Consider the following 115,343-nt stretch of genomic DNA (forward strand, 5'->3'; position numbering starts at 1 on the left):
TTGTAGCCTTCCCCAATTTAAGACAGGGCTAAATTCAATAAATTTTCATTAATATCATTCGATTCGGGGAAGAATTCTTCCCCGAATCGAGGTTTGTATTCCCTTGGTGATTTATTGCCCAGGGATTGATGCGGATGGTTATTATTGTAATCTTCCATCCATTTATTGCTTAAAGAACGCAATTGATGTAAATCATTAAACCAGTAAGCATCTAATATATCTTCTCTATAAAATCTATTTAAACGTTCTATATACCCGTTTTGCATTGGCTTACCTGGCTGGGTATACCGTATTTCCACACGTTTTCTATTGCACCATTGACTGAATGTTTTAGAGATAAACTCAGGGCCATTATCACAACGGATAGTTTGTGGTAATCCAATTTCTTCTTCTAATTGTTCTAAAGTCTCCACTAGCTTTCTAGCAGGATAGTTCAACCCTGGATCTACAGCCAGTACTTCTCGGTTGCAATCATCAATTATATTTAAGACACGTACCTTTCTGCCATCAGAAAGGACATCTGACATAAAATCCATACTCCAAACCTGATTCAATTGTTCAGGGGTCTCTAAAGGATGTTTTACCCTACCTGTAATGCGCTTTTTATGTTTGCGCCTTAGCTTAAGCTTCATCTGCCGGTATACTCGTAATACCCGTTTCCGGTTCCACTTATGGCCTTCGCGACGTATTCGTTTATAGTATTCATCAAAACCTCTGGTGGGCAACTCAGTGGCCAATTCAGAAAGTTTATCGATTACCTCATAATCGTCTCGCTTAGTCTGATAATACCACATCGAACGGGTTAAACCTACTACATTACAGGCTCGTTTTATGGAGACCTGGTACTCCTTGATCAAATAAACCGCTCTATGCTTCTTGTCGGAAGGCCTTAGAACTTTTTTGACAGTATATCTTTCAGCATTTGGTTATCTAGACTGGCATCGGCATACATCTGCTTGAGCTTGCGATTTTCTTCTTCCAACTCCTTAAGCCGTTTTAGCTCACTAGTTTCCATTCCACCATATTTCTTACGCCAATAATAGATAGTGCTTTTATCAATACCCAGTTCTCGAGCGATATCACCAACAGCTCGGCCTTGTTCGTTTTCTTTCAAGATCTTGATGATCTGACTTTCTGTAAATCTACTTTTTTTCATCGGACAGTTTATCGTTTTTAAAATTAACAATTTCGAATTTTAAACTGTCTTATTTTTAGGGAAGGCTACAGTTTTTTAGCGTTCCCCATTTTAGGACATCCTTCATCTTTTCATTATGATATTCAATAATGTCCTTGAGGGTTTTATGTTCTTCATCCAAGCCCAGGTAAGAAGCCTTGACTTTATCGGCAGTGATTAAGTTGTCTTTATCTAAAATCCTTTTGTGGGTGTCCAGCAATTTGGAATATACCTGGTCCAAATAACTGTTTAGGTTTTTAATCCTGGGAGAAGTTCCTTTAAGTCGTCCTTTAGAACTATCCCATTCATTCACTGAGGTTTTCCTTTTCAGGCTCATTTCAGAGCATTTTCCATTCACCGTAATACGGGCGTAGATAGATAATTCTTTTTTGTTCCGGTTGAGTTTTCTAGTAAAGAAAAGTACGGAAAATGTAGTAAAATCAGTCATTTCAAGTGTCTTTAAGTGAAACAATAAGTATTAAAGACGAAAGTCAAATCAATCAAATGATCATTCTAAGATAGTGAAATGCTGGAAAGAAAGTATTCACCGAATCATTCACTGGATAGGGTGATATCAAACCATATCAAATGATATGGTTAAAAACAAAAAACACTGAAAATCAATAGATTAACAGTGTTTTATATCCGTTTAAAGTACGGTTCGTCGGGGTGGCAGAACGCTTTCAAAGCGCTTATAACCCCAGTGTTTATAAGGTTTCACGTAGATTCATTTTTTTGAACTCACGATTAACTCACAATTTGAATAGAGCGTATTGGTGCAGTTTGATATTCTGCACTATCCAAATATACAAAAATAAAGTTAAATATCCTCGCTCAGATCTAGTGCAGATAAAGCTCAAAAATATCTGTTTTTAAAATTTTACAGGTTCATTATTTTAACTTCAAAATCTTATCTGAGTATAACCGTTAAATTTAAATTCTACTGCCAAGGCATTCAGCAAATTTTCCAAATGAGTAAGAGTGCAAGATGTGTGCCTGTGGGCACAATCTTGATTGCTCCCGATGGTCGCAATAAAAAAAGAGATGTTTAAGGGGTAAGTTCCAAATCAAACCATTTACTTTTTTCATCTTGAGCATTCTCCTTTTGCCGGCGAAAAGAAAAGATAGTGTAGATCAGGATGAATTGATTCTTCCGCTATTTTTATTTACTTCTTTCAGCGCCATCGCATTACCTTTTGATGCCCTTCATCTTCAAGCTTTAAAATTATAGAGGAGCTATAAATAGCAAAGCGGTTTATGCGTTCCAGTTAATTTTAAAGATTGTTTTTTATACAGCAAAAGGTAAGGTGATGCAAGAAGATTTCTGAATGATAACTGAAATCCTGATTGGTCAATTTTAGCTAGAGGTCTGGCGGACTTGAGACAAAAAGCTTACAGACATTTTTTCTTTATCAGTATTTAATATTTTAAGCTTTTTGGCTCGTGTCCAAGATAATTTGTAATGAACCTCTTTTGCTGAAAAGGAGCTTATGCGAAGTGGAAGTAAAAGTGGTGAATGGGTTTGAATTTCTGTTTTTCTTGAAATTTGTCGCAAAAAGCCACCTATTTACAGGGGTTGCGAGAGCATTTGTCGCAAATTCCGTGAAAAACAAAAAAATGCAAATACTTAATTAATTGGTTTTCAGTGTATTGCGATTCAGTAACATCGCTCTGCGTGTTACCCTCTTGCTTTTCAAAATTGAAAAGCAACCCCCCAAAAAGCCGGAGTTTCAAATTCAGTAAAAATTAATAGAAACTTATCTTCTAATGACAATCTGGTGGGTTTCTTCTTTTCTTGCCGCTCCAATTTTCATAAAATATTTTCCGGGCTTCAGTTTAGAAACATCAAGATTAAATGATTTGCTGTTTAAATCGTATTCTTCCGTCTTCACTACTGAACCGTGGAAGTCATAAATTACGATGCTTCCTTTTGTTCCATTACTTGATAAATTAAAAGATTGTTTTGATTTTTCATACGAAGTATTTTCAATAGTGATTTTGGAGGATGCTGGATTAGGATAATAAGCATAATTATAATTGTCTACTTCCGAATAAAATGCAACATCATAGGTCTCTGTTCCACAAGGACTTTCTGCCTTCACACGCCAAACTATAGTCTGAGGCTGCGGATTCCAGGGATCTGGTGAACCATAAAAATCAAAGTAAAAAGATAATTGGTCTGATCCAGGACTTACTCCCCAAGTGATAGAAGGATCAGATTGGCTTATGATTTGGGCATCGCTGGATATTGTCCCTGCGAAAGAAAAATTTGCCGTTACTGTTGCCGGAGTTTCGCTTACCGGGTTATTTGGAATGGAATAATATGGAGATAGCGGGTAGGTAGGGGAACTATTATAATAGTAGCCTTCAGCTGTGATTGTAGGTGAGCCAAATTTGATTTGTTTTGTAAGCGTTTTGGAACCACAGTTTGGTGAACTTATAACTGCAGTTAAGGTAACCTCTCCACTGCTAGAACTGCTATTCTTAGAAATAGTGACATTACTACTCCCATTATTGGCAATAGTTACCAAATTAGAAGGGCTGGCACTCCATTGTACATTCGCTCCGGTATCAATAGAATATTCACCAGAAGAACATAAACTTGCTCCTCCGGATATTTCAACAGGCTTACAAGTGAAACTACAATCAGCAATGTTAGCACTTTCTTCATTTAATTCCCCAGCCAACCAATTAGCATTCCTAATTTCAAATGCAATATGTTGTTGATTAGCGTTAATGTTTAAATTAGTATTAAATGCGGTTATAAAATTATCGAAAGGCGTTTGATTCGGGGAGGAAGGTGGAGTTCCTCCAGAATATGACCTTAAATAATCTTGTTCATCCAAGTTGAGATTACCCTCTCCAATATCTAAAGAACTTGTTACAGGTATAAAATTAAAATTCTCTAAATGAGTGATTCTTTCTTCTAAAAAACCTGGCATTTCCTCCAAATCAATTTGAGACTTCACATTATAATAACCTCCGGGATAAGTATCCACGGGCAAAGACCCAGCCGGAGCATCTAAATTTTCATCTAATATTACTACATCTATAGGAAAAAGAAAAAGTAACTTTTTAGTATAGACGACCCTACCTTTATAAACTTGCTGGTTAGAAGAAGTAGGTATAGTTTTAGCCCAAATGTTGTAGTTATATTCACTATTTCCAGGCAACATTCCTGTAAAAATTAGCTCATAATTGTTGATAAAGGCCCCAGCTACAGGATCCGATATCATCCGAATCAAACCATTTATAAAATCCGGGGATGACTCGCCGTAAAACCGAAACAAATAATCCCCAGGATCAAACTCTTGGGGTGTTCCACATTCCGAGCCGTTGCTAATCGCCACATTGCGTATATCATTTTCCTGCGGGAATCCCATACTTTCTAATTCATTTTGCCAATTGTTATGAATTGAATTATCACGTGTATAGTCTCTCTTTATAAAATTTTGCAGTAATTGCCTGGAGGCAGGCATATCGGCAAGGGTAAGTAAGGCATATGGTGAAGGATAATTAATATCTATAGGCTCTTCATCAAACCAACTTAATATTTCTTCGTGCAGGTATTGTTGGGTAAACCATTCTATTTCATTGATAACTGCAGGTACGACTATTTCTGCGCCAGCTAATAAAGCCGGAGCTTTTATATATTCATTTCTGGCATGTCTGGCCATATACTGCAATCCATATGGAACGTTAGCACCCTGGTGTGGCGCATCATGGCTCACATATAAACGGGTCTCATGATCATTGTTTTCTATTTCCATTTCTCGTAATGCATAACGTGCTATCACACCGCCCATACTTTGTCCCAAAACCACATTTTTTTCAGTACTTCCATTGGCAACTTTTTCGTCGTTGACCCATTCAATTACTGTTTTTAGTAATTTGGCATTTCTTCTCATATCATCAACTCCGTTAAGCCAATCAACATAAATGATATCGTATTCTTGTGTACTTGAATAAAAAAGTAAATCATCTAAACTACTGCCATCAATAATTACACGTTCAAAAAAATTATTAATATTTTCTTCTCCAAATATATTTTCAGGTTGGGTAATAATTCCCGGGTCATAACCTTCTGCTACTATTAAGGGTTTTCTTATTTCACTCCTTCCAGCTGCGTAATTAATTGTCAAAATACCTGCCCCTTTTTTACCGTTGAACGTTTCGGAACTCTCAATAAAATGAAAACTGTCTGCATTAATAATTTCAGCCTGTTTACCGGTAGGTGGATTTTGCAAGCCTTGTTTTTGAGGATCTCCAAATTCCATTTTTATTCTACTTTGCAAGGTTTCCCCGCTATCCAATGTTAATTTAAAAACTATATTATGGATGCCTCCTTTTTTAAGACTGGTGTAAGAAATAGAAATGTTCTGATCAAAATTTATTTGGCGGAAGCCGGTCCCATCATCAGTATTTATTTCAATTTTAGTGACATCATTTGGCTTGTTGGTTAACCATAATTCCCCTGGCAACAAAAAATTAACTTCACTACCTTTAACTTTGTTTATGGGTGCGGCCATTGCGAAAACCTTTCCATCTTCATAAGGATTTTGCCATTGCCCATTGGTGATTACGTCCTGATATTCATTATTTTGAACCTGAATATCCCCCTGGCTTAATGCATTCTCACGAATTTTAGAGTATTCAAAATATTGCCCGCTCAACACAATCGTGGGCACTGCATTTTCTATGGCCTGGGCCTGGCCAAAATCAAAATCATTATTATCCCGGCGGTATTCCTCCCAGGTATTGGCCAATTCTTGTGGGGACATAAAACCTTGAGATACATCACGTACCCTGGTCAACAACATGGTATGGTAAATATTGGTAAAGCTCAACCTGTTTAAGTTGGTGGAATCGGATAATTGTCCATTATAAGCCGCTATATTCGTGAAATCCATCGCAAAATCCAGTAGTAAGCCGTGAGGAATACGATTTTTATCCAAACCACTAAAAATTTCACTAAATTCATTGCTATATGTTTCGCTTACATTTTGCTGGGCTTGCAAGCCAAAAGAACATAGCAATAATAAAAGTAAGTAGTATTTTGTTGTGTAATTGTAAAAATGCTTCATTAAGAGGATATTACTTTGTGGTTAATTATATTTCATATCAAAACGTCCTTCCCTAATTTCTACCACTTCTCTATCTTCACTTACCGCGTCAAACCAAAAGGTACCGGAAACTATACCATTTAAATCATCAAAATTGGTAAAGGTGATTTCTCCACTATATATTTCGGAAGTCTGGTATTGTTCCACACCACCATTTAAAAAATAATTTGCATGGAAGCCAAAGTTTTGGTCCAATCCAAAAGAATACGACTTTCCCTCTTCAATTTCAATTCCTTTTGAAAATATAGCAATCAACTGATTCGGACTATCATTAGACCCTTTCAAACCAAAATAATATTCTCCTTCCAATGTATTGTAGTATGCCTGCTGAATAGGTCCTCCGATCTGACCACCTCCCGGTGTAAAAGGTTTTCCGTTAATTAAACAACCAATCGTACCCTCACCTGTAGTAGTAAGTGGTGGTAAACAATCTACTGGGTCATCACAGTTATCTTGTTTTGAACAGGAAAAAATGAATAATAATAAAGGAATATATATATACCTCATACTTAAAATTGTAAATATGTATCTAAATTATGTTAATAAACGTAAACATATGTATTTTAACGGGCTTTGTAGTCATTATAACGAAATAAAATTAATTTGTAAAAACGCCTCCTGCGTTTAATGCATTATTGTGATTAATAGTATTTCATATCAAAACGTCCTTCCCTTATTTCTGCCACTTCACCATCTTCACTTAACGCGTCAAACCAGAAGGTACCGGAAACTATACCATTTTCTTCATCGAACTTTATAAATTCAATTTCTCCATTTTGGATATTATTAGTTTGATATCGTCCGGCTGCACTAACATATTCTCCAAAATTAGAATTTTTTTCATCTAGGGTTAAATTGAATATCATATTCTCTTCTATAGATTCATTTCTTATAAAAATACGTATGTTTTTTTTTGAGCTTCTATGGTTTGCTGTGAGACCAAAATAATATCCACCATCCACAAATTGGTAAAAAGCTTGTTGAGTAGGTCCACTCAGCTGACTTCCCCCAGGTTTAAAAGGTTCATCATCGATTAGGCAACCGATTGTACCTTCACCTTTAGTAGTAAGGGGTGGCAAACAATCTACCGGGTTATCGCAGTCGTCTTGTTTTGAACAGGAAAAAACGAATAATAATAAAAGAATATATATATACCTCATACTTAAAATTGTAAATATGTATCTAAATTATGTTAATAAACGTAAACATATGTATTTTAACGGGCTTTGTAGTCATTATAACGAAATAAAATTAATTTGTAAAAATGCCTCCTGCGTTTAATGCATTAATGTGGTTAATAGTATTTCATATCAAAACGTCCTTCCCTTATTTCTACCACTTCTCCATCTTCACTTAACGCGTCAAACCAGAAGGTACCGGAAACTATACCATTTAAATCATCAAAATTGGTAAAGAGGATTTCACCCGTATAGATTTCAGAGGTTTGAAAAAAAGTAGAATTATAATTAGATTCCCCATAATTTAAATCACTTTCAGCCACATCTAAACTATAGACTTTATTTTCTTCAATCTCTATATTTCTTAAAACAATATTTATAGAGGTATTCGATGATTTATTATCTCCTGAAAGTCCAAAATGAAATCCGTTTTCTACATATTGATAAAAAGCTTGTTGGGTAGGTCCTCCTAACTGGCTTCCCCCGGGTTTAAAAGGTTTGCCCTTAATTAAGCAACCGATTGTGCCCTCACCTGTAGTAGTAAGGAGTGGCAAACAATCTACCGGGTTATCACAGTCATCTTGTGTTGAACAGGAAAAAACGAATAATAATGAAAGAATAGATATACACCTCATACTAAAGATAAAAAATACAGGATTTTCTATAATATTTGTTAAATTAATATAAAATAAGTACCAAATAATGGTTTAAGCATTATAGCGAAATCAAGTAACATTTCTTTTTATCAAAGATAAGATGGAGGTTTCTCTAAAAGGCTGCGCCCAGTTATAATAAAATTTAAAAGAAAGGTTTATAATTTTCCACGTAGCTGTTTTATATCCGTTGCTATTTTAGAATCAATCACCCTGGCATAAATCTGAGTGGTAGATAATTTTGTATGCCCCAAAAGTTTGGAAACAGTTTCTATTGGAACACCATTGGCTAAAGTTACCGTTGTGGCAAAAGTATGCCTTGCGGCGTGGAAACTAAGTTCTTTATTTATCTTTACCGCTTTGGTAATTTCGCGTAAGTACTGGTTGGTTTTTTGGTTGGAATAGACCGGAAGTAAAATATCACTGGAACAAACCTTTGGATGGTCCTGGTACTTTTCAAGAATTCGTTCAGCTTCTTCTAACAGCGGGATTCTCAGCATCGTATTCGTTTTGATCCTTCGGGTGTAAATCCACTTATTTCCATCAACACCTATCTGAATATGCTTTTTCTTTAGCACTTTAACATCGCCATACGGCAAACCTGTATAACAGCAGAACACAAAAATATCTCGGTTGATATTGTGAGTAGATCTTTTGAATTCCTTTTCTTTAATCTTCTTTAATTCGGCTTTGGATAGGTAGACCATATCCACTTGGTCAAATCGAAGTTTAAACTTTTTGGTTGGGTTCTTTTCAATCCAATCTAAATCTTCGGCCAGGCGCATCAGTTTTTTAAAACGTTCCATATGTTTCATAACTCCATTATTTTGAAGGCTTGGTAAGCCCCTTAAAAGACTTTCAAAACCTAGGGTAAACTGGTAATCAACCTGTTTTAAATAAATATCCGAAGTATGATACTGGGCTTTTAAAAAATCTTTGAGGTAGTTTTCCGTAGTCGTATAGTTTTTCATAGTACCATACTTTAAAATCTTACCCATTTTTTCTTTGTGATAATTGATTAAATAGATAAGTGTATAATGTTGCTGGTCACTCCCTAGAAATCTAGCCTTAACTGTCTGTGTGGTTACCAGCAGTCCTTCTTTTAAAAGACTGTCATGGGTTTTATAGAGCTGGGCCTTGGTCTCATCAATTTTTTTATTGATTAGCCGGCTTTCAGAACTGTTACCAGTAAGTTTACTGGCAGCTTGATTCCACTTTGCAACCGGAATAGTGCGTTTTAAACTAATTTCTAATGATTTGCTATTAACGGTAATTCGGGCATAGAGGAGGGCAACTTCAGGTTGTTTTTTCTTTTTTCGGATAATAAAAGAAATGGAAAAGGTTTGACTGGTACGCATAGCTTTGCTGTTTAAATAAAACAATTAATTAAGGCGAAAGTCAAACTACCAATACATAATTATAGAGTACCGGTAAGCTAAAAATACAAAAAAATAACTCACGATAAACTCACAAATTCCCAGTGAACTCACGGTGAACTCACATAAAATTTAACACTATTTGTTAAAATTTGAGCACAAAAAGAAAGGGTAATCATATGAAAACCATATAATTACCCTTTTTTTGTGTTAAAATATAACTTGTTAAAGTCGGGGTGGCAGGATTCGAACCTGCGGCCTCCTGCTCCCAAAGCAGGCGCGATAACCGGGCTACGCTACACCCCGAGTATTTGTTAATCGCGCTCGGCGCGATAACCGGAGAAATATCTAAATATTTTCCTGAATGAAATTTTAGCCTTTCCGATCCAAAATACTCTTTAAAAGCAATCCGGGAGACGGAGGAAGATTATCCCTATCTTTTCGGTTAGAAAAGGAGAATAATAATCCGCAGACTAAAAAATCTTGCGGAGAGACCGGGATTCGAACCCGGGCATCCAAAAAGGATGACAGCTTAGCAGGCTGCTGCATTACCACTCTGCCACCTCTCCATTGTTAATGAACTTGCAAACGATTTTGCGGTTGCAAATGTAGCTTTTACTTACATACCTTCCAAACTTTTTAAGCTTAAAGAATGCAATAAATTTAAGGCTTCTTTTTAATCGCTTTGACATCAGAATTTTAAGCCTGGAAAAAATTACAGATTTACACTCTCGCTATCTATTAAAAAGGCAATATTTTGAATTATTCGTTTGTGATTTCTTACAAATGGATTCTCCTTATTCCAAACATACCCGGCCAAAACAGCGCAAATTTGTTCTTTTATTTCAGTCCTGGGCGTTTCATGAAAAAATAATTTTTGCAAATTTCCGGTATACCATTCTTTTACATACGTACTAAATACAGAAATTCCGTTTTCCATATATCTAGCATAGTCTTGCTCCCAATTAACTTTTTCCCCGGCTATTTCAAGTTTTACTAATTTTGCGGCTTTAAGCCCAGACTCTGTAGCAAAAGCAACGCCCGATGAAAATATAGGGTCTAGAAACTCGGCACTATTTCCGGTTAAAGCATAGTTTTTTCCGTATATTTTTTTTACTCCTTTAGCAATGTTAGGTAACTTTATCGGCTCAAATAAGAACGGGTACTCGTTAAAACGAGTTTTATAATAATCCAGTTTTTCCAACATTGCTGTAAAAGCTTCCGAATTATTATCGCTGAAACTTGAAAACCAACTGTTATTTCCAACAAAGCCCAGACTTGTATTTCCGTTAGAAAAGGGAATATACCAAAACCAGGTTTTCGTATCTAAAACTTCAAAAGTAATAAGTTCACCTTCCTTGCCTTTTGGCCTGTTTGTTTCTTTAATATGGGTAAAGATGGAAGAATTTCCGGTAATTTTCGGAGACGAGTTTAAATTTAACTGATTGGCCAACACCCGGCCGTTTCCACTCGCATCAATAATGAAGTTGGCTTTAATTTCAATTTCTTTCTCCTGGTTTGCAAGTATTTTAGTTAAAACTGTTTTCTCTTTAAAATCAACCTGTTGTACTTCGGCATTAAAATAAATCTTTACACCTTTTCGTTGAACTTCATCAGCTAAAACCATATCAAAGTCGGCTCTGGGAGCTTGCCAGGTCCAATTCCAACCCTCACCAAATTTTTCAGAAAAATCAAATTCTCCAACTCTACCAGCTTTTATAAATCGGGCACCATATTTTTTTTGAAAACCTGCTGCTTTAAGGGCCTCTAATAATCCGGCCTCTTTAAAGTTTTCCATGCTTTTTGGCAATAGGCTCTCACCAATGCTAAAACGAGGAAAGGAATTTTTTTCTACTACCAAACAGTCTACGCCATTATTTTCTAAATATCCTGCTGCAACCATTCCCGATGGGCCGGCACCAATAATTAAAACCTGTGCTTGAAGCTTTTCCATTTTTTAAGATTTGCCAACTGAAACTCTTTTTGTTTTTCGAATTCCAATTCTAAAAGCATCCATTTAAAATACGGCATAAATATAGTACATTTGTTAAGATTCCTAATAGTTACGCAGCTTATGCTCCATATTGATAATACGCTTAACCTTGATGATTTTGAAAAGGTTTTATTTGAAAATGTTGAAATTCAGTCTTCTTCAAAAAATATTGAAACAATTGATGCCAGTTTTAACTTCCTAAAGGAGTTTTCTAAGAATAAGGTTATTTATGGTGTTAATACGGGTTTTGGGCCTATGGCACAATATAAAATTAATGATAAAGACCGAATTCAACTTCAGTATAACTTGATAAGAAGTCACGCTTCAGGATCTGGAAAGCCTATGGATCCTTTATATGTGAAATCACTAATGCTAGCCCGCCTAAATACCCTTTCCCTGGGTAAATCGGGCGTGCATAAATCTGTCACAAGGCTTATGCAGCAACTTATTAATAAAAATATTACACCTTTAATTTTTGAACATGGTGGAGTAGGGGCATCAGGTGATTTAGTGCAACTGGCACATTTGGCCCTGGTTTTAATTGGGGAAGGAGAAGTTTTTTATAAAGGTAAACGTAAGTATACTGCTGAAGTTTTTAAAATCGAGAACCTTGAACCTATTAAAGTCAAAATAAGGGAGGGCCTGGCTTTAATGAATGGAACTTCGGCCATGACAGGTATTGGAATTGTAAATATTATATATGCCAGGCGACTGCTAAACTGGTCGGTTTTTTGTTCTGCAGCAATCAATGAAATTGTACAGGCCTATGACGATCACCTGTCTGAAGAGCTTAATGCGGCCAAAAAGCATCTTGGTCAGCAACAGATTGCACATAAAATGCGCGATCATTTAAAAGATAGCAAGCTAACCCGCGATCGCAACCGGCATTTATATACTGATACGGCCGATAAAAACACGTATTTTAAAGAAAAGGTACAGGAGTATTACAGCCTGCGTTGTGTTCCACAAATTTTAGGGCCGGCATACGATACTATAGAATACACGGCAAAAATTCTAATTGAAGAGGTAAACTCGGCTAACGATAATCCCATTATAGATGTAGAAAACAAACATGTATATCACGGTGGAAATTTCCACGGAGATTATGTAGCGCTGGAAATGGATAAGTTAAAGTTGGTAGTAACTAAAATATCTATGCTGGCCGAAAGGCAGCTAAATTACCTGCTAAACAACAAACTAAACGATATTTTACCTCCTTTTGTAAACCTTGGAAAACTAGGACTTAATTTTGGCCTTCAGGGAGCGCAATTTACAGCGGTTTCTACCACAGCCGAAAACCAAACACTTTCCAACTCTATGTACATTCATAGTATTCCCAATAATAACGATAACCAGGATATTGTGAGTATGGGAACTAATGCAGCAAATATTACCAAAACAGTTATTGACAATGCTTTTGAAGTACTTTCGGTAGAAATAATTACTATTGTTCAGGCTTTACGTTATTTAAATTTTGACACAAAACTTTCTTCTAAAACCAAAATTATTTTAGAAGAATTAAACCTTATAATTCCTGAAATAAAAGCAGATGCCCCTGGCTATAAAATAAATAAAATGGTAAAAGAATATCTTAAAAATAACAAAGTATACTAAGCTAAGTTTAAGCTTGACCCAAGCTTTGCCCAGAAACAAAAACCTTATGAAATACGCTCTTGTTACCGGTGCTTCCCGCGGAATTGGAAAAGCAATAGCCATAGAACTGGCCAGAGAATTAAAGTATAATATTTTATTGAATTTTAATTCAAACCTCAAGGCTGCTATGGCTACAAAGGCATTGGTGGAAGCAGAAAAAGTGCATTGCGAATTACTTCAATTTGATGTTGCTGATGCGAAATCGAGTGAAAATAGAATCGTGGAATTCCAAAAAAATAATCCCGATGCAGAAATTGAAGTTATTGTAAATAATGCCGGAATAACCCGCGACGGACTTTTTATGTGGATGAAACCTGAAGATTGGCATTCAGTAATAAATACAAGCTTAAACGGTTTTTATAACGTCACCCAACCATTGTTAACAGCTATGTTGAAGAAGCGTTACGGAAGAATTATAAATATTGTATCTCTTTCGGGTGTAAAAGGAAATGCTGGTCAGGTAAATTATTCGGCGGCAAAAGGAGCGTTAGTCGCAGCAACTAAAGCTTTAGCCCAGGAAATAGGAAAAAGAAAAGTTACCGTAAATGCGGTAGCTCCCGGCTTTGTGAATTCAGAAATGACCGCCAATTTTGATGAAAAAGAGCTTAAAAAGCTAATTCCATTAAATAGGTTTGGAGAAGCCGAAGAAGTAGCAAATTTGGTAAGTTTCCTGGCGTCGAAAAAAGCATCCTATATTACCGGTGAAGTCATTAATATAAATGGCGGGCTTTATTCTTAAATTATGGCAAACTGGAAAGGACAATCCCGCGGATCTGTACTGGGTTTAAAGATTTATGTTTTTATCATTAAAACTTTTGGCCTTTATGCGTCCTATTTTGTGCTTCTATTTGTGGCCCTTTATTTTGTGTTTTTTGCTTTTAACGCTACCCAAAGCGTTTATTTTTTATTTAGAAAACACCTTGGTTATTCTAAAATTGGAGCTGTTTTTAATATCTATAAAAGTTATTTTACTTTCGGAAGAATTCAGCTGGACCGGGTGGCTATAGCTTCTGGTTTAAAACATAAGTACACCTTTGAATTTGACGGAATTCAACATATTCAGAATTTATTAAACCAAAAAAGAGGCGGGATTTTACTTACCGCACATATCGGTAATTTCAATCTGGCCAAACATTTTTTCGATAAGAAACACGATCATAATATTATAAATCTGGTGGTGACCGATTTGGAGCATGAGGAAATCAAAAATTATCTGGAGTCGGTTACCGGGAAATCGACCATTAAACTTATTGTTTTACAAGACGATTTATCCCATATTTTTAAAATGAACCAGGCACTTAAAAACAACGAATTACTTGTTTTTGCTGCTGACCGGTACACCCCGAAGGCCAAAACCTATACTGAATATTTTATGGGGCAAGCCGTGCAATTTCCTCAGGGACCTTTTAAACTGGCTGCTCGTAATAATATTCCTGTGCTATTTGTGCATATAATGAGAGAACAAAATTTTCATTATCATTTTTATGCCAGGCCTTATAATCCTGAGAAAAATGATGCGAAAAATTTATTAAAGGCTTATATTGAAAACCTGGAAATAATGGTGAAAAAATATCCTCACCAGTGGTATAATTATTACGATTATTGGAACGATTTCAGTTAAATTAATTTACTATGGAAGAAAATTTACTAAAAGAACCTATTTTAGAATTGGATAAAATTTTGCAGTTAATTCCGCAAAAACCACCTTTTGTGATGGTAGACAGTTTATTGGAGTATAATGATAAAATGGGAACTACGGGTTTCACCATTCCCACAGATAACATTTTGGTTGAAAACGGTATTTTTTCTGAACCCGGGTTGATAGAACACATGGCACAAAGTATGTCTCTTTGGAGGGGATATCAGGGGTTTTTAAGCGGTCTTGATAAACCCAAAACCGGATTTATTGGTTCGATTAAAGCTGTAGAAATTATGGATTTGCCAAAATCGGGCAGTAAACTTATTACCCACGTAGAAATATTGCATGAAATAATGAATGTAACTTCGGTGGGTGCGCGAACCCTGGATGAAAACGGAAAGCTTATAGCAACCTCTGAGATGAAAACTGTTACGGTAGATTAATTATGCTAGAGAAATCCCTTAGCACTATTACAAAACTTAAAGTTAGGTTTCAGGAGTGCGACCCTTTGCAAATTGTTTGGCACGGCAATTACTTTAAATATTTTGAAGAAGCTCGGGAAGACTTTGGTAGGGAGCACGGTATTTCTTACCTGGATGCCAAAGCCAAAGGCTATTCCACTCCCATTGTAAAATCTTTTTGTGAGTATAAATTACCTTTAAAATACAGCGATTCTTTTAGGGTAGAAACCACTTTTAAAAATTCTGAAGCAGCCAAAATTAATTTTTTGTATAAAATTTATAAGGGAGAGCAATTAATTTGTACCGGGGAAACCCTGCAGGTTTTTCTAGATGAAAAAGGGGAGTTAGTCTTAAATAATCCGCCATTTTTCTTAGATTGGAAAAAGAAAATGAACTTGCCTTAATGAAGAAACTCTACTTGCTAGAAGATGCAATTATCTCGCCCATGGGATTTTCTACCCAGGAAAATATAAAGGCGATTCAGGAAGAACGGTCGGGATTGAGCCTACAACATAAGCCTAAGATTACAAACGCTGCTTTTTATGCCGCAATTATAGACGAATTACAATTAAACAATGCTTTCGCTAGTATTGGAGACATAAAGGAGTATACCAAACTTGAAAAAATGATGCTGCTTGCAGTGCAGCAGGTCCTGGCTAAAAATCCGGGCCTGGATTTAACCACAACAGCCTTAATAATCACCACCACTAAAGGAAATATAAATCTGCTAAAAGATCCCGGTAGTTTCCCTCAAAGTCGCATAAAGCTTAGCGAATTGGCAAAAACTATTGGCCAATTTTTCGGATTTACTCAAGAAGCAATTATAATTTCTAATGCGTGTATTTCCGGTGGGCTGGGCCTTGCTGTGGCAAAACGATTAGGAAATACAGAAGAAATTAAAAATGCCATAGTGCTTGGTGGCGATCTGGTGAGCGATTTTGTGGTTGCCGGTTTTAATTCGTTTCAGGCTTTAAGTTCCAAACCTTGTAAGCCATTTTCCAAAGATCGCGACGGAATTAGTCTTGGCGAAGCAGCAGCAGCTATGCTAGTGAGTACAGAAAAACCAAAAACGTCTGAAAATATTGCATTAATTGGCGATGCTACGGTAAATGATGCCAACCATATTTCGGGACCATCCAGAACCGGGGAAGGTTTGTATCAAAGCATTCAAAAAGCCTTAAAAGAGGCTTCAATTTCTGCAAGCGACATAGATTTTTTATCGGCGCACGGCACAGCCACTATTTATAACGACGAAATGGAAAGCCAGGCTTTTCATAGATCTGCTTTACAGGATACCCCAGTTCACAGTTTAAAAGCTTATTACGGGCACAGCCTGGGCGCCTCGGCCTTAATAGAAAGTATTGTCACTAAACATGCAATGCTGAAAAATGAATTATATAGCTCTAAAAATTTTGGTGAGTTAGGTGTTTCCTGGCCTTTGAATGTAGTTGAGGAGTATAGAAAGAAAGAAATTAAATACGCACTAAAAACAGCTTCGGGCTTTGGAGGATGCAATTTGGCTTTGGTTTTTAAAAAGGAATAAATGCAACAGGATTTCTACATAAAAGATTGGGTAAAAATAAAAAGCGGAAAGATTTTCAATTCTAAAAGTGAAATTTTCTCTTCTTCAGAGAAAGACCTCAATACCTTTTTAAAATCTATTTATGATTTTTTAGAACTGAAATATCCTAAATTCCACAAAATGGATAATCTATCGAAATTGGGGATTTTAGGAACAGAAATTCTTTTTAGAGGGAAGGAAATCTCAGCAGATACTGCACTTATTTTTTCAAATAACGCGTCCAGCCTTGATATTGACAGGAAATTTCACGAAAGTATTTCAGGTTTTGCTTCCCCCGCACTTTTTGTTTATACGCTACCAAATATTGTTTTAGGAGAAATTAGTATAAAATTTAAACTGCAGAGCGAAAATGCATTTTTTGTTTCAGATAGTTTTGATGCTGAATTACTTAAGAATTATTCCGAAAGTTTATTGACTTCAGGAAAGGCACCCGAAGTGCTTTGTGGTTGGTTAGACTTGGAAAATGAGGAATATGATGTATTTTTGTGCCTGGTTTCTCGGGAAATAAATATTCCTTTTTCCGAAGAAAACCTCAAAAAAATATATTTTGCTGAAAATGAAAAACCTACAGGCCGAACTTAAAGAAAGTATTATCGAGCAGCTTAACCTGGAAGATATGGAACCGGGCGATATTAAAAACGATGAAGCGCTTTTTGGTGACGGATTAGGACTTGATTCTATAGATGCCTTAGAACTTATTGTGCTTTTGGAAAAAGATTATGGAATAAAACTTACCGATCCTGCTCAAAGTCGTGAAATCTTTAAGTCTGTAAATAGTATGGCCGAATTTATTGAAGCTAACCGAACCAAATAATATATGAATAAAGGGGTTGCCGTAACCGGAATGGGAATTATTTCTGCTATTGGCAACAATATAGAGGAGAATTATAGGTCGCTGCTAGCTTCGAACAGCGGTATTGGTTGTTCTGAATTTTTAAAAACTACCCATACAAATATACCGGTGGCAGAGATTAAAATCGCTAACGAAACCCTTTCAAAACACTTAAATTTACCTAAAAATCATAATTTTACACGTGCTGCATTACTGGGTAGTTTGGCTGCCAAAGAGGCCATTGAGCAGGCAGGGATAAAAATTGATGATGAAACAGGTTTTATCTCGGGAACCAGTGTAGGTGGTATGGATGCCACCGAAAATCATTTTAAAGAATTTGTTGCCGGTAAAACCGAAAATAAACGCTTTATCCGCTCACAGCACCCGGGATTTACTACTGAAAAAATGGCCGAATACTTTGGAATTACAGGTTTTGTAAGTACCATTAGTACCGCTTGTTCATCGGGTGCCAACGCAATTATGCTCGGGGCCAGGATGATTAAAGCAGGTAAATTAAAACGGGTAATTGTTGGTGGCACCGATTGTCTAACAAAGTTTACTTTAAATGGCTTTAATGCTCTAATGATTCTATCCAATAATCCGTGCCGGGCTTTTGATGAACATCGCAATGGGCTCAACCTGGGCGAAGGTGCGGCGTATTTGGTTCTGGAAGCCGAAGATATACTAAATAGGAAGCCTGTTTTAGGTAGGCTTAAAGGTTATGGCAATGCTAATGATGCGTTTCATCAAACCGCTTCTTCCGAAAATGGAGAAGGTGCCTATTTAGCGATGCAGGAAGCGATAAAATCGGCCGGGATTACTCCAGGGGAAATAGATTGCATCAATGCTCATGGTACCGCCACTAAAAATAATGATCTATCTGAGAGTAGGGCGATACAACGAATCTTTGAGGCTGGTATTCCAGATTTTAGTTCAACCAAAGCTTTTACTGGCCACACACTTGCCGCCGCCGGGGCTTTAGAGGCCGTTTATAGCTTGTTAAGCCTAAGCAAGCAGGAAATATTTCCAAATCTTAATTTCTCACAAGCAATGCCTGAAACCGGACTACAACCGGTTACCGAAGTGAAGCAAAAGAAATTAAACCTTATTTTATCAAATTCTTTTGGGTTTGGTGGCAATTGTACCTCTTTAATTTTTGCTAAAGATGAAGCCTAAAATTTATATAAACGGTATTAGCAGTATTACGGCTCAAAGCACGGATAAAGAAGAAAGCCCGGTTTCTTATTATACATCTATATTTTCGGCAATTTCACCAAATTATAAAGACTTTATAAAACCAATGGCTTTAAGGCGAATGTCTAAAGCTATAAAAATGGGGATAAGTGCAGCAAAGATGGCTTTACAGGAAGCTCAAATTGAAAATCCTGATGCCATTATTACGGGCACCGGGGAGGGCTGCAAACAAGACACTGAAAAGTTTCTGGAAAATTTATTAGACCAGGATGAGCAATTAGTAACCCCCACTTCGTTTATTCAATCTACCCATAATACTATTGGAGGCCAAATTGCTTTAAACCTTGGGTGTAAAAATTACAATCTAACCTATACGCAAAACTCGGCTTCTTTAGAAAGTGCTTTGTTTGATACCTATTTACAGTTTTTGGAAACCTTAGGAAAGAAATCGGTGTTGGTTGGTGGAGTAGACGAGCTTTCAGAGAAGATAACAGGCTTTAGAAACCTGGACGGCCAGTTAAAAGCGGGTAAAATCCATAATTTAGCTTTGTTCAAAGAAGGTTCTGCCGGCACCATCACTTCAGAAGGAGCACATTTTTTTATACTTTCAACAGCAAAAAACGGCAATTGCTATGCAGAATTTAAGGATGTTTCCATAAAAAATTCAATTGAACCGGAACAAATAAATGCGGAAGTTGAAAATTTTCTACGTAAAAATAACCTTGAGGTAGATGCTATAGACATCATAATTTTAGGGAAGAACGGGGATAACAGATACGATCATTATTATAGCAGTCTTCAGGACAGCCTGTTTAAAAACACCCTGCAATTAGGTTATAAGCATTTGGTGGGCGATTATGATACAGCCTCGGGATTTGCAGTATATTCGGCCTGTAAAATTTTAAAAAGCGGAAATATTTCTTCGGTAATGAAATTAAATACGCTTAGGCCGGAAAAAATAAAGAATATTCTATTATACAATCAGTATCTTGGGCGTGATCACAGTTTAATTTTACTAAGTGCGGTTTAGAATTATAAACACAATAATTATTCTCTTGTTGTTTGCAGGTTTGGTGTTAGCTTTTTTTGAGCTCGCATCATTTATATATGTGTTGGCTTTTATAGTTTTTTACCTTCTCTTTTTATTAACGGTGTCCACCAATGTTCGGTTTAACTTTTTTGTGAAATCGTTTAATGAAAATCCAGGTTTAAATAAGAAACAAGTGGCGATTACTTTTGATGATGGCCCGGTTGAAATTACCCTGGAAATACTAAAAGTTCTTGCTAAATATAAATGCAGGGCCGGTTTTTTTTGTATTGGAAAAAATATAGCAGCAAAGCCTAAAATATTTAAGGAGATTATTAAAGCGGGTCATCTTGTTGGTAACCATACTTATACCCATACTCGTAAAATGGGGGCGTTAAGTGTTTCCAGAATGATTTGGGAAATACAGGAGTGCAATAAAATAGTCGAAGAAACTGCTGGGATAAAGATGAATTTGTTCAGGCCTCCTTTTGGGATAGTTAGTCCCAAAACCCAAAAAGCGCTTCAAAAAACCGGTTTGCAATCGGTAGGTTGGAGCATAAGATCTTTTGATGCGGTGCTTTCTTCAGAAGAAATTATTTTAAATAGGATTAAAAAAAGAATAAAACCCGGGGCGGTAATTCTTTTGCACGATAATAATGCTAAAACCGTTAAAATACTGGAACAGTTGTTGGTATTTTTGGAACAAAATAATTACGAGGTTGTAAGACCCGATAAATTACTGAAAATTAATGCGTATTCTTAATCTCTTATTGCTGTTTTGTAGCTTTAACCTGTTTGCACAACAAGAACTTTCTAAAGCCGAAATTGATCAATTTCGGGAAGATGTAACTGCTAAAGCTAATGAGCTTGAGACTTTACAGGCTAATTTTGTACAGACAAAGAAAATGGAGATGATCACAGATGAAACTGTGAGTCGTGGAAAGTTGTTTTATCAAAAACCCGACAAGCTAAAGTGGGAATATAAAGAGCCACAAGATTATGTTATTTTATTGGTCGGTAATCAATTGCACATTAATGATGCCGGTGATAAAAGTGTAAGAAATACTACTTCAAATAAACTATTTGGTAAAATAGCGAAATTAATAACCGGAAGTGTTAACGGTAACTTACTTGATGATACTGAAAATTTCAATTTTTCTTATCTTAAAGAGAACAATTATATAATCACTTCTATTGACCCTAAAGACAGCCATTTAAAACAAATGTTCGCCGAAATACAGATGAAGTTTAACAGAGAGAATTTAGTTGAAAAAGTAAGTTTGATTGAAGAATCTGGCGACACAACAGTTATTGAAATCAAGGAAATGGAATTAAATAAAAAGATTCCCACCTCTGTATTTCAACCTTAAATCTTGCAAAATCTGAAAACCTCAATTTTCTTTATACCTTAGCACTACATCAACAACCAACCATAATATGTTACTAAAAGATTTTTATTCTGTATTGGGTACAAAGCAGGAAGGCAAAAAAAATATTACCCAGATTGAAATTAATAAAAAACACGCTATTTACAACGGGCATTTTCCCGGAAGACCGGTAACCCCGGGTGTTATATTAATGCAATTATTTAAGGAAGAGGTAGAGCGCAATTGTGGCTGTACATTGGAGTTTAAAAAAGGGAGTAATATAAAATTTATGGCTGTTGTAGACCCCAATAAAGACGCTGTATTAAACCTGGAATCTGAAATTGAAGAAACTAATGGGGAAATAAAACTTAAAGGAATAGCCAGGAATTTAGAGGGTATATCTTTAAAAATAAATTCTTTCTACAAAAAGCTTGAATCTTAGCGGTTTAGCGTATTGCCCTTTACTTTTTAATTATACTTTTGCAAAAAAGCCACTTTAGTTTGAACCAAACACCTATTTATCAATCCAGATTTGAAGCTTTAAATTGCTGTATTCTAATTCCTACCTACAATAACGAGAAAACTCTAGGTGGTGTTCTACAGGATTTACTTCTATATACCGCCAATATTTTGGTGGTTAATGATGGTTCTACAGATGCTACGAGGGATATTCTTAAAGATTTTCAGGAAATTAATGTCCATCACTTTCAAGAAAATAAAGGAAAGGGCGAGGCTTTAAAACACGGATTCAAAGTAGCTGAAGATCTAGGTTATAAATATGCCATCACCATAGATTCTGATGGACAGCATTATCCAGATGATTTGGACATTTTTCTTACCCAATTAGAAGAAAAAAAAGAAGGTACAGAGATTTTACTGGTGGGTGATCGTAATATGGGGCAGGATGGAATTCCCGGAAAAAGTACTACCGGCAATAAATTTTCTAATTTTTGGTTTTTGGTGGTCACCGGTACCCAACTTACCGATACGCAAAGTGGCTACAGGCTTTATCCGTTAAAGGTGGTAAATAATATAAAGCTTTATACCAATAAATTTGAATTGGAAATAGAGATTATTGTAAAGGCTGCCTGGAGAAAAGTAAAAGTAAGAAATGTGCCCATAAAAGTTTTCTATGAAGAAAACCGGGTTACACACTTTAGGCCGTTTTGGGACATTACCAGGATAACGATATTGTACATTTGGTTTGTGTTGGTGAGTTTTTTTTATATACATCCGCGTGATACTTACCAGGATTTTAGAAAGAAAGGCTATAAACGTTTTTGGAAAGAAAACATTATTAAAAGTCAGGAGCCGGCCCATAAAAAGGCGGCAGCCATTGCACTTGGTGTTTTTGTAGGAATCTTACCGTTTTGGGGGCTACATACGCTTTTGGTATTTAGTTTAGCCGCTATGTTTAAATTGAATAAAGTAGTTGCTTTTCTTTTTAGCAATATTAGTATTCCGCCGCTTATTCCTTTTATAATTTATGCAAGTTATCAGTCAGGTTCTTTGCTTACAGGACGTGGTTTTGCCTGGCAATTAAAACCTGAAGATTTTGATTCTACATCCGATATATTCTTTGGCCTTTGGCAATATATAATAGGAAGCTTCGCCCTTGCGGGAATTGCAGCTTTACTACTGTGGATTGTGTTTTATTTCTTATTTTCGGTAACGAACCAAAAACAGGTTATAAAACCTTAAATGCACACTTTCTTTCTTAAACTTTATTATTTTTTTCGAAGGCAAAAAGCAGTTGGTTTTTGCCTTTTGGCACTATTTATAGGTGTAAATGGCTATTTTGCCAGTAAAATTACATTAGAAGAAGATGTTACTAAATTAATTCCCACCGGCGAAAAGCAGGATGTTCTTAGGGAAGTATTAGAGCATACCGATTTTTCAGATAAACTAATTATTGCTGTTTCTTCAGAAGAAAAAGATCCGGAGGAACTTACCCGGTATGCAAATCAATTAACCGATTCCCTGCATAGCCAAATACCGGGATATTTCACCAAAATTCAGGGAAAAGTACCGGAAGCAGGGGTTTTGGAGGTCTACGATTTTGTATACCAAAACCTACCTTTGTTTTTAAATGAAAAAAATTATGCTGAAATAGAAAATAGGCTGGAGGTAGATAGTATTAAGAACCGACTGGAAAAATCCTATAAAAATCTTATTTCCCCAACCGGCTTTGTTACCAAGAATTTTATCTTTAAGGATCCACTTTCCATAACCAATTTGGGGCTGGAAAAGCTTAGAGAACTACAGGTAGATACCAATTTTAAGATCTATAATAATTATTTGATTACTAAAAATGAACAACATTTATTGTTGTTTATTACTCCCAAATATCCCTCCTCCGAAACTAAAAATAACCAGATTTTTATCCAGGAACTCGATAAAATAATTTCCAACTTAAATAAAAATCCAAAAGTAAATGCGCAATATTTTGGTGGGGTTTTATACGCTATTGCTAATGCAAATCAAATTAAAAAGGATATTCAAATAACATTAAGTATTGCTTTTAGTATCCTTTTTTTATTACTAATTGTGTTTTACAGAAAGTTTTATGTACCGTTACTTCTCTTTATTCCAAGCGTTTTAGGAGCTTTATTGGCTATAGGTGTTTTATACTTAACAAAGTCTTCGGTTTCAGCTATTTCTTTAGGAATTGGTGCCATTCTTTTAGGAATAAGCCTGGATTATGCGCTTCATATTCTTACGCATTTTAGGAATAATGCCAATGTGAAAGTACTTTATAAAGAGGTAGCAAAGCCTATCTTAATGAGTAGTTTTACCACGGCAATTGCTTTTTTATGTCTCCTTTTTCTTAAGAGTGAAGCTTTAAACGATCTGGGTATTTTTGCCGCTGTAAGTGTTGTAACGGCTTCGGTTTTTGCACTTCTGTTAATTCCACATTTTTACCGGGCACCTAAAAATCCTAAGAAAATAAGATCTAATTGGTTAGATAAAATTGCTTCATATAGATTTTATGAACGAAAATTTTTTGTGGCCGGGGTAGTGCTTTTATTTATAGGCGGACTTTTCTTTTTTAATTCTGTTAGGTTTAATGAAGATCTTTCTCAGCTTAATTATGAGCCGAAAAACATTAAAGAAGTCGAAGAGAATATTAAAAATATCTCTAAAAAAGCAGCCAATACTACCTATTTGGTTTCTTATGGAAAGGATATTGAAGAGGCCCTGGAACAAAATAACGAGCTCTACAGGGAGCTACAATTATTAAAAAATACAAATAAGATAGAAAACTTCAGTAGTATTGGTGGGGTAGTGCTTTCTACCCAATCCCAAAACGAAAAAATTGAAACCTGGCGGGATTTTTGGACCAAAACTAAAAAGGAAAAGTTAAAAGAAAACCTACTAAAAGAATCGGCTAAACTTGGTTTTAAGCAAGAAAGTTTTAATAGGTTTTACGAGCAACTGGATAAAGATTTTAGCGGAATTTTTCTCGATGATTACCGCAATGTAGAAACACTTTATTTAGACGATTTTATAAATAGAAGTCCCGGATTTTCTACCGTAACCAGTACGCTTAGTTTTAATGAAATGCAGCCCGGGGTATTGGAACAATTAGAAAAAAAGGGCAATGTAATAGCAATAGACCGAAAACAAATGAACCAGGATTTTTTGGGGAATTTGAAAAATGAATTTAACCGACTGATCTTATTCTCGGTAATTGCGGTTTTTATTGTTTTATTGTTCTTTTATCGTAGCCTGTTGCTTAGCTTGCTAACACTTTTGCCCATTGCCGTTACCTGGGTAATTGCTTTGGGACTTATGGCGATTTTCGAAATTCAGTTTAATGTTCTCAACATTATAATTTCCACCTTTATTTTTGGTCTGGGCTTAGATTATAGCATTTTTATAACCAATGCCTGCCTTAAAGAATACGAAACCGGGAAAAAGGCATTAGCAACCTATCAGGCATCCATTCTACTATCGGTTTTAACCACCTTGTTGGGAATAGGCGCATTGATATTTGCCAAGCATCCTGCGCTACAGTCGGTTTCTATAGTTTCAGTAATTGGCGTTATAACCGCTATGATTGTAGCTTTTGTATTCCAAACAAAATTATTTCAAATCCTTCTCTTTAAAAGAAGGGAAAATGGCCATGCGGCTTTTGGTTTTCGCGCCTTTTTTAAAAGAAATACCTCTAAAGAAAGGCTATATTTTACACAAAAAGTATTGGCAAACTATCGTTATAAATCGGTGTATAAAAATGCAAAAAATGAATTTTCAAAGCAAAGGGAACGCTTTTTAATAACTTCAGAATTTATAGAACCCGGTGAACATGTATTTTTACAGAACACCTATTTAGGCTTGTTACCTCTGTTTCTATTTCTAAAAAACCAACATGCTTCTTTTCAGGTTTTTGATTCAGATAAAGAAAACTTAAGGATTTCAAAAAATAGCTTTAGCGCAAGCAATGAAAATTTAAAGTTTCAGAAAAATATTCCTTTACAATTTACTGGTATTTCAGTATTTATAATTACCAAAAATCCGGAAGCAATTATTGCTGAAACCTTAAGGGAGGCTATTAAAAAAAATGCTGAAAAAGTAATTATTTTAACTCCCGATTATAACAGCAGATGGCTAATAGACCATAATTTTGAAATTATTTACCGACAAAATAATATCCTCGTTTTAAAAAGAATGTCTTAAGTGAATTTATTTTTTAGTAAAATATCGGTTTTAATTGCAGTTTTATTGCTTTTTAATTCCTGCGGAATAAAACCCTCTATGGAGCATAGACCCGATATTTTGGGAATTGAAACCATAGATACTACGCGAACAAAGCTCAGTGAAACTCATTATAAAATTGGGAAAAATTCACTGTACAGAAATAAACATGGTATTTGGGAATTATACATTGAAGGCGATGCCCTGGAACGTGGTGTGATTGGTGGAAGTTTAACGAGGGAATTAATGCATAAACAGGAAACGGCTTTTATGGAAAAGATCTATGAGCTGGTTCCCAATACAGGGTATCGAAATTTTCTTAAAAAAACCGTGGCCTGGTTTAATCGTAAATTGTATTTGCACGTACCGGAAGAATACAAACAGGAAATATACGGGACCTCGTTATTTGGTCTGGAAAAATATGATGATTTTGCGCCGGCTTATATTAGAATGCTTTATTTTCACGGTGCCCACGATATTGGCCATGCCTTGCAGGATTTAATGTTGGTTGGTTGTACCTCGTTTGCCGCCTGGGATAATAAAACCGAAGATGGCCAATTGCTCTTAGGTAGGAACTTCGATTTTTATGCGGGAGATGAGTTTGCAGAAGAAAAAATTGCAGCCTTTGTAAACCCCGATAATGGACATAGGTTTATGATGTACACCTGGGCCGGGATGATTGGTTCGGTAAGTGGTTTAAATGAAAAAGGAATAAGTGTTACACTTAACGCTGGAAAAAGTAAAATTCCTTTACAGGCTAAAACGCCAATTAGCCTGGTTGCCCGTGAAATTTTGCAATATGCCTCTTCTACTGAAGAAGCCATTGCAATTGCCAAAAAACGAGAGGTATTCGTATCTGAATCTATTATGGTGGGAAGTGCCAAAGAACAGAAGGCAATTCTAATTGAAGTAGCCCCGGGAAAATTAGGTGTTTATGAAGTTGAAAACTCAAACAAGTTAATTTGTAGTAATCATTTTCAAAGTGAAGCCTACGCTGAAGATAGCCGAAATTTAAAAGCCAAAACCGAAAGTCATTCGCAATACCGGTTTGATAAAATGCAGGAACTGCTTGCAGAAAACAACAAATTAAACCCGCAAAAAGCCGCCGATATATTACGAAACAAAGAGGGGTTGGATGGAGTTAGCTTAGGTTTTGGCAACGAAAAAGCTATCAATCAATTATTAGCGCATCACGGAATTATTTTTAAGCCTGAAGAAAAAAAGGTCTGGGTATCGGCAAACCCTTATCAGTTGGGTACTTTTGTGGCATACGATCTTGATAGTGCCTTTAAAAAGTTTGAAGAAGGAAATGTTTCAAAAAGCGTTATGCTCACTGAACAAAACATTGGCTCAGACCCATTTTTAAATTCAGAAGCTTATAGAGACTATGAAAAATATCGAAAATTAAGTCATGAATTAACGCATACGATCTCTAAGGGAAAAGAGATTTCAGAAGCAAAAATCAAAACCCTAAAATCTTTAAATCCTCATTTTTGGGAGGTCTATAAAATTGCCGGAGATTATTATTTTCAGCAACAAGACTATAAAAAAGCAGTGATAAATTTCAAGCAGGCGAAAAGGAGGGAAGTAACTACTTTACCAGATGAAGAATATCTGGATAAAATGATTAAAAAATCTTATCGAAAAATCTAAATGACCAATTTTTACGATATAAATAAAAATAAGGAGTTGCTAGTACAGCAGTTAGAATACACTGCTAAAAATTCTCCTTTTTATAAAGCGCAATTTAAGAAAAACAATATAGATATAGGTCAGGTTAATTCTTATCGGGAATTCAGAAAAATACCAATTACTACCAAAGAGGATTTACAGAATTATAACGAAGAATTTATTGCGGTTAAAAAAGATGAAATTATAGATTATGTAACTACTTCGGGTACCCTGGGGAATCCGGTTAGTTTTGCTTTAAACGACGCCGACTTAGAGCGGCTGGCCGAAAACGAACGCCTGTCTTTTGAAATGGTAGGAGTCACGAAATCTAGCGTCATGCAACTTACTACTACTCTGGACCGCAGGTTTATGGCCGGGATGGCTTACTTTCTGGGTTTACGAAAACTGGGCGCCGGGATTGTAAGAACCGGCAGTGGTCTGCCGGGTTTGCAATGGGAATCTATAGAAAGGTTTAAACCTGATTTTCTTATTGCAGTTCCTTCATTTCTGCTGAAAATGATCGATTTTGCTATTGAAAACGGAATTGATTATAGAAACTCCTCAATTAAAGCTGCTGTATGTATTGGCGAACCTTTACGAAATCCAGATTTTAGTCTAAATTCTTTAGGTCGAAAAATAAAAGATTTATGGGATATAGAATTATTTTCTACCTATGCCAGCACTGAAATGGCAACTGCATTTACCGAGTGTAACCAACATAAGGCTAATCATAGTTTATCAAGTTTAATTTTTACTGAAGTTTTAGATGAAAATCAAAATCCGGTAAAACCCGGTGAAATTGGAGAATTAGTGGTAACGCCTTTGCAAACCCAAACAATGCCTTTAGTGAGATTTGCAACAGGAGATATGGTAAAATTTTATGGGGGAAATTGTGATTGTGGGAGAAAGTCAATGAGAATTAGCACTCCTGTTGGGCGTAAAAAGCAAATGATAAAACTTAAAGGAACTACACTTTATCCACAGCAAATTATCAATTTACTTACGGCTTTTGAAACACTAAAAATTTTTGTTATCGTAGCGAGTTTAAATGAAAATCAAACTGATGAACTCCTGATAAGAATTCCGAATGACTTTGTAGAGATTGACAGGCTTCAGGAGCATTTACAGTCGGGCTTGAAAATAAAAATACCTTTAGAAAGAACTTCCGTAGAAAAACTTGAAAAGCTAAAGTTTCCAAAAGAAAGCAGAAAGCCAAAAATTTTCCATGACTATCGTTAAGTTTTAAATAATCTTTTTGATAACGCGAAGTTGGTGGGTATGTCTTTTTAAATCGGCATTAAAAATCCCGGAATGATCAATTCGGTCAATTCTTACTTTTCCGTCTACGTGAATAATATAATTATCGTTCATCATAATTCCCACGTGGTCTATTACTCCATCTTTATCATCAAAAAAAGCAAGGTCCCCGGCTTCACTTTCTTCAATAAAACTAAGCGGTTCGCCTTGTTTAGCCTGATCGGCCGAATTTCTATTTAATCGGTAGCCGTTTAACTTGTAAACCATTTGCGTAAGTCCGCTGCAGTCAATTCCTAAAGGGGATTTCCCGCCCCAGGCATAGGGGCTGTTTAAATACAAAAGGGCTGTTTTTACAATCTCACTTTTAGGCTTTTTACAGCTAATAAAATTTCCTTCAAAATCATGACTTAATAAGCCTGTAGCATTAAGTGATGCTCCCAGTGGAATTGTGATAAGATGTCCATTTTGATCGGTTAAAAAATCAAACAAATCAGAGGAATATTTGGGCGTAGACTGTTGTAATTGCAGGTAAATTTCTTCAGGAATTTTAAGCAATTGACTATTGGAGATCCAGGCCTCAAAATTATCGAATGCAACACGAATCCTGCTCCATTGAGCACGTTCTTCAAGTATTTTAAAATGTTCTCCATAAAGAACCTGAGAGACCATTTCGCTCTGATTGGATGTGGTTTCGCGAAGTGGTACAATGCTTAAGGGGCTAATTCCGTATTGCATTCAATAAAAAATATATAATTATGAGTTTCGCTCTATTACCATTGCAGATGCACCGCCACCGCCATTACAAATTGCGGCTGCACCTAATTTTGCATCATTATCCTGCAATACATTTAATAAGGTAATAAGAATTCTTACTCCGCTGCAACCCAATGGATGACCTAAAGATACGGCACCACCATGTACATTGGTGATCTCGTCATTAATGCCTAAAATCTTCATATTGGCAAGGCCAACCACAGAGAAAGCTTCATTAAACTCAAAGAAATCTATGTCGTTTTGAGTGACCCCGGCATTTTTAAGCGCTAGAGGCAAAGCCTTGGCAGGTGCGGTAGTGAACCATTTTGGTTCCTGGGCTGCATCGGCAAAACCTTTGATGCTAGCCAGAATTTCAACACCTAACTCTTCTGCTTTTGCACGGCTCATTAAAACCACAGCACCCGCACCATCATTAATGGTAGAAGCATTTGCGGCAGTTACCGTACCATCTTTACTAAACGCAGGTCGAAGTGAACTTATTTTGTCCATTCTCACATTTTTGAACTCTTCATCTTCTTTTATCACTAAAGGATCTCCTTTTCGCTGCGGAACTTCAACCGGTACCACTTCGTTGTCGAATTTCCCATCGGCCCAGGCTTTAGCAGAACGCTCGTAAGATTTAATAGCGAAAGCATCCTGATCTTCTCTGGAAAACTCGTGTTCGGTAGCACAAAGATCGGCACAAACTCCCATAGCATTATGGTCGTAAGCATCTACCAAGCCATCTTTTTGCATCCCATCTTCCATTTTTGCCGGACCAAATTTTTGTCCTTTTCTATGGTATAAATAATGCGGAATTAAACTCATATTTTCCATACCGCCGGCAACCACTATAGAAGTTTGTCCCAGCATAATAGATTGTGCTCCCTGCATAACGGCTTTCATTCCGCTGGCACATACCTTATTTACAGTTGTACAGGGAACAGAATCTGGAATTCCGGCTTTTAAAGCTGCCTGTCTTGCAGGTGCCTGGCCAACACCGGCCTGCACCACATTTCCCATTAAAACTTCCTGTACAAGTTCTGGTTTTAAATCAATTTTATTTAGAGCTCCTTTGATGGCAACAGCCCCCAAATCGGTAGCTTCTACGGTAGATAAGCTACCCAAAAAACTCCCTATGGGAGTCCTTGCGGCGCTTACAATTACTACTTCGTTATTCATCATTTATGTTTTAGTTATTTCTTCTTTTGCGAATTTAGTGATTTTATAAGGAACTTAACAAGAGTGCTTCTTTGGCCGCTATTTTTTAGTACATTTGAGCAGTAGCACGATTTATATGAAGAAATTCGTAAATAACCTGTATAAGAACCAGGCACTATTTTACAAGGTATTTTTATTTGCGCTTACTGCAGTGCTCATTGTTTACCTGCTTCCAAAAGGAGGAAATTTTAAATATGAAATCCCTAAAGGGAAGCCATGGCAGTATGAAAATCTTTACGCGCCTTTCGATTTTGCCATTTTAAAGTCTGAAGAAGAGATTAAGCAGGAAAGACAACAAATAAGAAATAACCACACACCATATTTTCAATTTAACCAGGAAATTCCAAAAGAAGCTACGGCAAAAACACCTGAAGTAGTCTATGAGGTGTTCTCTGATAGTTTGCTAAATAACAAGGAAATACAAGTTGTAGATTTTGTTAGAACTACACTTGAAGAAGTGTATGAATACGGTTTGTTGCAAACTAATAACCGGGTAGAAGATAACCAGTTGGTATATTTAAGAAAAGGGAATGAGGCATTTGAAATTCCCTATAAAAATATCCTTAAACAAGATCAGGTTCGCAGTTTTTTAAACACCAAAATAAATGACTCCAACCTTTTAAATTTTGAGAACGAATTACTGGAGGTGTTTTTTAGTTTAATAGAGCCTAACGTAAGTTTTGATAGTGAATTTACTCAAAAAGAATTACAAAGTAAACTAGATAATATTTCTTATACCCGTGGTAATATCGAGCAGGGCAGCAGGGTAATAGCAAGGGGAGAAGTGGTAGAAGGCAATAAATATAATATTCTAAGATCGCTTAAAAATGAATATGAATCGCAGGTTTGGAGTGAAAGTAATTACAAATGGATTCTAGTTGGCTATAGTGTTTTAGTGGCCCTGGCGCTCTTAATGTTATTATTATTCATTAGAAAATACCGGCAGGATATTTTTGAGAATAATGTGAAGGTTACATTTATCTTTTTCAATATTCTCTTTATGGTATTGCTTACCACAATAGTGGTGAATTTTAATATAGATTATGTTTATGTAGTGCCATTATGTATTTTACCGCTTACTCTAAAAGCTTTTTTTGACGCCCGTTTAGGAATGTTTACTCATGTGATTACGGTGTTATTACTTGGTTTTATAGTTCCTAATAGTTACGAATATATGTTTTTGCAAATTATTGCGGGAATTGTAACTATTCTCACTGTTTCTGAACTATACAAAAGGGCAAATCTTTTTATATCGGTTGGGCAAATTACCCTGGTTTATATTATTTCATATTTTGCTTTTACGGTTATACAGGAAGGAAATATTGCCGATGTAGAGGCAGAAGTTTTACTAACTTTTTTACTTGGAGGTCTTGCCACGCTATTTGTACAGCCGCTAATTTATATCTATGAAAAAATATTTGGAATGGTCTCAGATATGTCTTTATTAGAACTTTCAGATACCAATTCAAAATTATTAAAAGAGCTTTCAGAAAAAGCGCCCGGAACTTTTCATCACTCTTTGAATGTGGCCAACCTGGCTGAAGCCGCCGCCAATGAGATTAACGCCAATGCTATGTTAGTAAGGGTAGGTGCGCTTTATCATGATATTGGCAAAATGAAAAACCCCACTTATTTTTCTGAGAACCAAACTTCGGCAGTAAATTCGCATGACGAATTGGCGCCTAAAGAGAGTGCCCAAATTATTACAGACCACGTAATTAATGGTATTGAGATAGCTAAAAAACATAATCTTCCAGATCGGGTAATAGATTTTATAAGAACCCACCACGGTACTACTACTGTTTACTTCTTTTATATGAAAGAGAAAGAACAAAATGAAAATGCGGTGGCAGAAGATTTTAGGTATCCCGGGCCAATTCCTTTTAGTAAGGAAACCGCGATATTAATGATGTGTGATAGTGTAGAGGCCGCCAGTAAAAGTTTAAAGGAACCAACTGCCGGAGTAATAGATAATTTTGTGGAAAAGATTATCAGTAAACAAATGAAAGAAGAACAATTCTTAAATGCCAATATAACTTTTAAGGAAATACAAGTGGTGAAAAAAATCCTTAAACGTAAGCTTAAGAATATTTTTCACCTTAGGGTAGAATATCCGGAATAGGCAATTAGCCTACCGCGGTAATTTTTACTTCATTACCGTTAAACTTAAAAGTGTCGCCTTGTTTTTTACCTTCCATTTCCTGGTAGATTGGAGCTTCTGTAGATATTGCATATACACTACTCCCATCTTCCATAGAAATTTCACCAATAGGAACCGAAATAAAATAATAGTTCCCGCTAGTTTCAATAACACTACCAAAACTAATTTTCTCGCTGTAAAGCTCGGGGTCTATACGGCTTAAACTTTCTTTCATTTCCCTGGCATTACTTAAACGCCTGGCATTTTTTTCGAAGTCGCTAAGTAATTCCCCTTTATTATCTTCATCATAATCTGTTTTAACATCATTGGCTTCCATAGATTCTTTAATAAGATCCATTTCCTTTTGATATCTTTCTATTTGCTTATTTACAATATCCAAACAGTTAAAATAGAGTTCTTTTTTATTACTTACCATATCTTTTTTTTTGTTGATTTATTTTAAAATTAAATAACCTAAAAAGGCTAAAAGAACATTTAGCAAAAGTTTAATATCCAACCAAAATTAATTTATAAGTATTTAGACTTATAATCATGTATTATAAGTTTTAAGGCTTATATTAAGTTATTATAAGTTTGTAGGCTAATATTTTTTATTATATTTGAAATATGGTAGCCGTAATTACAGCCGATTTAGTAGATTCTTCCAGTTATTCAGATTCTTTTTTAGATGAAGTCTTAAAAAGTCTAAAGTCAGAATTTGAAAACCTACAGCTGGAATATGGCCAAAATGAAATTGATTTTGAAATATATCGGGGTGATAGCTTTCAGGGTGTGGTTTTAAGGTACGAAGACTCATTAAGGATAGCTTTAAGAATAAAAAGCCTTATAAATAAAGTAAAGTTTAAAAATCAAAATTCTACAAATATTTTGGCCGATGTAAAAATAGCCATTGGTATTGGCAATTTTGAGTACAAAGGTGATTCTATAGCAGCTTCTAATGGGCAGGCTTTTCAGCTATCGGGAAGAACCTTAGATGCCATGAAAAACGATTCCAGGAGAATTAGATTAAAAACACCTCTTGAAAACTTAAATGCCGAGTTTGAAGCAAGTTTGTTCTTGTTGGATATGATAATGGAAAAATGGAGCCAGGCTTCGGCTGAAGTGGTTTATTTTCTTTTAAAAGGACTAAAAGAAACAGAGATAGCTACTGTGCTTAAGATTAGCCAGCCGGCCGTAAACCAGCGTAAAAAGGCTTGTGGTTGGGAAGCAATTTCGGCCTTATTAAAACGTTTTGAGACTGTAACCGCACATAGTTTTTAATTATGGAAGAAACTACATTAATCTTACTGCAATTGCTTTTGGCGCATATTTTAACCGATTTTGTTTTGCAGCCCACTAGCCTCGTAAAGCAAAAGCGAGATAAAAAAGCAAGTTCCTGGTTTTTATATTTTCATTCGTTTTTAGCCGGTTTCCTAACCTATGTATTGCTTCAAAAATGGGAGTTATGGTATATACCTATTGTAATTAGCTTCACTCATTTCTTTATCGACTTGTGGAAACTTCAACACAAAAAAGATACATTAAAACTGTTTCTTTTAGATCAATTATGGCATATTTTAATCATAATATTAGTTTGGCTCTACCTTGTTGGAGGTTATTCAGAATTAATTCCTTTTATCGCGAAGCTATTTTCTTCACAACAGTTTTTAGTGATTATTATCTCATATTTACTGGTTGTATTTCCTACAGGTTTTTTAATAGGCAAAGCTACCCGCCGCTGGCATATTGAACTTGAACCTAATAGCAAAAATCATAGTCTGGAGGCTGCAGGAAGGTACATAGGTATTTTTGAAAGGATATTAGTGCTTACCTTTATTTTAACTCAAAATTTTTCAGCGATAGGTTTTCTTATTGCAGCAAAATCTATCTTACGCTTTAGCGATAAAACAGATGCAAGCGCGAGAAAACAAACCGAATATGTGCTTATAGGTACCTTAATGAGTTTTGCAATTACCATAATTATAGGACTGCTAGTACGCTACTTCTTCTTCTAAAAGCTGAATGTTGCTTTGTATGCGCTCTTTTACAATATTCATCATTCGTTTGTTTAAGGCAGAAGAGTTTTTTATATAAGTAGCATACTCCTCTAAAGTAAATTGCCCAATAATAATACCTTTCAAACTATTCCTAAATTTTATATCCTTTTGTATGGCGTTTTCAATATAAATAAAACGTTGCTCCAGTTTTAGTTCATAAAATTTATTCTTATGCTTTTTTATATAATTTCTAAAAACTTCCAATAACAAGTCATTTTGAAGTTTAATAACAGGTCGTAAAGTTTTATTCTGAAATTGCTCGTCTAGACTCATGTTTTCTGAAACTCTGGCCGAAGGAATTTCTGGCCTAAGTGCTACTAATTGAAGGTCACGTGGTATCATAAGAACTAAGTTTTCTTAAATTTAATAAACTTTAAACCTCAAAAGTCAGGCCCCTTTATTTACTTGTAAACTACTTATAAACATTGTACACGTTAAAATCGTCTTAATCGGCCTGTCTAAGCCTATTCTTATTTTTATATTTAAAAGAAAGCCTTAATCAACCAAGTTTTAAAAATCTTTAATTATAAAATGATAATTTCAAGAAACCCCTACACAGGTGAAGAAATTTCGAAACATCAAGAATTAAGTGATACCGAAATTGAAAATTGTATACAAAACGCACATACCAGATTTCATCTCTGGAAACAGACTTCTTTTGCAGAGCGCAGTAATTTAATGATGAAAGCAGCAAAAGAACTTAAGGACAATTCCCAGGAATATGCCGAAGCCATTACAAAAGAAATGGGGAAACCTATTACCCAGTCTATTGCCGAAATAGAGAAGTGCGCATGGGTTTGTGAATATTATGCCGAAAATGCGGCCACACAATTAAAAGACGAAACAATAAAAACCGATGCTAAAAAATCATATGTTTCTCACGAACCATTAGGTGTTGTCCTGGCAGTGATGCCCTGGAATTATCCATTTTGGCAGGTATTTAGATTTGCGGCACCGGCGCTAATGGCCGGAAATGTGGCCATTTTAAAACATGCCAGTAATGTAATGATCTCTGCTGGAAATATTCAAAAAGTATTTGAAAAAGCAGGTTTTCCGAAAGATTGCTTTCAAAATCTTATAGTGGGCAGTAAAAAAGTTGAAAATATAATTCGTAATAAAAGAGTAAAGGCTGTAACCTTAACCGGAAGTGGTCCTGCCGGAAGTAGTGTAGCATCTATTGCCGGAGAAGAAATCAAAAAATCGGTTTTGGAACTCGGGGGTAGTAATGCGCTGGTGATATTTAAAGATGCCAATATAGCTAAAAGTGTTAAAACCTGTGTACAAGCTCGTTTTCAAAATACAGGTCAGAGTTGTATTGCCGGAAAACGTTTATTGTTGCATAAAGATATCGCCGAAGAATTTCTTGATGAATTTACCAAACAGGTGCGCGAGTTGAAAAGTGGCGATCCGATGGATAAAGAAACTTTTATAGGGGTAATGGCTAAAGAAACCCTGGCAGAAGACCTGGAAGACCAGGTAAAAGATTCTGTAAAAAAGGGGGCAAAAATCATTTTAGGAGGAAAACGCGATGGAGCTTATTTCGAACCTACTATTTTAACCGAAGTAAAGAAAGGTATGCCGGTTTTTGATGAAGAAACCTTTGGCCCGGTAATTTCGGTAACCGAATTTAAGAATGATGAGGAAGCAATAGAGCTTGTTAATTCTTCGAATTTTGGATTGGGAGTTTCAATTTTTACTGAAGATGAAAACTTTGCCATTAAAATGGTCCCCAAATTTGAAGATGGGGCCGTTTTCGTGAACGAGTTGGTTAAAAGTGATCCCAGACTTCCCTTTGGAGGTACTAAAATTTCCGGCTATGGAAGGGAGTTATCGCATCACGGAATCAAAGAATTTATCAATAGAAAAACCGTTTATTTTAATAAATATTAGTGTTAGCATGAAATTTGGAAAAGTAGAAAACCCCGAGGATATAGACTTTAATTTACCCGAAACCCATGTAGATACCATTAAAACATTAAACAAAGAAGGAGACAAAGCAGGTTTTAAAGATGTAAGAATTGGTTGTGCTAAATGGAATAGAAAAGATCTCAAAAATTTCTATCCCAGGGGTACCAAAGATGAGTTAAGGTATTACTCTTCCCAGTTTAATAGTATAGAATTCAATGGTTCTTTTTATAGAATGTACCCGGAGGAGCAATTTAAAAAATGGTATGAAAAGGCTGAAGATGATTTTAAATTCTTTCCAAAAGTACCCAGGCTTATTAGTCATTTAAAGCGATTAAATGAAACCAGGGAACTAACAGACGATTTTATAAAAAACCTACTTCAGTTGAAGGAGAAATTAGGAATGGTTTTCTTGCAAATGCCAGAAAATTTTTCACCAAAGTTTATAGAAAGACTGGATAGTTTTTTCGCTTATTGGCCAAAAGAAATTCCTCTTTCCGCTGAAGTTAGACACGAAAATTGGTATGCAGATGAGACAGTAGCTAACGAATTTTATGATGTGCTAAAATCACGGGATATAGCACATATTATTACAGATACCGCGGGAAGGCGGGATCTTATTCACATGCGATTAAGCAATACTACAGCCTTTATTAGATACAACGGAGCTAATCATGGCTCAGATTATACCAGATTAGACGATTGGGTGGATAAGTTAGAAGAGTGGCAAAAAGAGGGCTTGCAAAATGTTTACTTTTTTGTGCATCAAAATGTAGAAGAAGCTTCCCCATTACTGTCAGCATATTTTATAGAGAAATTCAATAAAAGATTTAAAACAGATATACAAATACCTAAAACTTTAAAATAAAATGAAACAGCAAGAAGTAGCAGTAACCGTAGATAGCGTAGTTTTTTGTAACGCCAATAATAAGTTTAAGGTTTTACTCATAAAAAGAAGAAACGATCCTTTTGAGGGCCGGTGGGCATTACCTGGAGGATTTATTGATGAAAATGAAGATTTAATTACCGCAGCAAAACGAGAACTGGAGGAAGAAACAGGAGTGATTGTGAACACTATGGAGCAGGTGAGAGCTTTTGGAAAGCCGGGCCGCGACCCCAGGGGTAGAACTATTTCTATAGCTTTTGTAAGCAGGATTTTTGAGGAAGCGAGCCTTAAGGCCGGTGATGATGCTGCAGAAGCCTCCTGGGTAAATATAGATCATTTACCTCAGCTTGCATTTGATCACGCTGAAATTATTGAAGCCGCCAAAAACTACTTATAGTTTTTTAAATTTTATAGCCTTATTTTTTGTAAAAACAATAAAATACAAGGTACATATTAGGAAGCCGGTAAAACTTTAAAAAGCTTTTACCGGCTCATTTTTAATAGCTATTTTTAAAAGAAAAAAATGAGATTTCATACTAGAAAATGGATTAAACCAGAAGATTTAAACCCAAACGGTACTTTGTTTGGAGGTAAACTATTAGCATGGATAGATGAAGAATGCGCTCTATATAGTATTATTCAATTAGAAAACTCTAAATGTGTTACCAAGTATATGAGTGAAATTAATTTTCAGAATTCAGCTAGACAGGGCGACATTGTAGAAATAGGAATAGAAGTACTAAAATTTGGAACTTCTTCTTTAACATTAAAATGTGAGGTTAGAAACAAAATGACCCGTTCTACAATAATTACTATAGACAAGGTAATTATGGTTACTTTAGATGAAGACGGTAAACCAACACCTCATGGCAAAACTAAGGTAGAATTCGTGAAAGACAGGCTTCAGGATAGAGCTTAAATCTTCTCACAAAACAGTACGATTTTGTCGTTATTTATGTTGGTGGTGAAAAATACATAATTTTTACCGCCATCTTTTATTTTAAATTTTTTTCTAAGTAAAGCCACGCTTTCTGGGAAATTTCTAAGACTAATATTGGCTTGATAATCCTTAAATTTTTTCTTTAAAGAAGAGGGTGTATATCTTTGTAAATCAATTATTTTAAACTTTCTTCCAGGGAAATTAATTTGCCTATCTGAAGTATATAAATGTGAATTGGGATGAAGTTTTGAAATATGGGTTTTTACAGCAAGCTCTTCAAATAAACCGCTTTTCATAATTGCCGCATTAGGTTCATAGAGAAAGCTTTGTGGTTGTGAGTAACTAATTCCAATTTTAGTACTATTAAAAGTTCCGGTAAATTCTTCTGTTTTGTTTTTTGTGAAATTCAATGTTTTTATTTTTGGCGAAGAAATTGTCTCTTTCGTTAAAAGCCATAATAATTCTTTCACTTCATTATCTACGGCTATAATATGAATTTCTTTTACAAATTTTAATTCTGAAATACCTGCTTGTAAATCGAGTAGTGGGGAGGTTTTAATAAGAATTACGTCTGATTTACTAAAGAGTAGATTGAGGTTCTCGGGAATGTTGGGCAAACAATCTGCCAGTTTAAACACCTTGCCGCCATAATTGTCCCGTCTTGACGGGTCTGCATAGATTGCATCGAATTTCAGGTTGCTTTCCTGAAGAAAATCAATGCTGTTTTGGTTTTTAAAGTGGATGTTTTTACAGCCCAATTGTTTCAGGTTGTGTACGGCTATTTTTGATAATTGTAGGTTTATTTCACAATGAAATACTTCTTTAAAGTTTTGGGCAAAATAAAAATCGTCTATTCCCAGTCCGCCGGTTAAATCTATTAAACACTCACCATTTAAAAGCGAAGCTTTATAGTTTGCAGTTATTTCAGAAGAAGTTTGCTCTATATTTACCTTTGGAGGATAAAATATATTGGTTTCCTTAAACCAGTTGGGCAATTTTTTCTTTGCTTTTTGTAATCCTGTTAGTTGTTGCGCCAATTCCGAAGAAGAAATTTGTGGAAAAGGGCTTTTACGTAGCGCTAATTCCGCTGGTGTTTTTTTTAGGTTTTCCCTTAAAAACTTCTGTACTTCGGGATCTAGTAAAGCTCTATTCAAAAGAAAAGGTTTAAAGGTCGCGAGTAAGTCGTTTTACGATCTTGTACTCACTTAAAGATTCTTTAGCAATTACTTTTAAAGCTGTATAAAAAGGAACGGCCACTACCATTCCGGCAATTCCAAATATAATTCCGGCTATTAAAATAATAAGAAAAATTTCTAATGGATGCGATTTTACGCTGGCACCAAAAATCATTGGCTGTGAGATCATATTATCTATAAGCTGGCAAATAGCATAGCCTAACATAATATACCCCAATTTTGGTAAAATAATTAATTGAAAATCTGCGCCCAGGTTACTTGAAATTACAAAAAGAGCCATTAAAATCCCGGCAAACAGCGGCCCTAAATAGGGAACCAGGTTTAGAAAGGCACAAATAAAAGCGATCGCTATGGGGTTGTTGATTTCAAAAACACTAAGCAGAATAGCGTAGAGTACGAATAAAACCGTAATCTGCAATGTTAGCCCTACAAAATATCTGGATAATAGGATTTTAATTTTATTGAAGACACGCTGAAATTTTTGCTCATCTCCGCGGTTAGCAAAAACCAGTATACTATTTAGCATTAACTTACTGTCTTTAAGCAGAAAGAAGGAGATAAAAAGTATAGAGAACAACGCGATTAAAGTAGCCCCCAAAATGCTAAAAACATTGTTTAAAAGCCGTGGAACGGCACTAATATCAAAGTTCCTAATAAATTCACTTTGTTTAAGGCCTTCCACTAAGTTAATTTCTTCTACGCCCAAATAATTGTTTACCTGGTTGTTAAGCTCGTTAAGGTCGCTTCTAAAAGCTTCCATGTCTATACGACTTAAATACTGACTTTGCTCAATAACAATGGGTACAAAAACGAGTATGATACCGGCAAAAATAGCGAGTACTAGAATAAGCACCAGAACCACTGAAAGTCGGTTTGGAATTTTTAGGCGCTGTTTTAAAAAAATAACCACCGGGCGACCTACCAGCGAAATTACCGCTGCGATGGCAATGTACACCAGCACCGATTGGATTTCATATAAAAAATAGAGTAAAAGAATAATGCCAACCATTATTCCCGCAGCCCTTAAAATTCCTAATGTAATTGATTTTGAATTCACGTGGTAAATATATTATTTCTTACTGAATGCAGATATTGTTTTCGATATTTCATATAAGGCTATTCCTGCGGCCTGGGCAACATTCATACTGCTGTTTTGACCAAACATATTGATATGCAGGTGTTTATCTGAAATTTTCAGCAGCTCATTATTTATTCCTGAAGCTTCATTTCCCAGTATCAGAATAATATTTTTCTTAGCTCTTTTATACTTAAAACTATTTATAGGTTTACTCACTGAAGTAATTTCCAGGGAAATTATTTCAGCATTTGCCTTAGATTGTTTAATAAAACCAAGAACATCTTCTGTAAACTCATGTTGTACTGTTTTGTGTGTATTTCTGGAGGTTTTTTGAAGCCTTCTACTGTTAAGCTTTGGTTCAATACCCGAAAAAATGATTTTTTCAATATTAAATGCATCGGCAAGCCTAAATATGCTACCAATATTTGCTTCTCCCGAAATACTGTCAAGTACCAGGCTTATAGGAAAATTTTCCTTAGTAAACTTTTCGTCGAAATGAGAGAGTTGTTCCATTAATTTTCAAAAACGTATTTTAAAATGTTTGCTCCCATTTGTAATGCTTTTAACCGCACCTCTTCAGGATCATTATGAACTTGTTGGCTTTCCCAGCCATCACCAAGATCACTTTCTACCGTAAATAACAAGATTAACCTTTCTTCATTGAAAATTCCAAAAGCCTGTGGCGGTTTATTATCGTGCTCATGAATTTTAGGTAAACCACCGGGAAAGTTATAGGCACTAGAAAATATAGGGTGACTTGCTGGTAACTCTTCCAGTTTTTTTTCAGGAAAAATTTTCGCCAATTCTTTTTCCAAATATTGCTGCATACCATAATTATCGTCTATATGCAGAAAACCACCGCTTAAAAGGTAATTTCTAAGGTTCATGGCCTCTTCCTCATTAAAAATCACATTCCCGTGCCCGGTCATATGTACAAAAGGATATTGAAAGATGTCTGAACTTGCCGGAGTAACAGTAACGGGTTTGGGGTTTATACCGGTTCCAACATTATTATTGGAAAATGTAATTAAATTGGGGAGAGATGTTGGGTTAGCATACCAGTCGCCCCCTCCATTATACTTTAAAACTGCAATTTCCTGTGCTTTTGTAGATTGGAAAAAAACAAGGAATATGAAAATTGGAGTATATTTTTTAAAACTCAACATATTTGTAAAAGTATCAATAAAAATGAGTTGTAAAAATTAATCCTGATTAATAAGTGCAATAGTATGGCAGGCTACAATAGCCGCAGTCTCGGTTCTTAATCGGCTTTCGCCTAAACTTACAGGAAGCCATTGTTTTTCTAGAGCCTGTTTTATTTCTTTAGCGGAAAAATCGCCTTCAGGACCAATAAGTATGGTGATTTTTTCTTTGGGTTTAGCCTTGTTTTTTAAAGAAACACGGGGAATATCCTCTTCACAATGCGCAATAAATTTTTGCCCTTCAGACTCAAGATTAATAAACTCTGAAAAACTAATCAATTCATTAAGTACAGGTAATCTATAATGCAAAGATTGTTTCATCGCACTTTGTAATACACGTTCGTAACGATCTGGTTTTATAGTTTTCCTTTCATTATGATCACAAATTATAGGCGTTATTTCGTCTATACCAATTTCTGTAGCTTTCTCCAGGAACCATTCATACCTGTCATTCATTTTTGTAGGTGCTACAACCAGGTGTAGGTGATGAGTTTTAACAGGTGCTTCTTCGAGCTTATTGATTTTTGCCAAACACTGTTTTGGATTGGCCTCAATTATTTCACAGGTAAATAAAAAACCTTTTCCATTAGTTACCTTTAAAATATCGCCTTCGCTTTTACGCAAAACTTTTGCTATATGCCGACTTTCATCTTTTGGAAAAACAATTTGCTTATCGTTTTTTTTAATATTTGGGGTGTAGAAAAGTTGCATAGCCTAAAATTTATAGCGTGCCTGGGCCGTGGTGGAAAAATCGGAAAAATCCCGATTCAAATATTTATAATGGCCAGCTATAGCAATCATTGCCGCATTATCTGTAGTATATTCAAACTTAGGGATAAAACAATTCCAGCCATATTTTTTTTCGGCTTCAACCAGGGCATTTCTAATACCACTATTTGCTGAAACACCACCGGCAATCGCAATTTGATTGATTCCGGTTTGTTTTACCGCTTTTTTAAGTTTATCCATTAAAATTCTTACAATAGAAAACTGAATAGAAGCGCAAATATCTTTTAAATTTTCATCAATAAAATCTGGATTTTCTTTGGTTTGTTTCTGCACAAAATAGAGTACCGAGGTTTTAAACCCGCTAAAACTAAAATTTAAATCAGGTACTTTTGGATTAGGAAAAGGAAAGGCTTTTGGATTCCCTTCCTTTGCATATTTATCTATTAAGGGGCCACCGGGATAGGGAAGCCCTAAAATTTTGGCACTTTTATCAAAAGCTTCGCCAACAGCATCATCTGTAGTTTCCCCAATTACTTCCATCTCGAAATAATTAGAAACTTTCACAATTTGAGTATGCCCGCCACTTATGGTTAAAGCCAGAAAAGGGAAATCTGGCTTTTTATAGTTTTCTTCCTCTATAAAGTGTGCCAAAATATGCGCCTGCATATGGTTTACCTCAATAAGCGGAACTCCTAAGCCCAGGGATAAAGATTTAGCGAAAGAGGTTCCAACAAGTAATGAACCCATTAGTCCCGGCCCACGTGTAAATGCAATTGCAGATATATCTTTTTTGCCGATATTTGCCCTGGCTATGGCCTGGTGAATCACGGGAACTATGTTTTGCTGGTGTGCCCTGGAAGCGAGTTCCGGTACCACGCCTCCGTATTGTTGGTGTACTTCTTGAGTAGCAACAATGTTAGATAGTATTTTTCCGTTATGTATTACAGCTGCTGCTGTATCGTCGCAGGAAGACTCGATCCCTAATATGTAAATATTTTGTGAAGCCATTAAGAAATAAGGGGCATAGAAATTGTTAATATTGTGTACAAAGTTAAAATATAAAAGCGTATCAAAAAATTCTGGAAAATATTAACTAGAACAGTGGTTGCGCTGCTTTTGCTTTTTGTCATTATTTTGATAATCTTCTCTATTCCTGCCGTACAAACAGGAGTAGCCAACCGTATTACTACATCTATCAACGAAAAAAACAATGTTGATATTTCTATAGATCGGGTAAGCTTAACCTATTTTGGCAAAGTGAAAATTAACGGAATTTATATTGAAGACCATCATAAAGATACCTTAATTTTTTCTGAAGAATTGCGCACTTCGCTCCCCGGTGTTTCTAACCTGCTTAGCAATAATCCAAATTTAGGAAATACTTATTTGGAGGGTTTAAAGCTTAAAATGCGTCGATATAAAGGAGAGGACAGGGATAATCTTGGGAAATTTATCCAAAAACTGAGTAAGAAACCTTCTGGAGATTCTATTCCATTTCAGTTGTTTATGGATAGGGTTGAAATTTCTAATGCTCATTATAGTTTTATCAATGAAGATAGTGACAATCCTGAATTTGTAAGTCTTGATAGTTTAAATATTTACGCAAAAGACTTAAAGATAAAAGGTCCGGAGATTAGTGTAATCATTGAACGGTTAAAAGCAAAGGAAAAACGCGGATTAAATATAGATAATTTAAGCACCCGTTTCTTATATAGCCCTAAACAAATGGTTTTTGATGACTTAATGATTCAAACACCCCAGTCTTTAGTTAACGCTGATCTTGAGTTTGATTATAAAATTGAAGATTTTTCTGATTTTGAAAACAAGGTACAAATAACCGGTACTTTTACTGAAAGTGTAGTTTCCAGTACAGATTTAAGGGCTTTTTATAACGAATTTGGAAAGAATCAGTTGATCCAATTAGATACCGATTTTATAGGTACACTAAATAACTTCCAGCTTCCCAATGTTCGGTTAACCGGTATGGACCGTAGTACACTTCGTGGAAATGTTAACATTCAAGGTGCCTTTTCCAAGAATGGGGAAGATTTTGAGCTCACCGGGGATTTTTCAAATTTCACGACCAATTATTACGATCTGGTTAATTTACTGCCAGGGGACTTAAGGGGGAAGCTTCCTGAAAACTTGCGTGAATTTGGCAACCTGAGGATGCAAGGTAATGCTATTGTTACTAATGCTAATTTGGATGCCGATGTGCGTATAAATACACAACTGGGCTCGGCCGAAGCAGATGTTGTTTTACGCGGATTTAATAATTCACAAGACGTAATCTATACAGGAAAACTTATTTTTAAGGAGGTTAATATTGGAAAACTTGCCAATAACGCAAACCTTGGAAAAACAAGTTTTAACCTGGATATAGATGGAACCGGCTTTAACGCCGAGACCCTGGATGCTGAGCTAAAAGGACAAATATCCAAACTACAATTTAATAATTATACCTACCAGGGAATTAGGGTGATAGGTAATCTTAGAAATCCTGTTTTTAATGGTTTATTAATGGCCAACGACCCTAATTTAAAAATGGAGTTTAATGGTTTGGCAGACCTTTCTGAAGATATCAATAATTACGATTTTGAAGCTTCGGTTGGATATGCGAATTTAAACGCCCTAAACTTTGTTACCCGCGATAGCCTCTCTATTTTTAAAGGAGATGTTATTATGAATATGAAGGGTACAAGTATAGATGATGCCTTTGGTGAAATATTGTTGCTTAATACTTCCTACCAGAATCAAAACGATCTTTATTATTTTGATAATTTCAGTATTACTTCCAGTTTTAAAGGGCCCGAAAGAACTTTAAGTATAAATTCGCATGATGTGATTAGCGGTGAAATTAAAGGAGATTTTATTCTTTCTGAAATAAGGCCTTTAATTGAAAACTCTTTGGGGAGTATTTATACCAATTATAAGCCCCGCACCATCACTAATAATCAATACCTGGAATTTGATTTTGATATTTATAATAAAATTGTTGAAGTCTTTTACCCGGAAATAAACCTGGCACCAAATACCTTTATTCGCGGCCACCTGGCTTCAGATGAATCTGAATTTAAAGTAAACTTTCGTTCTCCTAAAATAGATCTCTTTGGAAATATGATGGAGACGGTAAACTTAAATGTAGATAATACCAACCCTATTTACAATACTTATTTTGAAGCTGATAGTGTTTCAACCGGATTATATAATTTTTCAGAATTCAGTTTTATTAATGTAACTCAAAGGGATACTCTTTTTATTAGATCTGAATTTCAGGGAGGCAGAAATAATGAAGATGTTTTTAATGTGAATCTCTTTCATACTATTAATGAGAATAACAGATCGGTAATAGGAATTCAACGATCAGACCTTACTTTTAAAAATAATACCTGGTACTTGAATGAAGAGGGCAATAAAAGTAACAAGATTGTTTTTGATCTTGATTTTAAGGATATTACAATAGATTCTCTGGTAATGAGTCATAAGAACGAAGAGATTAGGTTAAGTGGGGAAATGCGGGATACTACCTATAAAGATTTCAAAATGGAATTTGAAAATGTAGATATAGGTAAGCTTACGCCACATATAGATAGCCTTCGTCTTGCCGGAACTTTAAATGGTAAACTCGATTTATTACAGGAAGATGGGGCCTATTATCCAAATACAGCTTTAAAAATAGATTCCTTAGATATTAATGATAACCTTTTGGGAAATTTTGTTTTAAATGTAGAAGGAAATGAAACGCTTACTAATTACGATGTAAATGCCAATTTAAAAAAAGATGGCCACGTATCCTTAAATGCCATTGGAAATATAGATGTTAGTGGAAGTGAGCCTACAATCGATCTGGGGGTCACATTAGAGGATTTAAACCTGGCTGCTTTTAGTCCTTTAGGGCGTGACGTGATTAGTAATATAAGGGGAGTAGCCACGGGAGATGCAAAAGTTACCGGAAATTATAAAAATCCAGATTTTTCAGGAAGTCTTAGTTTGGATAATGCCGGTTTACGAATTCCCTACCTAAATGTTGATCTTGCTTTTAATGATGCAGCGAAGGTTAATTTAAATGAACAGCAGTTTATTTTTGATGATGTAGAGATTGAAGATACCAAATACCAAACAACGGGTACTCTTAATGGTAGTATAGGACATGAAAATTTTAAGGAATGGAACCTGGATTTAAATATAGATACCAATAGGCTTTTGGTTTTAGATACTGAAGGCGATGAGGATGCCCTTTACTATGGAACTGCTTTTATTAGCGGAGACGCCAGTATTGCCGGTCCTACAGACCAGTTGGTGATAGATGTTACGGCAAGCACAGAGCGTGGTACGGTTTTTAAAATACCTCTAAGCGATACAGAGTCTGTTGGCGACAACTCATATATTCACTTTTTAAGTCCAGAGGAAAAGGCTGCCAAAGAAGCAGGGCAGACTATAGAATTGCCAGAGGTAACCGGGCTTGAGCTTATTTTTGACCTGGATATTACCAATGATGCTGAAGTTGAAGTAGTGGTAGATCAAACCAGTGGAAGTACCTTAAAAGGTCGCGGCTCCGGAAATTTATTATTGGAGATTAATACCAATGGCAAGTTTAATATGTGGGGAGACTTTGTGGTTTACGAAGGAGTGTATAACTTTAAATACGCCGGACTTGTTCAAAAAGTTTTCAATGTAGAATCTGAGGGGAGTATTAATTGGAATGGTGATCCAACCGAGGCGCAATTAGATGTAAGTGCTATTTATGCCCTTAACGCAAACCCTGCAGTATTGTTAGAAAATCCTTCTATTAACAGGAAAATTCCTGTAGAGGTGATTATTAACCTACAAGGTGAAATAATGCAGCCCGATATTACTTTCGATATCGATTTTCCTAATGCCAGTTCTGTAGTTCGATCGGAATTAGAGTATAGAATGGATGACCGTTCAAGCAAGGAACTCCAGGCCTTATTCCTGGTTACCCAGGGTGCATTTTATAGTGAATTTGGCTTAAGGCAAAATGCTATTACTGGAACACTTGCCGAAAGGGCTTCCAGTATTGTTAATGATATTTTTGCGGGGGATGATGGTAAATTTCAGGTAGGCGTAAATTATGTACAGGGAGATCGTACACCCGATCAACAAACTGTAGATAGGTTTGGTCTTACCCTTTCTACTCAAATTAGTGATAGAGTTATTATAAATGGACAGGTTGGGGTGCCTATTGGCGGGGTAACTGAATCTATTATAGTTGGCGACCTGGAAATAGATTTCCTTTTAAATGAAGACGGAACCTTAAGGGCCAAGGTTTTTAACCGGGAGAATAATATTCAGTTTATTGGGGAAGAAATCGGGTTTACACAAGGTATTGGATTGTCATATTCGGTAGATTTTGACACATTTAAGGAGTTGCTTCGAAAAATTGCCAGTACAGAAATTGAGGCTCTAAATGAAGAAATGAAACCAGATTCAGAAACACGTCCTGTAACCCCTGATTACATAAGATTTCCCGACGAAAATTCAAATTAAAAAGAAGCCTTAAAACTTCTTCTTTTTCTTTTAAGATTTCTCCTTAGTTTGTAATTTTAGACAAGAAATAGAAAGATATGACAAAAAAGATAAAACGAATTGGAGTAATGACTTCGGGTGGCGATGCTCCTGGGATGAATGCTGCAATTAGGGCAGTGGTTAGAGCCTGTGCTTATTATCACATAGATTGTGTAGGATTTATGAAGGGCTTTCAGGGAATGATAGATGGCGATTATGTAGAGCTTAATGCCCGTAGTGTTCGCAATATTATTAACCTTGGAGGTACAATACTTAAATCGGCCAGATCTGAAGAGTTTAGAACTAAAGAAGGTCGGGAAAAAGCTGCTAAGCATTTAAAAAAGGCTGAAGTTGACGTTATGATTCTTATTGGTGGTGATGGTACTTTTAAAGGCGGCCAAATATTTAGCGCAGAGCATAACATTCCAATTATTGGTGTCCCCGGAACTATAGATAACGATATTTTTGGAACCCATTATACCATAGGCTATGATACTGCTTTAAATACGGTAATTGACGCTGTAGATAAAATTAGAGATACCGCGAGCTCACATAACAGGTTGTTTTTTGTGGAAGTAATGGGGCGTGATGCCGGTTTTATAGCCTTAAATAGCGGAATTGGAGCCGGTGCTGAAGAAATTCTTATTCCGGAGGAAGATCTTGGTTTAGATCGTTTACTAAATTCCCTGGAGCGTAGTAGGCGTTCGGGAAAAACTTCCAGTATAGTTGTAGTTTCTGAAGGAGATAAAATTGGTAAAAACGTTTTTGAACTGGCAGACTATGTAAAAGAGAATTTACCCTATTATGATGCAAAAGTAACCGTGTTGGGGCATATACAGCGAGGAGGTAGTCCCACTTGTTTTGATCGTGTTTTAGCGAGCAGGTTATGCGTAAAGGCGGTTGAGCTGGCGTTAGACGGGCAAAAAGATATTATGGTAGGTATGCTAAATAATGAAGTACAGGCTATTGAATTAAACGAAACTTTACAATCTAAACCAACTATTAATAAAGATTTGCTTCGCATTTCTGATATTTTATCTGTATAAAAAATGAAAACAGTAGCAATTATTGCCCATAACGGCAAGAAGGCAGAAATGGTTCAGTTTTTAAATAACCATAGAGAATCGCTTCAGGCCAAGAATATAAAACTTATTGCCACCGGAACTACCGGTGCAAAAACCGAAAGCGCAGGTTTTGAGGTAGAGAAATTACTTTCAGGACCTCTGGGGGGAGATGCGCAAATAGCTTCCCGAATTGCAGAAGGAAAAGTAGATATGGTAATTTTCTTTAGAGACCCGTTAGACAAGCATCCGCACGAGCCCGATATTTTTATGCTAATGCGCTTATGCGATGTGCACGATATTCCACTAGCAACCAATCCGGCAAGTGCCAGGTTATTAATGCAGGCGTTTTAGATATTATTTTTTCTTAGACAGTTTTGCGATTTTTAAGCTTTGAAAATATCTGACCTGAAGCCTTAGGCATTTAATAGAAATAAGCTTAGTGCTGTTTTTTTTCTGTAAACTGAACTCAATACCATCAAGAGATAATTGAGGTCTATTTATCTTAAAATGAAAAACTAGCGTTTTTTTAGTAAGCTCTAAAATAAAATACCTCGTGGCAAGACAACGAGGTATTTTATTATTATGAGTGAAGCCTCACCGTCTCGATAACTATCGGTTACCGGGTAAAGCTGTTTATTTTAATTTTACTCTTTTACTGCTATAGCACTAATTTCTACGTTTACAAACTTAGGCAAGTTAGCAACCTCTACAGTTTCCCTGGCAGGGGCAGTTTCAGCATTAAAATAGTTGGCGTAAATCTCATTAATTTTAGCGAAATTATTCATATCGCTTATAAAAATGGAAGTTTTAATTACGTTCTCAAAATCCATTCCTGCTTCAGCGAGAATTGCTTTAAGATTTTCCATTACCCTAATTGTTTCCTTTTGAAGTTCTTCGGTTTCCAATTCACCGGTTTCAGGATTAAGTGCTATTTGTCCTGAAATAAAAAGCATATTTCCGGTTAATACGGCTTGATTATAAGGGCCAATAGGAGCAGGGGCCTGGTTGGTCTTAATTATTTTTTTCATTGTTTGTACTATTTAAAATTTATAATCTTCGATCTGGTTCATTACGTTTATCGTATTTTATATCACTTAAGATAGCCGATTTAATTCCAATAAAGAAATACCAGGATCTACGCTCACTAAAGGGAACCCAGTTAAAACTTAACCTCCAGGTATTTAAATCTCGTTGAAACCTTAGCTGTGTATAAGTAAAACCTAAATCTTTTAAATCGTAACCAGAGGAGGCGCCTACCATCCATTTTGGAGAGAGCTCAACATCTCCCGAAAACATAATAGAATGTGAGGTAATCTCGTTTTGGCGTGCAGAATTATTATAGGTCATGGTGTAAGACATTCTTAAATCCCATGGAATTTTATAATTATACCAGTTGTCATTTCGTTCGGGACGATCTTCATCGGCAAATGGGTCTTCCTCTTCGTCATAAAATTTTCCGTCAAGGTCGGTTCCTTTTCCAAAAAGATCATCACGCCTACCACCACCTCTATAGGTATCATTATCTATATTGTCCTTATTTTCATCTTCGCCTTCATCTTCAAAATCCTTGCTGGAAATAGAATACCCAAAACTTGCATTGGCGTTGGTAAACCTAAATAAACTTCCACCATTATTAATGTTTAATTTATTTGTTCTTTGATTATTATTGTCCAGTGCATAAATATCCATGTTTCCCGCAACGTTGATATCCAGTTTATCCCTTACAATAGGGATGCTTCCTCGTAGAGCAATGGGAGAGAGTCTTGGTTGCCCTTTTTCTGCAGAAAGATTGTATGCTGTACTTATGCTGAAATTATTCAGCAAAGATATTTTCTCGGGTTCTGTGGCAGTACTGTCTTTAGACCGCACTTTGGCTTCCAGGGTATTACTAATACTTAATCCCAGTGAACTGGAAAACCGGTTGCCGGGAGCTCCATACAATGTTCCGCTAAACCTGGAATAATCTACCATATTGGTTTCTAACGGGTTTGCAGGGTTAATCCGTTCATAAGTATCATAATATTGATCGAATGCAGGGTTTACATTATAGCTAATAGAAGGGCGCATAACGTGCCTAATGGCCTGTATTTTCTTATCTTTTCCAAAGTTTTTTAAACCATACAAGGTAGTTCCCATGCTGGCTCCAAAATTATAAGTCCGGTAAGAATCAAACCCATTTATAGTATCTATAACCACTTCATCATTAAATTCGTCGTACGACTGTTCAAAAGTTTTAAAAACCCAATTCTCTTCGTAATTAGCATTAGCACTAACACTTAGGTAATTAAATAATTTAAAGTTGGTAGAAACAGGAATAGAGTGTTGGGCACCATAATTGGCATCTTTAAACATTTCGGGTTTGAAGAATAGAGAGTCGGTAGTTCTAATTTGGTTCTCCCCCCGTAAATTATATTGGAAGTTAATATTTTCTATCAATCCCTTTTTAGATCCGGTTTTTGGAGCAAATGGGTAAATACGCGTCATACTTGCCTGTAAGGTAGGTAAACTCATATTTATAGTTTGTGTTCTTGTATTTTGGCTATGTCTGGCAGCGATACTTAAATTCACCTGCGGATCACCCGGGAAAGTTTTACTGTAGGATACCGATGAACTTAAAGAATTGGTTAAGAAATTTCCTGTATTCATTTGGTTTACAGAATTTTGGTAGTAAGTGCTACTTCCTAAATTCACAGATGCATTAAACCTGGAATTTGGATTTGCTTTGGCATCCTGATTGTGCGACCATTGTATATTATATTCTGTTCTTTCTGAATAATCGGGAAAACCACGTTCACTTTGATATTGATTTTCGTAGCGTATCCTAACATTTCCGCGGTAGCGATAACGCTTGGCATAATTACTTTCCAGTCTTACTGCATAACTTCCATTTGTATAATAGTCTCCCAGGGTAAGTAGGTCTACATAATCACTTATGGCAAAATAATACCCCCCGTTTTGCAGAAAATAACCACGCTGGCTATCCCCAAAACTGGGAATAATAAAACCAGAGGTCTCTTCTTCGGTTAAGGGAAAGTAGCCAAAAGGTAATCCCAATGGGGTAGGAACATCGGCTAGGTACATATTTACAAGGCCGGCTACAATTTTTTTGTCTGGGACAAATTTTATACGTCTTGCATAGAAAAAATAGTCGGGGTTTTCTAAGTCTTCATCGGTGGTAAAACGCACATTTTGCATAAAATACACCGAATCGTTCTCACGTTTGGTGACTTCTCCTTTCACATTAAAACTAGCCTGTTGTGTTCTTGAGTTATATACCAGCGCTCTTTCGGTATCAAAATTAAAGCGAATAGAATCTGGTTCTACGGTTTGATTGCCCTGAACAAAAACCGGTTTTTGAGAATATGCCCCGGTAGAATCGGGAATTCCGTATGCGTAGACTTCATTTTTATCGTTATCTATAATAATTAGGCCTGCATTAATTTGCATATCGCCATAGATAATTTGGGCTTCATTATATAGAAACATCCTATTTTCCTTTTGGCTAATGCGCATATAATCTTTAGCCTCATATTTAACGGCATCGGTAATAAGCTGATTTCCTTTTTGTGGAGGTTGTAAGGAATCGCCCAAAATACTATCGGTGGCCTTGATGGTTTGTGCCAGCGGTAATGAATCGCCAACGGTAACAATAGTGTCCCTTTCCTTGGCATCTAAGTTTATTTCGGTATTGTTTCCTATTTCCTGGGCGTTTAAACAAACGAAAGGAAGCAGTATAAATATACAGCAAAAAAGTATGTTAGGTATGTTTGTTTGCAATGCTCTAAGTGCTATTTTTGTAAAGAATGGCTTGCTTTTTGCAAATTCAAAATTACATATATTTTTTCAGCTTAGATTTGAGAATCACTGAAAAAAAGTAATTAAAATAATCAGCACAAATTTAGCGTTACCTTTTTTATGAGAACGAACCTACTTAAACTTTTCGTATTTTTTATATTTTTTCTTGGCAACTCGCAGCATTTACTTGCTATAAACGATACTCCTAGAGATCGTTTTGTAGTTGTTCTTGATGCCGGTCATGGCGGCAAAGATCCGGGTAATACGGGAAATGGCTTTAAGGAAAAGGATATTGCACTTAATATTATTTTAAAAATCGGGGAAGCTTTGGAAAAAAAGGGAGGGATTGAAGTAATTTATACCCGGGATACTGATGTTTTTATCCCTTTAGCTAAAAGAGCCAAAATTGCCAACGAGGCCGATGCCGATCTTTTTGTTTCTGTACATTGTAATGCCCACAACTCCCAGGCCTATGGTACCGAAACTTTTGTATTGGGTTTGCATAAAACCAAAGAAAACTTCGAAGTTGCTAAAAAAGAGAACTCAGTAATCTTTTTAGAGGAAGATTATGAGGTGACCTATGGAGGGTTTAATCCTAATTCTCCCGAATCTTATATAGGAATGGCTTTAATGCAGGAGGAATACCTAAATCAAAGTATACTTTTGGCTGATTTTATCCAGAAAAATTTTACCCATAATTTAAAAAGAAAAGACAGGGGAGTGAAGCAAGCGGGTTTTTTGGTTTTAAAAAACGCTGTGATGCCGAGTGTACTTATAGAAACCGGTTTCCTTACCAATAATCACGAAGGTCCATATTTAAATAGTACTTCAGGTCAAAATAAAATGGCGGCTGCTATTGTAGAAGCTATAGATAAGTATGCCAATAGTATAAATTTATCCAGCTTGCAAAATATAGGTAACTCCTCTATATCCAACTCTAATAATCAAGACGAAGTACAGGACGAAGTTTATGAGGGTATAACATTTAAAATTCAATTGGCTGCAGGTTCCAAGAAATTAGAAACCAAAGCATATAACTTTAAAGGTTTGCAAAACGTAGAACGATCCAGGGAAAACGGCTTATACAAATATTATTATGGGGCCACCTCTAACTATACCAGAATTAACGAACTTCATGATAAAGCAAAGCAAAATGGATATCCTTCAAGTTATATTGTAGCTTTTAAAGGTGGGGATAAGATTACAGTTAATGAGGCGTTAAAAACAAAGTAAAATAAGGCTTCTTTTCTATTTTTATTTCTAAATTTGTTTTTATCTTAAAAAAATAGCTTTTGAAATTTACACGTGAAGTAAAAACTGCATTATTAGCAATAATTGCTATCCTCCTACTTATTTTTGGTTATAGTTTCTTAAAAGGTAAGAATCTACTGGAATCCAGTAGAACTTTTTATGCGGTTTATAACGATGTGGAAGGTCTTTCACCTTCTTCGGCTGTAACTATAAACGGTTTAAAGGTTGGGCAAGTCACAAAAATTAACTTCCTGGATTCTAAAGGAACCCTTGTTGTAAGCTTTACGGTAGAAAACGACTTTCAGTTTTCCAGGAATAGTACCGCTCAAATTTATGGAGGTAATATTATTGGGGGGAAATCTTTAGCCATAATTCCAGACTACAAAAAGGGTGAGATGGCTAAATCTGGAGATACCTTAAATAGCGAAATTGAAGAAGGTATTATGGAGCTGGTTAATGACAGGTTAACACCACTTCAGGAAAAAGTTGAAAATACGATAGTTAGTGCAGATTCCCTGGTAACTGCAGTGAATAAAATTTTAAACGACAGTACACGGTACAATATTAGAAATACTTTTAAAGACCTTAATGCTACTGTAGCTTCATTTAAAGTTACTGCCAATACCTTAGAGGGTATTATTGGTGGAAACTCAGATAATATTAATAGGACTTTTACCAATCTTGATGAAATAACTACCAATTTCAATACTTTTTCAGATAGTTTAACCCAAATGGATATTGGTAAGATTACCAAAGATTTGGAAAAAGTAGTAGCTGATTTTGAGAGTATCTCAGATAAATTAAATAATAAAGAAGGTACTGCAGGTAAATTAATTAATGATGATGCCGTTTATAACAACCTGGATAATGCCACAAAACAGCTAGAACAATTACTGCAAGACGTAAAACTGAATCCTAAACGATATGTCCATTTTTCTGTTTTTGGAAAAAACCCTGAGCCTTATCAGGAGCCTAAAGAAAAGGATTCTATAAAATAAACCATCATGCAAATTATTGCCCAGATCTTATTTTTACTTGCCCTTGTAGCCGGAATCGGATTTTTTATTAGAAATATTCGTAAGTTAATTAGGAATATCAAGTTAGGCAGGGAAGTAGATAGAAGCGACAATAAAGGGGAGCGCTTTGCTAAAATGGCCAGGGTAGCTTTTGGTCAGAGCAAAATGGTGAAAAAACCAATATCAGGTTTTCTTCATGTAATTGTTTATGTAGGTTTTATAATTATAAACATTGAAGTTGTTGAAATTATAATAGATGGATTATTCGGTACACACCGTGTACTTTCATTTTTGGGTGGTTTTTATAACATTTTAATTGGCTCTTTTGAAATACTGGCCTTATTAGTCCTTATTGGTGTAATTGTTTTTTGGATAAGACGAAACCTTCTTAATATTTATCGTTTTCTGAGCAGGGAATTAAAAGGTTGGCCCAAGAATGATGCTAATTATATTCTATATTTTGAAATGGTACTTATGGTACTTTTCCTGGTAATGAATGCTACAGATTATCAGCTTCAATTAAATGGTGCGCCACATTACGCCAGCGAAGCCGGAATTACAGGAGCTTTTCCAATTAGTCAATTTTTGCTGCCTATTTTTGAGGGAATGAGTAATGCTACACTCATTATTATTGAGAGAACAGCCTGGTGGTTACATATTTTGGGGATTCTTTTCTTCCTTAATTACCTATACTATTCAAAGCATTTACATATTCTACTTGCTTTTCCAAATGTTTATTTATCAAAACTTCGTCCCCAGGGAGAGATGGATAATTTGCAATCTGTTACCGACGAAGTTAAGCTCATGATGGATCCCGACGCCGATCCCTTTGCAGCTCCAGCTGAAGAAGAAACTAGCGCTGAACCGGAGAAATTCGGTGCTTCAGATGTCTTTGATCTTAACCAGGTACAGTTACTAAATTCCTACACCTGTACAGAATGTGGAAGATGTACTGCCGAATGCCCTGCAAACCAAACCGGTAAAAAACTTTCTCCGCGAAAAATTATGATGGATACCCGGGATAGGCTGGAAGAAGTAGGCGATATTATTAATAAAAAAGGGAAATATGAAGATAACGGTAAGCAATTACTGGACGATTTTGTATTGCGTGAAGAATTGTGGGCCTGTACCAGTTGCAATGCCTGTGTAGAAGCCTGCCCAATAGGTATAGATCCTTTATCTATTATTTTAGACATGCGTAGGTATTTAGTTATGGAAGAAAGTGCTGCTCCTAACGAGCTAGCTATTGCAATGACCAATATTGAAAACAACGGTGCTCCCTGGCCTTATAATCAACAGGACAGATTGAATTGGGCCAAAGAGAATTAATAGCTGAAAGAACCGGAAATTTTAAAAACAATTTTTTGAATATTTAGGATAAGAAAAAGTTCTAAGAAAAATTAAAAACATTTAGATATGGCAGAAGCATTAAAAGTACCTACAATGGCCGAGTATATGGCAGCGGGTAAAAAACCTGAAGTATTATTTTGGGTGGGCTGTGCCGGTAGTTTTGATGATAGGGCAAAGAAAATAACTAAAGCTTTTGTAAAACTTTTACATGAAGCAGGGGTAGATTTTGCCGTCTTGGGAACAGAAGAGAGTTGTACCGGAGACCCTGCAAAGCGGGCGGGTAACGAATTTCTTTTTCAAATGCAGGCTGCAACAAATATAGAGGTTCTTAATGGTTACGAAATAGAAAAAGTAGTAACCGCTTGTCCCCACTGCTTTAATACAATAAAAAATGAGTATCCGGCCCTGGGTGGTAATTACGAAGTAATGCACCATACGCAATTTTTAAAAGCTCTTTTAAATGAAGGGAAGTTAAAAGTTGAAGGTGGAAAATTTAAAGGTAAACGTATCACATTTCATGACCCTTGTTATTTAGGGCGTGCCAACGGCGAATATGAAGCACCACGTGACCTCCTTCGAAAGCTGGAAGTAGAACTCGTAGAAATGCGTAAATGTAAATCTAATGGACTCTGCTGCGGTGCCGGTGGCGGCCAAATGTTCAAAGAACCGGAGCCAGGAAATAAGGATGTGAATATAGAGAGAACCGAGCAGGCTATGGAAGTAAAACCTGAAGTTATTGCTGCTGGTTGTCCTTTTTGTAATACCATGATGACAGATGGGGTAAAAGGGAAAAATAAAGAAGATAGTGTAGCAGTAATGGATGTAGCAGAACTTATTGCTAACGCCCAGGATTTATAGTTAATATTTCCAACAAATAGCTTTGTCCAATTAAGTTAAGCGTTTTAATAGTTGCTGAGCAACATTATACCTCTATTTAGTCTTGCTTACCTTATAATTTAGACGTCATAATTTTATAAAGTACCTGACGAAAAACAGGGACGCTATTAGATGGATATTTACTTTAATATCCATAAAAGGCCGGCATTGTTTAATCTCAATTATCGAGTAAAAAAATCAAACGTTAAAAGGCATAACTATATTTGAGACATAAGCTAAATCAATTAGTTTTGTGAAAATATAATTTTAGCAATTTATGTTAGTACCATTCGAAAATCTACCCGATTCTTCAAGGGTTTGGATCTACCAGGCAAACCGATCTTTCACCAATGAAGAATTAGAAGAAATACAATCCCGTTTAGACCAATTTGTTACACAATGGACAGCCCATGGAGCCGAATTAAAAGCGGGCTACCAAATTAAATACAAACGTTTTATTGTTCTGGCGCTAGATCAGCAAATAAATGCTGCTTCCGGTTGTTCTATAGATGCTTCTGTGCATTTTATTCAACAATTGGAGAAAGATTATAACGTAGATCTTTTAGATAAAATGAATGTCTCCTATAAACAAGGTGAATTTGTGGCATATAAAAGCTTATCAGATTTTAGGAAAATGGCCAAACAAAAGGCAGTTTCTCCTAAAACAATAGTCTTTAATAATTTGGTAAATAATAAAGCTGAATTTCTTTCAGATTGGGAAGTTCCTGCTGCAGAAAGTTGGCATAAGCGTTTTCTTAATTGATGAAACCTACATCTAGCCCGAAAATCTTACTTACTACCTGTTTTCTTTTTGTCTTCTCTGTGCTATCGGCGCAAAATAATCCTTTGTTCACCACAGATGTGGAGGCTCAAAAAAAATGGGTAGATAGCGTGTATAACTCATTGAGCCTTCGGGAGAAAATTGGTCAATTGTTTATGATAAGTGTTTCTTCCGGAAGTGGTGAAACTTATATTGAACAAGCCAGGAAATATGTCGAAGAAGGAAATATTGGTGGGGTTATTTTTTCTAAAGGTGGGCCTTTAAGACAGGCTAAATTAACAAATGAGTTTCAGAAAATTGCCAAAACCCCACTGCTTATTGGAATGGATGCCGAATGGGGCCTGGCCATGCGCCTTGATTCTACTTTTGCGCTTCCCTGGAATATGACCCTGGGTGCTATTCAGAATAATAAATTAATTGAAGATGCCGGAGCTGCGATTTCCCGTAATACCAGGCGTTTAGGTGTACACATTAATTTTGCCCCGGTGGTAGATATTAATACCAATTCCAAAAATCCAATTATTGGAAACCGAAGTTTTGGAGAAAATAAAATAAATGTAGCTGAAAAATCCCTTGCTTTTATGCGAGGAATGCATCAGGAAGGGATTTTATCAAGTGCCAAACATTTCCCGGGTCACGGAGATACAGATGCAGATTCCCATAAAATATTACCTACAATTCCTTATTCCAAAGAACGATTGGAGAATATAGAGTTGTACCCTTATTACCCTTTAATTGCACACGGCCTATCCAGTGTAATGGTAGGGCATTTAAATGTGCCGGCGCTTCAGGAGAATAGGAATACGCCATCTTCACTTTCAAAAGCAATAATAACAGATCTTTTAAAAGATCAAATGAATTTTAACGGACTTGTTTTTACCGATGCTTTAAATATGAAAGGTCTTACAAGCAATACCGAACCGGGAGATGCCGAATTAAGGGCCTTTTTAGCCGGTAATGATATGCTTTTAATGCCAGAAAGACTTGAAGTGGCATCAGAAGTATTAATTAATGCTTTTAAGAATAATATTATCACCTCTGAAAGATTGGCACATTCGGTTAAAAAGATACTTCAGGCAAAGTATAAAGGCGGCTTATCTGAGAAAAAAATGGTTCAGGAAAATTTTCTTTCAGAAGAACTCAATACCGTAAGAGATGAAGCTTTACTTGAAAGACTTTTTGAGAACGCTTTAAGCCTAATAAAAAACAACAAAGGTATTTTACCTGTTAAAGAACTTGCCAATACCAGGATTGCCTATATTAATTTTGGGGATGCCAACGGAAGTCCTTTTTTAAAAGAGCTTAGAAAATATGCAAATGTAGATTGGGTTTCAGCAGTTCACCTTAATGACTTGCAAAATAAGCTTACTAGCTATGATTTGGTTATTTTAGGTTATCATAAATCTAATAGTAACCCCTGGGCTTCTTATAAATTTTCGGCTGCAGAGCTGCATTGGATTCACCAAATAGCCCAAAAAAATAAAACAATCCTTAGTCTGTTTTCGAGTCCGTATGCTTTAAGCGATTTTAGAGGTTTACAGGAATTGGAAGGTATTTTGGTAAACTATCAAAATCACCCGGTAGCACAGCAAAAAGCTGCGCAGTTAATATTTGGAGCCATTGGGGCAAAAGGAAAACTTCCCGTGAGTATTGGCGATAATTTCCCTGAAGGAACCGGTTACCATACAAAAAGTATCCAAAGACTTTCTTATGGTTTACCGGAAAGTGTTGGTTTAAACTCTAACGAATTAAGCAGAATAGACGATATTATAACTGAAGCCATTGATAAAAAAATGACGCCCGGAGCCCAAATTTTAATAGCAAGAAAAGGAAAGGTTGTTTATAATAAAAACTTTGGATATCACACTTACAATAAAAAAACTCCGGTTTCAGACACTTCAATTTACGATCTGGCTTCTTTAACAAAGATACTGGCAACCCTGCCCTTAATTATGGAACAGGAAGAAAATGGAATTGTGAATTTTGATACAAAATTAGAGGAGATGATGCCTGTCTTTAAAAATTCTAATAAAGCCAATATTAGATTGCAGGATATGTTAATGCATTATGCCAGGTTAAAATCATGGATTCCCTTTCATATAAATACCATAGATAGAAAAACCAGGTTACCCTCTAAAGAATATTTTCAAAAAACGCCTTCTGCTAATTTTAGCACAAAAGTGGCTAATGAGATGTACCTTAGAAATGATATGAAAGATAGTATCATTGCTATTATAAGGGATAGTGAGCTAGAAAGAAGATTGGATTACAAATACAGTGATCTACCTTTCCATATTCTTAAATATTATTTAGAAGGCTATTATAATAAATCTTTACATGAACTTACCCAGGAGAAAATCTATAAACCATTGGGAGCTACACATACCGGGTATTTGCCAACAACCAAATTTCCTTTGGAACAAATAGTTCCTACCGAGATAGATAAACTTTGGCGAAGACAGCTCATTCAAGGGGTAGTACATGACCAGGGGGCAGCTCTGCAGGGAGGTGTTGGTGGACACGCAGGCCTATTTAGCAATGCCAACGATGTTGCCAAAATAATGCATGTCTTTTTGAATAAAGGGATTTATGGCGGCACAGAATATTTTAAGGCTGAGACCATTTCTAAATTTAATACCTGTTATTATTGTGATCAGGATGTAAGGCGTGGCGTTGGTTTCGACAAACCACAACTGGGAACCTCAGGCCCAACCTGTAATTGTCTTTCTATGGAAAGTTTTGGGCATAGTGGTTTTACCGGTACATTTGCCTGGGCAGACCCTGAAGAAGAAATTGTTTATGTATTTTTGTCTAATAGAACCTTTCCCGATGCGACTAATAGAACCTTAATAAGGGAAGATGTAAGATCAAGAATACAGAAAGTGATTTATGAGGCTATAGATTTCTAAGAGATAAATTTTTAAAGTCTAAAGATCCTCGAAAAGTCTTCAAGCTTTGTTTAACTTAATGTCAAAACCAATCGGCTTTGTAAAATATCTCATTTGCCGAATAAACCATCTCAAAATTTAATTTTGGGTTGATTTCATAGAAGAATTATTTTTGTTTCGAAGCAGGCTTCGGGGCATTTAAATCTCGATAATCGAGCAAATTATACTTAATGAAAATAGCCATTGTTTGTTATCCTACCTTTGGTGGTAGTGGAGTGGTAGCTACAGAGCTGGGGTTGGCCCTTGCTAAACGCGGTCACGAAATACATTTTGTTACCTACAGTCAACCTGTTCGTTTAGACCAGTTGTCGGGCAATGTACGATTCCATGAAGTACACGTTCCAGAATACCCGCTTTTCCATTACCAACCTTACGAACTCGCTTTAAGCAGTAAACTGGTAAATGTGGTAAAACAATTCAATATAGAGCTGTTGCATGTGCATTATGCTATTCCGCATGCCTATGCCGGATATATGGCTAAAAAAATGCTTGCAGAAGAAGGCATTAACCTACCTATGGTTACCACGCTTCATGGTACAGATATTACGTTGGTAGGGAATCATCCGTTCTATAAGCCGGCGGTAACCTTTAGCATTAATAATAGTGATGTGGTAACTTCAGTATCTAATAGTTTAAAAGAAGACACCTTAAAATTCTTTAAAATTAAAAATGAAATAAAGGTTGTACCAAACTTTATAGACTGTAGTAAATATGATAAAAAAGAATTCACAGATTGCCAGCGGGAAATGATGGCCGAGAAAAAGGAAAAAATAATTACCCATATTAGTAACTTTAGAAAAGTTAAGCGAATAGATGATGTAATTAAAATCTTTTACAAGATCCAGAAGAGGATTGACGCTAAGCTAATGATGGTAGGGGAAGGCCCCGAAAAAGAAGCCGCTGAAGATTTGGTAGACGAACTTAATATTTCAGACAAAGTGATGTTTTTAGGGCAAAGCCATGAAATAGATAAAATTCTATGCTTTTCAGATTTATTTTTATTGCCTTCAGAAAAAGAGAGCTTTGGGTTTTCGGCTTTAGAAGCTATGGTTAATGGTGTTGCTGTTGTCTCTACAAATACCGGAGGTTTGCCAGAGGTTAATATAGATGGCGTTTCAGGTTATTTAAGTAATGTGGGCGATGTGGAAGAAATGGCTTCCAGGTCTTTAAAAATCCTGGAGAATGATGAAACCCTGGAAAGGTTTAAACAAGGAGCCCGCAAAGTTGCCGAAAAATTTGATATACAAAATATAGTGCCACTTTATGAAGATATTTATAAGAAGGCCTTACAACAAACTGTGGTATAAAAAAAGAGGCCGATTTAAATCGGCCTCTTTTTGATTTCTATCCTTTTGTGTAAAGTGCCTCCTGGTAAACCAGAGAGGTGTTAAATATATACTATCCAGTAAAAAGTACTAGAATTGGTACCTTACCCCAAGTGCGATATCTGGAGAGAAAGGATTTAAAACATCATTATCACTGTATAAACCAAATTCTGGTCTAAAATCTAGAGAAAGTAGTAAAGGAATATCAAAGTTATATTCTAAACCAATGTCCCCTGCAAGAAAAAGGTAAGTTCCATCGTCACCATCTCTGTCATTAAAACGGGTATCATCAACTCCTAAAAGTCCGGCACCGGCACCTACATACCAGTTAAATCCTCCTTCTATGTTCCAAACCCACTGGTAAAGTCCGGTAAGCTTAAAAGCATCATAAGCGCTGTTATCTCTCCAACCTAAATCCAATTCTAAACGATTGTTGTTAGTTCCCAGTGCTCGTTGATAAGAAATTTCAGCACCTACACCGTCACCACCACCAAATCTAAGACCTATTGCGTTATCAGAAATACTTTGCGCTTCAGCTTGATTATAAAACGTGGCACCGATTACAAAAACGGCAAGTAAAATTAATTTTTTCATGATTAGCTTTTTTTAATATCGTGGGCAAATTTAAATGTTAAAACAAGATATAAAACGAATCATACGCCAATCTATTGTTAATATTGCTTAAAAATCTGTTAAGTGACTTTGGGAGAATTTCTCTATTTTTATCCACAATTATGAAAGCAAAACTTCACCAATTAGCGCAGGAAATTGAGGGTCAGTTATATGACGATAAAATGTGGCGCTCAATGTATGCAACCGATGCCTCTGTATATCGCGAAATACCTTTAGCTGTATGTTACCCAAAGAACGAAGAGGATTTAAAAACACTTATAAAATTTGCAAGAAACAATAGTACTTCACTAATTCCAAGAACTGCGGGAACCTCTCTGGCAGGACAATGTGTAGGTGACGGAATTGTAGTAGATGTTTCTAAACATTTTACACGAATTTTTCAGGTAGATGGGCAAGCTAAAACGGTAAGTTTGCAACCAGGGGTAATTCGCGACGATTTAAATAGGTATTTAAATCAATTTAATTTGTTTTTTGGCCCCAATACATCAACTTCCAACCGTTGTATGATTGGGGGTATGGTAGGAAACAATTCTAGTGGCACCACCTCTATTAAATATGGCACCACCAGGGAAAAACTGGTTTCCTTAAAGACAATTTTAAGCGATGGTACCGAAGCTGAGTTTAGGGATATTTCAAAGGAAGAGTTTCAGGAAAAGTTAAAGTTACAGAACCTGGAAGGTGATATTTACCGAAAGATAAATGAACAACTATCTTCTGAGGAAAATAAAAAAGAACTTATAGCTAAATTCCCACCTAAGAGCTTACATAGAAGAAATACCGGTTACGCCATAGACGAATTGCTCTATGCCAATGTTTTTTCTGAAGATTCTAACGAGCCATTAAACCTTTGCAAATTGCTCTGCGGAAGTGAAGGTACTTTAGCCTTTACAACCGAAATCACCCTGAAGCTAGATGAGCTTCAACCGCCTCAATCGGCGATGATTGCAGCACACTTTGATAGCATAGAGAATTGTATGCAAGCCGTTGTTCCGGTTATGAAGCACTCGCTGTTTACATGTGAAATGATGGATAAAACCATCTTAGATTGCACAAAACAAAACTTAAAATATAAGGAAAACCGCTTTTTTATTGAAGGTGATCCAAAGGCGATATTAATGCTGGAAATTAGGGCAAATACCGCTGAAGAAGTGTTACAGCAAAGCCAGCAGGTTTTAGATACCCTAAAAAATGCCAAATTAAGTTATGCTTACCCCGTTTTAATGGGAGAGCAAATAGAACTGGCGATGGAATTAAGAAAAGCCGGCCTCGGACTTCTGGGCAATATAGTAGGAGATAAAAAAGCCGTAGCCTGTATAGAAGATACCGCCGTAGCAATTCCCTATTTGGCCGATTATATTTCAGAATTCGCCCAAATTATGAATAACTATGGCCAGGATGCCGTGTATTACGCACACGCCGGTGCCGGAGAAATTCATCTACGTCCAATTTTAAATTTGAAGAAATCGGAAGATGTAAAACTCTTTAGAAGTATTACTACCGATGTGGCTAAACTGGTAAAAAAATACAATGGTTCTTTAAGTGGCGAACACGGAGATGGTAGGGTAAGGGCCGAGTTTATTGAAATGATGATTGGTTCGCATAACTACGAATTACTTCGCGATATTAAATTCACTTTTGATCCGCATAATATTTTTAACCCGGGAAAAATAACAGATACCGCTCCTATGGATACTTCCCTAAGATATGAAGCAGATAGGAAAGAACCCGAAATTTCTACGCTTATGGATTTTTCGGAAACGGAGGGTATTTTAAAACTTTCTGAAAAATGTAATGGTAGTGGCGATTGTAGAAAATCGGTTGAAGCGGGAGGTACAATGTGCCCAAGTTATCGTGCTACCAAAGATGAAAAAGATACCACTCGCGCACGGGCAAATACATTACGGGAATTTTTAACTAATTCAGATAAAAACAATAGGTTTAACCACGAGGAAATAAAAAACGCTTTCGATCTTTGCATTAGTTGTAAGGGCTGTAAAAGCGAATGTCCTTCCAGTGTAGATGTAGCTGCTTTAAAAGCCGAATTTCAGTATCAATATCAAAAAGAGAATGGTAAGAGCTTTAGGAATAAAGCATTTGCCAATAATGCTAAAATGAATGCTTTGGCGTCTAAAACACCGGGACTTGCCAACTTTTTCTTCAAAAATGGGATAACATCAGGTTTAGCTAAAAAAATAATGGGGGTCGCCCCGGAAAGAAGTCTACCTGTTTTGGCTAAAACAAGCCTTTCAAATTATTATTTAAAAAATAAAGAACGCTTTCAAATTAAAAACCCAATTAAAACTGTTTATGTCTTTAATGATGAGTTTACTAATTTTCTGGATTCAGAAATAGGAATTGATGCGTTGGAGCTACTTTACAAGCTTAATTACAGGATAGAAATTATAAAGCACGAAGAAAGTGGCAGGAGTCATATTTCAAAAGGATTTTTAGAAGAAGCAAAGGTTTTTGCCAACAAAAACATAGCTATTTTTAAAGATCTAATATCTGAAAATACGCCATTAATTGGTGTTGAGCCATCGGCTATTTTAACTTTTCGGGATGAATATTTGAGACTGGCCAATGATAAAGAGGAAGCGGAAAAATTGGCAGGCAATACTTTTATCATCGAAGAATTTCTAAAAAAGGAAATTTCTCTGGGTAATATACGTTCAGAGCAGTTTACTTCAGAAGAAAAAACGATAAAAATACATGGACATTGCCACCAAAAAGCATTGTCTAATACTGCGGTGAGTTTTGATATACTTAATCTTCCAAAAAACTTTAAAGTGAGTATAATCCCATCAGGATGTTGTGGGATGGCAGGTTCTTTCGGTTATGAGAAAGAACATTATGAGGTAAGTATGAGTATAGGGGAGCAAAGCTTATTCCCCGCAGTGAGAAAAGCCGATAAACAAACGCTAATTTCAGCTAACGGAACAAGTTGTAGGCATCAGATATTTGATGGAACAAAACGCCAGGCAAAGCACCCGGTGAGTATTTTAAAGGAGGCTTTGATTTAATCTCTCTTCAAAATAGTTACAGCCGCTACCAGATGTTTTGGTAGCGGTTTTAAATTTTTGAAATAGGTAAGGTTCCATTTTTCATTTTCGTACTCAAGTGCACTAAGATTTTCTACCCAATCGCCCGAGTTTAAATATAGGCAGGTTCCTTTTTTGGTAGTTTTTCTTATAATTTTAGGTTGGTGAATATGGCCGCATATCACATATTTGTATCCTTGCTCAATAGCCAGATCTGAGACTGTTTTTTCAAAACTAGCTATAAATTTCCCGGCATTTTTAACACTGTTTTTAATCTTTTTAGAGAGAGAATATTTCTTTTTACCCATCTTTAGTAGAATATGGTTCAATAATCGGTTCACTAAAATCAATAAATCGTAACCCCAGCCACCAAGTTTAGCGATCCATTTTGCATTTTGAATTCCGGCATCAAAAACATCACCGTGAAAAAACCAGGCTTCCTTGCCATCTAAGTTTAAAACTAATTTATCGGTAATTTGTAGTTTTCCAATTTGTGTATCACTAAATTTTCTTAAAAACTCGTCGTGATTCCCCGTGATATAGACAACCTCTGTTCCCTGACTATTAAGATCAATAATCTTTTTAATTACTTCTAAATGTGATTTTGGGAAGTAACTTTTTCTAAATTGCCAAATGTCAATAAAATCTCCGTTAAGAATAAGTTTTTTAGGTTGAATGCTTTCCAGGTATTCGCAAAGCTCTGCCGCATGAGCACCAAAAGTACCCAAATGAACATCTGATATTACTACTATTTCTGGTTTTCTCTTTTTAAGCAATGTGATGTATATCTTTGCATACAAATAACCAAAAAACAGTAGTTTATTAGCTTCAATTAATTTTATAGAATATTTACCAAATCATTAATATGTGAGTTATTTGTTATGTTAATATTAATGAAGATACATTTTTAAATATTGGCTGAAAAAATTACATTTGTTCAAAATCAAAAAAATGGCAGGAAATTCCTTCGGAAAACTATTTAAACTTACCACATTTGGAGAGTCTCACGGAGAGGCAATTGGCGGAATTATAGACGGATGTCCTGCGGGAATTCAGTTAGATACAGAAAAAATACAAACTGAACTTAACAGAAGAAAGCCTGGACAATCGGCTATTGTAACACAAAGAAAGGAACCGGATGCCGTAGAGTTCTATTCCGGGATTTTTGAAGGAAAAACTACGGGCACTCCTATTGGCTTTGTGATTAAGAATGCCAATCAAAAATCTAAAGACTATTCGCATATAAAAGATACATATCGTCCCAGTCATGCCGATTATACCTATGATGAAAAATATGGCGTTCGTGATTATAGGGGAGGCGGCAGGTCTTCGGCCCGGGAAACTGCTTGTAGGGTAGTGGCCGGTGCTATAGCAAAACAATTTTTGCAAGGCCTGGAATTTACCGCTTATACAGCTTCGGTAGGAAAAATAGGCTTGGAAAAAGATATAAAAGACCTTGATTTTTCCCTTATTGAAACCAATGCGGTACGATGTCCTGATCCTGATTCAGCAGCGAAAATGGAGGCTTATATAAAAGAGATTAAAAAAGACGGCGATACGGTTGGAGGAACCGTACAATGTGTGATTAAAAACGTTCCAAAAGGATTGGGAGAACCTGTTTTTGACAAGCTTCATGCAGAGCTGGGTAAAGCAATGCTTTCTATAAATGCCGTTAAGGGCTTCGAATATGGTAGCGGGTTTGAAGGTACCACCATGAAAGGTAGCGAGCATAACGATCTCTTTAATGAAGACGGAAGTACCCAAACCAACCTAAGTGGTGGAATACAGGGCGGAATTTCTAACGGGATGGATATTTATTTTAATGTAGCTTTTAAACCCGTGGCTACTATTATGCAAAAACAAGAAACTATAAACAAACAAGGAGAAAATGTTGATATGCAGGGAAGAGGAAGACACGATCCCTGTGTGGTGCCAAGAGCTGTGCCTATTGTAGAAGCTATGGCAGCACTGGTAATTGCCGATTATTTCCTTCAGAATAAAAGTTCAAAAATTTAATCGATTTAAATCCTGAAATTTATATCTCATGAAGAAACTTGCACTGCATTGGCAGATTTTATTAGGAATGGCAGCAGGGGTTGTATTTGCTCTAATTCTAACCAATTTTAATTGGGGAGCGCAGTTTATAGAAGACTGGATAAAACCTTTTGGTAATATTTTTATAAATGCCCTTAAACTTATTGCAGTGCCGCTTATTTTGGCCTCTTTAATAAAAGGAATTTCCGATCTCAAAGATATTTCAAAACTTTCTAAGATGGGAGCGCGTACCATTGGTATTTATATTTTTACCACAGTAGTAGCTGTCTCTATAGGCCTAACTATGGTGAATCTTATTAAACCCGGAAATGCCATTACTGCCGAAACCCAACAGGATTTAATTACAAGTTACGAAGGAGACGCATCTGGTATAAAAGCCAACGCCGATAAACAAAGAGAATCTGGCCCTTTACAGGCTCTAGAAGATATTGTGCCCAATAATATTTTTGCCGCTGCAGGAGATAACGCCAATATGCTACAGGTTATTTTCTTCGCAATTTTCTTTGGTATAGGACTTATACTTATCCCTGAAAAAACAGCAAAACCGGTAAAGGATTTTTTTGATGGTTTTAATGAAGTAATTTTAAAAATGATTGATTTAATAATGCTAACGGCCCCTTATGGTGTATTTGCATTATTAGCCGCTTTGGTAGCAGAGTCACCGAGCACCGATTTATTTGCAGCCCTTGCCATGTATGGTGTTACTGTACTTTCTGGATTGGCCTTAATGATTGGTTTTTATATTTTACTTGTATGGATAGTTACCAAAAACAAACCCTCTTTTTTTATTAATGGTATTTCCCCTGCCCAATTGCTGGCTTTTTCTACCAGTTCCAGTGCAGCTACACTACCGGTTACTATGGAAAGGGTAGAGGAGCATATGGGGGTTAGCCCCGAGGTTTCCAGTTTTGTGCTACCTATTGGTGCCACTATAAATATGGATGGTACAAGTCTTTACCAGGCGGTTGCTGCAGTTTTTATTGCACAGGCGTTTGGAATGGATCTTAGCTTTGCTGCACAACTTGGAATTATTGCAACAGCTACATTAGCTTCTATTGGTTCTGCAGCCGTGCCCGGAGCAGGAATGGTTATGTTGGTAATTGTACTGGCACAAGCCGGAATCCCGGAAGCAGGACTAGCACTTATTTTTGCCGTAGACCGGCCTCTGGATATGTGCCGAACCACCGTAAATGTTACGGGCGATGCTGCGGTTTCACTTATGGTAGCAAAATCTGTAAATAAAATGGGACCACCTAATGTAAAAGAATGGGATGATAACTATCACCCAAAGAGTAAAGAAGCTAAGGCCAATGTAGAGGAAGAGGAAAAAGTTTAATCAAGAAACTTAGCCTTTAATTCGGGGGTTGGTATCATGCAAGATTCTTTTTTGCCATACCATTTGTAGCGATTATTTGCTATAAAATTGTAAATACTGTCTCGTAGGGCTTCGGGTATAAAGAGCAGATTTTTAAGAAAAGAATAGCCGCCGGAAAGTTCCCTTGAAATTTCGAGGGCAGCGGTAGATTTTCTGTAATAAGCCACTCCCGGATCAATTAAGATTATAGAATCCAGTTCTTCAGGATCCATTCCTCGTTCTGCAACCAGTTTTTTACCCAGTTCACTTTGCAAAGAGGCAAAGCGAAATATATCTTTTTTATCGTGTTTGATTATAAAAGTAACTGCCCCGTTACATAAGTTACAGACGCCATCAAAAAGGATGATTTTTTTATCTTTTGGTAATTCCATATTATTTCTTTTTCATTGCCTGTACTAACTCCAGTTTATCTACATCTACTTGCGTAGTAAACATCCCATAGTTAACCGTGGCTTTTCCTTTTTCTATTTTATCCAGGGTTCCTACAGAACGGCTATCTTCTAATCTAACCCTATCACCAATTTTAGGTTTTACCTTTGGCTTGTTGGCTTCCTGTCTCTCTTTCTCTGAAATTTTGGCCTTTTCCTCTTTTTTCTTCTTCCTTATAACCGAAACCTTTTTCTTTACTTCCTGCTGTACTTTCTTCTCTTTCTCCTTCTGTATTTTTCGCTGTTTAGCCGATTCTTTTTTTCGTTTAGAGTTTTCTATTTCCACAAATTTCAGAAATTCGCCAATAAGCTCTTTTTTCTTTTTATTCTGAAAATATTTCTCACTTAATTCATTCACTTTTTGCCCCATGTAAATAAGTCGCTGGTTACTATCATATAATTCCTGATAGCTTTCCAGTTTTTGCTGAATCCTGGAGTTGGTTTCTTCAAGCTTATCTTTTTCCTGAGCGGCCTTTAGCTCTTTTGTTTTTAAAGAATCTGTTGTTTTTTGAAGTTTTGAACGTTCTTTTTGCAGCTTGGCAATACTTCTGTCAAACCTTATTTTACCCTTTTCTACCTTTTTTCGGGAGCGGTTAATAAGACTATATGGAATTCCATTTTTTTGGGCTACTTCAAAAGTAAACGAACTGCCGGCCTCACCAACCTCAAGTTTAAAAATTGGCTCTAAACTACTGGAATCAAAAAGCATATTGGCATTGCTCATATTTGGCATTTCATTGGCCAGCTTCTTTAAATTGGCGTAATGCGTAGTTAAAATACCAAAAGATTCCTTTTCGTAGAAAACTTCAAGAAAAGTTTCAGCCAGGGCACCACCAAGTTCAGGGTCACTTCCTGTTCCAAATTCATCGATTAAAAAAAGGGTCCTATCATCGCATTTCCGAAGAAAATAATTCATATTTTTCAGTCGGTAGCTATACGTGCTCAGATGGTTTTCAATAGATTGGTTATCTCCAATATCGGTAAGTATTTTTTCAAAAAGACACATTCTACTGTATTCGTGCACCGGTATTAAAATTCCGCTTTGCAACATAACCTGTAACAGGCCTACAGTTTTTAAAGTAATACTTTTTCCTCCTGCATTAGGACCGGAAATAACAATAATTCTATTATCTTTTGAAAGCTCAATACTTTGCGGAAAAGTTTTGTCGCCTTTTTTCTTATTGCTTAAATAAAGTAGTGGGTGATAGGCATCCTTAAGCTGAATTTCCCGCTCTTTTGTGATTTTTGGAAGTAAACCATTAATCTTTTCAGCATATTTGGCTTTGGCGGCAATAACATCTATTTCACAAAGTAACTCCTGATAATCTATTAAAAGAGGTTTAAAGGGCCTTATTTTATTAGTTAATTCCTTTAGAATTCTCTTTATTTCCTCTTTTTCTTCATACTCAAGATTATTGAGTTCACGGGTATATTGGTAGGTGGCTTCCGGCTGAATGTAAACAATACTTCCGGTTTTGGAATTTCCCAATATTCCACCTTTAACTTTACGCCGGTGCATAGCACTTACGGCTAAAACCCTTACATTTTCTACCACACTCTCCCTAATTTCATCCAAATATCCATAAGAATGATAGGTGCTAAGCGCTTTTGAAAAACTTGAATTTATTTGCCCTTTAACCGAGTTAATAGATCGTCTAAGCGACTGTAATAAAGGAGAGGCATCATCCTTTAATTCCCCAAATTTATCGATTACACGTCCAATATTTTCTACAATCTCTGTTGTATATTCTATTTCTGAAGTAGTCTTGTATAAACTAGGGTAATGTTCTTCAAATTTTCTAAAAAATTTAATGTGCGTATTTACAGTTTCAGAAAGGTTAGATATTTTCCTGAAACTTCCTACCTCCAAAATAGAATCTTCAATTTCTAAAGTACGAAGTTCATTTTTTATAGTTTCGAAACCGTGATTTGGTATTCTGCTTTCCCTGGTTTTAGAGCTAACATATTCGTTGGTTTGGTGAAGTCCAAAAATAGTCGCGTTTCCCGTTTTATACGGTTTAAGTTTTAAAGCTTTTTCCTTGCCCGGTCCTGTAATGCACAAGTCTGAAATTTGTTGGCAAACAACAGGAAACTCAAGGTCTATAAGGCTTTTTGGTGCAATTTTAATCATAAATAAATTTCCCTACTTTTGAGGCTCTGCAAATTTACTTAATAAAATGAAGGTAGCGATACACCCCAGCTGGAAAAAAGAACTGGCCCAGGAATTTGAAAAGGACTATTTTAAGAATCTTACAAATTTTGTAAGGGAGGAGTATACTAGTAATACCTGTTATCCAAAAGGAAAAGATATCTTCGCTGCTTTTGATCGTGCTACGTTTACCAGTACAAAAGTGGTTATCTTAGGTCAGGATCCTTATCACGGGCCTGGGCAGGCGAACGGGCTCTCTTTTTCGGTTAACGAAGGAATTCCTTTTCCACCTTCTTTGCAAAATATATTTAAGGAAATAGAGAACGATCTGGGCAAACCTGTTCCAAATTCGGGAAATCTTGAACGCTGGGCTAATCAGGGCGTTTTGTTGTTGAATGCAACACTTACTGTTAGGGCCCAACAGGCAGGCTCTCATCAGAAAAAGGGCTGGGAGCTGTTTACCGATAAGGTTATTGAAATTATTTCGGAAGAAAAAGAAAATGTGGTTTTTATGCTTTGGGGTGGTTATGCCAAAAAGAAAGGAGCCAAAATTGACTCCTCAAAACATCTTATTTTAACCAGCGGCCATCCTTCACCCTTAAGTGCAAATCGAGGTTACTGGTTTGGCAATAAACATTTTAGCAAAGCAAATACTTATTTAAAGCAAAAGGGAAAAGAACCAATAGATTGGTAAGTTTAAAAGCGGAATCCAACATTTACATTAAATTGACCTACAATGGTAGGTGCATTATCATTGAATAGGTTTCTACCAATACCTGCACCGAGATCCAGGAAAAATCCGCCGCTGGCAACAAATTTACCCCCCACACCAAAACCAAGGGCGAAATCAGTATAATTTTCATATTCATAATAACCGTTTCCGTTTGGTTCACTAATATAGGTTTCATCATATTCTCCGTTGGAAAGCATTCCGAAACCGTGAACATAAAATCCGCGGGCATAATTATCGCCAAAGAAATATTTGTATTTTCCGGTTAAGGATAAATCTTTGGTAAAAGCATCGGCCACATCTTCGCTATCTTTATCTAAAGCCTGGATGAATACTTCTACACCCCAACTGGAATTCTTATCCAAAATTCGTTCGTAGTTAAGATCCAGAGCTCCAAAAGCAATCAGGTTTAAGGCACCAATGCTTATTTCATTTTGGGCGATATCCCTTTTATCGGGAGTGTTGTTGGTTATGGATGTATCTTCTTGCGCGAAAGTGAAGCCTGAGACAAGCAAAAAAAGTGATAAAAATAATTTTTTCATTTAATGGGGGATGAGATGTAAATAATGGCTACAAATTATGAATAAATTCAGAAACGGGCATTTTTTTTGAGATTAAATTAAGCTCAAGCAATTTATCCTGAACTTTTTCTATCTCGTTTTCAGATAATTGCTCCTGGCTCCAGGATGTAATTTCCAACCATTTTTTAATATCCTCTAGTTTTTGATCATATTTTTCAGCCAATTTTTCGGCAATCTTGGGAAGATCTTTAAAGCGGTTGGTTTCGTCATTTAATACTTCCAACATGGTTCTTAATCGTTCCGGTTCATTTTTTAAAGATTCGTTTCTGGCGGCAATAACAAAACAGGACCAGGGAGTTGGACAATCTGCCAATCTTCTAAAAATTCGTTTATCTACCAATGGTTTTGTGGTAAAATGTTCCCACATAAAATATTGTGCTTTATCTTCGCTTAAAGCTTTTACCGCACCGTCCAGGTCTTTTACTATTTCAAATTGAAGGTTCTTAGTGTCCCACTCGTAGTTTTGTGCGTTTACATAAGCCATAAGATGCGATCCGCTGCCATTTCTACTAATTGCAGCTTTAGTGTTCTTAAGTTCTTCAACCGATTTATATTTAGAGGCTGCAGCTACGTGAATTCCCCAAATTAAAGGAGTACCAATATAAGTTTGTATAATTTTACTATTATTTCCGGCATGGATATCTTTTATAATTCCTTCAGTTAATATTACAGCGACATCAATTTCACCCGAGCGTAAAGCCTGGTTCATTGCACCAGTGCCTCCGGGGAAATCTTTCCAAATTACATTTAAACCCTTAGCTTCAAAAAGCTTTTCTTCTATACATAAATGCCATGGAAGGTTAAAGTGTTCTGGTACCCCACCTACTTTTATCGTTTTCATAAACTATGTTTTTCCTTTAAATAATTGTAAATCTCATATTGTGAACGCACCGATTTTTCATTTTCTCCTTTTTGCACATATTCATTCTTTTCTTCTGCATCCTGAATTCTTGCTTTTACGTTATCTTTTAATTGAATATCTAAAATCTCTTTAAATTCCTGTGCTATTTCTTTGTCTAAAATAGGGGAGAGCACCTCAATTCTACGTGAAAGGTTTCGAGACATCCAATCGGCACTGCCATAATACATTTTTTCGTCCCCTCCATTTTCAAAAATATAAATTCTACCATGCTCCAAAAACCTGTCTACAATACTAGTAATATAAATATTTTCACTTAAACCTTTTATTCCCGGAATTAAACAGGTAAAACCCCTTACAAGCAATCTTATTTCTACACCTGCATTACTGGCTTTGTAAAGTAAATCGATCATTTCAGGATCTTCAAGACTGTTCATTTTGGCGGTAATCTTTGCTTTTTTTCCTTCCCGGGCATTATCAATTTCGTTATAGATAAGTTTTATAAATTCCTGCCGTGTAGAAAAAGGGGAGATCAACAAGTTTTTTTCCCTAGGAATAATAAGCTCTCCCTCCAATACTTTGAACAAGCGCGATAATTCCTTAGCAATTTGTTTATTAGAAGTGAAAATAGCATGATCGCAGTAAATTTTAGAGGTTTCACTGTTAAAATTACCGGTACCTATATATGAATAATTAATAAGCTTATCATCTTCCATACGTTGAACCAGCATAATTTTGGAATGTACTTTAATCTTAGGGTAGGAGTATATTACATTAGCTCCCTTTTTTTCAAATTTACGTCCCCATACTATATTGTTTTCCTCATCGAACCTGGCTTTTGCTTCTACAAATACGGTCACTTTTTTCTTATTCTCTAAAGCTTTTAGTAGCAAACTGGTTAACCTGGATTCATCGGCAACACGATATAAGGAAATTTTAATGGCTATAACCTCTTTGTCGTTTACAGCTTGTTCCAGGAAATTTTCTACATATGAAAAAGACATATATGGGAAATGAACTGCCTGGTCTTTTTTAGAAATTGTCTCAAAGTAATTCCTGGAATTAGCTAAAACTTTATGCTCAATTTCCGGTAGTTCTCTAAAGTGTAAATCAGGATTTTTAGTAGGATCGGGGAACGAGAAAAAATCATTAAAATTATGATATTTCCCACCCGGCATCATATCTATTTTTCCGAGATTTAGAAGTTTTCTAAGCCTTTTATGCAAAAAATCGGGCATTTCGGCATCATAAAGCAACCTGGTTGGTTGCCCATCGCTTCTTTGCCCCAGCGAATCATAAATCTTTTCGGCTAATGCACCCTCATAAATATCATCAATATATAACTCGGCATCACGCGAAAGTTTAATTTCATAAACACCTTCTATTTCTTGATCCTGAAACAAGCTATTTATTTGACTTCTAATAATTTCATCAAGGAAAGTAATAGAGTTCTTTTGGCCGTCGCCTTGTAACTTAACAAACCTACCGCATTTACCTACAGGTATATTAACAATTCCTAGCTTTTCTTTATTGATAAAGTTTACCACAAAATACAGCTCGGCATTTTCTAAAAAGAGCTCATTTTTTCTTGAAATATCTATTATTTGTGGTTTAATATGAGTTACTACCTCTTGCTGAAAATAATTTGCAGCAAATTTTCTTTGCAAATCATTAAAATGACCCGCATCCAAAAGATATATATTATTCCTGGCGAGTTCGGGTAAAATTTGTTTTTGGTAAATCTCCCCAAATTTCTGTTGTTGTAGTTTAACTTCTTCAAGAATTTCCCTGGTTATTTTAGAAGGTTTCAAAGCGAGTTTTTTTCGAATACTTTTTTCTACTCGCTTCATTTGCCTAAGTTGGGCCACCCGTACCCTAAAATATTCATCTAGGTTAGAAGAGAAAATAGCTAAAAAACGAATCCGCTCGTAAAGCGGATTGATCTTATCTTCAGCCTCTTGTAAAACTCTTGCATTAAAACTAAGCCAATTAAGGTCTCTATGCCTTAATGGAATTTCCTGTGGTTCCTGCATTATTAATTTCTGGTTTAATCAAAAATACAAATAAGGCTAGAGCATTGTTTTTAATATTGTGTTAAAAACAGTTGCCTAACCCGGTTTCTATTGTATCAACTTCAAATACTAATAAGTCATAGAAATTTAGAAAGGTAGATGATTTAACATGAATAATCTTTCTAAAATTATGGGTTTTCCTCCATTTTAAAAGCAAAGCCTACTAACTACTTTTAATACATCGAATTAAAACTTATTCTAAACTTTTTTATTCGATTCCCTACCAATTGCCCCACACTAAATTTTATGATTAAACACTAATCCAGTTTATTCTGGAACTATTTAACCAATTTATTAACCAAAATTTTAAATTATGAGAAAACTAAAACATTATTTAATGTGCCTGGCGGTATTATCGCTTATCATGGTATCATGTAGTAAAGACGAGAACCCGGCAGTTGCAGATGGTTCAGATGAAGTTGCAACTCTTTCTTTTGGCGCTATAGTTAACGACATGCTTAAAAAGCCGGCTACCAAACAGGCTATGGAAGAAATACCGGAGTGCTCTGATGAAGCCCCAGCTTATGTGCATGTAGTACTTACCGGACCAGAAGATGTTGGTAGTATGGAAAATCCGCTATTGGTAGAAATAAATCCTACACCCGGTGACTATGATGGGGATGGAGAAGATGAATACTTTACAGAATATTCTTCAGACCTGGAGCTTGTTCCGGGGTCTTATAGCCTGGAGTATTTCGCAGTATACGACGAGAATGATAACTTAATTTGGATAGCACCGGCAGCAGGCAGTGAAATGGAAGATTGGGTAGATATGGCATTGCCCATGGACATCGAGCTAGGTGCCGGAGTTAAAAAATATGTAGACGTAACTGTTCTGTGCTTTGACGACCGTATGGTAAACCTATATGGATACCTATTCTTTGATTTAGAAGGGGTTGAGGCCATAGAGCTGTGTATTTTTGGTAACTGGTGTGATGAAAGCGGAAGACATTATGTAGCCGATTATTCTGTAAATATTTGGGCAGGAACCGACAATACTGGCAGTGTTTTGTATACCGGAGAAAACGATGTACTAACCAATGATGCCGGTGAAGAATATTCCGATCCTTTATGTATCTTTTTACCAGATAGTGCAGAACAGGATGATTACTATATTGAAATTTCAATAGACGGTGAAATTGTTCGCCAGGGTACGTTTACTGATAGTGATGTAAAAGAATTATTTGATGGAGAAGATGCCGTAGATTATTACCATTTCTTTGCTGGTTGTAGTTCAGCTGATACTCCAGATATTTTTCAGGATAATGGTAATGGAGGTCCACCACCTGTTATAGATGAAGATACCGAGATTTATATTTACTTTGATTCTTCAGGATCCATGAATAGTACCTTAGCACCTTTACAAACAATGAGAAATACACTGCTAAAAGATGCGTTATTACCACTTTATGGAAATGATGAAGACGAATACGATGCTAAAGTACGTGTGATTGAGAATGGTACAGAGCGTACCTTCAATATGCTTAATATTGAAGGCGATACTCCCGATGGCAATGTTATTGCCATAGTATTCCAGGATGAGGCAGAAACCGTTTACCATAGTGGTCAGGCTATATGGGATGAAAACTCAACACGAACTCCTACATTCGATAGTGATATGTCAACCTTTCGTGGAAGATTAGCTTCATTTCCAATGAACTACTACCGTGGCATAATCTTCCAGGTAAATACAACCGGCCACCCAGCATTTGATAACTTTGAAGAGCTGGTTCATGCTGTAGAAGATGGTACCGGAAATTATAGTGGAGCCAATGGTTTATCAGACAGGAATGAATTGGCGTATGTATATGAAATAAACGGAGGAGATACGGCTCAATATTATACCGATCTCCTAGTGCAAACTTTGCAAGATTTAGGCTATGATTTATAGGTTAAATTAGTTACTATTTAATTATGGTTAGGGAAAACCGCTTCATCATAGAGATGGAGCGGTTTTTATTTTTATACAAATAAAACTTACACCCGGAGTTTTAATTAGAAATAAAGAAATCCAATACTTAGATTTACCTGGTATTTAAATTTACTTTACTAATTGATCTAGAGTGTATTTAATTAAATCGTCTACTGATTTTTTAGGGTCTTTTGAGAAAGTCCCTGCCGCTCGATTGGCTATAACTGCGTTCATGGAAATTGCTTCATGACCTAATAATTTGGATAAACCGTAAATGGCTGAAGTTTCCATCTCTAAATTTGTGATCTTTTGATTGTTAAAAGAAAATGAAGTTAATTTACGGTTCATTTTATCATCCTGCAATGCCAAACGTAAAATTCTACCTTGAGGACCATAAAAGCCAATATTAGTACCCGTAACACCTTTGTGTAAGCCCTTACCTTTCATTTTATCAATTAAACCTTTACTTCCGCCTACCACATAAGGTGCAGCTTTTTTAGGAAGCCAATTTAAATGTTTAATAAACGCTTCAGCAAACTCCAGATCCTGAATATGTTCGCTATCGTAGAAATGCAAAAGCCCATCAAAACCTATGGCACTTTCACTTATTATAAATTCATCTACAGGAATTTCTTCCTGTATGGAACCGGTAGTACCAATTCTTATAATATCTAAACTCTTAACCTCTTTTTTCAGCTCTCTGGTTTCAATATCTATATTTACCAGGGCATCTAATTCATTCAAGACAATATCTATATTATCTGGGCCAATACCTGTAGAAATTACGCTTATACGTTTCCCTTTATAATATCCGGTTTGGGTATAAAATTCCCGTTTTTTAACCTTGAATTCAACCTTATCAAAATGTCGGGTAACTCTTTCTACTCGGTCTGGATCTCCTACCGTAATCACGGTATTTGCAAGATGTTTGGGCAATAAGTTTAAATGGTAGATACTACCATCGGGGTTTTGGATTAATTCTGAAGCTTTAATTGGCATATTATAGTTTTAAAACTTTGTGTGAATCTGAGTCATATAAAAAATCATAAATCTTTGCTCCGCCGTAATATTCATCGTTTATAAGGTCTCGGTAAAAATTCTTTTTCTTCGCCAACGCATCAAGGCCATTCTGGGTTAATTTAAGTTTCTCGTTTTCCAGCGTATAGAACATACTTAATTTATTTAACACTCTTTCCATTTGGGAATCACTATACCCATAATAACCCTGATATTGTAAGGCGTACCCCAATAATTGGTTTATAGAGGTTATATGTTGTTGCTCTACTAATTTAAGCACGTTTCTTTCTAGCGAATTAATACCGGTCCTGCTATTGGGAAAGCGTTCAATATGCGCTCTAATACAACTGGATAGATATTCAAAGTTAGAACTTTTCTTAATCTGCTGCTTGAGCTTAATAGGGTTATTGCTACAGTACAATTCCCATATTAAACTAGCTATTTCCAAATCCTCTTTATCAAGCTCTATTTTATGGTTAAAATGGTTTAATAAATGTTTTAGAGGTAATTGAGATAGTGGTAAAAGCTCTTCCTCTCCTTTTTGTCTTTTGCTGCAAACCAGATAGAATGGAACATTTGGTTTATTTTCAAGATAGAAGCTTATAGCGGCCAACATGTTGATATGACAAAAGAGATCAAATTCAAACCAGAGTACAACGTGATCATAATCCTGAGCAGCTTTCAGTTTGTTTAGCTGAGAGACAAATCGATTTTGGTAATTTTCAGAAGAAATATCATAGGCCTTTTTTAAAAATTTCTGACGTAAATTAATAAATTCATTAGAACCTACTTCTTTAGTGCACGGGCCTTCGCACAATAATTCACGCCACACAATAGTTTCACCCGAAAGGCCAAGTTCTTTAACTTGTTCAGCTAAACTATCTCCATTAATAATATGTAGGGCTTTATCTAACATAGGAAAAATTTAAGTTGGGCAGAAATCAACCTCCAACCCTTTTTACATTATAACCATCCTTCTTTAAAATCTCCATCACCTTCTCACGATAATCCCCTTGTATAATAATCTCACCATCTTTAGCCGAACCACCCACTCCGCATTTTTTCTTTAATTTCTTTCCAAGTACCACTAAATCTTCATTAGAGCCTTCAAAACCTTTAATAATAGTTACCGTTTTACCTCCACGACCTTTATTGCTAAAATGTGCCTCTAAATATTGGTCCTGGGGCGCTAAAGTTTCTTGAGTTTCATTTTGTTCGTTGCCATCAAAATCATCATTTGTAGAATAAACAAAACCACCCAGATCTTCGAGTCCTAGTTTTTTCTTGGGCATAATTTATTTTTTTAAAAGTCCTATTTCTACCAGCCGTTGATGTAGAAAGTCTCCGGCGGTAATGTCTTCATATTGTTTCGGGTTCTCTTCATTTATACATTGTTCGAGGCAATCCAGCGGCATTTCGCTTCTTGGATGCATAAAAAACGGAATAGAGTACCTTGGATTGCTCCATTCTTCTTTAGGCGGATTTACCACCCTATGAATTGTAGAACGCAGCTTATTATTGGTATGCCTTTCTAACATATCACCAACATTAATAACCAGTTCATCTTCTTGGGGCAAGGCATCAATCCACTCACCGTCTTTTCTTAACACCTGCAGTCCTCCTGTAGAAGCTCCCATAAGTAGAGTGATAAGGTTTATATCTCCATGTGCACCAGCTCTTACAGCTCCTTTTGGTTCTTCGGTAATTGGAGGATAGTGAATTGGCCTTAAAATACTATTGCCATTGCTGGCCCAATGGTCAAAATAATGTTCATCCAGCCCAATATATAAAGCTAAAGCACGTAAAACGTAAATTCCGGTTTTTTCCAGCATTCGGTAAGCTTCCATTCCTACCTTGTTAAAATCCTGAAGTTCTGTAACCTGAATATTTTCAGGATATTCTTCAGTGAGGTTGGCATCTTTATCTGGCTCCTGACCAAAATGCCAGAATTCTTTCAAATCACCTTCTTTTTTACCTTTAGCGTGTTCTTTACCAAACGAGATATATCCTCGTTGACCTGCCAGGCCTTCTATTTCATATTTTTTCTTTACTTCCAGGGGAAGTGCGAAAAAACTTTTTACTTCTTTATATAAATTTTCCTCAAGCGCACTGTCAAGAAAATGGTTTTTTAAAGCTACAAAACCAATTTCCTCGTAAGCTTTACCAATTTCATCTACAAATTTTTGCTTTCGTTTCGCATCGCCCGAAATAAAATCGGCCAAATCTACGCTAGGAATATTATTCATTGCCATAATATGCTTTGTTTTAGGTAGTATTACAAACAAAGTTAAATAAAATTACGGGAGTCCCCGAGGCTTTTTATATTTCTTAGCATTTATATTTTTGGTTACATTTGAGAAACAAACATTTGTATGCATCGAGATTCTACAATGAATTCAATCATAAAATTTGATAGAAAAAATCTTTCTTCAGTTCAACTTTTAGATTTATATGCCGCACTTCTAAAGCCCCGATTAATTGAGGAGAAAATGCTTATTTTACTTAGACAGGGAAAAATATCGAAATGGTTTAGTGGTATAGGCCAGGAGGCTATTTCGGTGGGAGTGACAAAAGCTCTAAACCCCGATGAGTATATTTTACCAATGCACCGTAACCTTGGCGTATTTACTAGTAGAAATGTTCCTTTAGACAGGCTTTTTTCTCAATGGCAGGGAAAACAAAACGGGTTTACAAAAGGCCGTGACCGAAGCTTTCATTTTGGTACCCAGGATTATAAGATTGTTGGAATGATCTCGCATTTAGGGCCTCAATTAGGAGTTGCAGATGGTATTGCCCTGGCGCATAAACTAAAGAACGAACACAAACTTACAGCAGTTTTTACCGGAGAAGGGGGGACTAGTGAAGGTGATTTTCATAAAGCGCTTAATATTGCTTCGGTTTGGGATTTACCGGTTATGTTTTGCATAGAAAATAACGGCTACGGACTTTCAACACCTACCACAGAACAATATAGATGTAATCACCTTGCAGATCGTGCCAAAGGTTATGGAATGCAATCTTATATCATTGACGGGAATAATATTATTGATGTTTACAGTAAAGTTTCTGAAATAGCTAAAAGCATTAGGGGAAATCCACGTCCTGTTTTATTGGAGTTTAAAACCTTTAGAATGCGTGGCCACGAAGAAGCCAGTGGAACCAAATACGTACCTGAAGATTTAATGCAGTTCTGGGCACAAAAAGATCCTGTAAACAACTTCCAACAGTTTTTAAAAGAGGAAAAGATTCTAACTGAAGACCAGGAATCTCAGTTGATCAATACAATTAAAGCTGAGATAAATAGCAACCTAAAGAAAGCTAACGAAGAAACCCCGGTGGAATTCGACGAAACCAACGAATTAAATGATGTTTTTCAAAAGTTTGTTTATCAATCAGTTAAACATAATAAGAAAACAGAAAATATTAGATTTATAGATGCCATAGCGCAGGCTGTAAGACAATCTATGCAGCGACATAACTCGCTTGTGTTAATGGGCCAGGATATCGCAGAATATGGCGGTGTTTTTAAAATTACCGAAGGACTTTTAAAAGAATTTGGCAAAGATCGCGTAAGAAATACCCCTATATGCGAATCGGCTGTAGTTGGCACTGCCATGGGCCTGTCTATTAGTGGCATGAAAGCCATGGTAGAAATGCAGTTTGGGGATTTTGTGAGTTCCGGCTTTAATCCTATTGTAAATTACCTGGCCAAAAGTAACTATAGATGGAACCAAAATGCCGATGTAGTGATAAGAATGCCCTGTGGAGCAGGAGTAGGGGCAGGCCCTTTTCATAGCCAAACCAATGAAGCCTGGTTTACCAAGGTTCCGGGGTTAAAAGTTATTTATCCGGCTTTTCCATACGACGCTAAGGGACTTTTAAACACCGCGTTTAATGACCCGAATCCTGTCTTATTTTTTGAACATAAATTATTATATAGAAGCATTAGGCAGGAAGTTCCGTTAGATTATTACACATTAGCATTTGGAAAAGCTTCCGTAATAAGAGAAGGGAAAAGTATCACTATTATAACCTATGGAGCCTGTGTTCATTGGGCTTTAGAGGCTATAGAGGATATGGAATTAAATGAGGTTAATTTAATTGATTTAAGGAGTCTTCAGCCTTTAGATAGGGAAACTATTATAAGGGGTGCAAAAAAGACCGGAAAAGTTTTAGTACTTACTGAAGATTCAATCTTTGGAAGCTTAGCTTCAGAAATTTCTGCAATTATTTCAGAAACCTGTTTTGAATATTTAGATGCTCCGGTTATGCGCCTGGGTAGTGCTGAAATGCCTATACCTTTTGCTACAGCATTGGAAGAAGGCTATCTTCCGAAGAAAAAATTAAAAGAAAAGATACAGCAATTAATAGACTATTAATAATATTAAGCTGATAATTGAATGATTTTAAGAATCCTTAACAAGCGCGCTGTTAAAGTATTAATAATCTTTTGTCTCGGTTCTACACCTGCTGTAATTTAGTTTATAACTAATCAAAAATCTAATATTATGATACGTTTAATCGTTATTTTCTTAATTATTGCTCTGGTAGCTGCTATCTTTGGCTTTGGGGGAATTGCAGAAGGTTTTGCTGATATTGCTAAAATTATATTCTATATTTTCCTTGTATTGCTTGTAATCTCTCTGGTAAGCCGATTATTTAGAAGATAAAAACATTTTAAAAAATAACTAAAAATCCAATGTATTGTGTCAGATGTTCATCGGCAAACATTGGGTTTTTACATAAATACCTAATAAACTACTTAAACAACTAATAATGAAGAAGCTATTTATACTTGGTTTTGTAGCCGCACTTTTTGTGGCTTGTGGCCCTAGCAAAACCGCGAAAGAAGCTAGAAAAACTTTTGATGGAAACTGGACACTTACCAGCGTAACTTACCCAAACAGTTCGGGTGAGTTTGATGTAACCTTACTAAATGATGCGAATGCCTCTTGCTTTGAAAATAGTACATGGAACTTTGTTTCCAACAATAATAGAGGGGCATACTCCGTTCAGGGTAGTAATTGCAGCCAGGGACAACGTTATTTTGTTTGGTCTATAGACGAAGAAAATACACCTGAAGGAGTTTATGATTTCTTATTAAAGCCAACGGATGAAGATTATAAATCTACCACTGGAAACCAGGGGTTCCGTATGAATTTAAAATCACTTTCAGAAAACCAAATGACGTGGGAGCAGTCTGTAATGTTAGAAGGTTCTCCCTTTGTGATTAGAATGAATTTTTCTAAACTTTAAATAAATTATTTTACTATGAAAACGACAATAAATAGAATGTTCGCCATTCTCTTTGCTTCAACCCTGCTATTTAGCTGTGAGGCTACTAAGAATGCAAATAATAAGCAAAAAGGAGCTGTAATTGGCTCAACCGGTGGTGCCGTGATTGGTGGTGTTATAGGAAACAATACCGGCGATGGCAATACGGCATTAGGTGCCATTATTGGTGGTGTTGTAGGTGGAGCTGCCGGAGCCATTATTGGTGATAGAATGGATAAACAAGCCAAAGAAATAGAAGAGGAAATCCCAGGGGCTGAAGTAGAACGTGTAGGAGAAGGTATAAATGTTACTTTTGATGAGAAAAGTGGAGTTTATTTTGATACCGAAAAGTATAATATTAATGCAAAGTCGCAGGCAACATTAAATAAACTTGCCGATATCTTTAAAGAATATCCTGACTCTAATATACTGGTAGAAGGACATACCGATAATACAGGGAGTGAATCTTACAACCTTACCCTTTCAAAAAATAGAGCTCAGGCGGTAACCAACTATCTGGTGAATAACGGTCTAAGCAGTGGTAGGTTTGAAACAAAATGGTATGGAGAATCACAGCCAAAATATGATAATTCAACTACCGAAGGTCGTGCTAAAAACCGCAGGGTAGAGCTAGCAATTGTGGCTAACGAAGAACTTAAAGAAGAAGCGCGAAGAAAAGCTGCTGAACAGAATTAAGCTTTTTAAGTTCCCAAATAACTATTAAATCCCGGAAAATTCCGGGATTTTTTTATGCTTTTCTTTCAGCTAAGAACCATGCTTATCAATAATGAAACTTTTAATTTAATTAGGTTTAAAAAAGAAATAACTAAAAGCTTTTACAACAGCTACCAAAAACAATCATCAAATACTCTGGAAAATGAAATGGGCATTTCGACACCGTTCAACTATTTAGAAAGAAAATATAAAAAATGTAAGCCTTAAAAAGTATTGCCCCAATAATGTTCCCGCAATACAGGGAATATTCTTCTCATTGATTTAAATCTTGATGATAGAGTATATCATCTTATACATTATTGATGTGGAAAGAAAATTATGTAAACAGTTGAAAATCTTTTTGGTAACTTAGGGGAGAATATAGATGAAACCCGTAAAGTGATTCTCGGCAATATGGGAATATAAGCATTGCAAAAATATTGTATATGTTAGAGTGACTTATAAGAAACAGCCAAAAGCAGGTGAACAGGACTTTCTGTTGAGTTTTGGACCTGGATTTTCGGCACAAAGAATTTTATTGGAATGGTAACAGATTTTAAAGATCTTAATTATTGGGCTATTATTTTAGGAGGTAGTACAGGCCTTGGTTTTGCTACTGCCCGAAAATTGGCCCATCACGGGATGAATATTATCATTATTCATAGAGATAGACGTGCAGATATTGACGAAATTGAAGAAGCCTTTGAAGATATTAGGGGCCAGGATGTAAAATTTGAAAGTTTTAATGTTGATGCTACTAATGCTGAAAAAAGAGGGGAGCTTATTAAAGAGATTTCCGAAATACTTGGTGAAGAAGGTAAAGTACGAACTTTAGTGCATAGTATTTCTAAGGGAAACCTTAAACCAATGACAGGTGAAGAGCCTACCCTTGGAAATCTAGACTTCCAAATTACCATAGATGCGATGGCTATAAGCCTTTACGATTGGACTAAAGCTATTTTCAACTCAGGACTTTTTGCAAAAGATGCCAGGATTATTTCCTTTACCAGTGAGGGGAATAAAAAGGCCTGGGCTAATTATGCAGCTGTTTCAGCGGCTAAAGTTGCCCTGGAGGCCATCACCAGAAGCATTGCCCTGGAATTTGCGCCTCACGGGATTAGGGCAAATTGTATTCAGGCGGGCGTTACCGTTACACGATCTTTTCAAATGATTCCCGGTAACGAAACCTTACGAGTTCACGCCTTAAAGCACAACCCCTTTAAAAGGCTTACAATCCCCAAAGATGTTGCTAACGTTGTTTATTTATTGAGCAAGGACGAAGCTAGTTGGATTACCGGAACTATTTTACCTGTAAATGGAGGGGAACATTTAAAATAAACTCCTGGGCGAATTATCACAACATGCTAAAAACATTTTTGGCATCAATTAACACTTGTAAAAATGATTAGGGAATCCTATTTCTAACTTATTTAGGTGAAAATCTGCTAATTCCATTTAACCTTTTTCATATCGGGAATTCTTCTGCTTTTACCGTCTCGTTAAATATGTCCTAAAACCAGATTTCTTCATTGTAAAAGCCTTGCCTTATTTGTATCTTGAAGCAACTAATTTAAAACGATTTGATTATGAAGACTGTTGATAAGATGGAAGTGTTACACAGCCAAAGCGCCGAATTTATTGAAAAAGGTGAAAAAGGTAAATTTTTAAAATTAATCCCCGATACTTTTATTATCAAGGGAGAGGAAAAAGATGGTGCTTTTAATCAGGGGTATGCTATTAGACATATTAATAGACAGGATATTTTGCTTATTGATGTGGTTGAAGAGTCTACGAAAGAAGCTGTAAAAAAACTGGTAAACGATGGCTATAAAATAAAAGGAATCTTAATTACCTGCGATGCTATTTTAAAAGATGCATATGCAGACTTAAAAACGATTTCTGAAGATGCCGGTGGTGCCCCAATTTTTGCACATGCGCGTAACAACTTTAAGGACAGTTTCAAAACAAAAGACATCACTGAAAGAAAAGGAGTTCTGAAGGATTTTGGTTTAAAAGTATTTGATCTTCCCGGCAATGGAGGTGCATCGGTGGTTATTTATTCTGAAATTAACGACGGAATGTTATTTCCGGGGGAAGATGCTGAAGGCTCTCCTTATAATTCAGATTTAAATACTTTTAAAAGGCCAAAAATGGATAAATCCAACGACGATTTCGGCTTAGCTGGAAGCTGGAGTGCTTTTGATGAAGAGTTCGCTTACTTATTTCCAAGAAAAGGAAAGCCCGGGTTTAATATTGAAGAAGGTCAACAAACAGATATTTTAAATGCCTTAAGTAAAAATTAATAATAATGTCGTCTCACAAATAATCCGTAAAATATTTCGCAACACGAGTTCAGAATATTTGAAAGCTTATTTTTCACACGACTTTTTTTGAAAACAGCCATAAATAGGGAAGGAGTGCCTTCTGTAGTTATGGCTGTTTTTATTTACTATTCATTTATAATTAAATAAGTTAGTTCGCACCTATTAAACTTTAGATTTAAGATATTGTTAAACGGGCTAACTATTCCTTTAAAATGTAATATTTTAAAGCATAAAAATTAACCAACTATGTCTCAATTAAACGTAACACAAAAACTAATTAAGGAGCATTTACTGAAAGGTGAAATGACTCCCGGAAAGGAAATTGGAATAAAAATAGACCAGGCTTTACTACAGGATGCAACCGGAACATTGGTGCAATTAGAACTGGAAGCCATGGGATTGGATAAAGCACAAACAGAAGTTGCGGTGCAATATGTAGACCATAACTTATTACAAACCGATTTTAAAAACGCCGATGACCACTTATTCCTGCTTTCAGCCGCGCAAAAATTCGGACTTTGGTATAGCAGACCGGGAAATGGAGTAAGCCACCCTGTACATATGGAACGCTTTGGGAAACCTGGAAAAACAATGGTAGGCTCAGATAGTCACACTCCCGCAGCAGGATCTTTAGGGATGCTTGCCATTGGTACCGGCGGACTGGATGTTGCGGCAGCCATTGCAGGGCAGCCTTATTTTGTAAAAATGCCCAAAGTTTGGGGAGTTAAACTTACCGGGAATTTACCAGATTGGGTGAGTGCAAAAGATGTGATTTTAGAAATGTTACGACGTCATGATGTAAAAGGCGGAGTAGGAAAAGTGATAGAATATTATGGAGATGGCCTTAAGAACTTAAGTGCCATGGATAGGCACGTAATCGCCAATATGGGCGCCGAACTGGGCGCTACTACTACAGTTTTTCCAAGCGATGAGGAAACGAAAAGGTTTCTGAAATCTCAAAAAAGAGAACACGATTGGAGAGAACTAATAGCCGATGAGGGCTGTGAATACGATTTACACGAAGAAATTATTTTAGATGAACTTGTACCATTAATAGCATTGCCTACAAGTCCGGGAAATGTAGTTCCTGTAAGTGAAGTGGCAGGAAAACCCATTAGCCAGGTTGTTATTGGTTCATCAGCTAATCCGGGGTTACGCGATTTCTGGATTGCGGGAGCTATGGTAGAAGATAAAGCGGTGAGTAGCGATGTATCTTTTGATATTAATCCAACTTCCCGACAAATAATTCAGAATATGATAGAGAATAAGGCCTTTGCTAATTTGATTAAGGCCGGTGCCCGTTTTCACCAATCGGGTTGTATGGGTTGTATAGGAATGGGCCAGGCTCCTGCATCGGGTACCATTAGTTTACGTACCATGCCCAGAAATTTTCCTGATAGATCGGGAACTAAAGACGATCAGGTTCATTTGTGTAGTCCTGAAACAGCTGCAGCTTCAGCACTAACAGGAAAAATTACCGATCCCAGGGATATGGAAAAGCTTTACAATATGAAATACCCTAAATTTGAATATCCCGAATTTCATATTATTAAGAAAGATATGCTGGTCGCACCACCGGAAGATGGTTCTAAGGTAGAACTTCAAAAAGGACCAAATATTAAATCGCTACCATACATTGAACCAATGCAAGATCATTATAGTGTTCCTGTGATGCTTAAAATGGGGGATAATATTTCTACCGATGAAATTTTAAAAGCAGGGGCAGAGGTACTGCCTTTTAGAAGTAACCTTCCTGAAATAAGCAAATTTTCGTATACAGTTATTGACGAAACTTTCTATGATCGTGCAATGAAAGCGAAAGGAGAACATGGTGGGCATATTGTAGTGGCAAAAGATAATTATGCACAAGGCTCCAGTAGAGAGCATGCGGCTATTGCGCCAAAATATTTAGGGCAAGTGGCAGTAATAGCTAATAGTTACGCCAGAATTGCCTGGCAGAACTTAGTAAACTTTGGAATTTTGCCTTTAGAGTTTATTGATATTTCAGATTATGATAAAATTGAACAAGGCGATCAGGTAGTTTTTAAAAATCTTAGGGAAGACATTAAAAACCGAAATAATATTAAAGTGATTGTAAAAAAAGCCAATGGTGAGAAATTAAATTTTGAAACAAGGCATAGTATGAGCGATAGGCAAATTAAAGTACTATTAAAAGGCGGGATTATTAATGAATTTAAAGAACGTATTGAAGCCAACGAACTTGGTGAAGGGCAGGCCCTGGACGCAGAAGAGGCTGATACGAACAAATGAAGATTTCTATTTAACTATTGAAAAATCAGGAGATAAAAAAACAGGCTATTTGAATAGTTTTCAAATAGCCTGTTCTACATTGAACTGCAAAATCTAATTAATTAGCGTGTGTTTTCATTTGGCTTTTTTTCTTGGCCAATTGCCTATCAAGGTCTCTTACTGTTTCAGCGGTAGCAGCTTCAAAAGAATTTTCGTTAGATTCTGCAAAAATTTGTGGGCCGGGCACACTTAATTTCACATTACATATATAGCCGTTAGGATCCTGACCTTCCTGCTTTTTGAAGTAAACTTCGGCTTTCACAATAAAATCGTATTTTACTTCTAGTTTATCTAATTTCTTTTGTGCGAATTCCTGTAAACTTTCACTTTTTTCTAGTTTTACAAACTGATATATTGCTTCCATAAATTATAATATTTTAGACTACCAAGAAACCCATTATCCATCGATTATACAAACAATTAAGTGATTCTTAGCAAAGCTTTAAGAATCCTTTTAAAACCAAATTATTTATACAATAACTCTAATTTTGCAAGCATTATTTATCATAGATTTAAACTTAAGAAATTGATAAATAGCTGCTATATAGCATTCTGTAGTCTAATGAATAATTTAAAACTCTTTTAAGATAAAATTGAAGCAAAAGCTTGTAACTTAGGCTAACACATTGATATTAAATATAATGAAACGATATTCACATTATTTATTAATTATTTTACTGATATTTTTTGAAAGTTGCGGTACTAGTGTAGATGCTGCAAAAGTTGAAAAAACAAAACAATTGGTAGAAAGTCGCGAATTTGAAATTGAAAACGATTGGGTTAATCCTATGAACGGAGGTAGAATTAACCTTATAGGAAATCCGAATTTTATAAGGTTTAAAAAAGATTCGGTAAACTTATTTCTACCGTTTTTTGGTGAACGTTTTGCCGGTGGCGGCTATAATGATGAAGGTGGAATAAAATATAATGGACCACTAAATGATTTAGAAGTTAGAACAGATTCTAAGAATACACAAATCATTGAGTTTTCGGCCAGACAAAATACCGAGAACCTTAATTTTACAATCAATATTTATCCCGAAGGAAAAGTTGATACCAAAGTAAATAGTAGCTATCGATCTTTTATCTCATATCAGGGCGAAATAGGGGAAATTAAAGAGAAAGATAGAAAATGAAAAACATATAGATGCAATAAGTGCATTGAGTCCCGTTTAAAAAGTCTATTTTACATAATATAAATTATAGTGCAAATAAAGGGTCAGAAAAAGAGGGCGGCAAAACCCTCTCTTTCCTTAATTGAAAACTGGACATTTTAAGCGAGATGCTGTAAAATGGAACGTTTTACAATCACAGAACATTGCAAAAATAGTCAATAGATAACTATTTTTTATATGTCTTTAGATTATTTTAGGACTTTCGGTGAGATTGTTCTAATGCATTGAATAACCTATATCTACATGATCTGGATAAAAAATATAAAAAGATTAAGAATTTCTATTCCGAAGATAGCGGAAATCGTTACGCATTAAATAAATATTTTGATCTTATGATAATGGGGATAAGTATGTCTGAGATGGCTCCAAAAAATTGAATTGTTGGAATATATTATGTGGAAACAATTTAAACCTCAAAGCTCCTCTTTAATTCCATAAATAGCTAATCCTCCCAAATTACACTAATTATTGTTTTGTATTGTTTAGTTGGTATGCAGTATTCCCAAAAAACATTATCCTTTTGGTTATCGTATAATTTGAACCAGGTTGAACGACTTATCTCTTGCGCTTTTTCATTACCGGTGTAAATGAAATCATAATTAGCATCAATATATTCTTTAGCTACAGAATCATTCGGGGGAGGAAGTTTTGTAACATCTTTTACCCAACCCTTTAGGTCAGCAGACTTGCGCCAATATCTTACAATACCATCTGTTATAAATACTACTAGCAAAGGATTAATATCTAAAGAAATTAATCGATAAATAACTGATGTCAAACTCGTACCAAATCTATTGGAAATTTCTTTTATCAATGATGGCGAAAAAAATTTTCCAGTAATAAATTCTTTAAAACTTTTTTCCGGCATTAGTAATTCGGAGGCGAAATCATTAGCTTCAAATTCTTGTAAGCCCCTTTTTGCTTGATTTTCTATTTTGAACCAATTTAGAGTTTTTACATTATCTGAATGAATTTCCATTTTTTCGTGTAAAAAATAATGACCTAATTCATGGGCTATAACAAATCGTATCTTTTCTGGATATGGAATTGAGGAATTGACTTTAATTATAGTGTTAGTTCTTCCTCTAATAATTTTTCCATCTGCATTATCAAGAGGTTCTGATATAAATATGATCCCAAAGCCATTAACCAATTCTTGATTGGATAATTCGGTTACATCATCAAAACCGATTTCTTCTAAAATTTCTGTAGCCTTATTTTTTCCTCGATTGTTCGTTTTCAAGTAATTCAATTATTTCAATTAGATTTTGATCTTTTATAATTTCTTTAATTTCATCAGTACTTAATTTTTCAAGTTTATTATACTGAACTCTTACTCTATTTTCCCTTATTAAAGAATTCAAATATGCTACGGGTTTTTCCAGGCCTTTGTCTATAGCATCTTGAAAGGACTCAGTAGCTTTGTTAAGTAACAAATCATATTTTTCTTCATTTAAAGATGAACGAAGCTTGAATTTTAATTGTTTTATTAATTTGTTCTGTCGTTTCGCATTTTTATCTAAATCAACGCCATAATTAGATAAACTTTCCCTTACATCTTCAATATCACTATTAAGGTAACTTTCTGTAATACCCTTATTTATTTTTTCTTTAAGCTTATCCATTGTTCTTTAAGTTTAATAGTTTTTCTAGAAAGCCTTTTTACCGCCGCATTTATTGTTCTTGCATCTGTCCCACACAATTCGGCAATTTCTCGAGGCTTATAATAACCAGCGAGCCAACATTCAAAAAGTTGTATTTCTAATTCATCTCCTCCTTGCTCATGAATTGAAGCTAGAGCATCTTTAGAAACTTGGTCAAAATCGATAGTCTGAGAAGGGTCTTCTACTCCCATTTCATCTATTTCAATATACTCATCTATTTCGATTAGGTAAGTTTCATTATCATTTTCTTCCAATTTTTCATTTGAAAATTTACTCTCACTTTTAGGCAACTTCCTGAAGAAATTATAAAGATCACTTCTTAAACATCCAAAAACAAAATTTTCAAAATTTACTTTTTCTTTATCCCAATTTCGAATGCCGGAACAAGCCTTGGTCAGTACATTGTAGCAGAAGTCCAAATAATCTAATCCTTCTCTAACCTTTTCCGATTTATTGTAAAATCGTCCACGAACATAATCTTCCATTCTATCTAAAAGTTCATTTAAATCGATAGAATTAAGATGTTCTAAAATTTCTTTTTTAGTCGCTACAGCCATAGTTCAATTGAATATGCTCATTAATGTTTAAAAATATCCATTCATACATGGAAAAAAAATAAAAGTGGTGAGCATATATAACTGTAGGGCGTAATCAACTCTAATTTTAATTTTTCCAAGTGTAATGGCAAAATATAAAATTTTATGAGCATATACCTATGAAGATTAATTTTTTAGAAAAACAATTAAGAAAAGAGGTGTTAATAATGGCAAAAGATTCAGAAGGCAGAAAATTCAACAGGATTCCTGGTCATACCAAAACTGTTGGGGGAAAAGCGATAAAAGTGAAACCTCACATAAGAAGCAACAGAAATGATAGTAATGAAAATAAATAATTAGCAGTAATCTATCTCCAGAACATATCTGTAGATAGATTTTAAAAATTATAAACTTTTAAAATATAAAATATGGAAGATAAATTTAAGCAAACACAAGTAGATCTTGATGCGGATAACAGCTCAGGTAAAATTAAAATAGAGAAGCTTTGTACTCTAATTGAAGATCATCCCTATAGGAATGAAATATATGAAATTTTTGATGTTGAAAACATTAAAAACGAATATATCTCTATAACATTCATTGATTTGATTTATAAGAAGATTCATCATTTTCTAACCAATTATCATCGTTATAAAATAACAGCAGAAACGAAGGACATAAATGTTTTCGAAGAAGCAATTTCAGGAAGTTCGGATACCAATATAATTTTCAATTTTGAAGAATATAAACTTTCCGATGAAATTAAAAAAGACTTGAAAACTATAGCTCTTTATGACTCTAAAAATACTTTTTTAGATGAATATGCTATGACTAAATATGCAAATAATCTTTTTAAGATAGGCCAAGCTTCACTTGCGAATTATAATGTTCAATACTTTAAAGAAATGGCAAAAAATAGTGACGGGTACAACAAAGAGAAAAGTTACCGCTTAGTAGAAAATGAGAAGGTTACCTATCTCCGGGGTATAACATCTACTCGTTATTATGAATATGGAATTGATTTTACTTTTGTGATAGGTATGCTGAGTCTTTATAAAAATATGAAAGCTAATCCCGGTATTGAATATAAAATAAAGAGTGCTGCCGTCAGTGAATCAAAATTAGAGATAATTGCTGCAGAGAAACATACGAAGGACGCAGGCAAGTTTGGTAAGGTTTCAACAGCAGTAAAAATAACAACAAATGACTTAGGAACAGGTTCTTTAAATTTTGTAAATGTGATAAACGTGATACAAAAAGATTCTACAGGCTTTTTTCTAATTCCAAAGAAAGATTCCATCATTGAAAATAATTCTTTAATCATAAATCATAATACAAAACCTCAAAATGTTTTTGCTTCCTTGACGGATTTGGATAATATTCTTAACACAACGGATAACTTTATTAAAGAACTCCAAGAAGTACGGACAATAAAATATCCCGATGAACTGAGGATGAAGATTCTTGCTAAAATAGACTCCCCAAGAAGTAATTTTAAACTCATTAAAAGGCTTTCTGACATTTTTAGTCGTAAAATAGATAACGAGATAAATAATTTTCAAAAGCTTTTAGAAATGTGCAATAAAGCGGAAGAATTAAATATAGATTATGATCTTAAAGATAAATTGCGGTATATAATTTCTGATATTATCCTGTATGGTAATTATAGAGATCGCTAAATGGTAATGGATTACAATATTTACAAACTTTTAAAATTATAAAATAGTATGGCTGTAAAAGGTGAAAATTCATGGTTCTTCGGAAAGGAAAAAATTAACTTTGAAAATTTAAAATTCCCTAAAATAGAAGTTCCTGAAATCGGTTTTCCAAATTATACTCCCGAGGACATTGTATCACAAGAAGAATTAACGGAAAAGCAAATTGAAAAGCAGAACGAAATCTTAGATTTTCTGAAAAATGTTACAGTCGAACAATCTCAGACGGCTCATAAGCAGTACATTACATCTAAGAAGTTGACTTATCTAGCCCTCATCTTTGCTTTTATATCAATTGTACCAGTATTGAGAGAATGGCTTTTACCTGAAAATAAATTAAATAATAGAATTATTCAACTTGAAAATTCTAATGCCGAAAAGGCTAATACAATAGCTAAATTATCAACGCAACTAATAAATCTGAATGATAAAATAAATACATTGAAGTTATCGAATGACGTTTCAATTGAGACAATTGATTAATCTATCAGGCAAACTTTGAAAGTAATAACTGTTTTATTCTTCCATTAGCAGTCCAATTTTTAAAAAATCATAACTGTTATAGGGTTAAATCAATGTACATTCTTTAATGCTATGCGCAGGTGGTTGCATAATATATTACTTAGAAAAGGCTAAAACTACTATAGTATAGCCCAATAAAAGCAACAATTTTTCAATCTCAACATAATTTTTTAGAAAAAAGCCCAATCTGAAAAAGAAATCGGGAAATTTCCTCATTTTCATCTTTGTGAATAAGTGAAAATTAGAATTCTTGTATAAGAACGCCAATTTGTTAATTGTAATTTTAATTTGTTCACCTTGCTAAATTTAGCACAGTATAGTAATTTTAAAACGTCTTTTGTGATTTAAATTTCTCGGCAATATTCCAGTATTATTCCCTTTTTTCTTGAAAAATGTGAAGAATTTTAGATTCGCTATTTAAAATTGTACTAACAAATTGATATCTGGCTATTCTATCTTAAAATAGCACCAGCATCTTATACCCATTTGGCGTTACCAAAAGCATTTTTTTTATCTAATATTTAAGATAAAACTTGAGTTGTTTTTTGTAAATTATTGATTATGAGGCTCAATGGTATCACATATTTAATTATCACCAGTATTTTATTAGTGGTTGTTACTGCATTGGTATATTTTAATATCGATTTTCGTTTAATTTTTTACTTGACTATTGCAGGTCAGGCATTATTAATTTTCACTGTTTATAAGGTGCTAACTGATAGTTTTAAAACTGATAAAACCTTTGAAGATTGTTACGAAGATTACACTCACAAAGAGGAATAATCTTTAAGGCAACTTTTATTCAGCTACTTTAAAAACTTTTTTTAATGATACGGGCTTACCTTTACCTGTAAATCCTTCTACAATAATTTCAAAATCTCCCATCATGTCTGAAGTATAGAAACTTACTTCTTTATCTTTTTTAGCCAAATTAAAGGATGGTTCCCACAATAATTGATATCTGTAATCCGGGATTCGAATTAAATCTTCATTACCATAATTCGGATTATAATACTTTTTAGTATTTTGAGCTGTAATAATATTTGTTGCTTCCATAAAATCTTCTTTAAACACTTGAGGGAAATCACCTTCTTTAGTTTCCACCACTACCACACCTTCATAGACCGCTGGACCAAAAAAATACTTACTCCTTAATAGTCCAATAGTTTTAATGCGTTCAGCTTCAAAAGAAATTAATTTATCATGATCCTGAACCACTACCCCATCAACAATCAATAAGGCAGGTAATGTAAATTCTCCATTGGCATTTTTATTTCTTACCATAATATTATACGAACCGTCGGCCTTTTTCTTAACCCTACCAAACTCTATAACTTCAACAAAAGTTTCAATAATACTTGAAAACCTTGTGTAATCATCTAAATTATACTTAAGCAGCTCCTGATTAAAAAAATAACCTTCAGGCTCAGGGAAAAACGTTCTATCTGATTTTATAGCGGCATAGGCATTTTCAATCTGATTATTTGTACTTTTTTCTATAATATAATCTTTGAGACCTGTTTGAATCACCGGTTTACTAAAATCTAAAAAAGAGAGATCTGGTTGAGGAGTCGGTAATAACTCTATTTTATAATCATTTTGAAAATAATCTTTTAATTGCAGCAATAACTCATTAGTTCTAAGATTGTTATTAATTATAAAACTAAACTCGTTCTTGCTGTCTATAGAAACGATATTTACCTGGCTTTCCTCCCCAGGAAAGGAAATTATTATTTCTTTAGATTTAAACTCTAAGTTATCCTGGCTACTAACCTTTCCTTTAATAAGTACTCCTCTTATTTCGGGAAAGATTAAATCTTTAGGTGTTTCCCATTTTATAGCTTTATACAAATTATTAAAATTTGTGCTGCTTAGTAACTTCGGTTTATTAAAACTATCTATTCTTCTTACCGAAACAGAAAGATTTGCAAATACATCTGTTTTATTTTCAAAGTTCAAAATAACTTTTTCCCGGGTGGAATATAAATTTTTATTCGAGTTCAGTCCCAAATCAGCAATTCCTTCTTTTTTAAGCTCTCCTGAACTAGAAACGGGAATATCTTTGACAATAATACCTTCATTATCCTTTTGGTAAGGGTTTAAAATATGAATGTCCTGCTGAAAGTAATTATTTTCAGCGTTTAGCATCCAGGATGTATAAGCCAGAATTTTGTATCCTCCAGATTTCAAGTCAGAAGGAATGAAAAAATCTGAATAAGATTGACCTTGCTTCAAATTTAATTGATGCTTAAATACTACCTCTTTATCTGAATTTACTAATAATACCCATCCAACCTTACTTAGGCTACTAAGCATTTGGGTTTCTGCATTAACTGCATAAAACTTGTAAAGTAATTTTTCCCCACTAAATAATAAACTGCTATTAAGATGAAGGAAAACCTGTTCTGCAGGAATTTCTTTTTGAAAGAATTCTTCATTTAGGACGCTTTGCGCATAAGACGATTTAAGCCAAATGCAAGCTATAAATACTATAAAAATCTTTTTAAACATTCTTTTACTTTGTAATTAATCTTCCCAAAATTCTGGTTTCTTATTAGATCCAAAAACTGTACAGTCCACACATCGGGTTGGTACCACCATAAATGCTCCCGTTGGTGTTACTCCAGACCATCTTACAATACCTTGCTCTAATTGAGCTATTAAGGTTGAAGTGCTAGGCGTAGTGACTTCACACTGCGCAAACGATACAAACCTTGGCTTTATACTATTAGCATCATAAAAATCTTCGTAATTGAAGTAAACTCTTTTTGTGGATACCGATGAAATGTCAAAGTATCCAATTACTTTTTCTTCTGGTTTATTAATATTCGAAATATTCCCGGCAAAAAAACCAGGCTGACTTTGAGTAAAAACATTTTCTAAACCCGATAATTCCTCTAAAATCTCATAATAAGTATAAGCCTCTCTACTTATTACGTATTGTTTTACAAGAATACTGTACCTATTAGATAAGATTGGGCTATCTGAACTTATAAATTTTATAAGTAAATTATTTACAGCGTCTTCTGAAAGAGAGTTGGTATTTGCAAGTATGATTTCCTGAGATTTATTTGTTTGATAGCAAGTATATTCTTCTTTTTGTTTAGGTACTTCTATGGGCTCCTCATTAACAATAATTAAATCTTTTACTTTCTTATAATTTGAATTGAATTTAAAAGTCTCTACATATTCATACCTGTAATAATTGGCAGTTTGGTCAATATTTTGGTTATTTAATGTGACTGCTACTCCATTTTCACCACCATAATCAATTCTATTGGCTTGTAATTTACCAATCTTACTATTTCCAGGAAGTTGCATAGATTGCGACTTATATTCTTTATTGTTTACAAGAATATTCAATTCGTACTCTATTGCCGGTTGCGCTGCAAAACTATCTAATGATATATATACTCCAGGTTCGGCTTCCTCAAAAACATATTCTTTATTACCGCTTAGGCTCACATTGGCACCCGTTAATGGTTTGGGACCTGTACTATCTATAGCAAATACCTTCGATAGCCTGATTTCATGGTGTTTAACCTCATTAGTTACAGTACCTTCTATTACTAGGGCCTCCTCAAAACCATCAGATTCTAGTGGAATTTCCTCAATACAGGATAATATTACCATTAAAGGGATAACAATAAAAAAACGCTTTTTATACTTTAGAATATATCTCATCAACTTCATTACTATTAAAATCTAAAATTATAGGTTATTGTAGGTATCGGAATAGAAAAAATTGAGCTTTGATAAGCTTTTACTTCACCATTGTCAGTGACAAAAAATACAGCATAAGGATTATTTCTTCCCAAAACATTATATACAGAAATATTCCAGAAGCTATGGGCAAACTTTTGAATCTTATGGTTTCCTTCTACATTAAAACTTAAATCTAACCTGTAATAATCCGGTATTCTAAATTGGTTTCTGTCACTATACAATACATACTCTGAATTATTAAAGTTATATTTTCCTATTGGATAAGTAACTGGTCTTCCCGTTTGGTAAATGAAATTGGCTGAAAAACTAAAGCGCTTTGTGAGTTTATAGTTCAATATTGCACTAAAATCGTGTGGCTTATCAAAATTACTAGGGAAAAAATTCCCGTTATTCACGGTTTCTTCCTGATAATTTCCTGCTAATTTTATGAAAGACCGGGAGTAGGTATACCCCAAGTGTCCATTTAATCTTCCTTTGTTTTTTCGAACTAAAAATTCTACTCCATAGGCTTCACCTTCACCCTGTAAAACTTCAGTTTCAATATTTTCATTTAAAAACAAGTTAGCACCAATTTTATAGTCTAAAATATTATCTGATTGTTTATAATAAGTTTCCAGGCTAAGTTCATAAGTATTATTCTCTAAATTTTTAAAAAAACCCAAACCAAATTGGTTGGCTTTTTGTGGTTTTATATATAAATCTGAAAGCTTGTAAGTATCTGTTGGAGCAGCTGTAGTATTGTTAGATAGGGTGTGAATATATTGATAGGTATTATTATAACTTAATTTTGTAGAAAATGTTGGGGTTATAAAATAACGGCCAGAGACTCTAAACTCGGGTCCATTGTAGGTTTCTATTATTTCTCCCTTATCATAATTTTCTACTCCGGTAGCAGTATTGCTATTTAAGGGTAAATTCTCTTCGTACATAGTAATTTGAGCTGGACCAAACACACTATAAAAGGAATATCTAAGGCCTGCATTTAACAAAAGTTTTTCAGTTACTTCAAAGCTATCTTCTATATAAATAGCAGCTTCTAAAGCTCTCTCGTCTGGAATACTAAGACTTTCTATTAAAGACTCTGTACTTGTAGCCTTAATTTCTCCAGGAGATACCTTATAATATTTCCCACTTATACCGTAATTTATGGTATGAGAATTATTATGAAAATATTTCATCTTCAATTTGACTTCAGACTCATTGATGCTGTAACCAGATTTAAAATCGTTGTTAAAATCACTTTCATAATCTAAATTAAAATCATAATTACTATTTGTTAGCACTATTTCTCCCTGATGCTTTTCATTAAAATATTTGCGATAGGAAAGGGTTAACATTTTATTTGTATAATTAAATAAGGAATCTGAAGTAATACTAAAAACATCATTACTGTAGTACCCACTAATATTTAGCTCATCTGTATTACCAAATTTATGATTGTATTTAGCTACTACATCATAAAATGAAGCTTGACTATCTTTTAGGGACTCTTCTTCCAGTAACTTTAAAATCCAATCTGAATAAGTGCCTCTTGCCCCTATTAGTAAACTGGATTTATCTTCAACGATGGGTATTTCCAGGCTTAAATTACCTGTTACCGGTCCTATAGACACCTCTCCGGCAAAATCCTTTTTATTTGCATCTTTAGTGTTTATATCAAAAACTGACGATAAGCGGCCTCCGTACTCTGCTGGGATACTTCCTTTGTAAATACTTACATCTCCTGTTGTAAAGGGATTTAATCCCGAAAATATCCCGAAGAAATGGGTTGGGTTGTATATTACTCCTTCATCTAATAGTATTAGATTCTGGTCTGTTTTGCCACCCCTTACATTATAGCCACTGGCTCCCTCTCCTGCTGTAGTAATACCTGGTAAGGTAGTAGCGACTTTTAAAATATCTCTTTCACCCAAAACCAGTGGAATATTCTTAATTTGCGCTACATCAATTTTTTCTACTCCGGTAAGTGCTGTTCTAATATTATCTCTCGCATTGGCTTCAACCAGCACCTCCCCGAGTTCCTCAAAACTTTCTTCCAGTTCCAGATTTAAAATTCCATCATTATAAACTACAAGACGCTTTTTTACTTTCTCTACTCCAAGAGCTTGTGTTTCAAAAATATTTATTCCCTTAGAAAGCCATATCTCGTAATTACCATCAAAATCTGTAATTGTTCCCTTGTTTTGGTTAGGTATCAAAATATTTAATCCAGAAATTGGTTCTCCTTTTTTTGAAATAATCCTGCCTTTTAGTTTGTAGGTGCTTTTATTAGATTGTCTATTTTCTTTTCCGATTAAAATAGTTTCAACCACATCAGTTTGCTCTTGATTTTGGCTATAAAATACAGGATCTACATTTTTATTTTCTACTCCATTATTGCCTTTCTTCGTTTTTATATTTAAAAAGCCCTGTGGTAATCTATCATAAATAATGCTACCTTGAGTTAAAATAATACGATCTCCTTTAATAAAGAAATTGATATTAGTAGTTTTAAATAAGTCTTCTAATATCTCCGTTAGTTTGGTGTTGGCATAGTCGCCAGAAAATTTAGACAATCCAAACCAATCTTCATCATAAAAGAATTGATAATTGGTTTTCTTCTCAATCTCGATTAAAATTTCGGGTATTTGCTTATTGTCAAAATTAAGTGATATTCCAGGATCTATTGTTTGTGCATTAGAAAGAAAGAAAGACATTAAAATAAAAAGGAGTAGATATTTTCTCATTCTTTAATTTGGTTTGTGGTAGAAGAAATAAGAGTGTTTATTTCGTTGGCCAGATTCTTCATAAAAACATCAGGAGAATTTCGCCTTTGCCTTCTGTATTTCCTGTAAAAAGATTTTATCTTATTTTTATGTAATTGAAGCTCAGTTAAAAGATCCTTACTATTATTCAACTCGAAGTATTTGTTTTTGAACTGAAAGATATAATTGGAGCCTACCGATTTAAATTCACTATAGGCTATCTGCTTGTCTCTTTTTTCCATCCTGCTCTTGAGATGTTTTTTGAAGACTTTGAATGCTCCTTCTTCGTTTATAACTTCATAAAAACCTTCTATATCTGAATTTTCACTTGATTTTAAATATCGAAAACGGGTCTCATTGATCTTAAACTGTTCTACTTTATTATCAATAAGTTGAAAAATATAATTTTTTAAGTTCTGTTGGAGGTTAACCAATAATACGTCGTTGTAGATATTATATTTTAAGGGAATGTCGTAATAGGTTTGACCGCCATAAGTAATGCTTCCCTTTTGAAACTCATTTGTTTCAAAAAACTTATGTAAATCATTAATTACCCTATCGGTTTCTACATACTCTATTCCCTGGAATAGCCTGGTATTCTGTACTTCCAAATTTTGATCATGCCAGGCATAAATTTTTTCTTTCGAATATGCTTGAGAAAAAGTAGAATAAAGGAAAACAAAATAGAAGAAGAAAAAAAGGTAATTTTTATGCATTATTAGAATTTATAAAAAAATATCTCATCCCGATACGCGAAATATTTAGATTATAGCTGAATTTAAATCAAGTTTAAAAATAATTTAGTTTCTAAAGATAAATAGATGTTTAATTTTTTTTTGTAAAATACAATAATAAAACAAAAAAAGATACAAAATGAAATTTTTATTATCAAAAAATAACAAAATTCATTAAATATACATACTCCAAAACCTGAGAACAATCATAAATTACATCTACCAGAAAGTTATAAATTTGTAAATCCTAAAATAGTATAATGCAACTAAATCAATATATAGATCATACCCTCTTAAAGCCTACAGCAAAGCCTGAAGATATTGAAAAGCTATGTATGGAGGCTGTGGCAAATCAATTTATCGCTATTTGTATTCCTCCCTCCTACCTAAAACTGGCTAAATCTATTTTGAAAACCTCTAATGTAAAGATAGCTACGGTAGTAGGTTTTCCACTAGGTGCTATGACTACAGATGCTAAAGTGTTTGAAGCCCAAGATGCGATTGCCAAAGGAGCCGATGAAGTTGATATGGTGATTAATATTGGCATTTTAAAAACCGGAAATACGGAATATATTTGGAACGAAATTGCTGAAATTAAAAAAGCTATAGGTTCTAAAATTCTAAAAGTAATTATTGAAACTTGTTATTTAAACGATGCTGAAAAAAAAGCTGCCTGTTTAGCTGCTTTAAAAGGCAGGGCAGATTTTGTGAAGACTTCTACTGGTTTCGGTACCGCTGGGGCTACTTTTGAAGATGTACAGCTTATGAAGCAAATTGCAGGCGACAAAATGAAAGTAAAAGCCTCAGGTGGAATTAAAGATCGAGAAACTGCTATAAAATATATAGAATTAGGGGTGTCCAGGCTGGGAACATCTTCAGGTGTTAATTTAGTAATTTCAGAAAAAAACTAGAATGAGCGTACATATAGAGGCTAAAAAAGGTGAGATTTCAGAAAAAATATTACTTCCGGGAGATCCATTAAGAGCTAAATGGATTGCGGAAAATTTCCTTGAAAATGCTGTTTGTTACAATAAAGTTCGGGGCATGTTTGGATATACCGGCACCTTTAAAGGCGAAAGAATTTCTGTACAGGCAACGGGAATGGGTATTCCCTCTGCATTGATTTATGCAACAGAATTAATTACAGAATACGGAGCAAAAAAACTAATTCGGGTGGGTTCTGCCGGCTCCTACCAAAAAAATCTAAAAGTGAATGATGTTGTTCTGGCAATGTCTGCATCTTCTAATTCCAGCTTTAATAAAGCAAGATTTGAATACGCCGATTTCGCGCCTACGGCAGACGCTCAATTGTTTTTAAATGCAGTTAAATACGCTAAAGATAATAATATACCGGTTAGATCAGGTAATGTGTTGTCGTCTGATGTATTTTATGAAGAAAATGAGCTAACCTATAAAAAATGGGCAGATTATGGTGTTTTGTGTGTAGAAATGGAAAGCGCCGGACTTTACACTGTTGCGGCAAAACATAAGGTACAGGCACTTTCGGTGCTCACTATTTCTGATTCTTTGGTTACCGGAGAACATTTACCGGCAAAAGAAAGGGAACAAAGCTTTAGCAGAATGGTAGACATAGCCCTTGGTAGTTTTTAAGCTGGTTAAATTTTCAAGTAACTAAATCAACGGATTTTATAAAGCTTATCTTATAAATGGGGTCTTACTTTGCACAAATAACTTTTGTTCAAAATAAAGCTAAAAGTATATTTAAACTGAAAATTCTTAATTTTAATGTCATTTAAAAATAGGTTTGCAATTTTAGGTTGAGTTACCTACCTCGAGTGGCATATATAGATAAACAGCCAGAACTAAATTGCAAAGCCTTAAATCATTAATAATTAAAGCTTATGAATCAGTATAAAGCTGCTGAAGACCGTTATGAAAAAATGCAATACCGCCGTTGCGGAAAAAGCGGCATCAAACTTCCCCTACTCTCTTTGGGTTTATGGCATAATTTCGGAGATAAAGACAATTTTCAAAACTCCAGAAAGCTTTTAAGAACCGGTTTTGATAATGGAATTACACATTTTGATTTAGCTAATAATTATGGCCCACCCTACGGTTCTGCCGAAAAAAACTTCGGTAAAATATTCGCTGAAGATTTTAAACAATACCGCGATGAGTTAATTATTTCCACCAAAGCAGGTTGGGATATGTGGCCCGGGCCATATGGCGATTTTGGCTCCAGAAAATATCTTATTGCCAGCCTAGACCAATCGCTACAAAGAATGGGCTTAGACTATGTAGATATATTCTATCATCACCGCCCAGATCCCGATACACCTTTGGAAGAAACTATGGGGGCTTTAGATCAAATTGTAAGGCAGGGTAAGGCACTTTATGTAGGGATTTCTCAATATTCTGCAAAGGATACAGCCAGGGCTTCCAAAATTCTTAAAGATCAAGGAACGCCTTTTCTTATTCATCAACCAAGGTATAATATGATGGATCGTTGGGTAGAAGATGGATTATTAAATACACTACAACGGGAAGGAATTGGCAGTATAGTATTTTCTCCACTAGAACAAGGCATACTAACCAATAAATATTTAAATGGAATTCCAAAAGATAGCCGGGCAGCAACCCAGGGAAGTTATTTAGATGAATCGCATATCACTCCCGAAATAATAGATAAAGTACAAAAGTTGAACGAAGTAGCCCAAGCCAGAAAGCAAACTTTAGCGCAAATGGCGGTTGCCTGGTTACTAAAAGATAAAAGGGTAACCTCTGTATTGGTTGGAGCTAGTAAAGTTGAGCAGTTACAAGAGAATATTAATACTTTGGAAAATCTGGAATTCAATAAAAATGAATTGGATGAAATAGAAAAAATCCTGCAGAATTAACTAACAGGATTTTATTGATATCGCCAAAGGGTAAAACCCCGAGGTAATTTCCTATAGGCTTTCTGAGAAACTCAATATTATTTATATATAATAAGAAACCTTACTCAGAGAGCCTTTTTTATTTAATATACACTTCTAAAAGTTCACAATTTTTAGCTGAAATTTCTACCTGTTTATTTTCGGCCGGAATAAGCATGGTTTCTCCCTGCTTAATATTTTCTGAATTACCGTTTACTGAAATTTCTCCACTCCCACCAACACACATATAAATAACAAAAGAATCCAGGTTACTGTAATCTTTCTGAATATTACCTTTTACAGGTAAATAATTAGTTGTAAAATATTTACAGCTCGCCACTTCAGAAGAAGTATTGGCAGCTCTTGTATAGTTAAGTTTAAAATCGTCTTTCTTTTCAAAATCTATAGCATCTATAGCTAATGCTGTATGGAGTTCTCTAGAATTACCCTCATCATCTGTACGATCCCAATCGTAAATTCTATAAGTTACATCAGAAGTTTGCTGGATTTCGGCCAAAAGCACCCCTGCTCCTATTGCGTGAACTTTACCCGTATTAATAAAGAAACTATCTCCTTTTTTTACTTCTTCAAAGTTTAGCAATTCTACGATCTTACCTTCTTCTAACCTGGAAATATAATCTTCTTTAGAAATGCTTTCCTTAAAGCCTACATTAATTTTTGCTCCCTTATCGGCCTGCATAATATACCACATTTCGGTTTTTCCAAAAGAATTATGGCGTTGTTGGGCGAGCTCATCATTAGGATGCAATTGTACTGAAAGCTCTGTTTTTGCATCTATAAACTTAATTAACAAAGGAAAATCGTTATCAAATTCTTTGTAAATTTTTTCACCTACAATTTTAGCTTTGTAATCATTTAAAAGGTCTTTTAAAGAAGAACCTTTAAGCTTTCCATTGGCTACTACAGATATATCTCCCGGTACACCAGAAATTTCCCAACTTTCGCCCAGGTTGCTCTGGGTTGTTTCTTTATTAAGATTGTTTTTTAATTTGTTACCACCCCATATTTTTTCTTTTAGAATTGGGGTAAATTTAATTGGATAATCGAGCATTATTTGGTTAGTTTAAAATCGCCTCAATATACTGAAATATTGGCGTGTTAAAAAATATAGTGACTTCTTTAGATTAGTATAACCCAAAAATAATAGGCTTATTGTGAAGGTAGCGAATCTATATTTTGCTTTTCTATTAAATACAATTCGCGGTATAACCTTCGTTTATGTTTGGTGCCTACAGGGTTCATATCTACACTGTCTATTTTTGTAGTTTTATAAAGCTTAAAAACCTGCTGTAAACTATCACTTAAGCGAGCTTCGGTTAATACTAAAAATTTATTGCCTTCCGGAATCTTCACCTCCCCTTCCTGGGTTAACACGGTAATAGGTTTTCCATAGTCCCAGATTATTTCAGGAGCAAATGTATTGAATTCATATACTTTTGCATTATATTTTTTTAGATGACTATCTATAGTTGAGGCACTATTGTACGCCGGGTTTATATTTATCTTATCTGCCATTGGTAAACCAAACCACACAACGCTTATCAAGAAAAAAATGCTTAAGTAGAATACGGGTTTTATCTTTTTCAATAGTAAATATCTAAACATTAGAAACCCAATACTAAAAAGGAAAATTGAACTTAGTATGTACCAGTAAAGAATATTCTGCATAAAAGATTCGAAATAAAAATATGCGGCAATAGGAAAAATGCAACCTACCAAAGCAAAAATTCCAAAATGAACATAGACTACAGTAGCTTCTTTATTTTTTATACTTCTCCAATTATAAAATAGATATTCTATATAAAAAGCGGTATTCATCGCCATTGGAATAAGTACAGGAAGAAGGTACCGAGATTTTTTTTCTGGAATTACAGACAGAAGAAAAACCGAAGCCAGCGTCCATAATAAAGTAAATTTATAAGCCTTCTTATTGCTAACTTTATCTTTTAAATAAGGATAAAGCAAGGCTACAAAAGCAGGAATAGTCCATAATCCGCTTTGTATAACAAAACTCCAATAATAATAAAACGGCCTAACGTTATAGTTTAGCCATCTTCCAGTTTCCTGGCTGGTAATTTCAGAAACTGCATGGGTATCAAACATATAAACATAAAGATTCCACCAACCGCCAAATATTAAAGCGGTAGCGGTTAAAAGCACTAAAGACTTCCAACGTTCTTTAGTTCCCTTAAACTTATAAATAACCCCATAAGCGATTAAAAAAGGAAGAAATAAGGCATAAATAGAAACCGGGCCCTTACTCAAAATAGAGCAAGCTATAAAAAGGCCGCTAATGGTGGCGAGGAGATACCAGTTTTTTGTAGTATTATATAATTTATACAGAAAGAATATAGCTAGCATCATAAAGCTATGCGTGTGAATATCCCATTGTCCATCCCTACTGGAATAGACAATATAAAATGAAGTAGCAGCAATTAATCCTGCCAAAAAGGATAATTGAATATTCTTAGAAATTTTTAATAGGAATTTATAAATAAACACTACTAATACTAAACCCATAATAGCAGAAGGAAGCCTTAAACCAAAGAGCCCTTCCATTCCAAATATAGACATAGAAATAGCAGTAAGCCAGGTTGGCAACGGTGGTTTTTCATAACGTGGCTCGGCATTCATGGTGGTAAAGATCCAGTTATTATCCTGCAGCATTTCCCGGGCGGTTATAAAATTTCGCGCTTCCATTATATTGATATAGATCGCATCCAGGTTTACAAAAAATACGGCAATACAAACCAGAATTAGGAGCACTAGATATTTATTCTCTAACTTCATTATGATGAATTATAATATTTCTGATATACATTAAGATCCCAAATAGATGCCCAATAAGTAAAACAGGATCTTTTCTAAAAATGGCATAAATTAAAATTAAAGAAGAGCCTGCAAGGCTTAGCCACCAAAAACCCAGTGGCAAGGTAGATTTTTTTTGTTTTTCTGAATAAAACCATTGGTACAAAAATCGCAGGGTAAAAATTATTTGCGCGATAATACCTAGAATCAGCAACCACGGCGAAATAGCCTCATTTTGAAATAGTTTTTGAAGATCGTATTCATTATTAAAAAAACTATAAGCCACTAATATTATAGGAAAAGCAAAAATTAAAAACCTTATAAACCTGTGAAGTTTAACCCATTGCCCCTGAAACTGTAAGTTTCTAATATAAACGAAGTACGTAATACTTTGGCCAAGCATAATTGCAAAATCACTTCTGGCATATCCATAAACAAATAAAAGGAAGGCTCCTAATAGGCTTAATTCCCAAAAAAGAATGGGTGTAAGAACCTTTTTTTGTTTTTCAGAAAGTATCCATTGCATAATCATCCTTGAGGAAAACAGGAGCTGGGCAATAAATCCTATCACATAAACCGGTAGCGAACTATCCATGTTTCGCTTTTATACTATAGTCTATATAAGATTTTTTTATCCAAACATAGGCAAAGCAATCTATTAAAGGACCCAGGAACCTATTTTTAAAATTATATTTTGAATAGCCTTCCATCCTGGGATAGTGGTTTATTACCACTTCTTTAATTTCTTTTTGCTGTAACAATATCATGGCCGGTAAGAAGCGTTGTAAACCCCTAAACATAGGGATCTTTTTAGCGTAAGCTGTATGCATAATTTTTAATGGACAACCCGTGTCGTGAATATTGTCTTTAGTGAAAAATATTCTTACGGCATTACCGGTTTTAGAAGAAAAACGCTTTATTAAAGTATCCTTTCTGTTTTTTCGCCACCCGGTCACCAAACCATAATCCTCAATATAAGGCAAGAGCAATTCAAAATCTTCAGGATGGGTTTGTAAGTCAGCATCCAGGTATCCAAGTAAGCGGGTTTTAGTATCATCGAATGCGGCTTTTAAGGCAGCACCTTTTCCGTAATTTTTATCAAACAAAAGACAACTAAAATCTTTATTCTCCAAGCAAAATTTTTCTATAAACGAAGCGCTACCGTCGCTAGAACCATCGTCTACTAATAATACACATGACTTAAGGGAAGCAGATTTTAAATACTTTTTTAAATATTCAAAAAGCCTGGGTAGACTTTCTTTTTCATTGTAAACCGGGACAATAATCGTAAACTGAAACTCCATACACAATTAGAGACTGTAATTAAGGTTTGCTGATAAAAAGCGCAATTTTAAAACCCGATTTATTAATTCTGTATACTGAGGCATAAAGCAGGTTATAGTTTCTAGTTGGACTCTTTAAAATTTTATCGGAGCTAAATTAATGATATAATTTAGAAAAACTTTCAAAATAGAAATTAAGTTAAAGAAAGATTAAAACCGATCTGAAAATAAGTTTCAAGAAAAAAAATAATTTTTAATTGAAATAAGCTTGTTTTATTTAAAAAGAGGCTTATCTTTGCAACCGCAAAAACGGTCGCGTAGCTCAGCTGGATAGAGCACCTGCCTTCTAAGCAGGCGGTCCCAGGTTCGAATCCTGGCGCGATCACAACAAAAAACCCCGCAATTTGCGGGGTTTTTTGTTTTAATAGTAAAAACCAGATTTTAAATTAATCTCAGTTTCTAAAACTGTTTAAAATTGCAGCCAGCCTATAGAAAAATATAGCTTCTTGCCTAACCTACGATACTAAATTCTATTGGCTATTATTTTAGATTAAATTAGACTCCACAAAATTTATTTATTTAAAAATTTCCCAACTATTTATTTTGAGCTAAACTTATTCTACGTGTACTTAAGAATATATGCATGATAGTCAATAAATTAAATTTCTATTCAGAAAGGGAATTTTTAGAAATAAATCAATCTATGATTATCCTCATATATTAGGAATAAAAAGTTAAACACCTTTATCGGCTTAAAATTTAATTCTAATGCAGATATCATTACCACATAATTTTCACATTCCCGTTATGGGTTTAGCGTATTCCATAGATTCTCCAATTAAAGTAGCTTGCTACGGCATTAATTCGGCTATTTCTATAATTGAAGATAATTTATTGGAAACTATGCGAAAACATTACTCGCAAAAATATGGTGAAAATTATACCCCAATTAGTACCAAAGAAACCGACTACCGTGTTAAACGTATCACCAATTATCTAAATTTGGTACAACGCACGGTAAATACAGAGTTTGAAAGGATAAAGAATTCAACTTTTGATTTAAGTTCAGACCTTACTAAATATTTTGAAATGCTTCCTGATACAGGTGAGTTAAAAAAAATGTTTCATAGGTTTTTACAAACAGAAAATCTTTCAGAAAGAGATAAATTAGAACAGCAGTTAAAAGAGAAAATGGTACCCGGCGCTGTAGAGGTTAATATAATGACCAAAGTAGATAAAGACAATCCGGGTAAAGACAAAGCCATAGCTCCAAACAGTTCTGATGCACTAACTGCTTTAAGAGCTTATGCGACTAGCGAATTAAAGAACTCTGCCATTATTTTCTCTGCAGGCTTAAACCCAAGGTTGTTTAATTATATGGAAGAATTTAAAGAGTTTGATGCCACCGGCTGGGGTAAATTTGATAAAAAAGTTGTTATAAAAGTTAGTGATTATCGCTCGGCACTTATTCAGGGGAAATACTTAGCTAAAAAAGGAATTTGGGTAAGTGAATTCAGAATAGAGTCTGGTTTAAACTGTGGAGGTCATGTTTTTGCCACTCAGGGATTATTAATGGGGCCCATCTTGAATGAATTTAAAGAAAAGAAGGAGGAGTTAAAAGAAAGCCTCTTCAGTTTATATAACCCCGCAATTATAGCTAAAGGACAGGAAGGTTTTTCTGAACCGCACCCTATTAAGATTACGGTTCAGGGCGGAATTGGTACTTCAGAAGAGAACAATTTATTGTTCACGCATTACAAGGTAGACAGCACAGGCTGGGGAACGCCATTTTTACTTTGTCCTGAAGCCACAACAGTAGATGATGAAACCCTTAGCTTATTGCTTGATTCTAAAGAGAAAGATGTTATTAGAAGCCAATCATCGCCATTAGGAGTAGGATTTAACTACCTAAAAGGAACCAGCGCAGAAACCGAAAGGTTAAATAGAATTCAAAAAGGTGCTCCGGGAAGCCCCTGTACCGAAAAGTTCCTGATTTCGAATACTGAATTCACAAAAGAACCTATTTGTACCGCTTCTAAAAAATATCAGAAACTAAAACTGAAACAATTAGAGGAAAGCAACCTGCCCGAGAACGAATATCAACAACAGCGGGAAGATGTACTTAGCAAAGAATGTCTTTGTGTTGGGTTGAGTAATGCGGCTCCATTAAATTACAAAGTTCCATTCCTAAAAAAACAACAAGCAGTAACTATTTGCCCAAGCCCTAATATTGCCAATTTTTCTAAGCTTTCTACTTTAAAAGAAATGACCGATCATATTTATGGGCGTTCCGGGCTTATTAAGGAAAGCAAGAGACCTCATATGTTTGTGAAAGAATTAGATTTATACATAGATTATCTTGCAGAACAGGTTCAAAGAACCCCAAACCCAGACAAACGTACCCTAAAAAATTGGAAAGCATTTTGTAACAATATTTTAGAAGGAATAGCTTATTACCGAAAGCTTTTAAAAAATAAAGTAGTGGAAAATACCCCCGACTTTAATAAGGCACTTGATAATGCTGAAAACACTATTTTAAAAACAAAGTCTTATTTATTTGAATAACTAAATAAGGAGATAAATATCAGTTATTTTTTAGAAAACCGGAATAAGATTTAAATGTTGATCGTGTAAAATTCCGAATAATATTAAAATCAGTAAGAATGAAAAAACTAATTCAAGATTCCCTGGATAAGGCAATTTCCTATGAAAAATATAATGAGCTTTTTCAAAGGCTAGTAGACCAGGGAAAAACGACCGGTGAAATTACACCCGATAAAATAAATTACACTAAACTTAATTATTCACGAAGTAAACGTCTTGATAAGACCATTAAACTTTCGGAAGAACAGATAGCATCTTTTAAAGATTTAAGCTCTAAACAAACCTGGTTGGTAATCACAGAACCCTGGTGTGGAGATGCGGCTCAAAGTTTGCCCTATTTTAATAAAATAGCAAGCATTTCAGATAACATTGATTTGAAAATTGTGTTACGTGATGAGCACTTAGAACTTATGGACTCTTTTTTAACCTATGGATCCCGCTCAATTCCAAAGTTGATTATTATAGATCAAAACTTGGAAGTAATTGCACATTGGGGGCCGCGTTCTAAAGCCGCTACAAAACTGGTAGATGATTATGTGCAAGAATATGATATAATTGACGATCAGCTTAAAACAAATCTTCAATTATGGTATAATAAGAATAAAGGAGAAGCTATAGTTTGTGAACTGCAGGAACTTATTTGCAGCCAAAAGCCTTCAGAAGTTTTTTAGAATAATTTCGCGCATAAGAACGAAAAGGCTGTCTAAGAAATTTAAAAGTATTAACTATAATAAATTAATATTCAGGCAAATAAATTTCTAGACAGCTTTTTTATTTGATATATCGTTATTAAATACTCTTGGGGCTATTCTGTGGTATTTATTATTTAGCCTATTTCTTTTTAATGGGCACCATAAAAACAGGAACCTTGGTTTTTTCCAATACATTTGATGCTACGGTTCCCATTAAAAGTTTTTCAAAAACCGAATGACTATGAGTACCCATAACCAACAAATCGGCATTCCATGTTTTTGAATATTCTAAAATTGCAGTAGCGGCATCCCCTTCTGCCAAATGTGTTTCTACACTTTTATCTTCCAGGTGTTTTGCTGCGGTTTCTAAAAAATCTTCCACTACTCCACGCATTTCCTGAGCAATATCCATATTTACTGCCATTTCATCGTAACCGGAATAACCCATAAAAGTAGGATAATCTATTCCATAGTAACTTATATTTGCCATCACGTGTAGTAAACAAACTTTGGCATCTAGCTGCCTGGCGAGTTTATAGCCGGCTTCAGCAACTTTTTCAGAAACCGGATGGTAATCTATAGCAATTAATATACGCTTCATAAGATTCAGTTTCTTATAAAGTTATTAAATGAATTCTAAAACCTAAAATTAATACTGAAAAAATCTAAGGGTCTTTTTTGTAAAGGCTTATTCTTTAACTACTATTAAACTAGCCTTTGCGCCGGTTAAGAGGTTCCATTCTTTTGAAGCCACAAGATTACCATTTTCTTCCAAAACTTTTAACTGTGCAGTATTCGGCCCCGAAGATCCCTGGTTTATAGCTTCAAATTCTATATTATTAAATCCGCTTTCAAGGCTAACCAGGACAGGACGATAACCACCGCCTAGTACTACGCGCTCAATAAATTTTCCGTTTACATAAATATTTACCTGGTCTCCATCTACAAATTGATGGTCTCTACAATATAATTCTACGAACTTCCCGGTAGTTTTAAAATCTCCTAAGTATTGATCTTCTCTATATTTTTCAAGCGCCTCTTTATCCTTTGTCCATCTTTCTTTAACAGCATCTCCTGCTGTTTTTAAATTATTTGGTTTCTCCCTAAAATCTATTGCTTTTGGTTTCTCTCTAAGATATTTACTTTCTTTAGTAGGTTCTTCTGCCCTAAGAATAGGAAAACCAGAAGATGTTTTTTCTGGTTCGGCTTTTAATATACCTCCGGTATTATTAGTAGCCGGAAGGTCTATTTGTCCAAAACTTAGTGATGATACAAAAAGAAATAAAAAAGTATATATAAGCTTCATAGAATGAATTCTTTAAACTTTAATTATCAAAAATACAGCCAAATTAGATTAAAGAAAAATCTTTTCTCAATATTAAGAAAATGCAGCTATAACAGTTTATGCATTCGTTAAACATTTACTTACCTTTACTGGTTGTTGCAAGGTAAAAATCGGAATTATAAATTCAAATTGGCTTCCTTACACAAAGTGATTATTTTAGAAAAATAGATAAAAAATCTTTCGTGTACGCAATGAATCTCAATTATAGAGTAAAAACTAAAAAATATTATGCAGGTAAATCATCTTCTTGAAGAAAACTCAATAGCCGGTAAATTTGTAGCAGAGCTTAGAGATGTAAACGTTCAAAAAGACCGAATGCGGTTTCGTAGAAATATAGAGCGGTTGGGAGAAGTGCTGGGCTACGAACTAAGTAAGCAGCTTAGTTTTTCGGAAAAAAATATTACAACCCCATTAGGAAATTCAAAAATTCAATTACCGGAAAGCGATGTGGTGATTTGTTCTATTTTAAGGGCCGGTCTTCCTCTTCATAACGGATTATTAAATTATTTCGAC

Annotated in this window: 101 protein-coding genes, 3 tRNA genes and 2 pseudogenes (1 of these 106 running past the window's edge); 59 read left to right on the forward strand and 47 right to left on the reverse strand. The window is 35.2% G+C overall.

Features of this window, described 5'->3' with window-relative positions:
- Window positions 1-17: 17 nt before the first annotated feature.
- The 10 genes and pseudogenes from I6U50_RS01995 to I6U50_RS02040 form a co-directional block, all read right to left on the reverse strand.
- A pseudogene (locus I6U50_RS01995) lies at window positions 18-1,156 on the reverse strand (IS3 family transposase).
- 55 nt (window positions 1,157-1,211) lie between these two features.
- A complete protein-coding gene (locus tag I6U50_RS02000) occupies window positions 1,212-1,622 on the reverse strand; it encodes a hypothetical protein (protein ID WP_232805858.1) in 411 nt (136 codons plus the stop codon).
- A gap of 1,309 nt (window positions 1,623-2,931) precedes the next feature.
- Window positions 2,932-6,258 (reverse strand): T9SS type A sorting domain-containing protein, encoded by a 3,327-nt coding sequence (locus I6U50_RS02005; RefSeq protein ID WP_198637665.1) that lies wholly within the window; start codon window positions 6,256-6,258, stop codon window positions 2,932-2,934.
- A gap of 21 nt (window positions 6,259-6,279) precedes the next feature.
- On the reverse strand, window positions 6,280-6,804 hold the full coding sequence (locus I6U50_RS02010) for a DUF6252 family protein (protein ID WP_198637666.1): 525 nt from the start codon (window positions 6,802-6,804) through the stop codon (window positions 6,280-6,282).
- A gap of 134 nt (window positions 6,805-6,938) precedes the next feature.
- Complete coding sequence (locus I6U50_RS02015) at window positions 6,939-7,457, reverse strand: DUF6252 family protein (protein ID WP_198637667.1); 519 nt, start codon at window positions 7,455-7,457, stop codon at window positions 6,939-6,941.
- A 134-nt stretch (window positions 7,458-7,591) separates the two neighbouring features.
- The gene (locus tag I6U50_RS02020; protein ID WP_198637668.1) at window positions 7,592-8,110 is read right to left on the reverse strand and encodes a DUF6252 family protein; all 519 of its coding nucleotides are present in this window, start codon (window positions 8,108-8,110) and stop codon (window positions 7,592-7,594) included.
- Between the two features lie 176 nt (window positions 8,111-8,286).
- Window positions 8,287-9,486 carry a site-specific integrase gene (locus I6U50_RS02025; RefSeq protein ID WP_198637669.1) on the reverse strand — a complete coding sequence of 400 codons (1,200 nt, stop codon included), beginning with the start codon at window positions 9,484-9,486 and terminating at the stop codon, window positions 8,287-8,289.
- Window positions 9,487-9,735: 249 nt separating this feature from the next.
- A tRNA-Pro gene (locus tag I6U50_RS02030) sits at window positions 9,736-9,810 on the reverse strand.
- 180 nt (window positions 9,811-9,990) lie between these two features.
- Window positions 9,991-10,073: transfer RNA gene (locus tag I6U50_RS02035), tRNA-Ser, on the reverse strand.
- Between the two features lie 146 nt (window positions 10,074-10,219).
- Window positions 10,220-11,458 carry an NAD(P)/FAD-dependent oxidoreductase gene (locus I6U50_RS02040; protein ID WP_198637670.1) on the reverse strand — a complete coding sequence of 413 codons (1,239 nt, stop codon included), beginning with the start codon at window positions 11,456-11,458 and terminating at the stop codon, window positions 10,220-10,222.
- 120 nt (window positions 11,459-11,578) lie between these two features.
- Here I6U50_RS02040 and I6U50_RS02045 point away from each other — a divergent pair, with 120 nt between their 5' ends.
- The 17 genes from I6U50_RS02045 to I6U50_RS02125 all read left to right on the forward strand — a co-directional run bounded on the left by I6U50_RS02045 (window position 11,579) and on the right by I6U50_RS02125 (window position 28,857).
- Window positions 11,579-13,111: an HAL/PAL/TAL family ammonia-lyase gene (locus I6U50_RS02045; RefSeq protein ID WP_198637671.1), complete on the forward strand. Its 1,533-nt coding sequence runs from the start codon at window positions 11,579-11,581 to the stop codon at window positions 13,109-13,111.
- A gap of 46 nt (window positions 13,112-13,157) precedes the next feature.
- Entirely contained in the window at window positions 13,158-13,889 is a 732-nt protein-coding gene (gene fabG, locus I6U50_RS02050) for a 3-oxoacyl-ACP reductase FabG (RefSeq protein WP_198637672.1), read from the forward strand.
- A 3-nt stretch (window positions 13,890-13,892) separates the two neighbouring features.
- Window positions 13,893-14,771: an LpxL/LpxP family acyltransferase gene (locus I6U50_RS02055; RefSeq protein ID WP_198637673.1), complete on the forward strand. Its 879-nt coding sequence runs from the start codon at window positions 13,893-13,895 to the stop codon at window positions 14,769-14,771.
- An 11-nt stretch (window positions 14,772-14,782) separates the two neighbouring features.
- A complete protein-coding gene (locus I6U50_RS02060) occupies window positions 14,783-15,232 on the forward strand; it encodes a hypothetical protein (RefSeq protein WP_193709473.1) in 450 nt (149 codons plus the stop codon).
- A 2-nt stretch (window positions 15,233-15,234) separates the two neighbouring features.
- A complete protein-coding gene (locus tag I6U50_RS02065; RefSeq protein ID WP_198637674.1) occupies window positions 15,235-15,654 on the forward strand; it encodes an acyl-CoA thioesterase in 420 nt (139 codons plus the stop codon).
- Entirely contained in the window at window positions 15,654-16,793 is a 1,140-nt protein-coding gene (locus I6U50_RS02070; RefSeq protein WP_198637675.1) for a beta-ketoacyl synthase N-terminal-like domain-containing protein, read from the forward strand. Before I6U50_RS02065 ends, I6U50_RS02070 begins: the two co-directional genes overlap by 1 nt.
- Window positions 16,794-17,414, forward strand: a complete 621-nt coding sequence (locus I6U50_RS02075; RefSeq protein ID WP_198637676.1) for a hypothetical protein — start codon at window positions 16,794-16,796, stop codon at window positions 17,412-17,414.
- Window positions 17,389-17,646 (forward strand): phosphopantetheine-binding protein, encoded by a 258-nt coding sequence (locus I6U50_RS02080; RefSeq protein WP_198627114.1) that lies wholly within the window; start codon window positions 17,389-17,391, stop codon window positions 17,644-17,646. Before I6U50_RS02075 ends, I6U50_RS02080 begins: the two co-directional genes overlap by 26 nt.
- A gap of 3 nt (window positions 17,647-17,649) precedes the next feature.
- Window positions 17,650-18,840 carry a beta-ketoacyl-[acyl-carrier-protein] synthase family protein gene (locus I6U50_RS02085; RefSeq protein WP_198637677.1) on the forward strand — a complete coding sequence of 397 codons (1,191 nt, stop codon included), beginning with the start codon at window positions 17,650-17,652 and terminating at the stop codon, window positions 18,838-18,840.
- Window positions 18,830-19,888 carry a beta-ketoacyl synthase chain length factor gene (locus tag I6U50_RS02090; protein WP_198637678.1) on the forward strand — a complete coding sequence of 353 codons (1,059 nt, stop codon included), beginning with the start codon at window positions 18,830-18,832 and terminating at the stop codon, window positions 19,886-19,888. The genes I6U50_RS02085 and I6U50_RS02090 overlap by 11 nt, the downstream gene beginning before the upstream one ends.
- A 193-nt stretch (window positions 19,889-20,081) precedes the next feature.
- A complete protein-coding gene (locus I6U50_RS02095; protein ID WP_394370606.1) occupies window positions 20,082-20,648 on the forward strand; it encodes a polysaccharide deacetylase family protein in 567 nt (188 codons plus the stop codon).
- Window positions 20,635-21,255 (forward strand): LolA family protein, encoded by a 621-nt coding sequence (locus I6U50_RS02100; protein WP_198637680.1) that lies wholly within the window; start codon window positions 20,635-20,637, stop codon window positions 21,253-21,255. The genes I6U50_RS02095 and I6U50_RS02100 overlap by 14 nt, the downstream gene beginning before the upstream one ends.
- A gap of 67 nt (window positions 21,256-21,322) precedes the next feature.
- Window positions 21,323-21,694, forward strand: coding sequence for a hotdog family protein (locus I6U50_RS02105; RefSeq protein WP_198627119.1), 372 nt, complete (start codon window positions 21,323-21,325; stop codon window positions 21,692-21,694).
- A 59-nt stretch (window positions 21,695-21,753) separates the two neighbouring features.
- Entirely contained in the window at window positions 21,754-22,953 is a 1,200-nt protein-coding gene (locus I6U50_RS02110) for a DUF2062 domain-containing protein (protein ID WP_198637681.1), read from the forward strand.
- Window positions 22,954-25,929: an MMPL family transporter gene (locus tag I6U50_RS02115; protein ID WP_198637682.1), complete on the forward strand. Its 2,976-nt coding sequence runs from the start codon at window positions 22,954-22,956 to the stop codon at window positions 25,927-25,929.
- A complete protein-coding gene (locus I6U50_RS02120) occupies window positions 25,930-27,600 on the forward strand; it encodes a C45 family peptidase (RefSeq protein ID WP_317192010.1) in 1,671 nt (556 codons plus the stop codon).
- Window positions 27,601-28,857, forward strand: coding sequence for a phenylacetate--CoA ligase family protein (locus I6U50_RS02125; RefSeq protein WP_198637683.1), 1,257 nt, complete (start codon window positions 27,601-27,603; stop codon window positions 28,855-28,857).
- Window positions 28,858-28,860: 3 nt separating this feature from the next.
- On the opposite strand, the gene I6U50_RS02130 is transcribed toward I6U50_RS02125, so the two are convergent.
- Window positions 28,861-29,610 (reverse strand): C40 family peptidase, encoded by a 750-nt coding sequence (locus I6U50_RS02130; protein WP_198637684.1) that lies wholly within the window; start codon window positions 29,608-29,610, stop codon window positions 28,861-28,863.
- Between the two features lie 18 nt (window positions 29,611-29,628).
- Window positions 29,629-30,810: an acetyl-CoA C-acyltransferase gene (locus I6U50_RS02135; protein WP_198637877.1), complete on the reverse strand. Its 1,182-nt coding sequence runs from the start codon at window positions 30,808-30,810 to the stop codon at window positions 29,629-29,631.
- Between the two features lie 115 nt (window positions 30,811-30,925).
- Between I6U50_RS02135 and I6U50_RS02140 the strand changes: the two genes are divergently transcribed.
- Window positions 30,926-32,971, forward strand: a complete 2,046-nt coding sequence (locus tag I6U50_RS02140) for an HD family phosphohydrolase (RefSeq protein ID WP_198637685.1) — start codon at window positions 30,926-30,928, stop codon at window positions 32,969-32,971.
- Window positions 32,972-32,975: 4 nt separating this feature from the next.
- Here I6U50_RS02140 and I6U50_RS02145 read toward each other — a convergent pair whose 3' ends face one another.
- Window positions 32,976-33,425, reverse strand: a complete 450-nt coding sequence (locus I6U50_RS02145) for a transcription elongation factor (RefSeq protein WP_193709488.1) — start codon at window positions 33,423-33,425, stop codon at window positions 32,976-32,978.
- Window positions 33,426-33,616: 191 nt separating this feature from the next.
- Here I6U50_RS02145 and I6U50_RS02150 point away from each other — a divergent pair, with 191 nt between their 5' ends.
- Both I6U50_RS02150 and I6U50_RS02155 read left to right on the forward strand, forming a co-directional pair.
- Window positions 33,617-34,270: a hypothetical protein gene (locus I6U50_RS02150; RefSeq protein WP_193709489.1), complete on the forward strand. Its 654-nt coding sequence runs from the start codon at window positions 33,617-33,619 to the stop codon at window positions 34,268-34,270.
- Between the two features lie 2 nt (window positions 34,271-34,272).
- Window positions 34,273-35,004, forward strand: coding sequence for a DUF3307 domain-containing protein (locus I6U50_RS02155; protein WP_198637686.1), 732 nt, complete (start codon window positions 34,273-34,275; stop codon window positions 35,002-35,004).
- On the opposite strand, the gene I6U50_RS02160 is transcribed toward I6U50_RS02155, so the two are convergent.
- Complete coding sequence (locus tag I6U50_RS02160; protein WP_198627124.1) at window positions 34,981-35,388, reverse strand: glyoxalase; 408 nt, start codon at window positions 35,386-35,388, stop codon at window positions 34,981-34,983. The genes I6U50_RS02155 and I6U50_RS02160 overlap by 24 nt on opposite strands.
- A 189-nt stretch (window positions 35,389-35,577) precedes the next feature.
- Here I6U50_RS02160 and I6U50_RS02165 point away from each other — a divergent pair, with 189 nt between their 5' ends.
- The 4 genes from I6U50_RS02165 to I6U50_RS02180 all read left to right on the forward strand — a co-directional run bounded on the left by I6U50_RS02165 (window position 35,578) and on the right by I6U50_RS02180 (window position 38,756).
- The gene (locus tag I6U50_RS02165) at window positions 35,578-36,936 is read left to right on the forward strand and encodes an NAD-dependent succinate-semialdehyde dehydrogenase (protein ID WP_198637687.1); all 1,359 of its coding nucleotides are present in this window, start codon (window positions 35,578-35,580) and stop codon (window positions 36,934-36,936) included.
- A gap of 7 nt (window positions 36,937-36,943) precedes the next feature.
- Complete coding sequence (locus I6U50_RS02170; RefSeq protein WP_198637688.1) at window positions 36,944-37,819, forward strand: DUF72 domain-containing protein; 876 nt, start codon at window positions 36,944-36,946, stop codon at window positions 37,817-37,819.
- A gap of 1 nt (window position 37,820) precedes the next feature.
- Window positions 37,821-38,234, forward strand: coding sequence for an NUDIX domain-containing protein (locus tag I6U50_RS02175; RefSeq protein WP_198637689.1), 414 nt, complete (start codon window positions 37,821-37,823; stop codon window positions 38,232-38,234).
- Between the two features lie 126 nt (window positions 38,235-38,360).
- Window positions 38,361-38,756 carry an acyl-CoA thioesterase gene (locus I6U50_RS02180; RefSeq protein WP_193709495.1) on the forward strand — a complete coding sequence of 132 codons (396 nt, stop codon included), beginning with the start codon at window positions 38,361-38,363 and terminating at the stop codon, window positions 38,754-38,756.
- On the opposite strand, the gene I6U50_RS02185 is transcribed toward I6U50_RS02180, so the two are convergent.
- From I6U50_RS02185 to tsaD, 6 genes are read right to left on the reverse strand one after another with little or no spacing between them, the layout of a single operon-like run.
- Window positions 38,753-39,931: a class I SAM-dependent methyltransferase gene (locus I6U50_RS02185; RefSeq protein ID WP_198637690.1), complete on the reverse strand. Its 1,179-nt coding sequence runs from the start codon at window positions 39,929-39,931 to the stop codon at window positions 38,753-38,755. The two genes, I6U50_RS02180 and I6U50_RS02185, sit on opposite strands and share 4 nt — an antisense overlap.
- A gap of 10 nt (window positions 39,932-39,941) precedes the next feature.
- Window positions 39,942-41,030, reverse strand: a complete 1,089-nt coding sequence (locus I6U50_RS02190) for an AI-2E family transporter (RefSeq protein WP_193709497.1) — start codon at window positions 41,028-41,030, stop codon at window positions 39,942-39,944.
- 12 nt (window positions 41,031-41,042) lie between these two features.
- Window positions 41,043-41,564 (reverse strand): TrmH family RNA methyltransferase, encoded by a 522-nt coding sequence (locus I6U50_RS02195; RefSeq protein ID WP_193709498.1) that lies wholly within the window; start codon window positions 41,562-41,564, stop codon window positions 41,043-41,045.
- Window positions 41,564-42,217, reverse strand: coding sequence for a DUF4159 domain-containing protein (locus I6U50_RS02200; RefSeq protein WP_198637691.1), 654 nt, complete (start codon window positions 42,215-42,217; stop codon window positions 41,564-41,566). The genes I6U50_RS02195 and I6U50_RS02200 overlap by 1 nt, the downstream gene beginning before the upstream one ends.
- Window positions 42,218-42,253: 36 nt before the next feature.
- Window positions 42,254-42,964: a 16S rRNA (uracil(1498)-N(3))-methyltransferase gene (locus tag I6U50_RS02205; RefSeq protein WP_198637692.1), complete on the reverse strand. Its 711-nt coding sequence runs from the start codon at window positions 42,962-42,964 to the stop codon at window positions 42,254-42,256.
- Between the two features lie 3 nt (window positions 42,965-42,967).
- Complete coding sequence (tsaD, locus tag I6U50_RS02210) at window positions 42,968-43,990, reverse strand: tRNA (adenosine(37)-N6)-threonylcarbamoyltransferase complex transferase subunit TsaD (RefSeq protein ID WP_193709501.1); 1,023 nt, start codon at window positions 43,988-43,990, stop codon at window positions 42,968-42,970.
- A gap of 126 nt (window positions 43,991-44,116) precedes the next feature.
- On the opposite strand from tsaD, the gene I6U50_RS02215 reads away from it, so the two are divergent.
- The 3 genes from I6U50_RS02215 to I6U50_RS02225 all read left to right on the forward strand — a co-directional run bounded on the left by I6U50_RS02215 (window position 44,117) and on the right by I6U50_RS02225 (window position 49,923).
- Window positions 44,117-48,490 carry a translocation/assembly module TamB domain-containing protein gene (locus I6U50_RS02215; RefSeq protein WP_232805859.1) on the forward strand — a complete coding sequence of 1,458 codons (4,374 nt, stop codon included), beginning with the start codon at window positions 44,117-44,119 and terminating at the stop codon, window positions 48,488-48,490.
- A gap of 77 nt (window positions 48,491-48,567) precedes the next feature.
- Window positions 48,568-49,554: a 6-phosphofructokinase gene (gene pfkA / locus I6U50_RS02220; RefSeq protein ID WP_198637693.1), complete on the forward strand. Its 987-nt coding sequence runs from the start codon at window positions 48,568-48,570 to the stop codon at window positions 49,552-49,554.
- Between the two features lie 3 nt (window positions 49,555-49,557).
- A complete protein-coding gene (locus tag I6U50_RS02225) occupies window positions 49,558-49,923 on the forward strand; it encodes a methylglyoxal synthase (protein WP_057483150.1) in 366 nt (121 codons plus the stop codon).
- A 293-nt stretch (window positions 49,924-50,216) separates the two neighbouring features.
- Here the strand turns inward: I6U50_RS02225 and I6U50_RS02230 are convergent, their stop codons facing one another.
- Both I6U50_RS02230 and I6U50_RS02235 read right to left on the reverse strand, forming a co-directional pair.
- The gene (locus I6U50_RS02230) at window positions 50,217-50,600 is read right to left on the reverse strand and encodes a Rid family detoxifying hydrolase (RefSeq protein WP_193709503.1); all 384 of its coding nucleotides are present in this window, start codon (window positions 50,598-50,600) and stop codon (window positions 50,217-50,219) included.
- Between the two features lie 19 nt (window positions 50,601-50,619).
- A complete protein-coding gene (locus tag I6U50_RS02235) occupies window positions 50,620-53,349 on the reverse strand; it encodes a putative LPS assembly protein LptD (RefSeq protein WP_198637694.1) in 2,730 nt (909 codons plus the stop codon).
- A gap of 138 nt (window positions 53,350-53,487) precedes the next feature.
- Between I6U50_RS02235 and I6U50_RS02240 the strand changes: the two genes are divergently transcribed.
- From I6U50_RS02240 to bshA, 7 genes are all read left to right on the forward strand, one after another.
- Window positions 53,488-54,600 carry an N-acetylmuramoyl-L-alanine amidase family protein gene (locus I6U50_RS02240; protein ID WP_198637695.1) on the forward strand — a complete coding sequence of 371 codons (1,113 nt, stop codon included), beginning with the start codon at window positions 53,488-53,490 and terminating at the stop codon, window positions 54,598-54,600.
- A 59-nt stretch (window positions 54,601-54,659) separates the two neighbouring features.
- Entirely contained in the window at window positions 54,660-55,616 is a 957-nt protein-coding gene (locus I6U50_RS02245; protein ID WP_198637696.1) for an MlaD family protein, read from the forward strand.
- A gap of 6 nt (window positions 55,617-55,622) precedes the next feature.
- Entirely contained in the window at window positions 55,623-56,963 is a 1,341-nt protein-coding gene (locus I6U50_RS02250) for a (Fe-S)-binding protein (RefSeq protein ID WP_198637697.1), read from the forward strand.
- A gap of 87 nt (window positions 56,964-57,050) precedes the next feature.
- Entirely contained in the window at window positions 57,051-57,842 is a 792-nt protein-coding gene (locus tag I6U50_RS02255; RefSeq protein ID WP_198637698.1) for a (Fe-S)-binding protein, read from the forward strand.
- A gap of 295 nt (window positions 57,843-58,137) precedes the next feature.
- Window positions 58,138-58,623 carry an ABC transporter ATPase gene (locus tag I6U50_RS02260; RefSeq protein WP_198637699.1) on the forward strand — a complete coding sequence of 162 codons (486 nt, stop codon included), beginning with the start codon at window positions 58,138-58,140 and terminating at the stop codon, window positions 58,621-58,623.
- Window positions 58,623-61,550, forward strand: a complete 2,928-nt coding sequence (locus I6U50_RS02265; RefSeq protein WP_198637700.1) for a glycoside hydrolase family 3 N-terminal domain-containing protein — start codon at window positions 58,623-58,625, stop codon at window positions 61,548-61,550. Before I6U50_RS02260 ends, I6U50_RS02265 begins: the two co-directional genes overlap by 1 nt.
- A gap of 209 nt (window positions 61,551-61,759) precedes the next feature.
- Entirely contained in the window at window positions 61,760-62,896 is a 1,137-nt protein-coding gene (gene bshA, locus I6U50_RS02270; protein ID WP_198637701.1) for an N-acetyl-alpha-D-glucosaminyl L-malate synthase BshA, read from the forward strand.
- Window positions 62,897-63,004: 108 nt separating this feature from the next.
- On the opposite strand, the gene I6U50_RS02275 is transcribed toward bshA, so the two are convergent.
- A complete protein-coding gene (locus I6U50_RS02275; protein ID WP_193709512.1) occupies window positions 63,005-63,508 on the reverse strand; it encodes a hypothetical protein in 504 nt (167 codons plus the stop codon).
- 140 nt (window positions 63,509-63,648) lie between these two features.
- Here I6U50_RS02275 and I6U50_RS02280 point away from each other — a divergent pair, with 140 nt between their 5' ends.
- On the forward strand, window positions 63,649-66,567 hold the full coding sequence (locus I6U50_RS02280) for an FAD-binding and (Fe-S)-binding domain-containing protein (protein ID WP_198637702.1): 2,919 nt from the start codon (window positions 63,649-63,651) through the stop codon (window positions 66,565-66,567).
- Here I6U50_RS02280 and I6U50_RS02285 read toward each other — a convergent pair.
- On the reverse strand, window positions 66,564-67,361 hold the full coding sequence (locus tag I6U50_RS02285; RefSeq protein ID WP_193709514.1) for a UDP-2,3-diacylglucosamine diphosphatase: 798 nt from the start codon (window positions 67,359-67,361) through the stop codon (window positions 66,564-66,566). The genes I6U50_RS02280 and I6U50_RS02285 overlap by 4 nt on opposite strands.
- Before the next feature lie 175 nt (window positions 67,362-67,536).
- Here I6U50_RS02285 and aroC point away from each other — a divergent pair, with 175 nt between their 5' ends.
- Both aroC and I6U50_RS02295 read left to right on the forward strand, forming a co-directional pair.
- Window positions 67,537-68,601, forward strand: a complete 1,065-nt coding sequence (gene aroC, locus I6U50_RS02290; RefSeq protein ID WP_198637703.1) for a chorismate synthase — start codon at window positions 67,537-67,539, stop codon at window positions 68,599-68,601.
- 28 nt (window positions 68,602-68,629) lie between these two features.
- Window positions 68,630-69,976, forward strand: coding sequence for a dicarboxylate/amino acid:cation symporter (locus I6U50_RS02295; protein ID WP_198637704.1), 1,347 nt, complete (start codon window positions 68,630-68,632; stop codon window positions 69,974-69,976).
- Here I6U50_RS02295 and I6U50_RS02300 read toward each other — a convergent pair.
- Both I6U50_RS02300 and I6U50_RS02305 read right to left on the reverse strand, forming a co-directional pair.
- Window positions 69,973-70,386 (reverse strand): thiol-disulfide oxidoreductase DCC family protein, encoded by a 414-nt coding sequence (locus I6U50_RS02300; protein ID WP_198637705.1) that lies wholly within the window; start codon window positions 70,384-70,386, stop codon window positions 69,973-69,975. The genes I6U50_RS02295 and I6U50_RS02300 overlap by 4 nt on opposite strands.
- A gap of 1 nt (window position 70,387) precedes the next feature.
- A complete protein-coding gene (locus I6U50_RS02305) occupies window positions 70,388-72,574 on the reverse strand; it encodes an endonuclease MutS2 (RefSeq protein WP_198637706.1) in 2,187 nt (728 codons plus the stop codon).
- 46 nt (window positions 72,575-72,620) lie between these two features.
- Here I6U50_RS02305 and I6U50_RS02310 point away from each other — a divergent pair, with 46 nt between their 5' ends.
- On the forward strand, window positions 72,621-73,286 hold the full coding sequence (locus I6U50_RS02310; RefSeq protein ID WP_198637707.1) for a uracil-DNA glycosylase: 666 nt from the start codon (window positions 72,621-72,623) through the stop codon (window positions 73,284-73,286).
- A 2-nt stretch (window positions 73,287-73,288) separates the two neighbouring features.
- Here the strand turns inward: I6U50_RS02310 and I6U50_RS02315 are convergent, their stop codons facing one another.
- Genes I6U50_RS02315 through ppk1 form a run of 3 tightly spaced genes read right to left on the reverse strand, consistent with a single transcriptional unit; the run spans window position 73,289 to window position 76,795 of the window.
- Window positions 73,289-73,864, reverse strand: coding sequence for a hypothetical protein (locus I6U50_RS02315; RefSeq protein WP_198627142.1), 576 nt, complete (start codon window positions 73,862-73,864; stop codon window positions 73,289-73,291).
- A gap of 28 nt (window positions 73,865-73,892) precedes the next feature.
- A complete protein-coding gene (locus tag I6U50_RS02320) occupies window positions 73,893-74,744 on the reverse strand; it encodes a substrate-binding domain-containing protein (RefSeq protein ID WP_198637708.1) in 852 nt (283 codons plus the stop codon).
- Complete coding sequence (gene ppk1, locus I6U50_RS02325) at window positions 74,741-76,795, reverse strand: polyphosphate kinase 1 (RefSeq protein WP_198637709.1); 2,055 nt, start codon at window positions 76,793-76,795, stop codon at window positions 74,741-74,743. Before ppk1 ends, I6U50_RS02320 begins: the two co-directional genes overlap by 4 nt.
- A 352-nt stretch (window positions 76,796-77,147) precedes the next feature.
- Here ppk1 and I6U50_RS02330 point away from each other — a divergent pair, with 352 nt between their 5' ends.
- The gene (locus tag I6U50_RS02330) at window positions 77,148-78,725 is read left to right on the forward strand and encodes a hypothetical protein (protein WP_198637710.1); all 1,578 of its coding nucleotides are present in this window, start codon (window positions 77,148-77,150) and stop codon (window positions 78,723-78,725) included.
- A 150-nt stretch (window positions 78,726-78,875) separates the two neighbouring features.
- Here I6U50_RS02330 and I6U50_RS02335 read toward each other — a convergent pair whose 3' ends face one another.
- Genes I6U50_RS02335 through I6U50_RS02350 form a run of 4 tightly spaced genes read right to left on the reverse strand, consistent with a single transcriptional unit; the run spans window position 78,876 to window position 82,009 of the window.
- Complete coding sequence (locus tag I6U50_RS02335; protein ID WP_198637711.1) at window positions 78,876-79,745, reverse strand: nucleoside phosphorylase; 870 nt, start codon at window positions 79,743-79,745, stop codon at window positions 78,876-78,878.
- 1 nt (window position 79,746) lies between these two features.
- On the reverse strand, window positions 79,747-80,679 hold the full coding sequence (locus tag I6U50_RS02340) for a DUF1835 domain-containing protein (RefSeq protein ID WP_198637712.1): 933 nt from the start codon (window positions 80,677-80,679) through the stop codon (window positions 79,747-79,749).
- Between the two features lie 25 nt (window positions 80,680-80,704).
- Window positions 80,705-81,055 carry a translation initiation factor gene (locus I6U50_RS02345; RefSeq protein WP_198637713.1) on the reverse strand — a complete coding sequence of 117 codons (351 nt, stop codon included), beginning with the start codon at window positions 81,053-81,055 and terminating at the stop codon, window positions 80,705-80,707.
- Window positions 81,056-81,058: 3 nt separating this feature from the next.
- Window positions 81,059-82,009, reverse strand: a complete 951-nt coding sequence (locus tag I6U50_RS02350) for an isopenicillin N synthase family dioxygenase (protein ID WP_198637879.1) — start codon at window positions 82,007-82,009, stop codon at window positions 81,059-81,061.
- 144 nt (window positions 82,010-82,153) lie between these two features.
- Here I6U50_RS02350 and I6U50_RS02355 point away from each other — a divergent pair, with 144 nt between their 5' ends.
- From I6U50_RS02355 to I6U50_RS02385, 8 genes and pseudogenes are all read left to right on the forward strand, one after another.
- A complete protein-coding gene (locus I6U50_RS02355) occupies window positions 82,154-84,142 on the forward strand; it encodes an alpha-ketoacid dehydrogenase subunit alpha/beta (RefSeq protein WP_232805860.1) in 1,989 nt (662 codons plus the stop codon).
- A gap of 129 nt (window positions 84,143-84,271) precedes the next feature.
- Window positions 84,272-84,433: a DUF1328 domain-containing protein gene (locus I6U50_RS02360; protein WP_070055250.1), complete on the forward strand. Its 162-nt coding sequence runs from the start codon at window positions 84,272-84,274 to the stop codon at window positions 84,431-84,433.
- Window positions 84,434-84,539: 106 nt separating this feature from the next.
- On the forward strand, window positions 84,540-85,019 hold the full coding sequence (locus I6U50_RS02365) for a lipocalin-like domain-containing protein (RefSeq protein ID WP_193709527.1): 480 nt from the start codon (window positions 84,540-84,542) through the stop codon (window positions 85,017-85,019).
- Between the two features lie 15 nt (window positions 85,020-85,034).
- On the forward strand, window positions 85,035-85,733 hold the full coding sequence (locus tag I6U50_RS02370; protein ID WP_198627149.1) for an OmpA family protein: 699 nt from the start codon (window positions 85,035-85,037) through the stop codon (window positions 85,731-85,733).
- Between the two features lie 363 nt (window positions 85,734-86,096).
- A pseudogene (locus I6U50_RS16140) lies at window positions 86,097-86,301 on the forward strand (3-oxoacyl-[acyl-carrier-protein] synthase III C-terminal domain-containing protein); the annotation flags it as partial.
- Window positions 86,295-87,089: an enoyl-ACP reductase FabI gene (locus tag I6U50_RS02375; RefSeq protein WP_198637715.1), complete on the forward strand. Its 795-nt coding sequence runs from the start codon at window positions 86,295-86,297 to the stop codon at window positions 87,087-87,089. The pseudogene I6U50_RS16140 and the gene I6U50_RS02375, both read left to right, overlap by 7 nt.
- A gap of 248 nt (window positions 87,090-87,337) precedes the next feature.
- On the forward strand, window positions 87,338-88,054 hold the full coding sequence (locus I6U50_RS02380; RefSeq protein ID WP_198627151.1) for a hypothetical protein: 717 nt from the start codon (window positions 87,338-87,340) through the stop codon (window positions 88,052-88,054).
- Window positions 88,055-88,321: 267 nt separating this feature from the next.
- Window positions 88,322-90,346: an aconitate hydratase gene (locus I6U50_RS02385; RefSeq protein ID WP_198637716.1), complete on the forward strand. Its 2,025-nt coding sequence runs from the start codon at window positions 88,322-88,324 to the stop codon at window positions 90,344-90,346.
- Between the two features lie 97 nt (window positions 90,347-90,443).
- Here I6U50_RS02385 and I6U50_RS02390 read toward each other — a convergent pair whose 3' ends face one another.
- Window positions 90,444-90,749: an HPF/RaiA family ribosome-associated protein gene (locus tag I6U50_RS02390; RefSeq protein ID WP_193709532.1), complete on the reverse strand. Its 306-nt coding sequence runs from the start codon at window positions 90,747-90,749 to the stop codon at window positions 90,444-90,446.
- Between the two features lie 277 nt (window positions 90,750-91,026).
- Here I6U50_RS02390 and I6U50_RS02395 point away from each other — a divergent pair, with 277 nt between their 5' ends.
- Entirely contained in the window at window positions 91,027-91,521 is a 495-nt protein-coding gene (locus I6U50_RS02395; RefSeq protein ID WP_198637717.1) for a DUF4251 domain-containing protein, read from the forward strand.
- Window positions 91,522-92,002: 481 nt separating this feature from the next.
- Here the strand turns inward: I6U50_RS02395 and I6U50_RS02400 are convergent, their stop codons facing one another.
- From I6U50_RS02400 to I6U50_RS02410, 3 genes are read right to left on the reverse strand one after another with little or no spacing between them, the layout of a single operon-like run.
- A complete protein-coding gene (locus I6U50_RS02400; RefSeq protein ID WP_198637718.1) occupies window positions 92,003-92,803 on the reverse strand; it encodes an ImmA/IrrE family metallo-endopeptidase in 801 nt (266 codons plus the stop codon).
- Window positions 92,775-93,185: a hypothetical protein gene (locus I6U50_RS02405; RefSeq protein ID WP_198637719.1), complete on the reverse strand. Its 411-nt coding sequence runs from the start codon at window positions 93,183-93,185 to the stop codon at window positions 92,775-92,777. Before I6U50_RS02405 ends, I6U50_RS02400 begins: the two co-directional genes overlap by 29 nt.
- Window positions 93,161-93,781 (reverse strand): sigma-70 RNA polymerase sigma factor region 4 domain-containing protein, encoded by a 621-nt coding sequence (locus I6U50_RS02410; RefSeq protein WP_198637720.1) that lies wholly within the window; start codon window positions 93,779-93,781, stop codon window positions 93,161-93,163. The genes I6U50_RS02405 and I6U50_RS02410 overlap by 25 nt, the downstream gene beginning before the upstream one ends.
- A gap of 158 nt (window positions 93,782-93,939) precedes the next feature.
- On the opposite strand from I6U50_RS02410, the gene I6U50_RS02415 reads away from it, so the two are divergent.
- The 4 genes from I6U50_RS02415 to I6U50_RS15885 all read left to right on the forward strand — a co-directional run bounded on the left by I6U50_RS02415 (window position 93,940) and on the right by I6U50_RS15885 (window position 96,780).
- Window positions 93,940-94,116: a hypothetical protein gene (locus I6U50_RS02415; RefSeq protein ID WP_198637721.1), complete on the forward strand. Its 177-nt coding sequence runs from the start codon at window positions 93,940-93,942 to the stop codon at window positions 94,114-94,116.
- A 72-nt stretch (window positions 94,117-94,188) separates the two neighbouring features.
- Window positions 94,189-95,439, forward strand: coding sequence for a hypothetical protein (locus I6U50_RS02420; RefSeq protein WP_198637722.1), 1,251 nt, complete (start codon window positions 94,189-94,191; stop codon window positions 95,437-95,439).
- Window positions 95,440-95,487: 48 nt separating this feature from the next.
- Window positions 95,488-95,958 carry a hypothetical protein gene (locus I6U50_RS02425; protein WP_198637723.1) on the forward strand — a complete coding sequence of 157 codons (471 nt, stop codon included), beginning with the start codon at window positions 95,488-95,490 and terminating at the stop codon, window positions 95,956-95,958.
- 600 nt (window positions 95,959-96,558) lie between these two features.
- Window positions 96,559-96,780, forward strand: coding sequence for a hypothetical protein (locus I6U50_RS15885; protein WP_232805861.1), 222 nt, complete (start codon window positions 96,559-96,561; stop codon window positions 96,778-96,780).
- Window positions 96,781-96,795: 15 nt separating this feature from the next.
- On the opposite strand, the gene I6U50_RS02430 is transcribed toward I6U50_RS15885, so the two are convergent.
- From I6U50_RS02430 to I6U50_RS02445, 4 genes are read right to left on the reverse strand one after another with little or no spacing between them, the layout of a single operon-like run.
- A complete protein-coding gene (locus I6U50_RS02430; RefSeq protein WP_198637724.1) occupies window positions 96,796-98,508 on the reverse strand; it encodes a hypothetical protein in 1,713 nt (570 codons plus the stop codon).
- A gap of 15 nt (window positions 98,509-98,523) precedes the next feature.
- Complete coding sequence (locus tag I6U50_RS02435) at window positions 98,524-99,681, reverse strand: DUF4249 domain-containing protein (protein WP_198637725.1); 1,158 nt, start codon at window positions 99,679-99,681, stop codon at window positions 98,524-98,526.
- A gap of 14 nt (window positions 99,682-99,695) precedes the next feature.
- On the reverse strand, window positions 99,696-102,449 hold the full coding sequence (locus I6U50_RS02440) for a TonB-dependent receptor domain-containing protein (protein ID WP_198637726.1): 2,754 nt from the start codon (window positions 102,447-102,449) through the stop codon (window positions 99,696-99,698).
- On the reverse strand, window positions 102,446-103,183 hold the full coding sequence (locus I6U50_RS02445) for a hypothetical protein (protein WP_193709537.1): 738 nt from the start codon (window positions 103,181-103,183) through the stop codon (window positions 102,446-102,448). The genes I6U50_RS02440 and I6U50_RS02445 overlap by 4 nt, the downstream gene beginning before the upstream one ends.
- 278 nt (window positions 103,184-103,461) lie before the next feature.
- On the opposite strand from I6U50_RS02445, the gene deoC reads away from it, so the two are divergent.
- The 3 genes from deoC to mgrA all read left to right on the forward strand — a co-directional run bounded on the left by deoC (window position 103,462) and on the right by mgrA (window position 106,059).
- A complete protein-coding gene (gene deoC / locus I6U50_RS02450) occupies window positions 103,462-104,112 on the forward strand; it encodes a deoxyribose-phosphate aldolase (RefSeq protein WP_198637727.1) in 651 nt (216 codons plus the stop codon).
- Window position 104,113: 1 nt separating this feature from the next.
- Window positions 104,114-104,812 carry a purine-nucleoside phosphorylase gene (gene deoD, locus I6U50_RS02455; protein WP_198637728.1) on the forward strand — a complete coding sequence of 233 codons (699 nt, stop codon included), beginning with the start codon at window positions 104,114-104,116 and terminating at the stop codon, window positions 104,810-104,812.
- A gap of 251 nt (window positions 104,813-105,063) precedes the next feature.
- A complete protein-coding gene (gene mgrA / locus I6U50_RS02460) occupies window positions 105,064-106,059 on the forward strand; it encodes an L-glyceraldehyde 3-phosphate reductase (protein WP_193709540.1) in 996 nt (331 codons plus the stop codon).
- A gap of 118 nt (window positions 106,060-106,177) precedes the next feature.
- Here the strand turns inward: mgrA and I6U50_RS02465 are convergent, their stop codons facing one another.
- From I6U50_RS02465 to I6U50_RS02480, 4 genes are all read right to left on the reverse strand, one after another.
- The gene (locus I6U50_RS02465) at window positions 106,178-107,149 is read right to left on the reverse strand and encodes a type I phosphomannose isomerase catalytic subunit (protein ID WP_193709541.1); all 972 of its coding nucleotides are present in this window, start codon (window positions 107,147-107,149) and stop codon (window positions 106,178-106,180) included.
- A gap of 98 nt (window positions 107,150-107,247) precedes the next feature.
- Window positions 107,248-108,888 carry an ArnT family glycosyltransferase gene (locus tag I6U50_RS02470; protein WP_198637729.1) on the reverse strand — a complete coding sequence of 547 codons (1,641 nt, stop codon included), beginning with the start codon at window positions 108,886-108,888 and terminating at the stop codon, window positions 107,248-107,250.
- Window positions 108,872-109,501 carry a lipid-A-disaccharide synthase N-terminal domain-containing protein gene (locus tag I6U50_RS02475; RefSeq protein WP_193709543.1) on the reverse strand — a complete coding sequence of 210 codons (630 nt, stop codon included), beginning with the start codon at window positions 109,499-109,501 and terminating at the stop codon, window positions 108,872-108,874. The genes I6U50_RS02470 and I6U50_RS02475 overlap by 17 nt, the downstream gene beginning before the upstream one ends.
- Window positions 109,494-110,210, reverse strand: coding sequence for a glycosyltransferase family 2 protein (locus tag I6U50_RS02480; RefSeq protein WP_198637730.1), 717 nt, complete (start codon window positions 110,208-110,210; stop codon window positions 109,494-109,496). The genes I6U50_RS02475 and I6U50_RS02480 overlap by 8 nt, the downstream gene beginning before the upstream one ends.
- A 290-nt stretch (window positions 110,211-110,500) precedes the next feature.
- Here I6U50_RS02480 and I6U50_RS02485 point away from each other — a divergent pair.
- From I6U50_RS02485 to I6U50_RS02495, 3 genes are all read left to right on the forward strand, one after another.
- Window positions 110,501-110,574, forward strand: a tRNA-Arg gene (locus tag I6U50_RS02485).
- A gap of 383 nt (window positions 110,575-110,957) precedes the next feature.
- Window positions 110,958-112,754 (forward strand): hypothetical protein, encoded by a 1,797-nt coding sequence (locus I6U50_RS02490; RefSeq protein WP_198637731.1) that lies wholly within the window; start codon window positions 110,958-110,960, stop codon window positions 112,752-112,754.
- A 98-nt stretch (window positions 112,755-112,852) separates the two neighbouring features.
- A complete protein-coding gene (locus I6U50_RS02495) occupies window positions 112,853-113,464 on the forward strand; it encodes a thioredoxin family protein (RefSeq protein WP_198637732.1) in 612 nt (203 codons plus the stop codon).
- Between the two features lie 160 nt (window positions 113,465-113,624).
- On the opposite strand, the gene I6U50_RS02500 is transcribed toward I6U50_RS02495, so the two are convergent.
- Both I6U50_RS02500 and I6U50_RS02505 read right to left on the reverse strand, forming a co-directional pair.
- A complete protein-coding gene (locus I6U50_RS02500; protein ID WP_193709547.1) occupies window positions 113,625-114,086 on the reverse strand; it encodes a universal stress protein in 462 nt (153 codons plus the stop codon).
- An 87-nt stretch (window positions 114,087-114,173) separates the two neighbouring features.
- A complete protein-coding gene (locus tag I6U50_RS02505; protein WP_198627161.1) occupies window positions 114,174-114,791 on the reverse strand; it encodes a hypothetical protein in 618 nt (205 codons plus the stop codon).
- A 267-nt stretch (window positions 114,792-115,058) separates the two neighbouring features.
- Here I6U50_RS02505 and upp point away from each other — a divergent pair, with 267 nt between their 5' ends.
- On the forward strand, window positions 115,059-115,343 hold the 5' portion of the coding sequence (gene upp / locus I6U50_RS02510; protein ID WP_198637733.1) for a uracil phosphoribosyltransferase. Its footprint extends 375 nt past the window's final position; the window shows 285 of its 660 coding nt (coding positions 1-285); its start codon is at window positions 115,059-115,061; the stop codon falls past the right edge of the window.

Source organism: Salegentibacter maritimus (assembly GCF_016236975.1).
GTDB classification, from domain to species: domain Bacteria; phylum Bacteroidota; class Bacteroidia; order Flavobacteriales; family Flavobacteriaceae; genus Salegentibacter; species Salegentibacter maritimus.

Excerpts from the sequence above, each read along its gene's own strand:
- I6U50_RS02315 (WP_198627142.1), bottom strand. The coding sequence starts at position 73,864 with ATGAAAAAATTATTTTTATCACTTTTTTTGCTTGTCTCAGGCTTCACT.
- I6U50_RS02310 (WP_198637707.1), top strand. The coding sequence starts at position 72,621 with ATGAAGGTAGCGATACACCCCAGCTGGAAAAAAGAACTGGCCCAGGAA.
- I6U50_RS02075 (WP_198637676.1), top strand. The coding sequence starts at position 16,794 with ATGCAACAGGATTTCTACATAAAAGATTGGGTAAAAATAAAAAGCGGA.
- I6U50_RS02105 (WP_198627119.1), top strand. The coding sequence starts at position 21,323 with ATGTTACTAAAAGATTTTTATTCTGTATTGGGTACAAAGCAGGAAGGC.
- I6U50_RS02365 (WP_193709527.1), top strand. The coding sequence starts at position 84,540 with ATGAAGAAGCTATTTATACTTGGTTTTGTAGCCGCACTTTTTGTGGCT.
- I6U50_RS02145 (WP_193709488.1), bottom strand. The coding sequence starts at position 33,425 with ATGGTAAGTAATAAAAAAGAACTCTATTTTAACTGTTTGGATATTGTA.
- I6U50_RS02085 (WP_198637677.1), top strand. The coding sequence starts at position 17,650 with ATGAATAAAGGGGTTGCCGTAACCGGAATGGGAATTATTTCTGCTATT.
- I6U50_RS02470 (WP_198637729.1), bottom strand. The coding sequence starts at position 108,888 with ATGAAGTTAGAGAATAAATATCTAGTGCTCCTAATTCTGGTTTGTATT.
- I6U50_RS02415 (WP_198637721.1), top strand. The coding sequence starts at position 93,940 with ATGAAGATTAATTTTTTAGAAAAACAATTAAGAAAAGAGGTGTTAATA.
- I6U50_RS02060 (WP_193709473.1), top strand. The coding sequence starts at position 14,783 with ATGGAAGAAAATTTACTAAAAGAACCTATTTTAGAATTGGATAAAATT.
- I6U50_RS02230 (WP_193709503.1), bottom strand. The coding sequence starts at position 50,600 with ATGAAAAAAATAATTAAGACCAACCAGGCCCCTGCTCCTATTGGCCCT.
- fabG (WP_198637672.1), top strand. The coding sequence starts at position 13,158 with ATGAAATACGCTCTTGTTACCGGTGCTTCCCGCGGAATTGGAAAAGCA.
- I6U50_RS02360 (WP_070055250.1), top strand. The coding sequence starts at position 84,272 with ATGATACGTTTAATCGTTATTTTCTTAATTATTGCTCTGGTAGCTGCT.
- I6U50_RS02350 (WP_198637879.1), bottom strand. The coding sequence starts at position 82,009 with ATGAATAATATTCCTAGCGTAGATTTGGCCGATTTTATTTCGGGCGAT.
- I6U50_RS02150 (WP_193709489.1), top strand. The coding sequence starts at position 33,617 with ATGGTAGCCGTAATTACAGCCGATTTAGTAGATTCTTCCAGTTATTCA.
- I6U50_RS02430 (WP_198637724.1), bottom strand. The coding sequence starts at position 98,508 with ATGTTTAAAAAGATTTTTATAGTATTTATAGCTTGCATTTGGCTTAAA.
- I6U50_RS02410 (WP_198637720.1), bottom strand. The coding sequence starts at position 93,781 with ATGGCTGTAGCGACTAAAAAAGAAATTTTAGAACATCTTAATTCTATC.
- I6U50_RS02160 (WP_198627124.1), bottom strand. The coding sequence starts at position 35,388 with ATGATACCACGTGACCTTCAATTAGTAGCACTTAGGCCAGAAATTCCT.
- I6U50_RS02420 (WP_198637722.1), top strand. The coding sequence starts at position 94,189 with ATGGAAGATAAATTTAAGCAAACACAAGTAGATCTTGATGCGGATAAC.
- I6U50_RS02125 (WP_198637683.1), top strand. The coding sequence starts at position 27,601 with ATGACCAATTTTTACGATATAAATAAAAATAAGGAGTTGCTAGTACAG.
- I6U50_RS02090 (WP_198637678.1), top strand. The coding sequence starts at position 18,830 with ATGAAGCCTAAAATTTATATAAACGGTATTAGCAGTATTACGGCTCAA.
- I6U50_RS02295 (WP_198637704.1), top strand. The coding sequence starts at position 68,630 with ATGAAGAAACTTGCACTGCATTGGCAGATTTTATTAGGAATGGCAGCA.
- I6U50_RS02385 (WP_198637716.1), top strand. The coding sequence starts at position 88,322 with ATGTCTCAATTAAACGTAACACAAAAACTAATTAAGGAGCATTTACTG.
- I6U50_RS02505 (WP_198627161.1), bottom strand. The coding sequence starts at position 114,791 with ATGAAGCTTATATATACTTTTTTATTTCTTTTTGTATCATCACTAAGT.
- I6U50_RS02170 (WP_198637688.1), top strand. The coding sequence starts at position 36,944 with ATGAAATTTGGAAAAGTAGAAAACCCCGAGGATATAGACTTTAATTTA.
- I6U50_RS02250 (WP_198637697.1), top strand. The coding sequence starts at position 55,623 with ATGCAAATTATTGCCCAGATCTTATTTTTACTTGCCCTTGTAGCCGGA.
- I6U50_RS02425 (WP_198637723.1), top strand. The coding sequence starts at position 95,488 with ATGGCTGTAAAAGGTGAAAATTCATGGTTCTTCGGAAAGGAAAAAATT.
- I6U50_RS02405 (WP_198637719.1), bottom strand. The coding sequence starts at position 93,185 with ATGGATAAGCTTAAAGAAAAAATAAATAAGGGTATTACAGAAAGTTAC.
- I6U50_RS02280 (WP_198637702.1), top strand. The coding sequence starts at position 63,649 with ATGAAAGCAAAACTTCACCAATTAGCGCAGGAAATTGAGGGTCAGTTA.
- I6U50_RS02175 (WP_198637689.1), top strand. The coding sequence starts at position 37,821 with ATGAAACAGCAAGAAGTAGCAGTAACCGTAGATAGCGTAGTTTTTTGT.
- I6U50_RS02200 (WP_198637691.1), bottom strand. The coding sequence starts at position 42,217 with ATGTTGAGTTTTAAAAAATATACTCCAATTTTCATATTCCTTGTTTTT.
- I6U50_RS02475 (WP_193709543.1), bottom strand. The coding sequence starts at position 109,501 with ATGGATAGTTCGCTACCGGTTTATGTGATAGGATTTATTGCCCAGCTC.
- I6U50_RS02140 (WP_198637685.1), top strand. The coding sequence starts at position 30,926 with ATGAAGAAATTCGTAAATAACCTGTATAAGAACCAGGCACTATTTTAC.
- I6U50_RS02025 (WP_198637669.1), bottom strand. The coding sequence starts at position 9,486 with ATGCGTACCAGTCAAACCTTTTCCATTTCTTTTATTATCCGAAAAAAG.
- pfkA (WP_198637693.1), top strand. The coding sequence starts at position 48,568 with ATGACAAAAAAGATAAAACGAATTGGAGTAATGACTTCGGGTGGCGAT.
- bshA (WP_198637701.1), top strand. The coding sequence starts at position 61,760 with ATGAAAATAGCCATTGTTTGTTATCCTACCTTTGGTGGTAGTGGAGTG.
- I6U50_RS02445 (WP_193709537.1), bottom strand. The coding sequence starts at position 103,183 with ATGCATAAAAATTACCTTTTTTTCTTCTTCTATTTTGTTTTCCTTTAT.
- I6U50_RS02380 (WP_198627151.1), top strand. The coding sequence starts at position 87,338 with ATGAAGACTGTTGATAAGATGGAAGTGTTACACAGCCAAAGCGCCGAA.
- I6U50_RS02335 (WP_198637711.1), bottom strand. The coding sequence starts at position 79,745 with ATGCCAATTAAAGCTTCAGAATTAATCCAAAACCCCGATGGTAGTATC.
- I6U50_RS02205 (WP_198637692.1), bottom strand. The coding sequence starts at position 42,964 with ATGCAACTTTTCTACACCCCAAATATTAAAAAAAACGATAAGCAAATT.
- I6U50_RS02130 (WP_198637684.1), bottom strand. The coding sequence starts at position 29,610 with ATGCAATACGGAATTAGCCCCTTAAGCATTGTACCACTTCGCGAAACC.
- I6U50_RS02135 (WP_198637877.1), bottom strand. The coding sequence starts at position 30,810 with ATGAATAACGAAGTAGTAATTGTAAGCGCCGCAAGGACTCCCATAGGG.
- I6U50_RS02320 (WP_198637708.1), bottom strand. The coding sequence starts at position 74,744 with ATGAAAACGATAAAAGTAGGTGGGGTACCAGAACACTTTAACCTTCCA.
- I6U50_RS02355 (WP_232805860.1), top strand. The coding sequence starts at position 82,154 with ATGAATTCAATCATAAAATTTGATAGAAAAAATCTTTCTTCAGTTCAA.
- I6U50_RS02180 (WP_193709495.1), top strand. The coding sequence starts at position 38,361 with ATGAGATTTCATACTAGAAAATGGATTAAACCAGAAGATTTAAACCCA.
- I6U50_RS02240 (WP_198637695.1), top strand. The coding sequence starts at position 53,488 with ATGAGAACGAACCTACTTAAACTTTTCGTATTTTTTATATTTTTTCTT.
- I6U50_RS02015 (WP_198637667.1), bottom strand. The coding sequence starts at position 7,457 with ATGAGGTATATATATATTCTTTTATTATTATTCGTTTTTTCCTGTTCA.
- aroC (WP_198637703.1), top strand. The coding sequence starts at position 67,537 with ATGGCAGGAAATTCCTTCGGAAAACTATTTAAACTTACCACATTTGGA.
- I6U50_RS02395 (WP_198637717.1), top strand. The coding sequence starts at position 91,027 with ATGAAACGATATTCACATTATTTATTAATTATTTTACTGATATTTTTT.
- I6U50_RS02100 (WP_198637680.1), top strand. The coding sequence starts at position 20,635 with ATGCGTATTCTTAATCTCTTATTGCTGTTTTGTAGCTTTAACCTGTTT.
- I6U50_RS02045 (WP_198637671.1), top strand. The coding sequence starts at position 11,579 with ATGCTCCATATTGATAATACGCTTAACCTTGATGATTTTGAAAAGGTT.
- I6U50_RS02500 (WP_193709547.1), bottom strand. The coding sequence starts at position 114,086 with ATGAAGCGTATATTAATTGCTATAGATTACCATCCGGTTTCTGAAAAA.
- I6U50_RS02040 (WP_198637670.1), bottom strand. The coding sequence starts at position 11,458 with ATGGAAAAGCTTCAAGCACAGGTTTTAATTATTGGTGCCGGCCCATCG.
- deoD (WP_198637728.1), top strand. The coding sequence starts at position 104,114 with ATGAGCGTACATATAGAGGCTAAAAAAGGTGAGATTTCAGAAAAAATA.
- I6U50_RS02080 (WP_198627114.1), top strand. The coding sequence starts at position 17,389 with ATGAAAAACCTACAGGCCGAACTTAAAGAAAGTATTATCGAGCAGCTT.
- I6U50_RS15885 (WP_232805861.1), top strand. The coding sequence starts at position 96,559 with ATGAGGCTCAATGGTATCACATATTTAATTATCACCAGTATTTTATTA.
- I6U50_RS02065 (WP_198637674.1), top strand. The coding sequence starts at position 15,235 with ATGCTAGAGAAATCCCTTAGCACTATTACAAAACTTAAAGTTAGGTTT.
- I6U50_RS02000 (WP_232805858.1), bottom strand. The coding sequence starts at position 1,622 with ATGACTGATTTTACTACATTTTCCGTACTTTTCTTTACTAGAAAACTC.
- I6U50_RS02440 (WP_198637726.1), bottom strand. The coding sequence starts at position 102,449 with ATGAGAAAATATCTACTCCTTTTTATTTTAATGTCTTTCTTTCTTTCT.
- ppk1 (WP_198637709.1), bottom strand. The coding sequence starts at position 76,795 with ATGCAGGAACCACAGGAAATTCCATTAAGGCATAGAGACCTTAATTGG.
- I6U50_RS02155 (WP_198637686.1), top strand. The coding sequence starts at position 34,273 with ATGGAAGAAACTACATTAATCTTACTGCAATTGCTTTTGGCGCATATT.
- I6U50_RS02260 (WP_198637699.1), top strand. The coding sequence starts at position 58,138 with ATGTTAGTACCATTCGAAAATCTACCCGATTCTTCAAGGGTTTGGATC.
- mgrA (WP_193709540.1), top strand. The coding sequence starts at position 105,064 with ATGAATCAGTATAAAGCTGCTGAAGACCGTTATGAAAAAATGCAATAC.
- I6U50_RS02305 (WP_198637706.1), bottom strand. The coding sequence starts at position 72,574 with ATGATTAAAATTGCACCAAAAAGCCTTATAGACCTTGAGTTTCCTGTT.
- tsaD (WP_193709501.1), bottom strand. The coding sequence starts at position 43,990 with ATGGCTTCACAAAATATTTACATATTAGGGATCGAGTCTTCCTGCGAC.
- I6U50_RS02375 (WP_198637715.1), top strand. The coding sequence starts at position 86,295 with ATGGTAACAGATTTTAAAGATCTTAATTATTGGGCTATTATTTTAGGA.
- I6U50_RS02390 (WP_193709532.1), bottom strand. The coding sequence starts at position 90,749 with ATGGAAGCAATATATCAGTTTGTAAAACTAGAAAAAAGTGAAAGTTTA.
- I6U50_RS02195 (WP_193709498.1), bottom strand. The coding sequence starts at position 41,564 with ATGGAACAACTCTCTCATTTCGACGAAAAGTTTACTAAGGAAAATTTT.
- I6U50_RS02435 (WP_198637725.1), bottom strand. The coding sequence starts at position 99,681 with ATGAGATATATTCTAAAGTATAAAAAGCGTTTTTTTATTGTTATCCCT.
- I6U50_RS02010 (WP_198637666.1), bottom strand. The coding sequence starts at position 6,804 with ATGAGGTATATATATATTCCTTTATTATTATTCATTTTTTCCTGTTCA.
- I6U50_RS02115 (WP_198637682.1), top strand. The coding sequence starts at position 22,954 with ATGCACACTTTCTTTCTTAAACTTTATTATTTTTTTCGAAGGCAAAAA.
- deoC (WP_198637727.1), top strand. The coding sequence starts at position 103,462 with ATGCAACTAAATCAATATATAGATCATACCCTCTTAAAGCCTACAGCA.
- I6U50_RS02020 (WP_198637668.1), bottom strand. The coding sequence starts at position 8,110 with ATGAGGTGTATATCTATTCTTTCATTATTATTCGTTTTTTCCTGTTCA.
- I6U50_RS02055 (WP_198637673.1), top strand. The coding sequence starts at position 13,893 with ATGGCAAACTGGAAAGGACAATCCCGCGGATCTGTACTGGGTTTAAAG.
- I6U50_RS02465 (WP_193709541.1), bottom strand. The coding sequence starts at position 107,149 with ATGCTCGATTATCCAATTAAATTTACCCCAATTCTAAAAGAAAAAATA.
- I6U50_RS02330 (WP_198637710.1), top strand. The coding sequence starts at position 77,148 with ATGAGAAAACTAAAACATTATTTAATGTGCCTGGCGGTATTATCGCTT.
- I6U50_RS02340 (WP_198637712.1), bottom strand. The coding sequence starts at position 80,679 with ATGTTAGATAAAGCCCTACATATTATTAATGGAGATAGTTTAGCTGAA.
- I6U50_RS02265 (WP_198637700.1), top strand. The coding sequence starts at position 58,623 with ATGAAACCTACATCTAGCCCGAAAATCTTACTTACTACCTGTTTTCTT.
- I6U50_RS02070 (WP_198637675.1), top strand. The coding sequence starts at position 15,654 with ATGAAGAAACTCTACTTGCTAGAAGATGCAATTATCTCGCCCATGGGA.
- I6U50_RS02490 (WP_198637731.1), top strand. The coding sequence starts at position 110,958 with ATGCAGATATCATTACCACATAATTTTCACATTCCCGTTATGGGTTTA.
- I6U50_RS02495 (WP_198637732.1), top strand. The coding sequence starts at position 112,853 with ATGAAAAAACTAATTCAAGATTCCCTGGATAAGGCAATTTCCTATGAA.
- I6U50_RS02300 (WP_198637705.1), bottom strand. The coding sequence starts at position 70,386 with ATGGAATTACCAAAAGATAAAAAAATCATCCTTTTTGATGGCGTCTGT.
- I6U50_RS02255 (WP_198637698.1), top strand. The coding sequence starts at position 57,051 with ATGGCAGAAGCATTAAAAGTACCTACAATGGCCGAGTATATGGCAGCG.
- I6U50_RS02225 (WP_057483150.1), top strand. The coding sequence starts at position 49,558 with ATGAAAACAGTAGCAATTATTGCCCATAACGGCAAGAAGGCAGAAATG.
- I6U50_RS02370 (WP_198627149.1), top strand. The coding sequence starts at position 85,035 with ATGAAAACGACAATAAATAGAATGTTCGCCATTCTCTTTGCTTCAACC.
- I6U50_RS02165 (WP_198637687.1), top strand. The coding sequence starts at position 35,578 with ATGATAATTTCAAGAAACCCCTACACAGGTGAAGAAATTTCGAAACAT.
- I6U50_RS02345 (WP_198637713.1), bottom strand. The coding sequence starts at position 81,055 with ATGCCCAAGAAAAAACTAGGACTCGAAGATCTGGGTGGTTTTGTTTAT.
- I6U50_RS02275 (WP_193709512.1), bottom strand. The coding sequence starts at position 63,508 with ATGAAAAAATTAATTTTACTTGCCGTTTTTGTAATCGGTGCCACGTTT.
- I6U50_RS02005 (WP_198637665.1), bottom strand. The coding sequence starts at position 6,258 with ATGAAGCATTTTTACAATTACACAACAAAATACTACTTACTTTTATTA.
- I6U50_RS02480 (WP_198637730.1), bottom strand. The coding sequence starts at position 110,210 with ATGGAGTTTCAGTTTACGATTATTGTCCCGGTTTACAATGAAAAAGAA.